Annotated in this window: 103 protein-coding genes, 1 pseudogene and 1 riboswitch (2 of these 105 cut by a window edge); of the genes and pseudogenes, 63 read left to right on the forward strand and 41 right to left on the reverse strand. The window is 68.3% G+C overall.

What is annotated here, in order from left to right; all coding sequences use genetic code 11:
- Both BYZ73_RS01925 and BYZ73_RS01930 read right to left on the reverse strand, forming a co-directional pair.
- Window positions 1-596, reverse strand: partial view of an acetate/propionate family kinase gene (locus BYZ73_RS01925; protein WP_108024124.1) — the 5' portion only. Its footprint begins 658 nt before the window's first position; only the first 596 of its 1,254 coding nucleotides appear in the window; it begins with the start codon at window positions 594-596; the stop codon falls past the left edge of the window.
- 110 nt (window positions 597-706) lie between these two features.
- Entirely contained in the window at window positions 707-1,618 is a 912-nt protein-coding gene (locus BYZ73_RS01930; RefSeq protein WP_108024125.1) for a DUF7973 family transport facilitator, read from the reverse strand.
- Window positions 1,619-2,374: 756 nt separating this feature from the next.
- Here BYZ73_RS01930 and BYZ73_RS01935 point away from each other — a divergent pair.
- The 19 genes from BYZ73_RS01935 to BYZ73_RS02025 all read left to right on the forward strand — a co-directional run bounded on the left by BYZ73_RS01935 (window position 2,375) and on the right by BYZ73_RS02025 (window position 20,764).
- Window positions 2,375-2,935: a DJ-1/PfpI family protein gene (locus BYZ73_RS01935; protein WP_281269458.1), complete on the forward strand. Its 561-nt coding sequence runs from the start codon at window positions 2,375-2,377 to the stop codon at window positions 2,933-2,935.
- 59 nt (window positions 2,936-2,994) lie between these two features.
- Complete coding sequence (locus BYZ73_RS01940; protein WP_108024129.1) at window positions 2,995-5,532, forward strand: glycyl radical protein; 2,538 nt, start codon at window positions 2,995-2,997, stop codon at window positions 5,530-5,532.
- Between the two features lie 132 nt (window positions 5,533-5,664).
- On the forward strand, window positions 5,665-6,783 hold the full coding sequence (locus BYZ73_RS01945; protein WP_112314694.1) for a 1-propanol dehydrogenase PduQ: 1,119 nt from the start codon (window positions 5,665-5,667) through the stop codon (window positions 6,781-6,783).
- Between the two features lie 87 nt (window positions 6,784-6,870).
- Window positions 6,871-7,161: a propanediol utilization microcompartment protein PduA gene (gene pduA, locus BYZ73_RS01950; protein WP_075787138.1), complete on the forward strand. Its 291-nt coding sequence runs from the start codon at window positions 6,871-6,873 to the stop codon at window positions 7,159-7,161.
- A gap of 29 nt (window positions 7,162-7,190) precedes the next feature.
- Window positions 7,191-8,012, forward strand: coding sequence for a propanediol utilization microcompartment protein PduB (gene pduB, locus BYZ73_RS01955; RefSeq protein ID WP_108024133.1), 822 nt, complete (start codon window positions 7,191-7,193; stop codon window positions 8,010-8,012).
- A gap of 12 nt (window positions 8,013-8,024) precedes the next feature.
- The gene (locus tag BYZ73_RS24120) at window positions 8,025-8,771 is read left to right on the forward strand and encodes a BMC domain-containing protein (protein WP_425451056.1); all 747 of its coding nucleotides are present in this window, start codon (window positions 8,025-8,027) and stop codon (window positions 8,769-8,771) included.
- 137 nt (window positions 8,772-8,908) lie between these two features.
- The gene (locus BYZ73_RS01965) at window positions 8,909-9,595 is read left to right on the forward strand and encodes a phosphate propanoyltransferase (RefSeq protein WP_112314696.1); all 687 of its coding nucleotides are present in this window, start codon (window positions 8,909-8,911) and stop codon (window positions 9,593-9,595) included.
- Between the two features lie 31 nt (window positions 9,596-9,626).
- Entirely contained in the window at window positions 9,627-10,466 is an 840-nt protein-coding gene (gene eutJ, locus BYZ73_RS01970) for an ethanolamine utilization protein EutJ (protein ID WP_112314697.1), read from the forward strand.
- On the forward strand, window positions 10,466-11,257 hold the full coding sequence (locus BYZ73_RS01975) for a hypothetical protein (protein WP_112314698.1): 792 nt from the start codon (window positions 10,466-10,468) through the stop codon (window positions 11,255-11,257). The genes eutJ and BYZ73_RS01975 overlap by 1 nt, the downstream gene beginning before the upstream one ends.
- An 11-nt stretch (window positions 11,258-11,268) precedes the next feature.
- Window positions 11,269-11,535 carry a EutN/CcmL family microcompartment protein gene (locus BYZ73_RS01980; protein ID WP_112314699.1) on the forward strand — a complete coding sequence of 89 codons (267 nt, stop codon included), beginning with the start codon at window positions 11,269-11,271 and terminating at the stop codon, window positions 11,533-11,535.
- A 13-nt stretch (window positions 11,536-11,548) separates the two neighbouring features.
- Window positions 11,549-12,031: a GlcG/HbpS family heme-binding protein gene (locus BYZ73_RS01985; RefSeq protein ID WP_108024142.1), complete on the forward strand. Its 483-nt coding sequence runs from the start codon at window positions 11,549-11,551 to the stop codon at window positions 12,029-12,031.
- Window positions 12,032-12,068: 37 nt separating this feature from the next.
- Window positions 12,069-13,754, forward strand: a complete 1,686-nt coding sequence (locus BYZ73_RS01990; RefSeq protein WP_112314700.1) for an aldehyde dehydrogenase family protein — start codon at window positions 12,069-12,071, stop codon at window positions 13,752-13,754.
- Between the two features lie 49 nt (window positions 13,755-13,803).
- Entirely contained in the window at window positions 13,804-14,106 is a 303-nt protein-coding gene (locus BYZ73_RS01995; protein ID WP_108024146.1) for a BMC domain-containing protein, read from the forward strand.
- A gap of 47 nt (window positions 14,107-14,153) precedes the next feature.
- On the forward strand, window positions 14,154-15,071 hold the full coding sequence (locus tag BYZ73_RS02000; protein WP_112314701.1) for a glycyl-radical enzyme activating protein: 918 nt from the start codon (window positions 14,154-14,156) through the stop codon (window positions 15,069-15,071).
- A gap of 37 nt (window positions 15,072-15,108) precedes the next feature.
- Entirely contained in the window at window positions 15,109-16,251 is a 1,143-nt protein-coding gene (metK, locus tag BYZ73_RS02005; RefSeq protein WP_112314702.1) for a methionine adenosyltransferase, read from the forward strand.
- A gap of 107 nt (window positions 16,252-16,358) precedes the next feature.
- On the forward strand, window positions 16,359-17,585 hold the full coding sequence (locus tag BYZ73_RS02010; RefSeq protein ID WP_112314703.1) for a sensor histidine kinase: 1,227 nt from the start codon (window positions 16,359-16,361) through the stop codon (window positions 17,583-17,585).
- A 27-nt stretch (window positions 17,586-17,612) separates the two neighbouring features.
- On the forward strand, window positions 17,613-18,692 hold the full coding sequence (locus tag BYZ73_RS02015; protein WP_112314704.1) for a response regulator: 1,080 nt from the start codon (window positions 17,613-17,615) through the stop codon (window positions 18,690-18,692).
- Window positions 18,693-18,892: 200 nt separating this feature from the next.
- A complete protein-coding gene (locus tag BYZ73_RS02020) occupies window positions 18,893-19,996 on the forward strand; it encodes a glycerophosphodiester phosphodiesterase family protein (RefSeq protein WP_112314705.1) in 1,104 nt (367 codons plus the stop codon).
- Window positions 19,997-20,056: 60 nt separating this feature from the next.
- Window positions 20,057-20,764, forward strand: a complete 708-nt coding sequence (locus BYZ73_RS02025; RefSeq protein WP_181497931.1) for a VPLPA-CTERM sorting domain-containing protein — start codon at window positions 20,057-20,059, stop codon at window positions 20,762-20,764.
- A 52-nt stretch (window positions 20,765-20,816) separates the two neighbouring features.
- Here the strand turns inward: BYZ73_RS02025 and BYZ73_RS02030 are convergent, their stop codons facing one another.
- The 6 genes from BYZ73_RS02030 to BYZ73_RS02055 all read right to left on the reverse strand — a co-directional run bounded on the left by BYZ73_RS02030 (window position 20,817) and on the right by BYZ73_RS02055 (window position 27,126).
- On the reverse strand, window positions 20,817-22,136 hold the full coding sequence (locus BYZ73_RS02030) for an acetamidase/formamidase family protein (RefSeq protein WP_112314707.1): 1,320 nt from the start codon (window positions 22,134-22,136) through the stop codon (window positions 20,817-20,819).
- Window positions 22,137-22,231: 95 nt separating this feature from the next.
- The gene (locus BYZ73_RS02035) at window positions 22,232-23,149 is read right to left on the reverse strand and encodes a hypothetical protein (RefSeq protein ID WP_112314708.1); all 918 of its coding nucleotides are present in this window, start codon (window positions 23,147-23,149) and stop codon (window positions 22,232-22,234) included.
- A gap of 36 nt (window positions 23,150-23,185) precedes the next feature.
- On the reverse strand, window positions 23,186-24,499 hold the full coding sequence (locus tag BYZ73_RS02040; protein ID WP_112314709.1) for a TRAP transporter large permease: 1,314 nt from the start codon (window positions 24,497-24,499) through the stop codon (window positions 23,186-23,188).
- Window positions 24,499-25,047, reverse strand: a complete 549-nt coding sequence (locus tag BYZ73_RS02045; protein ID WP_112314710.1) for a TRAP transporter small permease — start codon at window positions 25,045-25,047, stop codon at window positions 24,499-24,501. The genes BYZ73_RS02040 and BYZ73_RS02045 overlap by 1 nt, the downstream gene beginning before the upstream one ends.
- A 70-nt stretch (window positions 25,048-25,117) precedes the next feature.
- Entirely contained in the window at window positions 25,118-26,092 is a 975-nt protein-coding gene (locus BYZ73_RS02050) for a TRAP transporter substrate-binding protein (protein ID WP_112314711.1), read from the reverse strand.
- Between the two features lie 167 nt (window positions 26,093-26,259).
- Window positions 26,260-27,126: a formate/nitrite transporter family protein gene (locus BYZ73_RS02055; protein ID WP_108024169.1), complete on the reverse strand. Its 867-nt coding sequence runs from the start codon at window positions 27,124-27,126 to the stop codon at window positions 26,260-26,262.
- Between the two features lie 150 nt (window positions 27,127-27,276).
- Here BYZ73_RS02055 and BYZ73_RS02060 point away from each other — a divergent pair, with 150 nt between their 5' ends.
- Window positions 27,277-28,782 (forward strand): bifunctional aminoglycoside phosphotransferase/ATP-binding protein, encoded by a 1,506-nt coding sequence (locus tag BYZ73_RS02060; protein WP_112314712.1) that lies wholly within the window; start codon window positions 27,277-27,279, stop codon window positions 28,780-28,782.
- On the opposite strand, the gene BYZ73_RS02065 is transcribed toward BYZ73_RS02060, so the two are convergent.
- Together BYZ73_RS02065 and BYZ73_RS02070 are read right to left on the reverse strand one after the other, a co-directional pair.
- Complete coding sequence (locus tag BYZ73_RS02065; protein WP_112314713.1) at window positions 28,775-29,851, reverse strand: methylglyoxal synthase; 1,077 nt, start codon at window positions 29,849-29,851, stop codon at window positions 28,775-28,777. The genes BYZ73_RS02060 and BYZ73_RS02065 overlap by 8 nt on opposite strands.
- An 11-nt stretch (window positions 29,852-29,862) precedes the next feature.
- Window positions 29,863-30,663, reverse strand: coding sequence for a pyridoxal kinase (locus tag BYZ73_RS02070; protein ID WP_181497932.1), 801 nt, complete (start codon window positions 30,661-30,663; stop codon window positions 29,863-29,865).
- Between the two features lie 471 nt (window positions 30,664-31,134).
- Between BYZ73_RS02070 and BYZ73_RS02075 the strand changes: the two genes are divergently transcribed.
- The 19 genes from BYZ73_RS02075 (at window position 31,135) to BYZ73_RS02165 (ending at window position 55,722) form a co-directional block, all read left to right on the forward strand.
- The gene (locus BYZ73_RS02075; RefSeq protein WP_112314715.1) at window positions 31,135-32,568 is read left to right on the forward strand and encodes a serine/threonine-protein kinase; all 1,434 of its coding nucleotides are present in this window, start codon (window positions 31,135-31,137) and stop codon (window positions 32,566-32,568) included.
- A gap of 46 nt (window positions 32,569-32,614) precedes the next feature.
- Window positions 32,615-33,547 (forward strand): FHA domain-containing protein, encoded by a 933-nt coding sequence (locus tag BYZ73_RS22615; protein ID WP_245943023.1) that lies wholly within the window; start codon window positions 32,615-32,617, stop codon window positions 33,545-33,547.
- Complete coding sequence (locus tag BYZ73_RS02085) at window positions 33,531-34,481, forward strand: PP2C family protein-serine/threonine phosphatase (protein ID WP_181497934.1); 951 nt, start codon at window positions 33,531-33,533, stop codon at window positions 34,479-34,481. The genes BYZ73_RS22615 and BYZ73_RS02085 overlap by 17 nt, the downstream gene beginning before the upstream one ends.
- A complete protein-coding gene (locus BYZ73_RS02090; RefSeq protein WP_112314717.1) occupies window positions 34,478-35,608 on the forward strand; it encodes a P-loop NTPase family protein in 1,131 nt (376 codons plus the stop codon). The genes BYZ73_RS02085 and BYZ73_RS02090 overlap by 4 nt, the downstream gene beginning before the upstream one ends.
- A gap of 138 nt (window positions 35,609-35,746) precedes the next feature.
- Entirely contained in the window at window positions 35,747-37,816 is a 2,070-nt protein-coding gene (locus BYZ73_RS02095) for a dynamin family protein (protein WP_181497935.1), read from the forward strand.
- 60 nt (window positions 37,817-37,876) lie between these two features.
- Window positions 37,877-39,178, forward strand: coding sequence for a dynamin family protein (locus BYZ73_RS23685; RefSeq protein WP_245943024.1), 1,302 nt, complete (start codon window positions 37,877-37,879; stop codon window positions 39,176-39,178).
- Between the two features lie 143 nt (window positions 39,179-39,321).
- The gene (locus BYZ73_RS02105) at window positions 39,322-39,753 is read left to right on the forward strand and encodes a hypothetical protein (protein ID WP_112314719.1); all 432 of its coding nucleotides are present in this window, start codon (window positions 39,322-39,324) and stop codon (window positions 39,751-39,753) included.
- A 1-nt stretch (window position 39,754) separates the two neighbouring features.
- Window positions 39,755-40,621 (forward strand): hypothetical protein, encoded by an 867-nt coding sequence (locus BYZ73_RS02110; protein ID WP_112314720.1) that lies wholly within the window; start codon window positions 39,755-39,757, stop codon window positions 40,619-40,621.
- A riboswitch (cobalamin riboswitch) is annotated at window positions 40,618-40,819 on the forward strand. Its footprint overlaps the gene before it by 4 nt.
- Before the next feature lie 140 nt (window positions 40,820-40,959).
- Window positions 40,960-42,819, forward strand: coding sequence for a TonB-dependent receptor plug domain-containing protein (locus tag BYZ73_RS02115; RefSeq protein WP_112314721.1), 1,860 nt, complete (start codon window positions 40,960-40,962; stop codon window positions 42,817-42,819).
- Window positions 42,794-43,660, forward strand: a complete 867-nt coding sequence (locus BYZ73_RS02120; RefSeq protein WP_112314722.1) for an ABC transporter substrate-binding protein — start codon at window positions 42,794-42,796, stop codon at window positions 43,658-43,660. Before BYZ73_RS02115 ends, BYZ73_RS02120 begins: the two co-directional genes overlap by 26 nt.
- An 89-nt stretch (window positions 43,661-43,749) precedes the next feature.
- Entirely contained in the window at window positions 43,750-45,210 is a 1,461-nt protein-coding gene (locus BYZ73_RS02125; protein WP_112314723.1) for a cobyric acid synthase, read from the forward strand.
- Between the two features lie 37 nt (window positions 45,211-45,247).
- A complete protein-coding gene (locus BYZ73_RS02130) occupies window positions 45,248-46,303 on the forward strand; it encodes a glycosyltransferase family 2 protein (RefSeq protein ID WP_181497936.1) in 1,056 nt (351 codons plus the stop codon).
- A gap of 4 nt (window positions 46,304-46,307) precedes the next feature.
- The gene (locus tag BYZ73_RS02135; protein ID WP_112314725.1) at window positions 46,308-48,557 is read left to right on the forward strand and encodes a glycosyltransferase family 2 protein; all 2,250 of its coding nucleotides are present in this window, start codon (window positions 46,308-46,310) and stop codon (window positions 48,555-48,557) included.
- A 62-nt stretch (window positions 48,558-48,619) separates the two neighbouring features.
- Window positions 48,620-51,055 carry a class I SAM-dependent methyltransferase gene (locus BYZ73_RS02140; RefSeq protein ID WP_112314726.1) on the forward strand — a complete coding sequence of 812 codons (2,436 nt, stop codon included), beginning with the start codon at window positions 48,620-48,622 and terminating at the stop codon, window positions 51,053-51,055.
- A gap of 139 nt (window positions 51,056-51,194) precedes the next feature.
- Window positions 51,195-52,334 carry an ABC transporter substrate-binding protein gene (locus tag BYZ73_RS02145; RefSeq protein WP_112314727.1) on the forward strand — a complete coding sequence of 380 codons (1,140 nt, stop codon included), beginning with the start codon at window positions 51,195-51,197 and terminating at the stop codon, window positions 52,332-52,334.
- A gap of 49 nt (window positions 52,335-52,383) precedes the next feature.
- Window positions 52,384-53,301 (forward strand): branched-chain amino acid ABC transporter permease, encoded by a 918-nt coding sequence (locus BYZ73_RS02150; RefSeq protein WP_181497937.1) that lies wholly within the window; start codon window positions 52,384-52,386, stop codon window positions 53,299-53,301.
- 3 nt (window positions 53,302-53,304) lie between these two features.
- On the forward strand, window positions 53,305-54,288 hold the full coding sequence (locus tag BYZ73_RS02155; RefSeq protein WP_112314728.1) for a branched-chain amino acid ABC transporter permease: 984 nt from the start codon (window positions 53,305-53,307) through the stop codon (window positions 54,286-54,288).
- Window positions 54,281-55,036 (forward strand): ABC transporter ATP-binding protein, encoded by a 756-nt coding sequence (locus BYZ73_RS02160; protein ID WP_112314729.1) that lies wholly within the window; start codon window positions 54,281-54,283, stop codon window positions 55,034-55,036. The genes BYZ73_RS02155 and BYZ73_RS02160 overlap by 8 nt, the downstream gene beginning before the upstream one ends.
- Window positions 55,033-55,722 (forward strand): ABC transporter ATP-binding protein, encoded by a 690-nt coding sequence (locus BYZ73_RS02165; protein WP_112314730.1) that lies wholly within the window; start codon window positions 55,033-55,035, stop codon window positions 55,720-55,722. Before BYZ73_RS02160 ends, BYZ73_RS02165 begins: the two co-directional genes overlap by 4 nt.
- A gap of 6 nt (window positions 55,723-55,728) precedes the next feature.
- Here the strand turns inward: BYZ73_RS02165 and BYZ73_RS02170 are convergent, their stop codons facing one another.
- Window positions 55,729-56,502, reverse strand: a complete 774-nt coding sequence (locus BYZ73_RS02170) for a phosphoadenylyl-sulfate reductase (protein ID WP_220086783.1) — start codon at window positions 56,500-56,502, stop codon at window positions 55,729-55,731.
- Window positions 56,503-56,751: 249 nt separating this feature from the next.
- On the opposite strand from BYZ73_RS02170, the gene BYZ73_RS02175 reads away from it, so the two are divergent.
- Both BYZ73_RS02175 and BYZ73_RS02180 read left to right on the forward strand, forming a co-directional pair.
- The gene (locus BYZ73_RS02175; protein WP_245943026.1) at window positions 56,752-57,531 is read left to right on the forward strand and encodes an HAD-IIB family hydrolase; all 780 of its coding nucleotides are present in this window, start codon (window positions 56,752-56,754) and stop codon (window positions 57,529-57,531) included.
- A gap of 86 nt (window positions 57,532-57,617) precedes the next feature.
- Window positions 57,618-58,850 carry a glycosyltransferase family protein gene (locus BYZ73_RS02180; RefSeq protein WP_112314732.1) on the forward strand — a complete coding sequence of 411 codons (1,233 nt, stop codon included), beginning with the start codon at window positions 57,618-57,620 and terminating at the stop codon, window positions 58,848-58,850.
- A gap of 4 nt (window positions 58,851-58,854) precedes the next feature.
- Here the strand turns inward: BYZ73_RS02180 and BYZ73_RS02185 are convergent, their stop codons facing one another.
- From BYZ73_RS02185 to BYZ73_RS02200, 4 genes are all read right to left on the reverse strand, one after another.
- Window positions 58,855-59,274 (reverse strand): NUDIX hydrolase, encoded by a 420-nt coding sequence (locus BYZ73_RS02185; protein ID WP_108024214.1) that lies wholly within the window; start codon window positions 59,272-59,274, stop codon window positions 58,855-58,857.
- 6 nt (window positions 59,275-59,280) lie between these two features.
- Window positions 59,281-61,047 (reverse strand): sugar phosphorylase, encoded by a 1,767-nt coding sequence (locus tag BYZ73_RS02190; RefSeq protein WP_112314733.1) that lies wholly within the window; start codon window positions 61,045-61,047, stop codon window positions 59,281-59,283.
- A 112-nt stretch (window positions 61,048-61,159) separates the two neighbouring features.
- The gene (locus BYZ73_RS02195) at window positions 61,160-62,449 is read right to left on the reverse strand and encodes a glycerate kinase type-2 family protein (RefSeq protein WP_112314734.1); all 1,290 of its coding nucleotides are present in this window, start codon (window positions 62,447-62,449) and stop codon (window positions 61,160-61,162) included.
- A gap of 76 nt (window positions 62,450-62,525) precedes the next feature.
- Window positions 62,526-62,963, reverse strand: coding sequence for an RrF2 family transcriptional regulator (locus tag BYZ73_RS02200; protein ID WP_108024220.1), 438 nt, complete (start codon window positions 62,961-62,963; stop codon window positions 62,526-62,528).
- 142 nt (window positions 62,964-63,105) lie between these two features.
- Between BYZ73_RS02200 and cydD the strand changes: the two genes are divergently transcribed.
- From cydD to BYZ73_RS02230, 6 genes are all read left to right on the forward strand, one after another.
- Window positions 63,106-64,809 (forward strand): thiol reductant ABC exporter subunit CydD, encoded by a 1,704-nt coding sequence (cydD, locus tag BYZ73_RS02205; protein ID WP_245943027.1) that lies wholly within the window; start codon window positions 63,106-63,108, stop codon window positions 64,807-64,809.
- Window positions 64,806-66,470, forward strand: coding sequence for an amino acid ABC transporter ATP-binding/permease protein (locus BYZ73_RS02210; protein WP_112314736.1), 1,665 nt, complete (start codon window positions 64,806-64,808; stop codon window positions 66,468-66,470). The genes cydD and BYZ73_RS02210 overlap by 4 nt, the downstream gene beginning before the upstream one ends.
- Window positions 66,471-66,669: 199 nt before the next feature.
- Window positions 66,670-68,268 (forward strand): cytochrome ubiquinol oxidase subunit I, encoded by a 1,599-nt coding sequence (locus BYZ73_RS02215; protein ID WP_108024226.1) that lies wholly within the window; start codon window positions 66,670-66,672, stop codon window positions 68,266-68,268.
- 6 nt (window positions 68,269-68,274) lie between these two features.
- Window positions 68,275-69,426 (forward strand): cytochrome d ubiquinol oxidase subunit II, encoded by a 1,152-nt coding sequence (gene cydB, locus BYZ73_RS02220; protein ID WP_112314737.1) that lies wholly within the window; start codon window positions 68,275-68,277, stop codon window positions 69,424-69,426.
- A gap of 15 nt (window positions 69,427-69,441) precedes the next feature.
- Complete coding sequence (gene cydX, locus BYZ73_RS02225; protein WP_075787192.1) at window positions 69,442-69,567, forward strand: cytochrome bd-I oxidase subunit CydX; 126 nt, start codon at window positions 69,442-69,444, stop codon at window positions 69,565-69,567.
- Between the two features lie 214 nt (window positions 69,568-69,781).
- Window positions 69,782-70,765, forward strand: coding sequence for an SLAC1 anion channel family protein (locus BYZ73_RS02230; protein WP_112314738.1), 984 nt, complete (start codon window positions 69,782-69,784; stop codon window positions 70,763-70,765).
- Between the two features lie 5 nt (window positions 70,766-70,770).
- Here BYZ73_RS02230 and BYZ73_RS02235 read toward each other — a convergent pair whose 3' ends face one another.
- Genes BYZ73_RS02235 through BYZ73_RS02245 form a run of 3 tightly spaced genes read right to left on the reverse strand, consistent with a single transcriptional unit; the run spans window position 70,771 to window position 72,822 of the window.
- Window positions 70,771-71,556 (reverse strand): metal ABC transporter permease, encoded by a 786-nt coding sequence (locus BYZ73_RS02235; RefSeq protein WP_112314739.1) that lies wholly within the window; start codon window positions 71,554-71,556, stop codon window positions 70,771-70,773.
- Window positions 71,549-72,337, reverse strand: coding sequence for a metal ABC transporter ATP-binding protein (locus BYZ73_RS02240; protein ID WP_112314740.1), 789 nt, complete (start codon window positions 72,335-72,337; stop codon window positions 71,549-71,551). The genes BYZ73_RS02235 and BYZ73_RS02240 overlap by 8 nt, the downstream gene beginning before the upstream one ends.
- Complete coding sequence (locus tag BYZ73_RS02245) at window positions 72,334-72,822, reverse strand: Fur family transcriptional regulator (RefSeq protein ID WP_112314741.1); 489 nt, start codon at window positions 72,820-72,822, stop codon at window positions 72,334-72,336. The genes BYZ73_RS02240 and BYZ73_RS02245 overlap by 4 nt, the downstream gene beginning before the upstream one ends.
- Window positions 72,823-72,903: 81 nt before the next feature.
- On the opposite strand from BYZ73_RS02245, the gene BYZ73_RS02250 reads away from it, so the two are divergent.
- Window positions 72,904-73,905 carry a zinc ABC transporter substrate-binding protein gene (locus tag BYZ73_RS02250; RefSeq protein ID WP_112314742.1) on the forward strand — a complete coding sequence of 334 codons (1,002 nt, stop codon included), beginning with the start codon at window positions 72,904-72,906 and terminating at the stop codon, window positions 73,903-73,905.
- A 24-nt stretch (window positions 73,906-73,929) separates the two neighbouring features.
- On the opposite strand, the gene bhcD is transcribed toward BYZ73_RS02250, so the two are convergent.
- From bhcD to bhcA, 4 genes are all read right to left on the reverse strand, one after another.
- Entirely contained in the window at window positions 73,930-74,895 is a 966-nt protein-coding gene (gene bhcD / locus BYZ73_RS02255) for an iminosuccinate reductase BhcD (protein WP_112314743.1), read from the reverse strand.
- Window positions 74,896-74,953: 58 nt separating this feature from the next.
- Window positions 74,954-76,117, reverse strand: a complete 1,164-nt coding sequence (gene bhcC / locus BYZ73_RS02260) for a 3-hydroxy-D-aspartate aldolase BhcC (protein WP_112314744.1) — start codon at window positions 76,115-76,117, stop codon at window positions 74,954-74,956.
- Between the two features lie 127 nt (window positions 76,118-76,244).
- Window positions 76,245-77,216, reverse strand: a complete 972-nt coding sequence (gene bhcB / locus BYZ73_RS02265; RefSeq protein ID WP_112314745.1) for a beta-hydroxyaspartate dehydratase BhcB — start codon at window positions 77,214-77,216, stop codon at window positions 76,245-76,247.
- Window positions 77,217-77,223: 7 nt separating this feature from the next.
- Window positions 77,224-78,402 carry an L-aspartate--glyoxylate aminotransferase BhcA gene (bhcA, locus tag BYZ73_RS02270; RefSeq protein WP_112314746.1) on the reverse strand — a complete coding sequence of 393 codons (1,179 nt, stop codon included), beginning with the start codon at window positions 78,400-78,402 and terminating at the stop codon, window positions 77,224-77,226.
- A gap of 178 nt (window positions 78,403-78,580) precedes the next feature.
- On the opposite strand from bhcA, the gene bhcR reads away from it, so the two are divergent.
- Window positions 78,581-79,420 carry an HTH-type transcriptional regulator BhcR gene (gene bhcR, locus BYZ73_RS02275; protein ID WP_112314747.1) on the forward strand — a complete coding sequence of 280 codons (840 nt, stop codon included), beginning with the start codon at window positions 78,581-78,583 and terminating at the stop codon, window positions 79,418-79,420.
- Between the two features lie 57 nt (window positions 79,421-79,477).
- On the opposite strand, the gene BYZ73_RS02280 is transcribed toward bhcR, so the two are convergent.
- Complete coding sequence (locus BYZ73_RS02280) at window positions 79,478-83,062, reverse strand: hydantoinase B/oxoprolinase family protein (protein WP_181497938.1); 3,585 nt, start codon at window positions 83,060-83,062, stop codon at window positions 79,478-79,480.
- A gap of 179 nt (window positions 83,063-83,241) precedes the next feature.
- Between BYZ73_RS02280 and BYZ73_RS02285 the strand changes: the two genes are divergently transcribed.
- A complete protein-coding gene (locus BYZ73_RS02285; protein WP_108024250.1) occupies window positions 83,242-83,718 on the forward strand; it encodes an Lrp/AsnC family transcriptional regulator in 477 nt (158 codons plus the stop codon).
- A gap of 16 nt (window positions 83,719-83,734) precedes the next feature.
- Here BYZ73_RS02285 and ugpC read toward each other — a convergent pair whose 3' ends face one another.
- The 4 genes from ugpC to ugpB all read right to left on the reverse strand — a co-directional run bounded on the left by ugpC (window position 83,735) and on the right by ugpB (window position 87,909).
- On the reverse strand, window positions 83,735-84,778 hold the full coding sequence (ugpC, locus tag BYZ73_RS02290; protein ID WP_112314749.1) for a sn-glycerol-3-phosphate ABC transporter ATP-binding protein UgpC: 1,044 nt from the start codon (window positions 84,776-84,778) through the stop codon (window positions 83,735-83,737).
- A gap of 3 nt (window positions 84,779-84,781) precedes the next feature.
- Window positions 84,782-85,630, reverse strand: a complete 849-nt coding sequence (ugpE, locus tag BYZ73_RS02295) for a sn-glycerol-3-phosphate ABC transporter permease UgpE (RefSeq protein WP_112314750.1) — start codon at window positions 85,628-85,630, stop codon at window positions 84,782-84,784.
- Window positions 85,631-85,640: 10 nt separating this feature from the next.
- Window positions 85,641-86,525, reverse strand: coding sequence for a sn-glycerol-3-phosphate ABC transporter permease UgpA (gene ugpA / locus BYZ73_RS02300; RefSeq protein ID WP_112314751.1), 885 nt, complete (start codon window positions 86,523-86,525; stop codon window positions 85,641-85,643).
- Window positions 86,526-86,592: 67 nt separating this feature from the next.
- Window positions 86,593-87,909: a sn-glycerol-3-phosphate ABC transporter substrate-binding protein UgpB gene (ugpB, locus tag BYZ73_RS02305; RefSeq protein WP_112314752.1), complete on the reverse strand. Its 1,317-nt coding sequence runs from the start codon at window positions 87,907-87,909 to the stop codon at window positions 86,593-86,595.
- A gap of 374 nt (window positions 87,910-88,283) precedes the next feature.
- On the opposite strand from ugpB, the gene BYZ73_RS02310 reads away from it, so the two are divergent.
- Entirely contained in the window at window positions 88,284-90,431 is a 2,148-nt protein-coding gene (locus BYZ73_RS02310) for a methyl-accepting chemotaxis protein (RefSeq protein WP_112314753.1), read from the forward strand.
- A gap of 498 nt (window positions 90,432-90,929) precedes the next feature.
- Window positions 90,930-92,203, forward strand: a pseudogene (locus tag BYZ73_RS02315) (IS256 family transposase).
- A gap of 214 nt (window positions 92,204-92,417) precedes the next feature.
- Here the strand turns inward: BYZ73_RS02315 and BYZ73_RS02320 are convergent.
- Entirely contained in the window at window positions 92,418-92,717 is a 300-nt protein-coding gene (locus BYZ73_RS02320; protein WP_112314754.1) for a hypothetical protein, read from the reverse strand.
- Between the two features lie 72 nt (window positions 92,718-92,789).
- On the opposite strand from BYZ73_RS02320, the gene BYZ73_RS02325 reads away from it, so the two are divergent.
- From BYZ73_RS02325 to pheS, 3 genes are all read left to right on the forward strand, one after another.
- Complete coding sequence (locus tag BYZ73_RS02325; RefSeq protein WP_112314755.1) at window positions 92,790-93,116, forward strand: DUF1491 family protein; 327 nt, start codon at window positions 92,790-92,792, stop codon at window positions 93,114-93,116.
- Window positions 93,117-93,178: 62 nt separating this feature from the next.
- The gene (gene recO, locus BYZ73_RS02330) at window positions 93,179-93,904 is read left to right on the forward strand and encodes a DNA repair protein RecO (protein ID WP_112314819.1); all 726 of its coding nucleotides are present in this window, start codon (window positions 93,179-93,181) and stop codon (window positions 93,902-93,904) included.
- 69 nt (window positions 93,905-93,973) lie between these two features.
- On the forward strand, window positions 93,974-95,047 hold the full coding sequence (gene pheS, locus BYZ73_RS02335; RefSeq protein WP_112314756.1) for a phenylalanine--tRNA ligase subunit alpha: 1,074 nt from the start codon (window positions 93,974-93,976) through the stop codon (window positions 95,045-95,047).
- A gap of 16 nt (window positions 95,048-95,063) precedes the next feature.
- On the opposite strand, the gene BYZ73_RS02340 is transcribed toward pheS, so the two are convergent.
- From BYZ73_RS02340 to BYZ73_RS02350, 3 genes are all read right to left on the reverse strand, one after another.
- Entirely contained in the window at window positions 95,064-95,708 is a 645-nt protein-coding gene (locus tag BYZ73_RS02340; protein WP_112314757.1) for a phosphoribosyltransferase, read from the reverse strand.
- 23 nt (window positions 95,709-95,731) lie between these two features.
- On the reverse strand, window positions 95,732-98,131 hold the full coding sequence (gene pheT / locus BYZ73_RS02345; RefSeq protein WP_112314758.1) for a phenylalanine--tRNA ligase subunit beta: 2,400 nt from the start codon (window positions 98,129-98,131) through the stop codon (window positions 95,732-95,734).
- 84 nt (window positions 98,132-98,215) lie between these two features.
- A complete protein-coding gene (locus BYZ73_RS02350; RefSeq protein ID WP_112314759.1) occupies window positions 98,216-98,509 on the reverse strand; it encodes a hypothetical protein in 294 nt (97 codons plus the stop codon).
- Between the two features lie 159 nt (window positions 98,510-98,668).
- Between BYZ73_RS02350 and BYZ73_RS02355 the strand changes: the two genes are divergently transcribed.
- A complete protein-coding gene (locus BYZ73_RS02355) occupies window positions 98,669-99,361 on the forward strand; it encodes an aspartate/glutamate racemase family protein (protein WP_108024274.1) in 693 nt (230 codons plus the stop codon).
- Between the two features lie 4 nt (window positions 99,362-99,365).
- On the opposite strand, the gene BYZ73_RS02360 is transcribed toward BYZ73_RS02355, so the two are convergent.
- Window positions 99,366-101,036, reverse strand: coding sequence for a thiamine pyrophosphate-binding protein (locus BYZ73_RS02360; protein WP_108024276.1), 1,671 nt, complete (start codon window positions 101,034-101,036; stop codon window positions 99,366-99,368).
- Window positions 101,037-101,137: 101 nt separating this feature from the next.
- On the opposite strand from BYZ73_RS02360, the gene BYZ73_RS02365 reads away from it, so the two are divergent.
- Together BYZ73_RS02365 and BYZ73_RS02370 are read left to right on the forward strand one after the other, a co-directional pair.
- Window positions 101,138-101,692: an NADPH-dependent FMN reductase gene (locus tag BYZ73_RS02365; protein ID WP_108024278.1), complete on the forward strand. Its 555-nt coding sequence runs from the start codon at window positions 101,138-101,140 to the stop codon at window positions 101,690-101,692.
- A 55-nt stretch (window positions 101,693-101,747) separates the two neighbouring features.
- Complete coding sequence (locus BYZ73_RS02370; RefSeq protein ID WP_112314760.1) at window positions 101,748-102,572, forward strand: HTD2 family dehydratase; 825 nt, start codon at window positions 101,748-101,750, stop codon at window positions 102,570-102,572.
- A gap of 70 nt (window positions 102,573-102,642) precedes the next feature.
- Here BYZ73_RS02370 and rnhA read toward each other — a convergent pair whose 3' ends face one another.
- The 7 genes from rnhA to BYZ73_RS02405 all read right to left on the reverse strand — a co-directional run bounded on the left by rnhA (window position 102,643) and on the right by BYZ73_RS02405 (window position 106,968).
- Complete coding sequence (gene rnhA / locus BYZ73_RS02375; protein WP_108024282.1) at window positions 102,643-103,095, reverse strand: ribonuclease HI; 453 nt, start codon at window positions 103,093-103,095, stop codon at window positions 102,643-102,645.
- 77 nt (window positions 103,096-103,172) lie between these two features.
- Window positions 103,173-103,769, reverse strand: coding sequence for a class I SAM-dependent DNA methyltransferase (locus BYZ73_RS02380; RefSeq protein ID WP_112314761.1), 597 nt, complete (start codon window positions 103,767-103,769; stop codon window positions 103,173-103,175).
- Window positions 103,766-104,218 (reverse strand): DUF3429 domain-containing protein, encoded by a 453-nt coding sequence (locus BYZ73_RS02385; RefSeq protein WP_108024284.1) that lies wholly within the window; start codon window positions 104,216-104,218, stop codon window positions 103,766-103,768. Before BYZ73_RS02385 ends, BYZ73_RS02380 begins: the two co-directional genes overlap by 4 nt.
- Window positions 104,215-104,829: a LysE family translocator gene (locus tag BYZ73_RS02390; RefSeq protein ID WP_112314762.1), complete on the reverse strand. Its 615-nt coding sequence runs from the start codon at window positions 104,827-104,829 to the stop codon at window positions 104,215-104,217. The genes BYZ73_RS02385 and BYZ73_RS02390 overlap by 4 nt, the downstream gene beginning before the upstream one ends.
- The gene (gene ispH / locus BYZ73_RS02395; protein WP_112314763.1) at window positions 104,829-105,779 is read right to left on the reverse strand and encodes a 4-hydroxy-3-methylbut-2-enyl diphosphate reductase; all 951 of its coding nucleotides are present in this window, start codon (window positions 105,777-105,779) and stop codon (window positions 104,829-104,831) included. The genes BYZ73_RS02390 and ispH overlap by 1 nt, the downstream gene beginning before the upstream one ends.
- 64 nt (window positions 105,780-105,843) lie before the next feature.
- Entirely contained in the window at window positions 105,844-106,290 is a 447-nt protein-coding gene (locus tag BYZ73_RS02400; RefSeq protein ID WP_112314764.1) for a YqaA family protein, read from the reverse strand.
- 105 nt (window positions 106,291-106,395) lie between these two features.
- A complete protein-coding gene (locus tag BYZ73_RS02405; protein ID WP_108024291.1) occupies window positions 106,396-106,968 on the reverse strand; it encodes a LabA-like NYN domain-containing protein in 573 nt (190 codons plus the stop codon).
- Between the two features lie 117 nt (window positions 106,969-107,085).
- Between BYZ73_RS02405 and folK the strand changes: the two genes are divergently transcribed.
- From folK to BYZ73_RS02430, 5 genes are all read left to right on the forward strand, one after another.
- Window positions 107,086-107,724, forward strand: coding sequence for a 2-amino-4-hydroxy-6-hydroxymethyldihydropteridine diphosphokinase (gene folK, locus BYZ73_RS02410; protein ID WP_112314765.1), 639 nt, complete (start codon window positions 107,086-107,088; stop codon window positions 107,722-107,724).
- 37 nt (window positions 107,725-107,761) lie between these two features.
- Window positions 107,762-108,127 (forward strand): DNA-directed RNA polymerase subunit omega, encoded by a 366-nt coding sequence (gene rpoZ, locus BYZ73_RS02415; RefSeq protein WP_108024294.1) that lies wholly within the window; start codon window positions 107,762-107,764, stop codon window positions 108,125-108,127.
- A 61-nt stretch (window positions 108,128-108,188) separates the two neighbouring features.
- On the forward strand, window positions 108,189-110,306 hold the full coding sequence (locus tag BYZ73_RS02420; protein ID WP_075787693.1) for a RelA/SpoT family protein: 2,118 nt from the start codon (window positions 108,189-108,191) through the stop codon (window positions 110,304-110,306).
- 29 nt (window positions 110,307-110,335) lie between these two features.
- The gene (locus BYZ73_RS02425) at window positions 110,336-110,983 is read left to right on the forward strand and encodes a DUF2062 domain-containing protein (protein WP_108024296.1); all 648 of its coding nucleotides are present in this window, start codon (window positions 110,336-110,338) and stop codon (window positions 110,981-110,983) included.
- Window positions 110,984-111,040: 57 nt separating this feature from the next.
- On the forward strand, window positions 111,041-111,793 hold the full coding sequence (locus BYZ73_RS02430) for a pyridoxine 5'-phosphate synthase (RefSeq protein WP_112314766.1): 753 nt from the start codon (window positions 111,041-111,043) through the stop codon (window positions 111,791-111,793).
- A 78-nt stretch (window positions 111,794-111,871) separates the two neighbouring features.
- On the opposite strand, the gene rnc is transcribed toward BYZ73_RS02430, so the two are convergent.
- Both rnc and lepB read right to left on the reverse strand, forming a co-directional pair.
- On the reverse strand, window positions 111,872-112,552 hold the full coding sequence (rnc, locus tag BYZ73_RS02435) for a ribonuclease III (protein WP_112314767.1): 681 nt from the start codon (window positions 112,550-112,552) through the stop codon (window positions 111,872-111,874).
- Window positions 112,553-112,554: 2 nt separating this feature from the next.
- On the reverse strand, window positions 112,555-112,723 hold the end of the coding sequence (gene lepB, locus BYZ73_RS02440) for a signal peptidase I (RefSeq protein ID WP_108024302.1). Its footprint extends 623 nt past the window's final position; only the last 169 of its 792 coding nucleotides appear in the window; the start codon falls outside the window, past its right edge; the stop codon is at window positions 112,555-112,557.

Raw genomic sequence — 112,723 nt, forward strand, 5'->3', positions numbered from 1 at the left:
TCCTCGATGGGCCAGTTCAGCAGATCGGCCGTGGCCTGGCTGACATAGCGGCAGGACGTGCCGTGAAAGCCGTATTTCCGGATGCCGCTCTTGGCATAAAGCGCGTAGGGCAGCGCATAGACATGCGCCTCGGGCGGCACGGTCTGATGGAACGCGGTATCGAACACCACGATGTTCGGGACGCCCGGGAACAGACGCATCGCGGCCTCGATACCCGCGATGTTGCAGGGATTGTGCAGCGGCGCAAAGCCGACGCAGGCCCGCAGCTGGGCCATGACCGCGTCATCGACCACGACCGAGTCGACGAAAACGTCGCCGCCATGGACCGCGCGATGGCCGATGGCCGTGATGGCCGCCGGGCAGTCGATCACGCCATAGTCGGCATGCATCAGGCTGGCCAGCATCAGTTCAAGCGCGGTCTTGTGATCGGGCACCGGAAGCTCGACCTTCTCGCCGCGGCCTCCGGCCTTGTGATCCGAATAGGAGCCGTCTTCGCCGATCCGGGCGATCAGACCCTTCGCCACGACTTCGGACAGATCGGTCGTGTAAAGCTGATACTTCAGGCTGGAACTGCCGCAGTTGATGGTCAGGATCATGGTGTCGTCCTTTCTTTGAAACAGCAAGGACGGGCGGCGCGACGGGGGGAGGGTGGGAGGAGGGTGTCGCGCCGCCCGTTCGGGGTGCAGGGTGTCGGTCTGCCCCCGGATCACACCGGCAGTGGGAGGAGAGCCCAGAAGCCGATGGAAGTCAGTACGTTGAAGACCAGCGTCATGGCCGCGATGGTGCAGGCCGGCGGGTCGATATGGGTGTCGCCGCGGTCGAGGAAGACCCGGGCGAAGAATTCGCCCACGAAGGCGCAGACCAGGCCTGCGATGCCGGCCCAGAGGATGCTGCCCGAGGCCACGCCGACGATGGCGGCCGGCAGGGCGATGTGGTGGGTCACCGGGGTCAGAACGCCGACCGTCAGGAACAGCAGGCTCGCGGCGGCGATGCCGAAGGCCAGAAGCGCGCCAGCGGTGCCGTAGGTGACGCCCAGCCAGCCGCCCAGCAGTCCGACACCGATGCCGATCACGGCGATCTGGCCAAAGCTGCTCTGGAACACCAGCCATTTGGTGGCATCGGTCGGGTGGAAGAACCGCTCGCCCTCGGGGGTTTTCCCGCACAGGCCGCAGGTGCCCCAGAGAAAGCGCACGATGAAGGCCGAGATCACGACGCTCATGCCGGGATAATCGGTCCAGGGCAGGCCCGGGCCCACATCGGGCACCATCGCGACACCCCAGCAGATCACGTAGCCGACGATCCCGAAGATGCCGCCGACCAGCAGCACGTCCGGGCTGTTCAGCCCCATGCCAGCCGTCACGATGTTGCGGCCGCTGTCCAGCTTGCCCTTCGAGGCCGCATAGGCCGCGGCGGCGACGCCAGAGGCGAACCCGCCCACATGCGGGCCGAAGACGCCGAACGGGATCCCGAAGAAGTCGGTGGCCGCGGGTGCGACCGCCAGCTGGATCGCGACGCCCGCGATCGTCAGGATGCCCACGAAGGCGAAGGCCGGCAATGCGCCGATCGCCGCCCCGAAGATGCCGCCTCCGAAGGCGACCAGTAAACCGAGTGCAGTCATTTATTCCTCCTTGCAACGCAATCGACATTCCTCACGCAAGATCCTCGAATGGGATTTACGCGTTCGCTTCGATTCCGCTTCCAAGTTCGCATGTCGATTTTTTTCGGTTTCCGCTTGCTTCGCACCCGCGTCCGTTTTTCGAAACGCAGGTTGCCGTCTCCGGAAAAGCCGAAGGCCCTCCGGTTGGTTCAAACTGCATCCCCCGATATGTGATATCGAAAGCGAGTCCCGAATTCGGGTGCGTCGTCACAAATAATGTTGATCGAATTGGCACAGCCGGTCAACGCGGGGAACTTGGCCTCCGGTGGTAATTTCTTGCCGGAGTCGGACAAGACCCGGAATTCGCCCTCCAGAGGCCCCGGAATCGGCCCGCCAGGGCGAAAGCCGTCAAATTTTCTTGTTTTATTACTAGGTCCTACGAAGGTACCATGAGTCCTCCGCCACATGCCGAAGGCCCTGTCCGACACACCCCTGCGCGGTTCTGACCGAGGATACCTTGTCCTCCCGATGACAAGTTTTTACCCGTCCGGGTAATTTCTTGTCATCGCGCCCGATTGCGCCTCGCCGCGGCCCGGCGCCAAACCCCTTGCTTTCAAGGGCGACGCGTCCGATTTGCTGCCGCCGTCAAGGGATTACCCGTCATTGTCAAACCCTTCGCGTTGCTGACGGCCCCTGCAAAATCCTATTCTCTCTTCAACGACGCGGCCAATCGCGAAGGAAATGGAAATGTCCGGTTCCTCGAAAAAGAAAGTCCTCATGATCGTCGGAGACTATTCCGAAGATTATGAAGTGATGGTTCCCTTTCAGGCGCTCGGAATGATCGGTTTCCAGGTCGACGCGGCTTGCCCGGGGAAACGCTCGGGCGACACTGTCAGGACCGCAGTCCACGATTTCGAGGGCGACCAGACCTATAGCGAAAAGCCCGGTCACCTCTTTCAGCTGAACACCGCCTTCGGACTGATCGAGGCGGACGCCTATGACGGGCTCTACCTCGCCGGGGGCCGGGCCTGCGAATACCTGCGGCTCGACGAGGACGTGCTGGCGCTGACCCGCACCGTCATGGAGGCGGGCAGGCCGGTCGCGGCGATCTGCCATGGCCCGCAAATCCTGGCCGCTGCCGGCGTTCTCGCCGGTCGCCGCCTGACGGCCTACCCGGCCGTCGCCCCCGAGATCCGCGCCGTCGGCGGCACCTATGTCGCCGTCGCGCCGGAAAACACCGTGATCGACGGAAACCTCGCGACGTCTCCGGCCTGGCCCGGACATCCGGGACTGCTGCGCGCCTTCGCGCGCCAACTGGCCCCCGACCTCGCGATCTGAAGCAATCGGCGCCGGCGGGCCGCGAGGGCTCGGCGGGGCATCACAGCCTGGAGGAAATCATGATTGAGAAGGGCTTTACGAAACCGACGGACCGCGTGATGCGGCTCAAGTCCCAGATCATCCACGCCCGGCCCTATGTCGAGTCCGAGCGTGCGGTTCTGGCGACCGAAGCCTACAAGGCAACCGAAGGGCTGCCTGCGATCCTGCGGCGCGCCAAGGTGGCCGAGAAGATCTTCAACGAGCTTCCCGTGACCATCCGCGACGACGAGCTGATCGTCGGCGCGATCACCAAGAACCCGCGCTCGACCGAAATCTGCCCCGAATTCTCGTTCGACTGGGTGGAAGCCGAGTTCGACACCATGGCAACCCGCGTCGCCGACCCCTTCGAGATCCCGAAGGAAACCGCCGCCGAGCTGCATGAGGCCTTCAAGTACTGGCCGGGCAAGACGACCCAGGCGCTTGCCGCGTCCTACATGTCGAAAAAGGCCCATGATTGCATGGCCAACGGCGTGTTCACCGTCGGCAACTACTACTTCGGCGGCGTCGGCCATGTCTGCGTGGACTACGGCAAGATCCTGAAGATCGGCTTCCGCGGTGTCATCGAACAGGCGATCAAGCTGCTTGAATGCCTCGACGAGAAAGACCCGGGCTTCATCAAGAAGAAACAGTTCTACAACGCGGTCGTGATCTCCTACAACGCCGCGATCAACTTCGCCCACCGCTACGCGGCGAAGGCGGAAGAGCTGGCCAGGCAGGAATCGAACCCGAGCCGCAAGGCCGAGCTGGAACAGATCGCCAAGAACTGCCGCCGCGTGCCTGAAAACCCGGCCACGACGTTCTGGGAAGCCTGCCAGACCATGTGGTTCGTCCAGTGCATGCTGCAGATCGAATCCTCGGGCCACTCGATCTCGCCGGGCCGGTTCGACCAGTACATGGACCCCTACCTGCAAGCCGACAAATCCATCAGCCGCGAATTCGCGCAGGAACTGGTCGACTGCATCTGGATCAAGCTCAACGACGTCAACAAGACCCGCGACGAGGTGTCGGCCCAGGCCTTTGCCGGTTACGCGGTGTTCCAGAACCTCTGCGTCGGCGGCCAGACCGAAGACGGTCTCGATGCGACCAATGACATGTCCTACATGTGCATGGAAGCGGTCGCCCATGTGAAACTGCCCGCGCCGTCCTTCTCGATCCGCGTCTGGCAGGGCACGCCCGACGAGTTCCTGTTCCGGGCCGCCGAGGTCGTGCGCCTCGGGCTGGGTGTGCCCGCGGTCTACAACGACGAGGTGATCATCCCCGCGCTGCAGAACCGCGGTGTCTCGCTGGCCGATGCCCGCGACTACGGCATCGTCGGCTGCGTCGAACCGCAGGCGATCCACCGCACCGAAGGCTGGCACGACGCGGCGTTCTTCAACGTGGCCAAGGTTCTGGAAATCACCATGAACAACGGCCGCGTGGGCGACACGCAGCTGGGGCCGAAGACCGGCGAGATGACCGACTGGAAATCGCTTGACGACTTCTATGCGGCGTTCCAGGCGCAGATGACCTTCTTCGTCAAGTACTTGGCCGAAGCCGACAACTGCGTCGACCTCGCCCATGCCGAACGGGCGCCCCTGCCCTTCCTGTCGGCCATGGTCGACGACTGCATGGGTCGCGGCAAGTCGGTCCAGGAAGGCGGCGCGATCTACAACTTCACCGGTCCGCAGGCCTTCGGCGTCGCCGATACCGGCGACTCGGTCTACGCCATGAAGAAATTCGTCTTCGACGAAAAGAAAGTGTCGATGGCGGATCTGAAGGACGCGCTGGACGCCAACTTCGGGGTCGCGCTGGGCGAGAGCGCCCAGACATCGGGCGGCGGCACGCCGAGCGAAGAGGAAGTCTACGCCGCGGTGCGCAAGGTGCTCTCCACCAACAGCTCGGTCGATGTGGCCACGCTGAAGGACGAGGTCTACCGCACGCTGGCCGCCAAGGACACGCCGCAGTCGGGTTCGTCCAAATATGACGGCATCCGCCGCCTGATGGACTCGGCCGAGTGCTTCGGGAACGATGACGACGAGGTCGACCTGATCGCCCGGAAATGCGCCCGGATCTACTGCCTCGAGGTTGAAAAGTACACCAACCCGCGCGGTGGCCAGTTCCAGGCCGGGATCTACCCGGTGTCCGCGAACGTGCTCTTCGGCAAGGACGTGGGCGCGCTGCCCGACGGCCGTCTCGCCAAGAAACCGCTCTCGGACGGCGTGTCGCCCCGGCAAGGCAAGGATGCGAAGGGCCCGACGGCCGCGGCGAACTCGGTGGCCAAGCTCGACCACTTCATCGCCTCGAACGGCACCCTCTACAACCAGAAGTTCCTGCCTGCGGCGCTGGCCGGTGACCAGGGCCTGCAGAACTTCGCCTCGCTGGTGCGGTCGTACTTCGATCACAAGGGCATGCACGTGCAGTTCAACGTGATCGACCGCCAGACCCTGCTGGACGCGCAGAAAAACCCGGATGCCCACAAGGACCTCGTGGTCCGCGTGGCCGGCTACAGCGCCCAGTTCGTCGTCCTCGCGAAAGAGGTGCAGGACGACATCATCAGCCGGACGGAACAGACGTTCTGATCCAGCGATTGGCCGGTCCCCGCATCGCAGCACGCGGGGGCCGACCGGGGAGAGGCGCGGGCGGCGGCCCCTGACATCCAGCCGCCCGTGTCCGCCCCACCCGACCGACCCGCGAAGAAACAGGTGACCCGAATGCCCCGCTATCAAAGCTTCCATCCCAGGACCGAGATCGTCTTCGGCCCCGGACTGCTGGACCGCCTGCATGCCTATCGCGGTCAGAAAGTCGGTATCGTGACCGACGCCTTCATGGCCCAGTCGGGCGCGCTCGACCGGGTGAAAGCCTCGCTGAAGGGCTGCGACGTGCTGGTCTTCGACGAAGCGATCCCCGAGCCGCCGCTCGACACCGTCTCCAGGGGCGCCCGCCTGCTGGCCGATTTCGGCCCGGACGTGATCCTTGCGCTGGGCGGCGGCTCGCCGATCGACGCCGGCAAGGCGATCCTGGCCATCGTCCGCCAGATGTCCGAAGGCCGCTATATCCCGTTCGTCGCGATCCCGACGACCAGCGGCACCGGGTCCGAAGTGACCTCGTTCGCGGTGATCTCGGACCCCGCCAACGGCCGCAAGTTTCCCCTGATCTCGGAAGAGCTCGTCCCCGACGTGGCGCTTCTGGACCCCGAATTCGTGCGCACCGCGCCGCCGAAGGTGACCGCCGATACCGGTATGGACGTCATCACCCACGCCATCGAGGCCGTGGTCGCGACCGGCGCCAACCACTTCACCGACGCCTTCGCCGAAAAGGCGCTGGCGCTGGCCTTCGCCTCCCTGCCCCGCTGTTTCGCCAATGGCGACGACATCGAGGCGCGGGACGCGATGCACCAGGCGTCCTGCCTGGCCGGGCTGGCGTTCAGCGCGGCGGGGCTCGGCATCAACCACAGCCTCGCCCATGCCCTCGGCGGGCGGCTCCATGTCGTGCACGGCCGCGTCAACGCGGTGCTGATGCCGCTGGTGATCGCCTGGAACGCCGAAGAGCCCGAGGCCGCCGAACGCTACGCCCGGATCGCCCGTCTGATCGGGCTCGACGTGCCCAGTACGCGCGCCGGGGTCGGCACCCTGATCCACGCGATCCAGGGCCTCAATGCCAGGTTCGGCATCCCGTCATCCCTCCGGGGTCTCGGGACGGACATGGAGGAATTCAGCCATGCCCGATCCCAGATCGCGGCGGCAGCGCTGGCCGATGCCTGCACGACCAGCAACCCACGCAAACCGTCCCAGGCAGACCTGGACGCCCTGCTGATGCAGGTCGGCGGTTAGGAGACGAGGGAGGATGCAGCAGAGCAAGAAGCGCGAAGACCCTAAGGCAAACTTCATTATCGAAACATCGTGAGCAAGGAGAGAGCGATGCAACAGGAAGCACTGGGAATGGTCGAAACCAAAGGTCTGGTCGGCGCCATCGAGGCCGCTGACGCCATGGTCAAATCGGCCAACGTGACGATGATCGGCTACGAGAAAATCGGCTCGGGCCTCGTCACCGTGATGGTGCGTGGCGATGTCGGCGCGGTCAAGGCCGCCACCGATGCGGGCGCCGTGGCGGCCGGCAAGGTCGGCACCGTGGCCTCTGTCCACGTGATCCCGCGGCCGCATACCGAGGTGGAACGCATTCTGCCCCATCCCGCCCCGGCCGCCGAATAACCCCTGATTAAGGACAAGGAGGATCGGTCATGAAAGACGATCTTGTCGAACAACTGATGGGGGAAGTGATCCGGAAAATGGGGGGGAGCGACAGCTCCTCCTCCTCCGAACCCCAACCCCAGGCCAAGGCGGCTCCCGCCAAAGCCCCCAAGGCGTGCCAGCTGACCGAATTCGTCGGCACCGCGATCGGCAACACGATCGGCATGGTCATCGCCAACGTCGATCCGGCGCTGCATGACGCGATGAAGATCGACAAGAAGTACCGCTCGATCGGCATCGTCGGCGCGCGGACCGGGGCCGGTCCCCACATCTTTGCCGCCGATGAAGCGGTGAAGGCGACCAACAGCGAAGTGCTGGTGATCGAACTGCCGCGGGATACCGAAGGCGGCGCTGGCCACGGGTCGTTGATCATCTTCGGCGCCGCGGACGTTTCCGACGCCCGCCGTGCGGTCGAAGTCATGCTGAGCGAACTGGACCGGACCTTCGGGGACGTCTACGGCAACGCCGCGGGCCACCTGGAATTCCAGTACACCGCCCGGGCCAGCTTTGCGCTGAACAAGGCTTTTGGCGCCCCGATCGGCCAGGCCTTCGGCATCACCGTCGGCGCCCCTGCGGCGATCGGCGTGCTGATGGCCGATACCGCGGCCAAGGCGGCGACGGTCGATACCGTCGGCTACGCGTCGCCGGGCAACGGCGGCACCAGCTACTCGAACGAGGTGATCTACATGTTCAGCGGCGACTCCGGCGCGGTGCGCCAGTCGATCCATGCCGCGCGCGACGTCGGCAAGCAGCTTCTGGGCACGCTTGATCCGACCACCGAGCTCAAGTCGACCACCACTCCGTACATCTGAGCTTGAAAGAGGATGACCGTCATGACCGAGAAAAGCCTTGGATTGATCGAAACCATCGGCCTGGCCGCTGCCGTTGAAGCCGCCGACGCTGCGGTGAAATCGGCCAACGTCCAGCTTGTGGGCTACGAACTGACCAACGGCGACGGCATGACGGTCGTCAAGCTTCGCGGAGAAGTGGGCGCCATCAAGGCCGCGGTCGCGGCCGGCGCCGTGGCGGCCGAACGCGTGAACCGCGTCGTGTCGATCCAGGTTATCGCGCGCCCGGCGCGGGATGTGTCCTTGCTGGTGGACAGTCCCGCGACCGTGGGCGTGGTCCCGGCGGAACCGGTTCCTGAACCGGCCGCCGGAACGGCCGCGGCGTCCGAGCCTGCGGCCGAGGCCGAGGCGGGGCTCTCCAGCGCGGCTGAAGCCGCGTCGGAGGTCCCTGCCCCGGTCGAGGCCGTCTCACATACGGACGAGGACGCCGAAGCCTCGTCGGACGCCGCTGGGACACCGGCGTCCGACGAAACCCCTGCCCCGGCTGAACCGGCAGACCCGGAAAGAGCTGCGGCAGCCACGCACGAAGCCGAGCCCGAACCCAGCGACGAGACACAAGACACAGAAACACCCTCCGAGGCGGCGGCGGCTCCCGCGCCTTCGGAGGCTGCCGCCGGACCCTCCGGTGAGACGGCGGCGACCGGAGCCGGGGCGCCTGGCGCAGGACGGCGAAATCGCCGGCGCCCCGGCCCGGCCGGAAAGCCCGGCGGTAAAGGGCGCTGAAACGAACCGCCCCGGCCGAACCGGCGGGGCAAGGACGGGAAACGGCCGGAGCCCGGGCACGACATGTGCCCGGGACCGGGATCCCACCGGCGCCGGAACGGCGGGGCGGGGCGGGCCGAGAAGAACAGGACAGGACGATGCAGGTGACTGGGAACATAATTGATCGGATCGTAGCCGAGGTGCTGGCCCAAGGCCGCGCAGCGGCGAAGGAGGCCGCGGCCCCGACGGCGGCTGCCAGCCCCGAGGCCGATCCCGCTCTGGTGCCGATCGGCGTGTCGAACCGGCATATCCACCTGTCGCGTCAGGACATGGACGCCCTCTTCGGCCCGGGCGCCATGCTGACCCGCAAGAAAGCGATGAAACAGCCCGGCCAGTACGCAGCCGAGGAAACCGTCATCATTCGCGGCGCCAAGGGCGAGATCGGCAAGGTCCGCGTGCTCGGGCCGCTGCGCAAGGACACCCAGGTCGAGATTTCCATCGCCGACGGCTTCGTGCTCGGCGTCAAGCCGCCGCTCCGGATGTCCGGCAAGCTCAGCGACACGCCCGGCATCGAGATCGTCGGGCCGCAGGGCACGGTTCGCAAGGAGTCGGGCGTCATCGCCGCGATGCGCCACATCCACATGCTGCCCGAAACCGCCGCCCGGCTGGGTCTGGCCAATGGCGACGAGGTCAGCGTGCTGGTCGGCGGTCCGCGCGGCGGGATCATGCATCACGTCGTGATCCGCGCGGCCGAAGCCTCGGCCACCGAAATGCATATCGACGTCGAGGAAGCGAACGCCTTCGGGCTGAAGAACGACGACCTCGTGCGGATCCTCAGGGACTGATCCGGACGAACGGCGAGACGGAGAGAGAACGATGAGCACCGACAGGACATTGCGCGACTTCGCCGAGCTGATCCGCTCGGGGTCTGTGGTGCCCGCCGACGCCTGGGCCAAGGGTCCGCTGAAGGTCGGCGTCGACCTCGGCACGGCGAACCTGGTGCTGGCCGTGCTCGATGCGTCGAACCGCCCGGTCGCGGGCATCACCCATCATTCGACGGTGGTCCGCGACGGCATCGTCGTCGACTATATCGGCGCGGTCCGTGCGGTCACCGCGATGAAGGCCGAGCTTGAAAAGCGGATCGGTCGGCCGCTGCTGAAAGCCGCAGCCGCGATCCCGCCCGGCGTCCATCCCGGCAGCACCAAGGCCATCGGCAATGTGGTCGAGGCCGCCGATTTCGAACTGACCGAGATCGTCGACGAACCCGCCGCCGCCGCCCGCTTCCTGGGCGTCTCGGACGGGGCGGTGGTCGATGTCGGCGGCGGCACGACAGGCATCAGCGTGCTGAAGGACAGCAAGGTTCTCGCCTCCTTCGACGAGGCCACCGGCGGCACCCACATGACCCTGGTCCTGGCCGGTGCGCGCGGCCTGCCCTTCGACGAGGCCGAGGCCGAAAAGCTCGATCCCGCGAATGAACGCATGGTTTTCGCGGTCGTCCGCCCGGTGGTCGAGAAGATGGCCAGCATCGTCGAACGCTTCCTGCAGGCCCATCCCGATGTGGACACGGTCCATGTGGTGGGCGGCGCCTGCACCTTCAGCGAATTCGAAAGCGTCTTCGCCAAGCAGACCGGCCGCCGGATCGTCAAACCGGCCGAGCCTCTGCTGGTGACCCCGCTCGGCATTGCCATGTTCCCGCAGGCGACAGGAGACAAGTGATGGACCGCTCCGCGCTCGACACGCTTCTGAACCGGGCCCTGCTGGACCTGCTGTCGGACCGCATCGTCGCCCGGCTGAAGGCGCGCGAACGCTCGGCGCTCCTGCTCTTTTCGGGCACCGATCTGGGGCTCGATCCGGCGCTGAAATCGCTGTCGAAACTGACCGATGCGGGCTGGAGTTTCGAGATCCGCCGCACCCCCGACGCAGCCGGGCTTCTGACCCCGGAACGGCTGCGGCTACTGGGCGGCGCGCGGGCGATCCCGCCGATGGCGGCGCCCGGGGAAACCGATATCGACGGCGCGCTGGGCCGCAACGGCCTGGTGGTGGTGCCCGCGCTCAGCGTGGCGCTGGCCGCGCGCGCCTCGCTCGGCATGGCCGAGGACGAGGTCTCGGCGCTGCTGACCGGCGCGCTCGAACGCGGCCGCCGGGTGGTGGTGGCGCGCGACGGCGTCTGCCCCGCGGGCCGCGAGCGCAACGCACGCGGGCTGACCGGAAACGAGGCCTTCCGCGAGATGCTGGCCGGACATCTGGTCCGCCTGCAAAGCTATGGGGTCGAACTGGCCTGGGCCGCGAAGCTGGGCGATGCCATCGCGTCCCCGCGGCCGGGCGACCGGGGGCCGGGCCCGGGCCGGAGGACTGCGACACCCTCCGTGCCCGGGTCGCGGGTCTTCGGCCGGAGCGAGGCCCAGACGCTGGACTCGGCCGAATTGCGGATCGGGTCGGACGTGCTGATCACGCCGCTGGCGGCGGAAGAATTGCGGGCCCGGCACGTCCGGGTCGTGCGAGTGTAAGGAGAAGGGCGATGCATCTGGGACGCGTGATCGGAACCGTCGTCTCGACCAGCAAGGACCCGAGCCTTGTGGGCTCCAAGCTGCTGATCGTGGCGCGGCTGAACCCGCAGCTGGACCCGACCGGGTTCACCGAAATCGCCGTCGACACGGTCGGCGCGGGCTATGGCGAGACGGTGATCGTCTCGAAGGGCAGCGGCGCGCGCATGGCGGGCACGCTGGGCAAGTCGGTCTCGGATGCCTCGATCGTCGGCATCGTAGACACCGTCGAGACCCATTGAGGGAGACCCGGACATGCACTGCGATATCGACGCCCAACTGATCGAACGGCTGGTCACGGCCGCGCTGGAACGGCGCGCCCTGCCCGCCGCCCCGACCCCGTCGCTGACCCTGGCCGAGGCCGAGGCCATCGCGGCCCGCGCGCAGGCCGCCTCGGCGGCAATGGGCGTGCCGATGGTGATCGCGGTGGCCGACGCGACCGGCGCCCAGATCCTGTTTCACCGGATGGAGGGCAGCCTGCCCGCCAGCGCGACGCTGGCCCCCGGCAAAGCCTGGACCGCCGCCGCGTTTCGCATGGGCACCGATGAGCTGGGCCGGCAGGCCCAGCCGGGCGGGATGCTCTTCGGGGTCGAAAGCACCCATGACGGCCGCGTCGTGGCCTTCGGCGGCGGGCTTCCGGTCCGCCGCGACGGCACCGTGATCGGCGCCGTCGGGATCAGCGGCGGCACCGTCGACGAGGACATGGCCATCGCGCGCCAGGCCCTGAACGGAATTTGAACGGATTGGGGCGCGGCCCCGAAGAAGGAGCGGAAAGATGAACGACAAGGATATCAGCGACGCCGTGGCCCAGGTGCTCAGCGGTTATGGCAGCGCGGCGGCCGACACCGGCGCCGGCGCGCCTCCGGCCAATCCGAAGAGCGGTCAGCCCATGTCCGACCTCGTGGCGCAGATCCTGGCCGAAACCGGCTCGTCTCCGGCAGCCGGCGACGCGGCGCAACCCGCCTACGTGCCCGGCTCGAAACGCTGCTGCTGGTCCAAGGCGCATCCCTCGGACGATCCGCTGGACGATATCGTCAACGGGCTGGTCGCGCATGCGCTGGGCGACAAGCAACCCTGCACCGTCTGCCCGCATTCGGCCAGCTCGGAAGAGGTCGCCGTGTCCGACGACGAGGCCACCACCCTTGGCGACGGCGTCTTCGCGTCCATGGACGAGGCCGTCGCGGCGGCCGAACTGGCCCAGCGGCAGTACCTGTTCTGCACCATGGCCGCGCGCAAGCGCTTCACCGACGGCATCCGCGAGGTGATCCTGTCGAACGGCACGCTCGAGCGGATCTCGCACATGGCGGCCAACGATACCGGCATGGGCAATGCCGCCCACAAGATCATCAAGAACCGGCTGGCCTGCGAAAAGACCCCGGGCATCGAGGATCTGACGACCGACGCTCTCAGCGGCGACGAGGGGCTGACGCTGGTCGAATATTCGCCCTTCGGCGTGATCGGCGCCATCTGCCCGACCACCAACCCGACCGAGACGATCATCTGCAACGCGATCGGCATGCTGGCCGCGGGCAACGCCGCCGTCTTCAGCCCCCACCCGCGCGCCAAGAAGGTCTCGCTTCTGGTGGTCAAACTGATCAACCGCAAGCTGGCCACGCTGGGCGCGCCCGCGAACCTCGTGGTGACGGTGCAGGAACCCTCGATCGACAACACCAACGCGATGATGAACCATCCCAAAGTGCGGATGCTGGTCGCGACCGGCGGCCCGGGCATCGTCAAGACGGTGATGTCGACCGGCAAGAAAGCCATCGGCGCGGGCGCGGGCAACCCGCCGGTCGTGGTCGACGAGACCGCCGACATCGAGAAGGCCGCACGCGACATCGTCAACGGCTGCAGCTTCGACAACAACCTGCCCTGCATCGCCGAGAAAGAGCTGATCGCGGTCAACCAGATTGCTGACTACCTGATCGCGGAAATGCAGAAATGCGGCGCCTACCTGATCAAGGACCCGGCGCTGGTGAAAAAGCTCGAGGCGCTGGTCATCAACGACAAGGGCGGTCCGCAGACCTCCTGCGTCGGCAAGAGCGCGACCTACCTGCTCGACAAGATCGGTGTGAAGGCGGGCAATGACGTCAAGATCATCCTGATCGAGACCGACAAGGACCATGTCTTCGTGCAGGAAGAGCTGATGATGCCGATCCTGCCGCTGGTGCGCGCGCCCAGCGTCGACGATGCGATCGACCTGGCGGTCGAGCTGGAACACGGCAACCGCCACACCGCGATGATGCACTCGAACAACGTGCGCAAGCTGACCAAGATGGCGAAGCTCATCCAGACCACGATCTTCGTCAAAAACGGACCGTCCTATGCGGGGCTCGGTGTCGGCGGCGAGGGCTACACGACCTTCACCATCGCAGGACCGACCGGCGAGGGTCTGACCTCGGCCAAGTCCTTCGCCCGCAAGCGCAAATGCGTGATGGTCGAGGCGCTGAACGTCCGCTGAGGCGGGCGTCGGCAGAAACTTGAGGCAAGAGATCAGGGGATACGGGACCATGAACACGAGGATCATCAACGCGCCGCAGGAAAATATCCTGGACATGCTCACACGGCGCATCGCCCCGCATACCCGGAAATGGATCGAGGCGAATCCGATCTCGGCGATCGGGTTCGTCCAGACCAGCGTCCCCGATCTCTTCTTCTTCGCTGACGTGGCCGGCAAGGCGGCCAACGTCTACACGGTCGAGCTTTTCGGGTCCTGCCCCCAGACCACCACGACGCTGGCGGTGATGGGCGAGACCTCGGCCGTGCGGGCGGCGATGGCGGCAATCGAGGCGGCGCAGAGCCCCGCCTTCTGACCAGCCGCTTAGCCTGTGGCGGCAAGACAAACGGAAGGGACAAAAAGATGTCCGACATCGATTTCGACAAAGAAGGCACGGTCTTCGACATCCAGCGCTATTCGATCCATGACGGCCCGGGCGTGCGCACCATCGTGTTTCTCAAGGGCTGCCCGCTGCGCTGCCGCTGGTGCTCGAACCCCGAAAGCCAAAACCCGGAACCGGAACTGTTCTTCCGCGCCTCCAGCTGCATCAAGTGCGGCCAGTGCATCCCGGTCTGTCCGACCCAGGCGCTGGCGGTCACGAATCCGGGGTTCGTCGATCGGCAGAAATGCGTGAAATGCGGCACCTGCGCCGGGGTCTGCCCGACCCAGGCGCTGACCATCTCGGGCAAGAAGATGACGGTGGCCCAGGTCATGCAGGAACTGCGCAAGGACGCGATCCATTATCGCCGCTCGGGCGGCGGCGTGACGCTGTCGGGCGGCGAGCCGCTCTTCCAGCACGACTTCGCCAAGCAGCTTCTGATGGCCTGCCATGAACAGGGCTGGAACACCGCGATGGAGACCACGGGCTACACCACCCGCGAGATCGTGCGCGACGTGATCCCCCATGTCGACCATGTGCTGCTGGACATGAAGGCGGTCGATCCCGAGGTGCATGTCGCCAATACCGGCGTCGACAACCGCATCATCCTGGAAAACGCCCTTTGCATGGCGTCGCTGACCCATACGGTGGTCCGCGTGCCGGTGGTTCCGGGCGTCAACGACACCGTCGAGGCGGCGCAGGCCGTGGCCCGTTTCGCCAGGCTGATGCCCGGCGTCGATACCGTGCACCTGCTGCCCTATCACACCTATGGCGAGAACAAGTACGCCCTGCTCGGGCGGGCCTATCCGATGGGCGACACCCCCAACATCAAACCCGAGGATGTCGGGCATCTGGTCGCGGCCATCGAGGATCTGGGACTGACCTGCGTGGTCGGGGGCTGACCCCCGGCCGCGCGCCAAACCGAAGGAGGCGCCGGACATGTCGTATACAAGCTCTGAATCGGTCACCGAAGGCCACCCGGACAAGGTCTGCGACCAGATCTCCGACGCGATCCTCGATGCCTACCTGACCCGGGACCCGATGGCGCGCGTCGCCGCCGAGGTTCTGGCCTCGGGCAATACCCTGCACATCGCGGGCGAGATCACCTCGACCGCCCATGTCGACGTGTCCGCCGTGGCGCGCGGCGTGCTGCGCCGGATCGGCTATACCGATCCCGCGCTCGGCTTCGACGCCGAGGGCTGCTTCATCCTGACCGACCTGCACGAACAGTCGCCCGACATCGCCATGGGCGTGTCGCGCGACGCCGAACTGGGCGCCGGCGATCAGGGCATCTTCTACGGCTTCGCCTGCGACGAGACCCCGGTTCTGATGCCCGCCGCCATACATCATGCCCACCGCCTGACCGAGACGCTGGCGCGGGTGCGCCATACCGGCCGGCTGCCCTGGCTGCGGCCCGACGGCAAGGCTCAGGTCACCTTCGAGAACGGCCCCGACGGCCGCCCGGCGGTGCTGCGCAGCCTCGTGCTGTCGGCCCAGCATGCGCCAGAGATCGAGCGCGAGGAGATGCTGCGCGGCCTGATCGAAGAGGTGATCGCGCCGGTAATGGGCCATTGGCTGCGGGCCGAGACGCGGGTGCTGATCAACCCGACGGGCCGCTTCGTGCTGGGCGGGCCCGCCGCCGATACCGGGCTGACCGGCCGCAAGCTGATGGTCGACACCTATGGCGGCATCGGCCGACATGGCGGCGGAGCCTTCTCGGGCAAGGATTCGACCAAGGTCGACCGCACGGCCGCCTATATGTGCCGCTACATCGCAAAGAACGTCGTGGCGGCCGGGATCGCACAAAGTTGTGAAGTCTCGCTCGCATTTGCGATAGGTCAGTTTCATCCCGAGATGGTCGGGATTACCTTACCTCGTGGGTGCGAGGTGACCCCGGACAGGCTCGAAAAAGCCGTCCGGGAGGTGTTTCCTCTGTCCGTGGCGGGCATGATCGACACCCTGCACCTGCGTCGGCCGATCTTCGAGAGAACGGCGGCCTACGGGCATTTCGGACGGGGCACAGAGGGGTTCCCATGGGAGCAGACGGATCGGACGGTCGCCTTGCAGAAGGCCTGCAACTGACATCCGAAGCGCCTCCAAATTCATACATCAAGAATACATCATTTCCACGCGGCGGCAGCGAGACCGTCGAGGCCAAAGCCGCCCGCCGCCAGCGCCTTGCCGACCTCATGAGCGTCGACATGCTGCAGAAAGTGCAGGACAACTTCAGCGCGGCGGTGGGCGTGGCGATGGTGATCGTCGACCCCGAAGGCGAGCCGGTCACCCGGCCAAGCGGGTTCAGTTCCTTCTGCGACACCATCCGGCACCATCCGAAATGGCGCGAGCGGTGCTATCACTGCGACGCGGTGGGCGGGCGCACGGCGCTGTCGACCGGCGATCCTTCGATCTACAAGTGCCATGCGGGCCTCGTCGACTTCGCCGCGCCGATCATCATGCGGGGCGAATATCTGGGCGCGGTGATCTGCGGCCAGGTCAAGATGCGGACCGGCGAGATGGCGCCCGACCTGGTGGACCTGTCGGGCCTCTTCCCGGTCGAGGCATCCTGGCGCGAGGACCCGCGCCTCATGGCGCTTTACCATGACATCGGCGAGATTTCCTACGGGCGGCTCCGCTCGGCGGCCTATTCGCTGTTCTACATCGCCTCGCATATCGTCGAGGAAAGCTATTCCAGCAGCGTCACCCAGGAGCTTTACGCCAAGAACCTGCGGCTGATGGAGGAATCCAAGCGCCGGGCCGAGCTGGAACGTTCGCTCCGCGAGGCGGAACTGCAGGCCCTGTCCTATCAGGTGAACCCGCATTTCCTGTTCAACGTGCTCAACACCATCGGCCGGCTCGCGCTGATCGAGGACGCGGCGCAGACCGAAAACACGGTCCATGCCTTCGCCGACATGATGCGGTATATCCTCAAGAAAAGCGGCACCCAGTTCGTGCCGCTGGCGACCGAGGTCGACCACGTCAAGAACTACCTGTTCCTGCTGCGGCTGCGGCTGGGCGACCGCTTCACCTTCTCGATCGACCTGCCCGCCGATCTGGCCGAGGTGACCTGCCCCTTCATGGTCCTGCAGCCGATCGTGGAAAACTGCATGAACTACGCGATCGAACCGCGCGAAAGCGGCGGTCTGATCGATATCACGGCCTATCGGGATGGCCATGACGTGATCGTGGACGTCGTCGACAACGGCGATGGCATCCCGACCGAACGACGGATCGAGGTTCTGGCCGGCGTCGCCGACCGTGGCGGACGCAAGAGCATCGGGTTGCACAATGTCGACAGCCGGATGCGGCATTATTTCGGCGACGGCCACGGGCTTGAAATCGTCAGCCCGTTCCGCGGCGGCCGCGGCACGCTGGTGCGGCTGCGCCTGCCCACCAATTTCGACGAGGCAGCGGTCTAGGCCCCGGAACGACAAGGAAGCGAGAAGATGTTCGATATCGCGATCATCGAAGACGAAGAGCTGGAACGCCGTGCCCTGCGCAGCATTCTGGAAAAGAACCTCGACGGCGCCCGGATCGTGGGCGAGGCCCGCAACGGCACCGAGGCCATGGCCCTGATCGACGGCCAGCATATCGATCTGATGCTGATCGACATCAAGATCCCGCGCCCCAACGGGCTGGAGATCATCCAGTCGGTGCGCGACCGCGGCCTGGCGACCAAGGTCATCATCCTGACCGCCTACGATTACTTCGAGATCATGCAGACCGCGATCCACCTCAAGGCGGACAATTTCCTGCTGAAGCCGATCCGCACCGAAGACCTGCTGAAGGCGGTTCACGAATGCCTCGCCACGCACGAGCCGATGGCGGCCCGTGCTGCGGGGGCCTGGACCGTGACCGCCCCTGCCCCCGATGCGATCCGCGTGCCCGAACCGCCGGTCGCCGACCGTATTGCCGGTCTCGTGGATCACAGCGCCTATCGCGAATGCCTGGCGCTGGTGCGCCGTCATCTCGAAGCCATCTACGCCCAGCGCGAGCCCTCGCCGCGCCGCGCGGTGCTGGAATTCCTGCGCATCATGCTGCAGGTGGTCGAGGTGCGCGGTCTTGCCCTGCCGCCGGCGCTGGCCCGTCATGTCGAGGCGCTCGAGTCGCAGCGGCTCGACATGCACAGCCATTTCCAGGTGCAGGAAGTCCTGTGCCAGATCACCGACGTGCTGTTCGAGGCCAGCGAATCCGGCGGTGCCCATGCCTCGGGCCGGATCCAGGACGTTCTGAACTACATCGAACGGAACCTGCACAAGGGCGTCACGCTGGAGGATGCCGCGGATTTCGCCCAGATCAGCCCCTGCTATCTCAGCCGGCTGTTCCGCAAGGAGATGGACGTGACCTTCATCTCCTACCTCAAGACCCAGCGGATCGAGCGCGCCAAGGAACTGTTGCAGGACAGCGACCTGCCGATCACCAACGTCTCGCTCGACCTCTCCTTCCAGGACGCCAACTATTTCTGCAAGGCGTTCAAGAAAGAGGTCGGCCTGTCGCCTTCGGAATACCGCCGCCGCTTCCGCTGAGCGGCACCGTTCCGTCGCGGATAAGGACGGAAAGTCCGGGTGCCGCAAGGGCAGCCGGACCGCCGTGCCGCAGCGCCGCGGCAGACCTCATGCTATTGATTAAAAATGTCATGATCCTGTGACCCGCGCGGCTTAACCGACACGGGGCCCGCACCCCCGCGGGCACGATCTGCGCCCACTTCGCAATCAGGAAGGACATCATGAAGCTCGTTTCGAACGGCGCCCTTGTCGGTGCGCTGCTGACTGCGCTTTGCCCGCTGCTGGCGCCCCCGGCCGCCCAGGCCGCCACGCTCGACTGGCAGACCCTGTCCGGCCAGGCCCCGAAGGTGATCGGTCATCGCGGAGCGCCCAACTATCTGGCCGAGAACAGCCTGCCCGGCTACGAACTGGCAGGCGATCTTGGCGCCGACATGGTCGAGACCGACGTTCAGGTTACCAGGGACGGCGAGTTAATCGTCATGCATGACGGCACGCTCGAACGCACCACCAACATCGCCGCCAGGTTCCCGCCCCGGAACGGCGGCTACAGCGTCGCCGATTTCACCCTGGCCGAGATCAAGCAGCTGACGCTTCTGCCGACGGGGTCGGCCTCCTACAGCTATCCGGGCTTCACCCCCACCACCGATTTCAGCGTGCCGACGCTGGGCGAGTTCCTCGACACCGTGAACGCCTACAATGCCGCCCATGGCACCGATCTGGGCGTGCTGACCGAGCTGAAATCGAGCTACACTCCCGAGGTCAACGCCAAGGTCGTGGCCGAGATGCTGGACAAGGGCTTCGGCGAAACCGGCTCGAACGGGGCGGTGCAATCCTTCAGCGTGGCCAACGTGCGCGAGATGTCCGCGCTGTTCGAGGCCGCGGGGGCCGATGTCTATGTCGACCTGCTGGGCTATGGCGGCGTGCAGACCGCCGAGGGCTGGGCGCTGGGCCTGAACGGGTCGGGCACCAGCTACGAGTTGCTGAGCGAACTGGTTGGCTACGCCGATGCCGTGGCCAGCAACTACACCTACATCACCGAGGATTTCGTTGCGGCGGTGCATGCGGCCGGGCTGGAAATCTATGCCTGGACCCTGCGCCCGACCGACGAGGCCTCGGCGGCGGCGCTGATGGCCGATTTTCTGGCCTGGGGTGTCGACGGCTTCATCACCGACAACGCCGATTATGTGAACGCCGCCCTGGCCAACAGCGGCTATGACGTGGCGCCCGCCCCGGTGCCGCTTCCGGCCGCGCTGCCGATGCTGCTGGCAGGCATGGCCGCGCTTGGCGGCCTCGCGCGCCGCCGCCGTCCGGCCCTCGCGGCCTGAGCCGCTGTCTTTTGCGGCCGGTATCCCCGACCGCCCTTTCCCTGTTCCATGAGGACTCCCATGTTCACCGCCCTGTTCCGCTCTCTCTTCCGGCCCGTCCTGCGCCGCGCGCTGCCCGCCGTTCTGCCAGCCGTGCTTCTGGGCGCGCTGGCCTCGCCGGTCGCCGCCGCCAGCCTGATCGTCAACGGCACCTTCGACAATACGACCGACGGCTGGGAAGGTACCTACCGGCTGCGCTCGACCGATCCCTGGATCGACACCGGGTCCTATTTCTTTGCCGGGCCCGGCACCTTCACCGCGATCTCGCAGACCTACAGCCTGACCGGCGACGACCTCTCGCGGCTCGGCACGACCGGGCTCGACTACACCATGTCGGCGGACCTCTTCGGCTGGCACACCCAGGAGGACCGGGGCGTGATGTCGGTCTTCTTCTTCGGAGCCGACGACACCCAGCTGGGCAGCGACGCGCTGATGTCGAGCACGCTTTACAGCGGGTCCTGGGACACCCAGATCACTGCGGGCGGCAAATACTATCAGGAAACCTCGGGCGCCGTTCCCGTCGGCACCGCCTATCTGACCTTCGTGCTCAGCTCGACCCGGATCAGCGGCGGCACGAACAATGACGGCTATATCGACAACGCCTATTTCGCCTTCGCCGATCCGGTCGCGCCCGCGCCGGTGCCACTGCCGGCCTCGGCACTGATGCTGGTCTCGGGCCTGGCCGGGGTGGCCGGGCTGCGGCGCCGTAGCGCGAAAAAACCGGCCTGAGGAGGCCGAACCAAACCCGGGGGGCGGCACTCCCGCCCCCCGGAGCCGGTCCTCACAGACCGTATTGCTCGCGCGCGTAATCGCCAAGCCCGACCGCATCCAGCCGGTCGAGCGGCGCGAGGAAGGTGACCTGGATCACCCCCGGCGCCCGGCCGATCTCGATGGCACCGTTGATCGTGGCGCGGTTGCGGATCTCGGCGACCGACAGATCCAGAAGCGTCGCCGCCCGCTCCAGCCCGTTCTCGATCGCGATGTTCAGGTTGGCCCCGGTGCCGATGACCGAAACCGGCGCCACCTCTTCCAGCGCCGCCACGTCCCAGCGCCGCGCAAGCCGCTCGCCGCGCGCCTTTTCCTCGGCGGTGAAGGGACGCGCCATGGGCGGCAGGTCCTCGGCCAGCGGGAACAGCACCGGCCCGTCGATGGGATAGTCCTTCACCACCTCGACCTGCAGCGTCACGCTGCCCGCCACGTCCATCGTGTGGCCCGCGATCTCGCCATCGCCCTGACCGGCATGCATGTCGCCCATGTAAAGCCCCGCGCCCTTCACCTTGACCGGGCAGACCAGAATGGCGCCGGGACGGACCGCGTCGATATCCATGTGGCCATCGGTCTTGTGCCGGGCCAGTTCCTCGGGGCTCAGCGCATAGGGATGCGGCGCACCGACCAGGAAGGCACCGAAATCGCCCGCATTGTGGCTGTCGGGCATGGCCTTCGACGGGCAGGTGCCAAGCTGGCCGAGGAAGGGGCGCATCCGGACCAGTGCGCCCGGCATGTCCGACGGCGCATAGACCAGGATCGAGTGCTGGTGGCTGGCATCGGGCAGCGCGGCGTAGTGATCCGCGTCATGGGCGATGGTCTCGGCCGCGGCCTTGGGCAGGGTCAGGCCGACGCTGCGGGTATCGTCGAAGGTGACGGTATAGCCATGGACGATGGCGAAGGGCGTCACCGCATTGCCGCAGACATTGCAGCGCACGGCCTCCTGGCCGATCCCCTCGACATGGGTTTCGGGCCAGAGCGCGTCGCAGGTCGGGCAGCGCGCCGCGACATAGGGATCGCCGAGGCAGAACCCCGCGGGCGAGCTGTCATGGCCCGAGGCGGTCGCGACCGAGGTCACGGTGATGTCGCGGATGCGGATGGCGATGGCGTCGCCCGGCTCGGCGCCCTCGACCGCGACCGGGCGGGTGACCTCGTGGCCGCCGCGCAGGCTGGGCGTGATCATCGGCCCCCAGCATCCCGGCGCGGTATTGGCGATCACCGTTCCGCCATTCTCGACCGGCCCCAGCATCGGTGCGTCGGGGTCGAGCACGCTGTTGGTGAACCCGTTGACGACGAGGCTTCGGCACGCGCCGCCCGTCCTGCTTCCATCGGCCATCTCGGCTGTCTCCTTGTTGTTCGCCCCCGATACCTAGCCGCGGGCCCGCCCCTGTCGAGATTGCCGCTCCGCGGTCCGTCCCCCGACGGCCCGGCCTAACCGCCGCGCCGTCGCCGGAGCAGCGGGGTCAGGTACATCGGCACCTGGTAGCAGGCGATGAACAGCAGCAGCGGGTCTGTCGTCCCGGGAGGCAGCGCCACCAGAAAAAGCGCGATGTTGCGGTTCCCCGCAGCAACCGACAGCGGAAGCCGCTGGTCCCTCAGCGGCCCCCGCGCCAGCACCCGGTCGGCCACGATCTGCAGCCCCAGATTGACCGCCAGCGCCACCGCCAGCCACCCCGCAAGCTCGGCCGGACGGGACAGAAGGGTCGGCCCGGCCTCGGCCATCAGCCCGATCACGACAACGGCCATGGCCAGCGCCGAAAGCCCGTCCAGCGCCGAGATCGTCTCGGGTCGCGGCGCCCTCAGCCAGGTCGCGCGCAGCAGGAAGGCCGCGCCCGCCGCCAGCAGGATCACCGCCAGAAGCCGCCCCGCCGCGGCCAGGACCGCCGCAGGACTGCCGAGCCCCTCGGCCAGCAGAAAGACCGGCAGCACGGTCACCGGCAGAAGCGCGGTCGCCACGATCAGCAGTCGCAGCGCAGGGGCGGGGTCACCACCGCTCAGGACCGTCAGGTTGGGCGCGCCCGAAATCGGCGAGGCCGCCGCCATCAGGATCAGCGCGGTCGCAACGGCGGTGCCGCCCAGGCCCAGCGCTGCCGCCCCGCCCGCCACCGCCAGCGGCAGGGCCAGTTGCAAGAGCAGGACCAGTGCCAGCACCCCCGGCAGGTCGCGCGCCGCACCCAGCGCCTGACGCGGCCCGATCCGGAGCGCCGCCAGAAACATCAGCCCCGCGACCATCTCGGGCAGCCAGGGCCGCATCACCTGCGCCAGCGGCGGCAACAGAACGCCCGTCGCAAGCCCCGCAACCAGCAAATAGCGCCCCTGCGCGGCCAAAGCGCCCAGAAATCGGATCATGCCGCACCCTGAAGACGTGTAAAGCTCATGCCCGCCTCAGCCACCCGGCCGCTGGCGCAGCCTGTCGGGCAGCCATGTGGCCAGCTCGGGCACCGCGATCAGCACGAAGACCATGACCACCATGATCAGGAACATCGGCAGCGCCGCGCGCGCGATGAACCCCATGCCATGCCCGGTCATGCCCTGCAGCACGAAGAGGTTGAAGCCGATGGGCGGCGTGATCTGGGCCATCTCGACCACCACGACGATGAAGATGCCGAACCAGATCAGGTCGATCCCGGCGGCACGGATCATCGGCTCGACCACCGCCATGGTCAGCACCACCGACGAGATCCCGTCGAGAAAGCAGCCGAGCACGATATAGAAGACCAGCAGCGCCAGGATCAGCTGGACCCGCGACAGATCGAACCCGGCGATCAGGTCGGCCAGCCCGCGCGGAATGCCGGTGAACCCCATCGACAGCGACAGAAAGGCCGCCCCCGCGAGGATGAGCGCGATCATCGCCGAGGTCCGGACCGCGCCCATCAGGCTTGCGCCGAAGCTGGCCGCCGACAGCGAGCCCTGCGCCGCCGCCAGCGCCAGCGCGCCCAGCACGCCGAAGGCTGCGGCCTCGGTCGCGGTGGCATAGCCCAGATACATCGACCCGATCACCACCACGATCAGGCACAGCACCGGCAGCAGGTGGCGCGCCGCCTTCAGCCGCTCGATCAGCGACAGGGCGGGCTCGGGCGTGGGGGCAAAGCTCTTCGACAGCCGCGAAGCCAGCGCGACATAGGCCATGAACAGCGCCGCCAGCACCAGCCCCGGCACCACCCCGGCCATGAAAAGGCGCGTGATCGACTCGTTGATGGTGACGCCATAGACGATCAGCGTCAGCGAGGGCGGGATCATCAGTCCCAGCGTTGCCGCCCCGGCCAGCGTGCCGATCACCATCGGTTCGGGATAGCCGCGGCGGCGCAGCTCGGGGATCGACATCCGCCCGACAGTGGTCAGCGTTGCCGCCGACGAGCCCGAGACCGCCGCGAAGACGGTGCAGCCCACGATATTGGTATGGATCAGCCCGCCCGGCAGCCGCGCCATCCAGGGCGCGAGGCCCCGGAACATGTCTTCGGACAACCGCGTCCGGTACAGGATCTCGCCCATCCAGATGAACAGCGGCAGCGCGGTCAGAGTCCAGGAGGACGAGGCCGACCAGATCCGGGTGATCATCGCATCGCCCGCCGGGCGCGCGGTGAACAGCTCCATCCCCACATAGGCCACGCCCATCAGCGCCAGCCCGACCCAGACGCCGGACCCGAGCAGCAGGAAAAGGACGAACAGGAAGATCGCGATCGGGGCCAGCTGCTCCATCAGCGCGGCCCCGCCGGGCGGTCTTCGGCCTGCTCGGTGCGGATGCCGTCATCGCCGGTCGCGATCAGCCGGATCAGATGGTCCCAGAAGCAGATCGCCAGAAGCACCGTGCCCGCCGCCATCGACAGCTGCGGGATCCACAGCGGCGTGCGGTCGAGACCCTGGCTGACATCGCCCAGTTTCCAGGACCAGTAAGTGCCCTTGACCGCATAGCGCGCAAAGAAGGTGGCGGTCACGGCGCCGACCGCCATCGCCCAGATCTCGGCCCAGCGCCGGTGCCGCCCCAAGGCCGTCAGCAAAAGCCCCACCCGGATATGCGCGCCCCGGTCCAGCGCATGGGCAAAGGCGAAGAACGAGGCCGCGGCCATGCAATAGCCCGCATAGTCCGACGCCCCCGGCACCACATGCCCGGTCCAGCGCGCCACCATCTGCGCCACGATCAGTCCGAGGATCGCCAGCAGGAAACCCGCCGCGATCACCCCGCCCGCCAGATAAAGGGCATCGAGGAGGCGCCGAAGCGCCCTCAGCCCTGCTGCTGCCCTTGCCATCCGAGGCCCCCGCCGGTTCGCGCCGGACCCGCGTGCCAGGCGCGGAGCCGACCTGATTGTCTGCCTTGCCTCACTGGCCCTGACGATAAGCCTCGACGATGGCGCGGCCCTCGTCGCCCGCCCGGTCGAGCCATTCCCCGGTCATCGTCTCGCCGATGGCCTTCAGCCCCAAGACCAGCCCCTCGGGCGCGCGGCCGACGGTCATGCCGCCTTCCTTCAGCCCCTCGACGGTGAAGGCGGTATAGGCTTTCGAACGCTCCAGCCCCTCGGCCTGGGCCTTGGCGGCACAATCGCCGACCGCCGACCGGGTCGCCTCGTCGAGCCCGGTCCAGGCGTCGAGATTGGCAAAGACCGCATTGCGCGGCAGCCAGGCATCGACCTCGTAGAAATGGCTCAGATGTTCCCAGACCTTGCGGTCATAGCCGGTCGCGCCCGACGAGATGAAGCTTTCGGCAACGCCTGTGGCCAGCGCCTGGCTCAGTTCGGCCGCCTCGACCTGCACCGGGACCATGCGGGTCAGTTCGGCCATCCGCGCCGTCGCCGCCGAATAGGACCGGAACTTGACGCCCTTCAGATCCTCGACCGTCTCGACCGGCTTGTTGACGTAAAGCCCCTGCGGCGGCCAGGGCACCGAATAGAGGTAATGCAGGTTGTCCTCTTCCAGAGCGGCGGCGACATGGGGCTCGGCGATGGCCCAAAGCCGTTCATGCTCGTCGAAGGACGACACCAGGAAGGGGATCGAATCCACCCCGAACAGCGGGTTCTCGTTCTCATGCGCCGACAGCAGCCGTTCGCCGATATTGGCCTGCCCGGTCTGCACCGCGCGCTTGATCTCTGCGCCGCCGAACAGGGCGCCCGAGGGATGGGTCACGATCTCCAGCGCACCGCCCGTGGCCTCGCCCACGCATCGGGCGAACTCCGCGCCGACCTCGGAATGGAAGTTCGAGGCCGCATAGGCCATCGGCATGTCCCAGGTCTCGGCCCTTGTTCCGGTCGACACGGCGCAAAGCGCGGCCGCGGCCAGGGCGGTCGTCAGCATCTTCATGGATTGTCACTCCCCGTTTTGCGGCCCGCGCGGGACGGGCCTTTTCTTGTCCCGCCATGGAACCGTCCGGGCGCCGGGGAGGCAAGCGTTAACTGTCGCGACACGGTCCCCGCCTGTCCGCGGGGACCAGTCCGACCAGCAAGCGGGTAAAGCCCGCGCGCCGGGGCCTAGCGGCGCCGCGCCCGCTCGGGCGCTGGGTCGCCGACCAGTTCGCTGCGGATCTGGGCATAGGTCAGCAGCGTGAAGAAGACGGTGCCGCCGAGGATGTTGCCCACCAGCGCGGGCAGAACGAAGCCTCCCAGCGCGGCCGCGACACTCATGCCGCCCGAATAGACCATCACGGCGGCCTCGGTGGTGCCCGCGACCACATGCGAGAAATCCGCAAGCGCGATCAGGTAGGTCACCAGCACGATCAGGAACAGCTCGGAATTGCGCGCGTTCGGCTTGACCCAGACCAGGGCTGCGATCAGCCATCCCGCGCCGATGCCCCGGACCGCCGTCTCCCACCAGCCGTAAGAGGTCGCGTGATCTGACAGGGCGACCACGGCGGCGCGCAACTCGGGCTCGTAGATCGTGCCCGCATGCAGCACCCAGCCGAAGGCGGCCGCGCCGATCAGGTTGGTGACCAGCACCAGCGACCAGAGCCGCGCCAGGCTGGCAAAAACCCGCGGCCGGGGCTCGTCGAGAACCGGGCAGACGGCGGTAATGGTGTTCTCGGTAAACAGCTGAAGCTGCCCCAGGATCACCAGCACGAAGCCCACGGAATAGCCCAGATTCTCGATCAAGGGGCGCCAGGGCGCGTCGGGCAGATGGGTCCGCAAAAGCGCCTCGGACAACACCGAGAACCCGATCGCCAGCCCCGCCGTCAGCCCCGACAGCGCCAACGCCGAAGCCGGACGGTTCAGCTCATGCGCGCCCTCGCGGCGGATCGACTCGAACAAGGCCAGTGCCCGGATCGGCGCCTTGGACTCCATGGCCTCGCGCTGATGCTCCGGGATGCGGTCTTCGTATTTCTTCTGCGTGGTCGCGGCCATCGGCTCTCCTGTCCTTGGGGGCGGCGCGGCCCCACGTCCTTGATCTAGCCGCCGGACGGGCCGGGCCAAGGGCAGCGCCGCCTCCGGGCGCATCTGTCCCCTGTTCGGACCGAAAACCGATGGCTAGGCTTGGCCCGGAGGAGAGCGCCCATGATCCTGGACGACCAGAGCGAGGTCACAGACTTCCTGCGCAGCCAGCCCTGTGGGCCCGCGCCGGACGGCGAAACCGTGCGCGAGATCGAGACCCATATCTCGCGCATCTTCCTGGCCGGGGACCGCGCCTTCAAGCTCAAGCGCGCGGTGCGCCTGCCTTATGCCGATTTCTCGACGCCCCAGATCCGGCTTGAGACCTGCGAAAAGGAATTTGCGCTGAACCGCCCGACCGCGCCCGGCATCTATCTGGGCGTGCGGCGGATCACCCGGCAGGCCGGGGGGGTTGCCTTCGACGGCGACGGGCCGCTGGTCGATGCGGTGGTCGAGATGACGCGCTTTGCCCAGAACGACATTCTCGACCGAGTGGCCGCGGCGGGGGTGCTGACCGAGGCCCATGCCGAAAGCCTGGCGCGCACGGTCGCCGCGATGCATGCCCGCGCGCCCGTCGTGCGCCGCCCCGGCGGCGGCGCGCTGATGGAGGGCGTGCTCGACATCAACCGCGCAGGCTTCGCCACCAGCCGGGTCTTCGCGCCCGAAAGGGTCGCGGCGCTGGACGAACGCTTCCGCCGGGTCTTCCGGCGCCATCGCGGGCAGCTTGATCGGCGTAGCGCGCGGGGACTCGTGCGGCTTTGCCATGGCGATCTGCATCTGGCCAATATCGTGCTGCACGAGGGCCGCCCCGAGGTCTTCGACGCCATCGATTTCAACGATGCGCTGGCCACGGTCGATGTCGCCTACGATCTGGCATTCCTGCTGATGGACCTCTGGCATCGCGGGCTGCCCGAGCTCGCGAACCGGGTGGCGAACCGCTATTTCGACACGGCGGGCGCCGAGGACGCACAGGGGCTTCTGCCCTTCCTGATGGCGGTCCGGGCCGAGGTCCGCGCCCATGTGACCGCCACCGCCGCGAAGGACGACCCGGACCGCGCCGCCGCCGCGCAAGGCTATTTCGACCTGGCCCGCGACCTGCTGGCGCCCGAGCCCGGCCGGGTGGTGGTTCTGGGCGGGCTGTCGGGCAGCGGCAAGACCACGCTGGCCGAACGGATCGCGCCACATCTGGGGCCTGCGCCCGGTGCCCGGATCGTGGAAAGCGACCGCACCCGAAAGGCCATGTTCGGCGTCGAGGCGACCGAGCATCTGCCCGAGGCAGCCTATTCTCCGGGCGTCTCGGACGAGGTCTATGCCCGGATTGCCGCGCGCGCCCGAAAGCTTGCCGAAGGCGGCGCCACGGTGGTCGTCGGCGCGGTCTTCGACAGCGCCGCGCACCGTTCCCAGCTGGAACACCGGCTGGCGGGCCTCCGGTTCGACGCGCTCTGGCTCGAGGCCGCGCCCGACCGGCTGCGCGACCGGATCGCGACCCGGGGCGCGAGCGCCTCGGACGCCACGCTCGACGTGCTGGAAACCCAGCTCTCGCACGGGCCGGGCCGGATCGGCTGGACCAGGATCGACGCCAACGGCACGCTCGAGGCCACGCTGGCGCGGCTGCGCGCGCGCCTCAGCTAGGCGCCAGGCCCGGCAGAAGCGCTGCGACCAGCGCGTCGGCGGCGCTGGGGCTCAGGGCAAGCGGGGTGTCGTGCAGGATCGCCAGCCGGGTCAGCGCCTGCAGATCGACATCGCCCGGATGGCTCAGCGGATCGGCGAAGAAGATCACCGCGTCCAGTTCGCCCGTCGCGATCAGGGCGCCCAGTTGCTGGTCGCCGCCCCGCGCGCCGCGCTGAAGCCGCTGCACCGAAAGCCCCGGCACCGACGCGGCGACCATCGCTCCGGTCCCCCCGGTGCAGATCAGCCGGTGGCCCGCCAGCGCCCGGGCATGGCGCCCGATCCAGGCCCGAAGCTGCGCCTTGCGCGCGTCATGGGCGACCAGCGCCAGCCGCCTCGGCGCGGTCGATTGCGCCCGCGCCCGTGCCGCCAGCGCCAGGATCGCGCGGACCTGACCGGCAAAGCCTGCCGCCTCGGCCGGAAAGGCCCCCGCCAGCGCCGCCGTGCCCACGGTAAAGCCCGCCGTCCCGGCCTCGGCCGCCGCCTCGATCCGGGCGGCGCGATCGATGCTTCCGGCCACGATCACCGGCTTGGCGACCGCCGCGCAGACCGCCACCATCAGCCCGGGCACATCGCCCGCGAAGCGATAGGCCAGCAGGTCGAGCCCGTGCACATGTTCCAGATCGGCGATTGCCCGGGCCGAGTCGACGATGGCTGCCGCCGGGCCTTCCAGCACGCTCGGATGGCCGGTGACAGCGCCCGGAAAGGGATAGTAACGCAGCGGATGGTCGCGGGTGACCGCCGTCACCTCGGCCGCCCGGGTGCCGCCCAGCAGGCAGTCGACATCAAGCGCGACCGCCGCCCGGGCCGACGCCAGTTCGCTGTCGCGATCAAGGCTGACCACCTCCAGATAGGACCGCGCCCCCGCCGCGCGGATCGCGGCCGCGAGGCCGCAGAGATCGGCGACCGGCAACCCCACATCCTTGAAGCCGATATGCCGCACCCCACCCTCCAGCGCCTCGTCCAGCCGGGCCCGGGCGTCGGGGATGGTCCGGTCGTTCTCGGTCAGCATCAGGATGAAGTCGAAGGCCATGGCGTTGCCTTTCAGACCTGCGATTCAGGGCCGATCGCCGGGGCCGCGACCCAGCGCGGCGCGGCGGTCGCAATTGCCAGATGCGGAGCACCAATGCTGCACAGCACCAGCGCGTCGAGCCGGCCCAGCGCCTCGCCCGGCGCCATGCCGGCCGCGACCATCGCGGCAAAGGCATCGCCCACACCATGCGGCACGCCGCCCCGCCGCAGGGTGCGGAACAGCGCGCTCCGCCGTCCGCGCACCGCCAGCAGTCCGGTGGCCTCGGCCCCCAGCGGGGGCGACGTGACCAGCACCTCGGGCGCGAGCGGCCCCGCTGCCTCGAGCGTAGCGGTCAGATCGGGCAACGCCCGGCCGGTCAGCCAGCCCAGCTCGAAATGGTTGGGTGTCAGCGTGTCGGCCAGCGGCACGAGCCTCTCACGCACCGCCCGGGCGACCGCCTCGGGCACGTAAAGCCCGCCCGGCGCATCGCCGAGGATCGGGTCGACCACGATCCGGGGCGGCGGGTCCATGGCGCGCATCTCGGTCACCAGATCGGCCGCGAAGGCGACGTGATCGGGGCTGGGCAGATAGCCGATCAGCACCGCGTCATGGCCCTCGAGAAGCCCATTCGCCCGAAGCGCCCGGGCCATGTCGCGCAGCTGATCCACCGGCAAAGGCCCGCCCGCCGCCTGCGGCCAGCCCAGGTGATTCGACAGAACCACCGTCGGCAGCCCGGTGACGTCATGGCCCAGCGCCTGCAGCACCGCGCCCGAGGCCGAAAGGCCGACATGGCCCGAGGCCACATAGCTTGAAACGATCAGGACGCGCGCCATCCCCTGCCCCTGTCTTGCTCCGCCCGAACGGCGGGTTCTTCTTCTATAGACCGGCCTGCAGGGCATGTCGAAACCCGCGTCGCGCGCCCGCCCGCAGCGGCCCCGAGCATGGCAGCCGAAGGGCCGTCGCCGGGCAGACCCGAGACCGCCGGACGGCCGGGGCCCACCGGGTGTTTCGCCAGGGGCACCGGTTCGGCCGTTCCGCGGGGTTTGACCTGGCGTTCAGGGGAAAAGACCGGCGGATGCTCGGGGAGACGACCGGCACATTGCCTCGAATTTGCCCGAATGCGGCGGGCAACATCCATGTTTTGGTCCAAGTTTTCCGTGACAGTCCAGCTCGAGCCGCCCCGCGATCCGCCGGGCCTCGGCTGGCCGCTTGCGCCGCCTGCCGCAGGTCCGACGCCGCCCCCTGCACGACCGCCGCCCGAAACCGCCGCCCGAAACCGCCTCCGGAAGCCACAGACCGACAGCATGACCGCCGCCCTCGACACGCAAAGCCCCACTCCCCCCGAGGGCCAGATGGAAGAGCTGCTTCCGGGCACAGACCTGCTGCGCGGCCAGTACCGGATCGACCGGTTTCTGAATTCCGGCGGGTTCGGGCTGACCTATCTGGCGCGCGACAGCCTGGGCCGCCGGGTGGTCATCAAGGAATGCTTTCCGGATACGCTCTGCACCCGATCGGGGCTTGACGTTCAGGCCCGCAGCCGCGCCCAGGACCCGGAATTCGACGCCATCGTCGAGCTTTTCATCGACGAGGCGCACCGTCTGGCCTGGCTCGATCATCCCAACATCGTCGGCGTGCATCAGGTCTTCACCGACAATTCGACCGCCTACATGGCGCTCGACTTCGTCGACGGGAAGACCCTGCTCGAGATCATCGAGGATGCGCGCGAACGGCCGAGCCCGGCGCAGATCGAGGACATGCTGCGCAAGCTGCTCGACGCGGTCGCCTTCGTCCATGACCGCAGCCTGCTGCATCGGGACATCTCGCCCGACAACATCCTGATCGAACGCGACGGAAATCCGGTGCTGATCGATTTCGGCGCGGCCCGCGAACGCGCGACCCGTACCAGCCGCGTGCTGTCGCGCATGCAGGTGGTCAAGGACGGCTACTCGCCGCAGGAATTCTACGTGGCCGGGATCCGTCAGGGGCCCGCCTCGGATCTTTACGGCCTCGCGGCAAGCTTTCATCATCTGATCGCGGGCGCGGCCCCGCCCAACAGCCAGATCCGGACCGCCGCGCTGGCCGCGGGCGATCCCGACCCCTATCAGCCGCTCGCGGGCCGGATCGACGGATTGCCCCGGACCCTGCTGGCCTCGATCGACCTGGCGCTGAACGTGATCCCGCGCGACCGTCCGCAATCGGCGCGGGACTGGCTGGCCCTGCTGGACGCCGCGCCGCCGCGGCCCGCCGCCGGTCCCGCGCCCGCCGAGGCCCCCGACCCCGTCCTCGACAGCGCGACGCGCAGCGTCATCTCGCGGCTGGTCGACGAAACCAACCGCGCCGTCGCCGAGGCGCGCCGCCTCGCCGAGGAAGAGGCCCGGTCCCGCGGCCCGGCCGAGCCGCCGCGCCCGCCCGCGCGCCGCCGCCCCTTCGCCTGGCGCACCCTCGACGACGAGGACGAGGTAACCGCCACAGCCCCCGGTCCGGCCACGCCCAACCCCGACCGGGCGCCCGATCCCCTGCCCGCCGAGCCGGACACCAGCCTTGGCACCGCCCCGGCGGTCCGGCCGGTCAGGCGCCTTGCGGCGGCAGCGCCGCAGGCGGCGCCCCAGACTGCCGCAGCCGACACACTGGCCGGGGCCGGCCCCGCCCCGCCGGGCGCGCCGCCCCGGCCGGGCAGCGGGTTGTTCGGACGGTTCGCGTCCGGCGCCCTGAGCCGCCGCAGCAGGACGCGCCCGTAACCGGCCCGCGATGGGCCTCCACACTGCCGCACGGAGAAGGCACGCGATGGACTTCCTGAGACCCAAGCCCGAGGCCGAGGACGGCCCCGCCGTCCGGCGCGAGGTCGGGCCCCTCGACGCTCCCGATCCCTGGGGAAGCGATCTCGGCACCGATGCGCCGATCTTCGGCAGCATCATCCGCGAAAACGACACCGGGAGCGTTCCCAGCCTGTCCGCCGCCCGGACGGCCGGGGTCCCGGCTGCGCGCGTTCCGACCGACCTTGACGCCCCGATGGCGGACATCCCGCATCGGGGCAGCGAGCGGCCGATGACCCGCCTGCACAGCATGGTCGAGCCCCTCACTCCCGAAACCGCGCAGGACGCGCAGCCCCGATCCCTGCCGCAAACCGAAGCGGCCGGCCGGGCACCGCCGCCCCCCGCAGGGCAGCACGACGACCTCTCTGCGCTGGCCATCGCCGCCCCCGCCGCGCGGCAGAGCCTCCGCGCCAGGACCCGGTTCCTGGGCTTCGGCGCGCCGGAGGCAGAGACGGCCGATCCCTTCGCCGGGCATCGCCCCGCCCCGGCCGAGGCCGAGACGCCCGCCGACCGCCCCGATCTTCGGCGGTTTCCGGTCGGCTGGCTGGTGGTGACCGCCGGGCCGGGCCGCGGCGCCCATTTCGCGCTTTTTTCCGGTGTCTCGCAGATTGGGCGCGGCCCCGATCAGGCGGTGCGGCTCGATTTCGGCGATACCGCCATCTCGCGCTCTGGCCATGCGCTCCTGGCCTATGACGACGAACAGGGCCTGTTTTACCTCGGCAGCGGCGGCAAGGCGAACATCGTGCGCCTGAACGGCCGTCCGCTGCTGTCGACCGAAGAACTTTCCCATGAGGACGAGATCCGGCTCGGCGAGACGCGCCTGCGATTCATCGCCCTCTGCGGTCCGGGTTTCGCCTGGAACGCCCCTCAGACCGGACCCGACGCCGATGACCGCACACGCTGATCTCAGGCTCGACACCGCCTCGGGCATCGCCCAGGGGCGGCGCGCGCATCAGGAAGACACCATCGTGTCGGACTTCCCCATCGGCGGGCGGGTCGGGCTGGTGGTGCTGGCCGACGGCATGGGCGGGCACGCGGCGGGCGATGTCGCCAGCCAGATCGCCGTGACCGAGGTGTTCAGCGCGCTGAAATGCGGTGCGGGCGACCCCGATAGGGTGCTGGCCCACGCGCCCCGGCTTCTGCGCCGCGCCGCGGATACCGCCAATACCTCGATCGCCGTCCATGTCCGGCGCCATGCCGAAACCCGCGGCATGGGCACCACGCTGATTGCGGCCATCGTCGCCGGAGACCGGCTGTTCTGGCTGTCGGTCGGCGACTCGCCTCTGCTGCTGTTGCGCGACGGCGCCTTGCAGCGGATCAACAAGGACCACTCGCTGGCGCCGCAGATCGACGGCATGGCCCGGATCGGCCTGCTGACCCCGGAAGAGGCGCGCCGCCACCCCGACCGCAACTGCCTGACCTCGGCGATCTGCGGCACCGAGATCACCCAGATAGACTGTCCCGAAGACCCGCTGGAGCTTGCAGAGGGCGACATCCTGGTCGCCGCCAGCGACGGGCTGGCCTATATCGGCCTCGACCGGATCCGCACCATTCTTGAAGAGAACCGGACGCGGTCCAGCACCGAGATTGCCGACGCGCTGTTCCGGGCGATCGAGGACATCGCCGATCCCGAACAGGACAATGTCTGCTTCAGCGTGATCCGCGTGCTCTGCGCGGCCGGTCAGCCGGCGGTGCAGGCGCATCCGCCGCTGCGCCTGCTCGACGCTCCCCCGAAGACCGGGCCGCGCCCGGACTGTCCCTGTGCCACGGCCCCGCGCTCGCGGTTCGGCGCGCTGGCGGCCCGCTGGCTTCCGGGCCATCGCGGGGGGCTGTCGTGACCGACGCCCCCGAAGACGACCTGATCGCCCGGATCGACGCGGTTCTCGCGGCGGGGACCCTGCCCGACCCCGGACGGCGCCAGGGCATGCGGCTGCGCCAGCGCCTGTCGCAGCCGGTGCGGGTGGCGGTCGCGGGTCCTGCTCAGACCGGCAAGTCGTCGCTGATCGCGCTGCTGGCCGGATGGGATGCCGATGCCGGCCCGGTCGCGAACGCGCCCCCTGCGGGCATTCCCTCGGATCTTTTCGACCGGATGCTGCTGCTGGAATGCCCTCTGGCGCCCGACGAGACGCTGCCCTGTGGCGCGGGGATGCCCGATATCGTGCTCTGGACCAGCCAGAGTTTCGAGGCGCCCGAAAGCGCCGCCTGGGCGCGGGTACCCGAGAGCCTGAAGGACCATTCCTTTCTGGTGCTGACCAAAGCCGACCTGCTGATCCGGGAAGGCGTGCTGTACGACCGGCTGGACCGGCTGCGCCAGCTTGTGGGCGTCGACTTCCATGCGCTTTTTCCGCTGGCCACCACCGAGGCGCTGGCCGCCGACCGTGGCCGCGCGCCCTGCATGCCCGCCGAACACGGGCCAAGCGGCGCCAAGGCGCTGTTCGCCGCACTCGAGCGGATGGTGCGGCAGGGCTTCGATGCCGACCGCGACCTGGCCGAGACCTTCCTGCACCGCTATGGCAGCCATGGCCGGTTCTCGGGCCCTGGCCCGCGCCGCGGGCACCCCGGCGCGGGTGCCCCGATGCCAAGCCCCGGGCCCAAGCCGCCGTCCCCCTCCGCGCCGCCCGATGCGGTGCAGAAGCGCCTTCGCCCCCGCGCCGGCGCGGACGACCGGAACCTCTGCGAACGCGGGCTTGCGGTTCTTGCCCAGGCGACCTCCACGCTTCCCGAACGGGTCGACCGTGACGACGCCGTCGCCGGGGTTCTGGGGATCTGCGCCGACACCGCGCTGAGCCTTGCCGACCTTCTGGGCGAGGTCCGGGATGTCTGCCCCGATCTCGACGAGGACATCCTCGATGCCTCCGAGATGCTGCAGCTTCTGGCGGTCGAGGACGATCCGGCCGCAGCCGCCGATGCCGTCACGCTTCTGCTGCAATTGCGGCGCGGGTTCGAGACCCGGCTGAGCGCCTGAGGAACGCCGCAACGACGCCATGCAATGGCCATTTTCGAGCGCATAACTGTTTCAGATGCCACAACAAAACGCCTGCTTCCGCCGGGCTGGCGCAGTCTCGGGCGAGTCGCAGGCCAGAAAATGGGGATTGGACCCGTGATGCAGGATGCATCTGCCTCCGCGCGCCCCGAAGCCGCCCGGCCCGAAGCCCGTCACCCGGATCTGCTGGGCGATGGGCTTGACGGGTTTGCGCCGGTCGCCGAGCGTCTGGCCACCCTGCGCGCGGCGCTGGCCGATCTCGGCCGGGTCGGCGACGCAACCGCCGCGCGCGGCGCGCTCCGGCTGTCCGCACAGCTTGACGCGCTCGAACCCAGCGTGACCTTCATCGGCCAGGTCAAGGCGGGCAAGACCTCGCTGATCAACGCGATGCTGGGCTGGCCCGACCTGTTGCCCGCCGACGTGAACCCCTGGACCTCGGTCGTGACCTCGCTCCATCTGGCGCCCGCCCCTCAGACCCGCGCGGGCGAGGCCCGGTTCCGCTTCTTCGACCGCGAGGAATGGGCGCGGCTGGTCGAAAAGGGCGGACGTCTCGGCGAACTGGCCAGCCGGGCCGGGGCCGAAGACGACCTTGACAAGGTCCGCCGCCAGGTCGAGCGGATGCGCGAGAAATCCCAGGGCCGCCTCGGTCGGCGGTTCGAGCTGCTGCTGGGCCAGGAGCACCGCTATTCCGCCTTCGATCTGGGGCTCGTCGAACGCTATGTCTGTCTCGGCGACGATTTCGACGACGAAGAGGATGGCGCCGACGCCCGGTTCGAGGCCGCGGGCCGCTTCGCCGACATCACCAAATCGGCCGATCTGCAGGTCGATCATGCGGCGATGCCCATGCGCCTGTGCCTGCGCGACACGCCCGGCGTCAACGACACCTTCCTGATGCGCGAACAGATCACCATCGGCGCAATCCGCGACAGCCGGCTTTGCGTGCTGGTGCTGTCGGCGCATCAGGCGCTGTCCAGCGTCGACATGGCGCTGATCCGGCTGATCGCCACGGTCAAGGCACGCGACGTGGTGATCTTCGTCAACCGCATCGACGAGCTTTCCGATCCGGTCCCGCAAGTGGCCGAGATCCGCGCCTCGATCCGCGCCACGCTGAAGGCGCAGAACGGCCCGGTGGACGCGCCGATCCTGTTCGGCAGCGCGGTCTGGGCCGCCCATGCGCTGAGCGGCACGCTGCCGGATCTGCCCGAAGGCAGCCGCCGCGCGCTGCAGCGCCTGGCCCGGGAACGCTTTCAGGGCGGCGAGGACCCGCAGACCCAGCTGCGCGGGGTCTGGGACATGTCCGGCCTGCCCGCGCTGTACCGCACGATTGCCGAGCGCCTCAACGACGGCGCTGGCCGCGAGGTGCTGGACCGCATCGCCCGCAGCACCGCCAATCTTGCCCGCAGCATCGGCGCCGCGCAGGGCACGGCCCTTCCCGCAGGCGCGCGGCCGACAGTCGACCGGGCCACGCTCGAGGCCCAGATCGCGGCCATCGCGCATCGCGCCGAAGAGGCCCTGGCCCGCGTCATCGACCGCGAACAGACCGAGTTCCGGACCCGGCTGGAGCGGTCGCATCGCAGTTTTCTCGACCGCGCCACGGCGGCCCTGATCGCCCATCTGGAAACCCAGGGCGAAGGCACCGTCTGGACCTACGAACCGACCGGGCTCCGGATGCTGCTGCGCTCGGCCTGCCAGCTTTTCGGCACGCGGATGCAGGCCGCAGCGCGGGGCGTGCTGGACGAGCTCGCGCGCGATATCGCCGCTGTCTACCGCAATGCGCTTGGGCTTGACGGCGCGTTCACGGTCGAGGCCCCCGACCCGCCCCGGATCGGGCCACCGGTCGACATCGCGCGCACCATCGCGCTGGACGTCAAGGGCAGCTGGTGGCGCCGCTGGTGGACCCGCCGCCGCGGCCATGGCGCCTTCGCCGCCGATTTCCACGCGATGATCCGGGACGAAACCCTGCCGATCCTCGATGCCCTGCGCCACGACCATGCCGAACGGGTCCGCGCCGATCTGATGGCGACATTGGCCGGTTTTGTCGACGACCAGCGCGAAATCGTCGAGGCCCTGACCCGCAAGGACGAGGTCGCGCCCGACGCTCTGGACGTGGCGCTGCGGAGGCAGGCCCGGCAGGATCGCCTGCAGGCCATCGAAAGCGCGATGACGACGATGCTGAAAGAGGCGGCCTGAGAGCTGAAAGAGGCGGCCTGAGACCCGCCGACGCCCGAGACCTGCGGAAGAGACTGTCAGATGAGCGACCCCTACGACCTTGATATCCGGGCGATGCTGGAACGCGCCCAGGCGATGGACGCGGCACCGGCCCGGCCGCGCCCGGGCGAAAGCGGTGCGAGCCGTCCGGCGCTGGCCCCCGAAGAGGCCGTGCGCGCGCAATTCGGTGGCCGGGACCGGTCCGACGCCCTGGAGACCACGCCCGACGCCGACACCAGCTCTGACCGTCCCGCAGCAGATCCGGACAACGCGGTCGAGACGGGCGCGGACCAGATCCCGCACGGGAGCTCGGAACCGCCGCAGACGGACACCTCTGCCCCCCCGGCCGAGGCCACACCGCCCGAGGCCGACCCTGAATTTGCGCCTGCACCTGAACCTGACAAGGATGCCCTTGCAGCCGGCGCCGATCCGGCCCGCCCAGCCGATCCGGTCGAAGTCGAGGTTCGCCCGCATCTGCCCGCCTTCGCCGCACACCCGAACCCTGCCGATCTGCCCCCCGGGGCACGGCCCTGCCTCGCGCTGATGGGCGAATTCAGCGCTGGCAAAAGCACGCTGATCCATCTGTTGATCGGCCAGTCGCCGCTGCCGGTGAAGGTGACCGCGACCCAGCTGCCGCCGGTACGGCTCTCCTACGGCTCTGCCCCTGCCTGGCGCGAGGATCGTTTCGGCCGCACCGAACCCGTCGAGATGGACGACCTGCACCGTCTGTCGTCCGCCGAAACCCGGCTGATCCAGATCCATGCCGAAGCCGAGATCCTCAAGCTTTGCGACCTGATCGACATGCCGGGCATTTCGGACCCGAACATGGGCTCGGAGGTTTGGGAAAACGCCATCGGCCTCGCGGACGGGGTGATCTGGTGCAGCCATGCGACCCAGGCCTGGCGCCAGTCCGAAGCCGCGGTCTGGGACATGTTCGCCGACCGGCTGGGCGAAACGAGCCTTTTGCTGCTGACCCGGTTCGACAAGCTGGTGACCGAGCGCGATCGCGCCCGGGTGCTGCGCCGGGTGCGGCGCGAAACCGAAGGGCTTTTTGCCGACATCTGCCCGATCGCCCTGACAGACGCGCTGGACGCACGCGATAACCCGGCGCGCTGGGCTGCCAGCGGCGCCGACGGGTTTGGCCATGCGCTGCGGCAGGTGCTGCGGCTGCTGGGCGCAACGGCGAACGACCGGGACGCGCCGGTCCTGCTGGACCCGGACTGGCGCGTCGGCGGGGCTGGCATGCCCGTGCGTCCGCGGCGGGTACAGATCGACGAAAGCCGCACCCGGAGCCCGCGGCCCCTGCGCGCACAACGGCCCGGCGCAGCCCCCCCGCCGGCCTGACGCCGGCCTGACCAGACGTCCGGTCCATAGCAAGGCGTGTAAGCCCGCTAAGGTCCATTCCGTTGCACCCCCTTGGCACGCGACGCGCGCTTGTGCGCTATTGCCAGTGGCCGCCGCCGGAAATTCGGATAAACTCGGGCACGATGCCGCTGACCATCACCATTCAGGCGCTGCGACGCGCGATTCCCGATTGCCGGGTGATCGCATTCGTCGACTTGTCGGCGCGGCTGGTGCTGCGGGCCGAGGCCGAGCATCCTCAGCCGCAGGAATTCTACGATGCGCTTTGTCTTCGCGGCGCCCTGCTTCTGGGCGGGCAGGCCGCCGCCGCCTCGACCGAAGTGTTCGGGACCGATCAGGCGCCCCCCGAGGCGGTACTGCTGCACGGGGGCCGGTTCGAGCTTTTCGTGCGGGCGCCGCGCGACCCGGACGAGGCACTTTGCGCGGTGATCGGAGGCGAGGCCGATATCGCGGCCGCGCTTGCCGCCATGCGCGCCACCATGGCCGAAATCGTCGAGATCGTCGATGCCGCGCCCCCGGCCACCGCGGCTGGCGGGTCGCAGGAGCGGGGCCGCTGAGATGGCCGGGCTCGAGCGTCTCAACGCCGCGCTGGCCAAGCTGAGGGGCGCCGAGGCCGCCGCCGAACGCACGGTGCCCGGGGGCGTGGACGGGATCGTCGAGGTGCCGCTGACCGAGATTTCGGAAACGATCCTGCCGCGCGAAATGACCATCGGCGACGGGGCGGGACAGGAAATCCGGCTGCTGGCGGCCCGTCGGCGCCTGTTGCGGGTGGGCCGCACGGGGCCGGTCACACCGGACGCGACGCCGATCCCGGCCGAGCCGCCAGAGGCCACCGGCGATCCCGCCGAGCCGCTGATTGCCGCCTTTCACGGCCGGGTTCGCCCCTTCGTCGCCAAGGCGGCCGAGCTGTCGGTCGCCGCGAGCCGCCCTCCCTACCGGGTCGATCCGACCGAAGCGGGATGTTCGGTCGAGGCGCTGCGCGCGGCCGCAGACCGCGACTGGACCGCGCCTGCGGCCAGCGCCCCCACGCCCGAGACCCGTCCTGACCCGGCCGGAGAGACCGTCACCCCGCCGCCCGATCCGGTCGGCACCTGTCTTGCCCGGGCAACGGCCGGGCTGCGGCTGCGCGAGGGCCAGATCGTCGCGATGCAGGGCGATGCCGAATTTGCCCACCGGCTGACCGGGTTCACCGGGCTCGGGCTCGGCGCGATGACCAAGGCCGCAGGAGACGGCCCCGGGACCACCTGCGCGATCTTGCGCGCGCCCGCGCCGCTGAACCTTCTGCTGGTGCGGGTCGCCCACGGCCGGGACGCCGCGCTTTTCCTGACCCCGACCGACGAGCTTCCCGCGATCCTCGCCCTCTGCCGCCCGACCGGACCGGCCGCAAGGAGTGCGCCGCTTGACAGGGCCGGGAGCCCGGATTAACGGACAATTGTCTTGGTTCGCCCGGAAACGGGCGATGAAAAGGGAACGCGGTGCGGCCTTCGTCGGCTCAATTCCGCGGCTGCCCCCGCAACTGTAAGCGGCGAGCGCGGCTGATCGTGCCACTGGGGGTCCTCCCCGGGAAGGCCAGCCAAGCGAGGACCCGCAAGCCAGGAGACCTGCCAGGACGATCACCCAGCCTGTCCGCGGGGCGCGGCGCAGGCGGCGGTCCATCCGCAGTGGTGACGCATCACCGTCTGCGGGAGGCATGTCTTTCCAAGGACCCCACGACAGGACGGACCGCCCGCCGCGGCGGTTCCCGAGACCGGAACGGAACCGACATGACCAGACCCACCCTTTGCCTCACGCTCGGCCTCGCCGCGCTGAGCCCCCTGTCCGCCCTGGCGCAGGAGGCCCGGTCCAGCCTGATGCTGGACGAGATCACCGCCAGCGCCAGCCTCACGCCCATCGCCACCAACCGGACCGGCGCGACGGTCGAGACGCTCGAGAGCAGCGAGATCGCCGCAGGCGGTCAGAATCTGGGCCAGACCCTTGCCACCCTGCCGGGCGTGTCGATCACGCAGAATGGCGGGCTCGGGCAGACCGCCACGCTTCGGATTCGCGGGCTTGGAAACGGCTATATCGCGACCCGGATCGACGGGATGGGCTTTGCCGATCCCTCGGGCACCCCCGCCGCGCTCGACTTCGGCACCCTGACCGCCGGACTGCTCTCCAGGATCGAAGTGCTGAAGGGCTCGCAATCCGCGCTTTTCGGCGCGAATGCCATCGCGGGCGTTGTCGACATCACCACATGGAGACCGGAAAAACTGGGCTTTTCGGGGCGCGCCACGGTCGAAACTGGCACCTATGGCAGCTACTCTGCCGGTCTGAGCCTTGGCCAGAAGACCGAACGCGGCGAAATCTCGGCCACGATCTCGCATGTCGAAACCGACGGCTTCTCGACCCTGTCGGGCAATGACGAAGCGGACGGCTTTGACGAAGATTCGGTCTCGCTCAATGCCGCCTACGATCTGACCGACACCCTTCGGCTGGGCTTCTCGGGATTCTATTCCGACGGAAACTCGGACTATGACAGCGACGTTACCGACACGAACCCGATCACCCGATCGGAGGCGACGCGAAAAGGCCTGCGCGCCTTCGCCCAATTCGCGATCGGAACGGTCGACAACGAACTGTCGCTGGCGCGCACGCAGACCGAGCGCAGCTACCGTTCGAGTTTCGGGACGTCCCTTTATGATGGCACCAGCCGGGCCGCCAGCTACCTCGGAACGGCCTCTCTGGCGGCCGGGACCGACCTGTCCTTCGGCGCCGACTGGAAGCAGGACGAGGCCACGCTTGACGGCGAGACCTATTCGGTCATCAACCGCGCGCTCTTTGCAGAGCTTCGCCAGGCCGCGACCGACGACATCGATCTGTCGCTTTCGCTGCGCTACGATGATTATTCAAGCTTTGACGATCAGGTGACCGGCCGCGCCGCGCTGGCCTGGCGGCTCCAGCCCGACCTGATCTTCCGCACCTCTCTGGGCACCGGCTATCGCGTCCCCGCGCTTTACGAACTTTACGGCACCATTACCGGCGACACGGTCGGCAACCCGGACCTCAACCCCGAAACCAGCACCAGCTTCGACATCGGGCTTGAAAAACGGCTGTCGGGCGACGGGTTCCTGAAGGCCACCGCCTTCTTTGCGGAAATCGATGACAAGATCGACTATGGCGCGGCCGACCCCGCCATCTGCAGCTATGCCTGGGGCTGCTACCGCCAGCTTGACGGAACCACCCGCAGCCAGGGCCTGGAACTGTCCGGCCGCTACGACATGACCCCTGCGACCGCGCTTTACGGCAGCTACACCTATACCGACGTGCGCTGGAAAGGCGACCGGCTCGACCGCGTCCCGCTCCACGATCTCCTGCTGGGCGTCAGCAGCGAGGTGACGTCGCGGCTCACGGCCGATGTCTCGTACCAATATGTGGCCGGGCGCCTCGACCCTTACGGTTCTCTGCCCGATGCCGGGCTTGCCGCAGCCCAGGTCACCTACGCGCTGGGCAACGGCACCGAGGCCTATGCAAGGGTCGAAAACCTCTTCGACGAGGAGTTCTACTCGGCCGTCGCCTATGGCGGCACCTATCACTACAACACCACGGGCCGGGCGCTCTATGTGGGTCTGCGTGCCTCCTTCTAGCGCGATCCGGCTCGCCGCGGCCCTCGCCCTTGCCGGGGCCGCGGTGCTGGCAGACCCGCCCGCGCGGGTCGTGTCGATGAACCTCTGCACCGACCAGCTTGCCATGCTGGTCGCGGCCCCGGGGCAGCTCGTCTCGATCAGCGAGCTTGCCTCGAACCCGATGAACTCGGCCATGCCCGAGGCCGCCCGCGCCTACCCCGCCAATACCGGCGGCGCCGAGGAAATCTTCCTGACGCGCCCCGATCTGGTGCTGGCCGGCACCTATTCGAACCCCGCGACCCTCGCCATGCTGGAACGTCTCGGCATCCGCGTCGCGCGGATCGGCCTGACGACGCGGCTTGCCGAGGTCCCCGAGCGGCTGCGCCAGACCGGCCGGCTTCTGGGCCGCGAGGCCCGAGCCGAGGCGCTTGCCCGCACCTTCGAGCGGGACCTCGCCCGGCTCTCGCGCGGCGGCCCGCCCCGGCCGCTGGCCGCCTTCTTCTATGCCAACGGCTATACCCAGGGCAAAGGCACGCTGTCGGACGATATCCTGACCCATGCGGGCTTCGCCAATCTCGCAGGCTCCGGCGAGGCGGCGCGCGGTCGCAGCGGCGGCTTCGATCTCGCGCTCGAAGAGCTGGTGATGGCCGATCCCGACCTCCTGATCCTCTCGCGCCCCTATCCGAAAACCTCCCGCGCCGAAGAGATCCTCGCCCATCCCGCGCTCCGCGCCCTGCCCGCCGCCGCCGCCCCGGCCCTGTCCGGCCCCGACTGGGTCTGCGGCACCCCCCTTGTGCTGGACGCCCTGGCCGAGATGACCCGCCGCCGCGATGCCCTCGCCGCCTCCCCCGACCGGAACTGACATCCCATGCGCTTGCAGCTTCTTCTTGGCCCAAATACCCAGGACGCAACGCCCGCAACGGGCCCAAGCTCCGAGGAAAGGCCCCCCCGATGACACGCGCGCTCATGCTGCAAGGCACCGGCTCGAACGTGGGAAAATCGCTTCTGGTGGCCGGGCTCTGCCGCGCGGCGCTTCGGCGCGGGCTGACCGTCGCGCCCTTCAAGCCGCAGAACATGTCGAACAATGCCGCCGTGACCGCCGATGGCGGCGAGATCGGCCGGGCGCAGGCGCTGCAGGCGCGCGCGGCGGGGCTAGAGCCGCTGACCGACATGAACCCGGTCCTCTTGAAGCCCGAAACCGATACCGGTGCGCAGGTGGTCGTGCAGGGCCGCGCCCGGGGCGCGCTGCGCGCCCGCGCCTTCGCCGCCGAGAAACCGAAACTGATGGCGCCGGTGCTGGAAAGCTTCCACCGCCTCGCCGCCCGGCGCGATCTCGTCATCGTCGAGGGCGCCGGAAGCCCGGCCGAGGTCAACCTGCGCGCAGGCGACATCGCCAACATGGGCTTTGCCCGGGCCGCGAACGTGCCGGTCGTGCTGATCGGCGATATCGACCGGGGCGGCGTGATCGCCCAGATCGTCGGCACCCAGGCGGTGCTCGATCCCGGCGATCTGGCCATGGTCCGGGGATTTGCCATCAACAAGTTCCGCGGCGATCCGCGGCTCTTCGACGACGGCTACCGGCTGATCGCGGACCGGACCGGCTGGCCCGGCTTCGGCGTCATCCCTTGGTTCGCCGGGGCCTGCCGACTGCCGGCCGAGGATGCGGTCGATCTGGGCGGCGCGGGCCAGGGCGGCTTTCACGTCGTCTGCCCGATGCTCTCGCGGATCGCCAATTTCGACGATCTCGACCCGCTCAAGCTGGAACCGGGGCTGCGGCTGACCATGGTCCCGCCGGGCCGCGCCCTGCCGGGCGATGCCGATCTGGTGATCCTGCCCGGCACCAAGTCGACCCGGGGCGATCTGGCCTTCCTGCGCGCCCAGGGCTGGGACATCGACCTTGCGGCGCATCTGCGCCGGGGCGGGCGGGTGCTGGGGCTTTGCGGCGGCTACCAGATGCTCGGCCGACGCATCGCCGACCCGGACGGGCTCGAAGGCCCGCCGGGCGTGACCGAGGGCCTCGGCCTTCTCGAGGTCGAAACGGTGATGCGGGCGGACAAGACCCTGACCCGGGTCGCGGCCACTCATGCCGCGACCGGCGCCGCGTTTTCCGGCTACGAGATCCATATCGGCGCGACCGAGGGCCCCGACCGCGCCCGCCCCTTCGCCCATGTCGCAGGCCGGCCCGAAGGCGCGGTCTCGGCCGATGGGCGGGTCGCGGGCAGCTATCTGCACGGGCTTTTCGCCGAAGACGGCTTCCGACGAGCCTGGCTGGACCGGCTGGGGGTCGAGACCGGCACCGAGGGCTACGGCCAGGCGGTCGAGGATACGCTGGATGCGCTTGCCGCCCATCTCGAGGCCCATCTCGACATTGACGCGCTGTTTACCCTCGCCGGTGTAGTCCCCGGAAGATAGCCCCCGACGGGGGTCCAGGCTGCAAGAAGGCCCGCCGGTGCGCGTGCGCGTCCTGATCGTCACGACGGCCCGGAACGAGGGCCCCTATCTGCCGGACTGGCTCGCCCATCATCTGGGCGCGGGCGCGGACGGCATCATCGTCGTGACCAACGATTGCGAGGACGGCACCGACCGCATGCTCGACCTGCTCGATGCCGCCGGTCTGGTCACCCATCTGCAGAACCCCGCCCTCCCCGGCAAAAGCCTGCAATGGCAGGCGTTGAAGGCCGCCGCCCGCCATCCGCGCGCGGCCGGGGCCGACTGGATCCTCGGCATCGACCTCGACGAATATCTCAACATCCACGCGCCCGGCCACGATCTGGCGGCGCTGGTCGCGGCCCTGCCCCCCGGCACCGAGGCCGTGGCCCTGCCCTGGCGGCTATTCGGCGACAATGGCCTGACCGGGCTGCCCGACCGGCCGGTGACCGAGCTTTTCACCGCCGCGATGCCCGCCGACGCCGCCTTCCCGGTCGCGGCGAGCTTTTTCAAGACCCTCTACCGCCCCGCGGCCTTCGGCCGGATCGGCATTCACCGGCCGCGCCCGGCACCGGGCCGGGCCGCGCCGCGCTGGGTCGATGGCAGCGGCACCGCCCTGCCCGAAAGCTTTGCGGCAAGCCCCGGGCGGCTCTCGCTCTGGGGGTTTCCGGCCGGGCGGGCGCTGGCCGAAATCAACCATTACGCCGTGAAGACGCCCGAGGCCTTCCTGATCAAGCGCGCCCGCGGCCTGCCGAACCGGACGGCCCGCGCGGTCGATCTGGGCTATTGGGTGGAACGGAATTTCAACACCGTCGACGACCGCTCGATCGCCGCGATGGCCCCGGCGACAGCGGCGATGCGCGCGCGCCTCGCCGCCCTGCCCGGGCAGGCCGATCTGCACGCCGCCGCGATGGCCTGGCACCGGGCCGAGGCCGCGCGGCAGATCGCGACGCCCGAAGGTCATGCCTTCTACAGCCAGCTGGTGCTGGCCGGGGGCAGCCGGGCGCTGCCCCCTGACCGCGCCGCCGTCCTGTACGGGCTTTATCCGCGCGGAACCGCCGCTGCGGCGAGGCCCTGAGCAGATGGCCCCCGGCCCCGAGATCCTGCGCGTCGCGCTGACGGCCCGGCCGCTTGGCCGCGCGCTCTGCCTCGACGCGGTCGCCACGCCCGCAGGCAGCGGCCGAGAGGTCACGGCGATTCTGGCCAGCGCCGCGCCGCCGGGCGCCGTCGGTCCGGCGGGCGAGACGACGGCCGCGACGCTGCGCACGGTCGCGGGCGCGCCGCTCCTGACGCTGACCTGCGGCAGCGACGAGGGCCCGGTTCCGCTGACGCTCGACGGCGCGGCCGTCACGCTTGACCCGCGCCCGGCCCGGACCGACCTTTTCGCCGGCCTTGACGTCATGGTCGCGCTTCGGAACGGCGAAACGGCCGGGGAGGCCGCCGACTGGCTGGCCTTTCACCGCCGCACCCAGAAGCTTCAGGCCGCGCTGATCGTCGACCGCGCTCCGCCCGGCCCCGAGGCCGATGGCTTTGCCAAGGCGCTGTGTGCCCTTCGGTCCCGGCTTGAGGGGCTGACCCGGGTGCTGCTGGTCGGTCTCGATCATCCGCTGGGCCGCCCCGGCGCGGCCCCCGAAAGCCACCCGATCAATGCCCCCGAAGCCCCGGGCAAGGACCGCATGGCCCCGCCCGCCCCCGACCCCTGGCAGGCCCCGCTGGGCGAGGGGCATCTGTACGAATGGCTGCGCCGGGCATGGCTGGCCGAGGCACACGCGGTCGCCGCGCTCGACCTCAGCGATCTGCTGCGGCCCGATCCGGCCGGAGCCACGGTTTTCGAGACCGCCCGCGCCTCGGGCGCGCTGGCGCTTCTGGGCCGCCATGTCTTTCCGTGGAAATCCCGCGACCCGGCCCGGCCGGGCTTTGCCGATCACGGGTGCATGCAGTTCGACCGGCCGCGCGGGCTGCGCCGCTGGTGCGTCGTGCCGGCCCAGATGCCCGACGATCGGCCCTGGCGCGCGCACCGGGCAGGCGAGGCCACGGCCGAGGCGGTCTTTTACCGCTGCATGGGCATGCGCCATCGCGGCCATCCGGTCGGCCGGATCGTGCCCAGGACAAGCCTTGTGGCCGCGCCCGCTTTGACCGATCTGGTCGCCCGCGAATTCGGTCATGCCCCCGCGCTTCCGCGTCCCGCCGCGCCCCGGGCCGTCGCCCAACAAAGCCCCGGGCGCGTGGCCATCGTCACCACCATGAAGAACGAGGGGCCCTTCATCCTCGAATGGCTGGCCCATCACCGCGCCATCGGCGTCGATGACATTCTGGTCTACACCAACGACTGCAGCGACGGCACCGACCGTCTGCTGGCGCTTCTCGACCGGAAAGGGCTGGTCCGCCATCGCACGAACCCCTACCGCGCCACCGGGCTGAAGCCCCAGCATGCCGCGTTGCAGGCAGCTGGGAACGAGCCCGTGATCCGCGACGCGGACTGGATCGTCTGCATGGATGTCGACGAGTTCATCAACATCAAGACCGGCGATGGCACGCTGGCCGCGCTGTTCGCGGCGACCCGGGGCGCCAACCTGATCTCGATGACCTGGCGGCTGTTCGGCAACGCCGATATCGACGGCTACGAGGACCGCCCGGTGATGGCGCAATTCACGCTTTGTGCGCCCGAGATCACGCGCAAGCCGCATCAGGCCTGGGGCTTCAAGACGCTGTTTCGCAATCAGGGCCTGTTCCGCAAGCTGGGCGTCCACCGCCCCAAGGGGCTGGAACCCGGGCGGCTGGACGAGATCCGCTGGGTCGACGGCTCCGGTCGGCCGCTGCCGCCGCAGATGTACCGCACCGCCTGGCGCTCGACCCCCGGAACGGCGGGCTACGATCTGGTCCAGCTGAACCATTACGCGCTGCGCTCGGCGCAGAGCTTTCTGGTCAAGCGCGACCGGGGGCGGGTCAACCATGTCGACCGCGACCAGGGGCTTGGCTACTGGTTCCGCATGAACCACAACGCCGAAGAGGACCTGTCGATCCGGCGCCGCCTGCCGGCGATGGAGGCCGAGCGCGCCCGGCTGATGGCCGACCCCGAGATCGCCGCCGCCCACGCCGCCTGCGTCGCCGCCCATCGCGCGCGCATCGCGGAACTGATGGCCGCGCCCGACCCCGCCGCGCTTCATGCCGAGCTGACCGGCGACCGGCTGCGGCGGCTGTCGCGGATGCTGTCCCATTTCGGCTCGAACGTCTTTCTGGCCGGGCCGGGGGCGATCCCCGACAGCGTGCTGCGGGCCGATCCGCCCGCCGATTTCTTCTTTACCGTCCCGAAGGGCGAAACCCGGCATTAACCCTGCCTCGGCTAGCCATGGGCCGATGGCCCCTTGCGGGCCGCCTCAGGGAGACGGCCGCGATGCCGCCTGCACGGATCGGCACGCTCTGGATCGGCCCGGCACTCGGCTGGCTCGAACGGCTGTGCCTGACCTCCTTCGTCGATCAGGGGCACGAGGCCACCGTCTTCGGCTATGCGCCCGTCGAGGGCTTGCCGCCCGGGGTCCGGTTCGAACGGGCCGAACAGGTCCTTGCCACCGACCGCATCCTCTGCCACGCCAGATCCGGCAGTCCCGCGCTTTTGTCGGACCGGTTCCGCTATCGCCTGCTGGCCGATTGCCCGGGCATGATCTGGGCCGACACGGATGCCTATTGCCTGCGCCCGTTCGAGACCGAAACCGGCTATTTCCTGGGCTGGCAAACGGACCGCCACATCAACGGCGGCGTTCTGGGGCTGCCGCCCGACAGCCCGGCACTGGCCGCGCTGCTGGCCTTTACCGAGGACGACCACCCGATCCCGCCCTTCTATCCGCCCGCGCGTCGGGCCGACCTGAAGGCCCGGGCCGAGGCCGGCGCCCCCGTCCATGTCCGCGACCTGCCCTGGGGGGTCTGGGGGCCGGACGCCCTGACCCATTTCCTGACCGATACCGGCGAGGCCGACCGGGCCTTCCCGCCCCCGGTTCTGTACCCGATCCCGTTTACCCGCGCCGCGCTGCCGCTCCGCGCCACCCGCCGCGCCGAGGCCGAGGCGCTGCTGGGTCCCGAGACCCGCTCGATCCATTTCTGGGGGCGGCGGTTTCGCAATGCACTGGACAAGATTGGCGGACAGCCGCCCCCGGGAAGCCTTGCCGCCGCTCTTCTGGACCGTCACGGGATCGCCACGGCCCCTTTGGCGCCACGCCGCGCGGATCGGCCCGATTTTTCGATGTTCGACGAGACCGATGTCGCAAACCTGATCCTCCAGCGCAGCGCCAGCGCCGAGGCCGGGCCCGAGATCCGCGCCTGGAAGGCGGGCGACGACGCCCCCTTGCGGGCGCTGGCCCGTGCGCGGCGGGACGAAATCCTCGAGCGTGCCCTGGCCGAGGCCGAGGCGGCCGCGCGGCTTCTGGGCGACGCCCTTGCCGAGGCCCCGCCCGTGCGGCTTGCCGATATCGGCTGCGGCTCGGGGCTGGTCGATCTTTTCCTTCACCGCCGCTTCGGCTGTGCGCTCGAGCTGATCGACATCGAGACGACCGAGGCGCGGCATTTCGGGTTTCGCGACACCGGCGCGGGCTTTGCCGATCTTGCCCGCGCCCGCGCTTTTCTGATCGCCAATGGCGTGCCCGAGCGGATGATCGCGACCGTCAACCCGCGCCACGACGATCTGACGGACCTCGCGCCCGACGCGGCGATCAGTCTGCTCTCCTGCGGCTATCACTATCCGGTCTCGACCTACGCCCCGCTGTTCCGCCGGGTGGTGGCGGCGGGCGGCAGGCTGATCGTCGACATCCGCAACGGCTCGGGCGGGCTGGCCGAACTGCGCCGGATGGGGCAGACCCGCGTGCTGGCCACCGGGCCGAAGCACCGGACCGTCGCGCTGCGCCCCGCCTCCAATGCCGTGGCCGAGCCCTCCCCTGCGCCCGCGGGCGCGTCCGCCGATCGCTGGGCGGGCGTCGCCCGCGACCTGGCCGGGCCTCAGGGCAGCTTTACCGATTGCGGCGCCCATTCCTTCCTCTACGTGCCGCGGGGGCCGACCCTTGTGGTGACCTTCGACAATCTCGAACTGGCGCTGGAAAAGCGCGAAGGCCGCCGCCCCTGGGGCTTCGACTTCATCGCCCGGAACGGCTGGTCGATGCTGGGGGTGATGGCCGCCGGCTGGACCTGGTTCCGCGACCCGGCTGTCGCAGAGCAATTCGACCGGCTGGCCGCCTCGGGCTTCTTCGCCCGGTTCGAGAGGGTGGTGTTCTACGGCGCCTCGATGGGCGGCTACGGGGCTGCCGCCTATTCGGCCGCTGTGCCGGGCGCCACGGTGGTCGCGATCAGCCCGCAATCGACGCTCCACCCGCGCCTCGTGCCCTGGGAAACCCGCTATGGCCGCGCCGCGCGGACCCGCGATTTCACCGGCCGCTATGGCGATGCCGCCGAGGCCAGCCGCGCCGCCGCCGCCGTGCATCTTTTCTTCGATCCGCATGTCGGCCCCGATGCCGCCCATGCCGCGCGCTTCGACGCCCCGAACGTGCGCGCCTGGCGCTGCCCGCTGCTGGGCCACCGGCTGGGATCGTCGCTGCAGCAGATGGGCGTCCTGCAGGAGATCGCCATCGCCGCGATCGAGGACCGGCTGGACCCGGTGCGACTTTCGACGCTGCTGCGCCGCCGCCGCAGCTTTCCGCGCTACCTGCGCGAACTCGCCCGCCAGGCTCTGGCGCGCGGGCATCCCGAGATGGCCGCCCGGGTGGTCGAGATCGCTTGCGCCGGGGCCGACAGCCGCGCGCTCCGCAAGCTCAAGGCCGAGATCGACACGCTTCGCGCCGTGTCCTGACACTCCGCTGACGCCGGGACCGCCCCAGCCCGGGCGGCCATTCGCCGCTTGCCGCAGGACGCAGGCCCAGCTTAGCATGCCCGCCAACCGGCCGGGACCAGGGGGCCCAGAAGCCGGGCAGACAACGGGGAAGACGACAATGACGTTCAAGGCAACGCTTCTGGCGGCCGGGACTACGCTTGCGCTGGCGGGGTCCGCCGCCGCCGATCCGGTGAAGGTGGGCATGATCACCACGCTTTCGGGCGGCGGCGCGAGCCTCGGGATCGACACCCGCGACGGGTTCATGCTGGCGGTCGAGGCCGCCGCCAATCCCGACCTGACGGTGGTGATCGAGGACGACCAGCAGAAGCCCGAAATCGCCGTGCAACTGGCCGACAAGCTGATCCAGTCCGACAAGGTCGATGTGCTGACCGGCATCGTCTGGTCGAACCTCGCCATGGCCGTGGTTCCGGCCGCGACCGCGCAGGGAAAGACCTATCTTTCGACCAATGCCGCGCCTTCGCAACTGGCGGGCAAGGGCTGCAACCCGGGCTATTTCTCGGTCAGCTACCAGAACGACAACCTGCACGAGGCAGCCGGGGCCTATGCCGCCACTGCAGGCATAAAACGCGCCTTCATCATGGCGCCGAACTACCCGGCCGGGAAGGATTCCCTTAGCGGGTTCAAGCGGTTCTACGAGGGCGAGGTGGTGTCCGAGGTCTATACCCAACTCGGCCAGACCGATTATGCCAGCGAGATCGCGCAGATCCGTGCCTCGGGCGCCGACGGGGTCTTCATCTTCCTGCCGGGCGGCATGGGCATCTCCTTCGTCAAGCAATATGCCGAGTCCGGCGTCGGCCTGCCGCTGATCGGCCCGGCCTTCAGCTTCGACCAGTCGATCCTTCAGGCAATGGGCGATGCGGCCGTGGGCTTTCTGAACGGTGCGAACTGGTCGCCCGATCTCGACACCGCCGCCAACGCCACCTTCGTCGAGGGCTTCCGCGCCGAATACGGGCGCCTGCCTTCGGTCTATGCCGCCTATGGGTACGACACCGCGAACCTGCTGCTGTCGGCGATGGCGAAGGCCCCCGTCACCGATGCCGAAGCTTTCCGCGCCGCGCTGAAAGAGGCCGATTTCGCCTCGGTTCGCGGCAAGTTCAGCTTCGCCCCGTCGAACCACCCGATCCAGGACCTGTACGTCCGCGAGGTGGTGAAGGAGGGCGACATCTACACCAACAGGATCGTCGGCACCGCGATGACCGATCGCGGCAATCCCTACGAAGACGCGTGCAAGATGTGACCCCATGGCGGGCGGCCCGGCGCCGCTCGCCCCGCCGGAGACCCGCCCCTTGTCCGCGATGCTTCTGATCGAGCAGGCCCTGAACGGCCTGCAATACGGGATCATGCTGTTCCTGATGGCCGCCGGGCTGACACTGGTCTTCGGGGTCATGGGGTTGATCAACCTCGCGCATGGGTCGCTTTACATGCTGGGCGCCTTCGCCTGCGCGGCCGTCGCCGCCGCGACCGGCAGCTTCTGGCTGGGCCTTGCCGCAAGCCTCGCCGCCGCCGCCGCCGCGGGTGCGCTGATCGAGCTGTCGGTGATCCGCAGGCTTTACGCGCGCGATCATCTCGACCAGGTGCTGGCGACCTTTGCGCTGATCCTGATCCTGTCCGAGGCCACGCGCTGGCTGTTCGGGTCGTTTCCGCTGTATCTCGACATCCCCGCCGCCCTGTCGGGCCCGGTGCGGCTGCCGGGGGGCATCGACTATCCTCTGTATCGCCTTGCGCTGATCGGCTTCGGGCTGGCGGTGGCGGCGGGGCTGTTCCTGCTGATCGGCAAGACGCGGCTTGGCATCCGCATCCGCGCGGGCGAGTCCGACCGCGAGATGATCGCGGCCCTCGGCGTCGACATCTCGCGGCTTTACACGCTGGTCTTCGCGCTGGGCGCGGCGCTGGCCGGGCTTGCGGGCGCGCTGGTCGGCGCGCTGCAATCGGTGCAGGTCGGCATGGGCGAGCCGGTGCTGATCCTGGCCTTCGTGGTGATCGTGATCGGCGGCATCGGCTCGATCAAGGGGGCGCTGGTCGGCGCGCTGCTGGTCGGGATGACCGACACGCTGGGCCGGGCACTGCTGCCGGTCGCCTTCGCGACGGTGCTGCCCCCGGCCGAGGCCGGGTCGGTCGGCGCGGCGCTGGCCTCGATGCTGATCTACATCGTCATGGCGGGCGTGCTGGTGATCCGGCCCGGCGGCCTTTTCGGGCGGGCCTGAGCGATGCGGCGCGAACGCCTTCTGAACGCCCTGATCCTGCTGGCGCTGCTGGCGGTGCCGCTGGCGGCGCAGGCGCTGGACGAACCCTTCCTCGTGACGCTCGCGACCAAGGCCGCGATCCTCGCGCTGGCAGGCGTGGGGCTGAACCTTGCGCTGGGGCTCGGGGGCATGGTCTCGCTGGGCCATGCCGCCTTCTTCGGGATCGGCGGATACGCCATGGCGGTGCTGGCCGCGCCCGTGCAGGCCTATGAGCCGCTGATCAGCTGGCCGATGGACTTGCCGGGCACCAAGTCGATGCCCGCGATCTGGCTGGCGGCGATGGCGGCGGGGGCGCTGGCCGCGCTGGTCATCGGGGCGCTCAGCCTGCGCACCGGCGGGGTCTATTTCATCATGATCACGCTGGCCTTCGCCCAGATGCTTTACTATTTCGCCGTGTCCTGGCCCGCCTATGGCGGCGAGGACGGGATCTCGATCTATGTTCGAAACGGCTTTCCGGGGCTCGACACACTCGATCCGTTGCAGTTCTTCGGGCTCTGCCTCGGCGCCCTGCTGCTGGCGCTGGCGGCGATGCATCTGATCGCGCGCTCGCGCTTCGGGCTGGCGCTCGACGGCGCACGGCAGAACCCCGAGCGGGTGGCCGCACTCGGCCTGCGGCCCGCCCGGCTGAAGCTGATCGCCTTCGTCCTGTCGGGGGCCGTGACGGCGCTGGCGGGGGCGCTCTTCGCCGATCTGAACCGCTTCGTCAGCCCCTCGATGCTGCATTGGCAGACCTCGGGCGAGATCATGGTCTTCGTCATTCTGGGCGGCGCGGGGCGGCTGTTCGGTCCGGTGGCAGGAGCCGCGATCTTTGTGCTTCTCGAACATCTGCTGGGCGGTGTCAGCGAGTACTGGAAGCTTTTCCTTGGGCTTGCGCTTCTCGGGATTGTGCTTTTCGCACGCGGCGGGCTGATCGGCGCGCTGGCGGGACGGGCGGTGGCGCATGACTGAAGAGGTCCTTGAGGTTCAAGACCTGTACCTCGCCTTCGGCGCGCTGAAGGCAACCGATGGCGTGTCGCTGACCCTCAAGCGCGGCGAGATCCATGCCCTGATCGGGCCGAATGGCGCGGGCAAGTCGACGCTGATCGGACTGATCGCGGGCACCCTTCGCCCCGATGCGGGCTGCATCCGGCTGAACGGGCGCGACGTGACCGGGTGTGACGCCGCCGCGCGCGCCCGGGCGGGGCTGGCCCGCACTTTTCAGGTCACGACGCTGGCGCCCGAGCTGACCGTCCTGCAAAATGTGATGCTGGCCGTCGCGGGCGCAGGGGGCACCGCTTACCGGTTTCTCCGCCCCGCGCTGTCAGACCCCGCGCTGGTCGAACGGGCGAGCGGTTATGTCGCCCGGGTCGGGCTGGCCGGGCGCCGTGCGGTACGGGCGGGCGATCTGGCGCATGGCGAACGGCGGCGGCTCGATCTGGCGATGGCGCTGGCGCTGGCGCCCCGCGCCTTCGTGCTGGACGAGCCGATGGCGGGGATGGGGCCGGACGGTGCGCGCGAGATGACCGCGCTGCTCGATCTGCTGCGCCGCGAGGCGCCGATCCTGCTGGTCGAACATGACATGGATGCCGTCTTCCGGCTGGCCGACCGGATCAGCGTGCTGGTCTCGGGCCGGATCATCGCCAGTGGCCCGGTCGAGGCGGTGCGGGCCGACCGGGAGGTGCAGCGCGCCTATCTGGGCGAGGAGCGTCTGGCGTGAGCTTGCTGCAGCTTGAGGGCGTGACGGCCTTTTACGGCCCGGCGCAAGCGCTTTTCGGGGTCGATCTGCGTCTGGCCGAGGGCGAGGTCATGGCGCTGATGGGCCGGAACGGCATGGGCAAATCGACCACGATCCGCAGCATCTGCCGCCTTCTGCCGCATCGGGGCGGCGCCATCCGGTTCGCCGGGCGGGATCTGGCAGGAATGCCCGCCCATCGCGCGGCCCGGCTGGGGCTGGGGCTTGTGCCCGAGGGCCGGCGGGTGTTTCGCGGCCTCAGCGTCGAGGAAAACCTGATCGCCGCGGCCCGGCCGGGGATCTGGGACCTGCCCCGGATCGCGGGACTTTTTCCGCGGCTCGCGGAACGGCGGCGGCAGGAGGCCGGGTCGCTGTCGGGCGGCGAACAGCAGATGCTGGCCATCGGCCGCGCGTTGATGACCAATCCGCGATTGCTGTTGCTAGACGAGGCGACCGAGGGGCTGGCGCCGCTGATCCGGGCCGAGATCTGGGCGGCGATCCGGCAGCTGAAGACCGAAACAGGGCTGGCGATCCTGGTGGTCGACAAGTCGCTGACCGAACTGGTCCGCATCGCCGACCGCGCGGTCATCCTGGAAAAGGGCACCAGCGTCTGGACCGGGCCCGCGGACGGGCTGACGCCCGCGCTGGTCGACCGCTATCTGGGGGTCTGACCCGGCTCAGGCCGGACGGCGGCGCACGAAGCGCCCGTCCGGTCCCAGATGGATACCGCATTCGGTCTTTTCGGGGTTGTCGGCCCAGCGCCCGGCCCGCGCATCCTCGCCCGGCCGAACCGCGCGGGTGCAGGGCTCGCAACCGATAGACCGGAAGCCCGCGGCCTCCAGCGGGTGGCGCGGCAGCCGGTGCGCGGTGAAATAGGCGTCGATGTCGGTTTTCGTCCAGAAGGCCAGCGGGTTGACCTTGAGATGGGCGCCGTCGCGCTCGATCGCGGGAAGGGCCGCGCGGGTCGAGGCCTGAAACCGCTTGCGCCCGGAAATCCAGGTATCGAACCCGTCCAGCGCATCGGCCAGCGGGAAGGTCTTGCGCAAGAGGCAGCACATGTTCGGGTCTTCATGGGCCAGCCTGTGATGCGGGTCCTCGGCGGCGACGGTCGCCGGGTCGGGGCGCACATCGACCAGATTGAGGTCGAGCCGCCGGGCCAGCTGGTCGCGATAGGCGAGCGTTTCGGCGAAATGCCGCCCCGTTTCGATGAACAGCACCGGAATGCGCGGAAAGATCCGGGTCACGTAATGCAGAAGCACCGCGCTTTCGGTGCCGAAGGACGACACCAGCGCGCGCTTGCCCAGCCGCGGGTCAAGCAACAGCCCCACCATGTCGACATGGCCCAGATCGGGCATGTGGTCGGCCTGCAGCGCCTCCAGCAGCCGGTCCGCGCCGCCCGGGGGCCAGGCGCTTTCAGAGGCGCGTTTCGCATCGGAGACGGGATCGGACATTCTGACATTCCCTTGCGCGGCAATGGCCGAGAAGTATCACCCTAAAAGAGTCGGGAAAACCCGCGACACAGGGACCGAAGGCCGCGCGACACCGCTGCGTGATTTTTCGCCACTCTCTGACATGTGCCTGTCACATTGGCATGACTCGGCGACCCGGCTGGCATCGAACTCCCGCTCTGGCCAAATCGCCGCAGGCGGCGTATCCCCACCCCATTCCCCCACCGATGCCCCACGCCGCGAAGGATGCCGATGCCCCGCCCAGTCCTGCTGATCTTCACCGACCTCGACGGCACGCTGCTGGATCACGAAACCTATTCCCACGAAGCCGCCGCCCCGGCGCTGGAGGCGCTGCGCGGGGCCGGGGTGCCGGTGATCCTCGCCTCGTCGAAGACCGCCGCCGAAATCGCGCCGCTTCGGGCCGACCTGGGCCTGGCCGCGCATCCGGCCATCGTCGAGAACGGCGCGGGCATTCTGGAACCGGGCGCCGAGGCCCCCCGGACGGGCAGCCGCTACCGGGCGCTGCGTACCGCGCTCAATCAGGTGCCCGCCCCGCTTCGTCAGCGGTTCCGGGGGTTTGGCGATGGCGGCGCGCACTGGATCGCCGATGCGACGGGGCTGGCGCCCGAGGCCGCCGCGCTGGCCGCGCAACGGCTTTATTCCGAACCCGGCATCTGGTCGGGCAGCGAGGCAGAGAAGACCGAGTTTCTGGCAGCCCTCCGGGCGCAGGGCGTCAGCGGACGCGAGGGCGGGCGCTTCCTGACGCTGTCGTTCGGGGCCAGCAAGGCCGGGCAGATGGCCGAGATCGCGGCGCGTTACTCGACGCCCTATATGGTGGCGCTGGGCGATGCGCCGAACGACCGCGAGATGCTGGAACAGGCCGATCAGGGCTTCATCATCGCCAATCCGCATCGCGCGCCGATGCCGCCTCTCGATGGCGAAGAAACAGGCCGCATCCAGCGGATCGCCGCAGCCGGGCCGAAAGGTTGGAACCAGGCTGTGCTGCAGGTTATTGCTGATTTCGGGATCTGACGGTCCCTCTGTCTTTTCCCGGGGCGCCCCCGCCCCGGCCCTGTCTTTCTTCGGGACGGTCGCTGTCCCGGCAAGGAGCCGCGCCCATGGCCGATTTTCACCAGAACGGCAATGTCGCCACCCTGCACAACCTGCGTTCGGCCCCGGCCGAGCTTCTGGTGCACGAGCTGACGACCTTCGCCCAGACCCGCAAGATCAGCCTGATCCTGCCCTCGCTGTTTTCCGAGCTGGAGGGCGACGCGCTGCCCAAGATCCTCGACGAACTGGCCGAGGTGCCGTTCCTGCACCGGATCGTCATCGGGTTAGACCAGGCCGACGAGGACCAGTTCGCCCATGCGCTGCGCTTTTTCGGCCGGTTGCCGCAGAACCATGTGGTGATCTGGCAGGACAGCCCGCGGATGCAGGCGATCCATGCCCGGCTCGACGTGCACAACCTGACACCGGGCGAACCCGGCAAGGGGCGCAATGTGTGGTTCTGCATGGGCTACCTCATGGCCTGCAAGGACAGCGCGGTGATGGCGCTGCATGATTGCGACATCGTCACCTACACGCGCGAGATGCTGGCGCGGCTGGTCTATCCGGTCGCGAACCCCAACTTCCCCTATCAGCTGGCCAAGGGCTTCTATCCGCGGATCGGCGAGGGCAAGCTGAACGGCCGGGTCAGCCGCCTGCTGGTCAGCCCGATCCTGCTGGCGCTGAAGAAGACCATCGGCGACCGCGATTACCTCGACTACCTCAGATCCTTCCGCTACCCGCTGTCGGGCGAATTCGCGCTCAGGACGGCGCCACTGCCCGACCTGCGCATCCCCTCGGACTGGGGGCTGGAAATCGGGGTCCTGTCCGAGGCCTGGCGGAATCTCGCGCCGCGCTCGGTCTGTCAGGTCGAGATTTCGGACGCCTATGACCACAAGCACCAGCCGGTCTCGCCCGAGGATGCCTCGCGCGGGCTGTCGCGGATGTCGGTCGATATCTGCAAGTCGATCTTCCGCAAGCTTGCGGCCGACGGCACGGTCTTTTCCGAAGAGATCTTCCGCACGCTGAAGGCCACCTATTACCGCGAGGCGCTGGACCTTCTGGACTGCTATTACAACGACGCGCGGATGAACGGGCTGAGCCTCGACCGCCATGCCGAGGAGAACATCATCGAGATGTTCGCCCAGAACATCACCGAGGCCGGGCGGGTGTTTCTGGACAATCCCGCCGAGACCCCCTTCATCCCGACCTGGAACCGGGTGCATTCGGCCGACCCGACGCTGATGGACGACATGCTGGCGGCGGTGGCGGCGGACGCGGCCGATTTCGGGCCCTCGGCCGACTGAAGGCTCATCCGGCGGCGAGCCGCGCCACCCGGGTGACATCGGCGCTTTGCGGCGCCAGCGCCTCGAGATCGTCAAGCGCGACCCAGCGCGCCTCGAGCGCGTCGTCGGCCGCGACCGGCGCGCCCGACTGCCAGAGGCAGCGAACCGCGACCAGAACGAAATGCCCCAGGACCTGCCCGTCAGGCCCGCGGTCGAGCGCGTCGAGCGCGGTCAGCACCGCCTGCGGCTCGGCCCGGATGCCGGTCTCCTCGAACAGCTCGCGGGCCGCGGCGGCCAGCAGCGGCTCGGCGAAGTCGACCTTGCCGCCGGGAAAGCCCCAGAAGCCCGCATCGGGCGGGTTGGCACGTCGCACCAGCAGCACCTGGCCCGCGCGGATCACCACGGCCAGCACCGCGACCAGCGGCCTTTGCCCCTCCGCCGTCATCGCCGCCTAGCCCGCGCCCGGCCCGGCGCCGTCGCGGTTCGAGATCCAGCGGCACTGATAGGGCGCGAACGGGATTTCGGTGCCGGTGGGCGAGATCCGTTCGCCCGACAGCAGGTCGACCCAGTCCTCGCCGCCGATGAGGTTGATCGACAGAGGCGAGACCGACAGATCCTCTGCGCTGACATTGTGCAGAGCGAAGACCGACTGGTCGCGGTCGAGGCTCTGGCGCCAGAGCCCGAACAGCCGGTGATCGAGATGCAGCGTGAACTGGGTCGCGTTCGGATGAAAGGCGGGCTGGCGGCGGCGTATGCCGATCCGCCGCTTCATCTGCCGCAGCACCAGCGCCTGCAGGCTGGACGGATCGTCCAGCAGGGCCAGCAAGGCCGGGTAATCCCAGCGGTGCCGGTTGATCGCGCGCTTGATCCCGGTCTTCTCGACCCCGGCATGATCGTTGGGCGTCGCCAGCAGCGCATGCACATAGAAGGCCGGGATCCCTTCCAGCGCCATGACGATGGTCTGCGAACAGAGGAACCGGTCGACCTGCCACTGGTCCTCGCCCGCGAAGGTGCCCTTCATCGCGTCGAACCAGGTGATGTTCAGTTCGTAGGCGGACTCGCCGCCGCCGACGGTGGAGCGCATCGACACCTCGCCGCCGAAGGACCGGATCGCGCCGATGATGTCGCCGATCTGCTCTTCGGGCAAAAGCCCCTCGACCGGGCGCATGCCGATCCCGTCATGGGAGGCGGTGAAGTTCAGGTAGGCACAGCCCAGCTGCGCGGGCGGCATCGTCGCCTGCCAGCGGTGCAGGTATTCGGCCGTGCCCGACAGCAGCGCATGCAGGATCAGCGGCGGCAGCGAGAAGTTGTAGACCGCATGGGCTTCGTTCCGGTTGCCGAAATAACTGAGATTCTCGTGGTTCGGCACGTTGGTTTCGGTCAGCAGAACGATCGGCTCGACCGCGAAATCGCAGAGCACCCGCATCAGCTGGACGATGGCATGGGTCTGGGGCATGTGGATCGAAGGCGTGCCGGGTTCCTTCCACAGGAAGGCCACCGCATCCAGCCGGACGATGCGCACGCCATTGTCCACATGCAGCCGCATGATCCGCAGGAATTCCAGCAGCACCTCGGGGTTGCGGAAGTCGAGGTCCACCTGATCGTGGCTGAAGGTGCACCAGACATGGCGGGGGCCGTTCGCCGTCTCGACCGCGCGCAGCAGCGGGCTGGTGCGCGGGCGGACCACCGGCGCCAGATCGTCCTCGGGCGAGGCCTCGAAGAAGAAGCGGTCATGGGGCTCGTGGCCCTGCAGGTAGTCGTGAAACCAGTTCGACTGGCTCGACACATGGTTCAACACCAGATCCGACATCACCCGGAAGCTGCCCGCGATGCGCTGGATGTCCTCCCAGTCGCCGAGATTGGAATTGACCGACCGGTAATCGGTCACCGCGAAACCGTCATCCGAGGTGAAGGGAAAGAACGGCAGGATATGCACCCCCCCGACCGTGCCCTCGAGATGCCGGTGCAGGAAATCGTTCAGCAGGTCGAGCGGCTTGTGCTGGCCGTCGGTGAAGCTGTTGCCATAGGTGATGACCATCGAGTCCTCGGAGGACCACAGCCGGTTCGACGGCATCCGGGCGCGGCGGCGGGGGCGCGCGCCCTCGGGCCAGAACGCCTCGACGATCCGGTCGATCAGAAGCTCGCGGTCCTGATCCGGATAGATCCGGCCAACGAGGCCGGCCAGCTTGATGCGCAGGGTCTGCGTCGTGTCGGTCATGGCGTCCAGGCGTTTCCCGCTCTTGTTTGTTGCCCGCGGACGGGAGGCTTGCAAGCCCGTGCCGCGCCAAACGGGCCGCGGACCGGGTCACTGCCCGGGATTTGGGCGCCGCTCACGGCTTGGGGCGGATCAGGATGGCGCGGAAGTCGTTCACATTGGTCAGGGTCGGCCCCGGGGCCACCTGCGCGCCCAGCCCGGCAAAGAGGCCATGGCTGTCATTGACCGCCAGCGCTGCCGCCGGGTCGAGCCCCAGCGCCGCCGCCTCGGCCAGCGTGCCGGGGCCGATCACCGCGCCCGCCACCTCGTCCGCGCCGTCGACCCCGTCGGTGTCGCAGGCGATGGCGTCGATCCCGGGCGCGCCCTCCAGTACAACGGCCAGGGCCAGCGCATATTCGGCATTGGGCCCGCCGACCCCGTCGCCCCGCCGCGTCACCGTGCATTCGCCGCCCGACAGCAACAAAAGCGGCGGATCGCCAGGCGCCATCGCGGCCTGCCGCGCCAAGGCCAGCGCCGCATGGGCTTCGGCCAGCTCGCGGGCCTCGCCTTCCAGCGCATCGCCCAGGATCTCGACCGCACAGCCCGCCTCGCGCGCGGCCTCGGCGGCGGCCTCCAGAGACCGGGCGGGCGCCGCGATCACCGCGTTCTCGACCCGGCCGAGACGCGGGTCGTCGGGGCGGACCGGATCGCCGCCCGCCTCGAGAAAGGCCTGCACCGAGGGCGGCGGCACCACCCCCCAGCGCGTCAGCGCCGCCAGAGCCCGGGCCGCGTCGCCCCGATAGCCCACGGTGGGCCCGCTGGCGATATCGGCCGGATTGTCGCCCGGCACGTCGGAAATCAGCAGGCCCAGCACGCGCGCCGGAAAGGCTGCGGCGGCCAAACGACCGCCCTTGACCGCCGATATTTCCTTGCGGATGCCGTTGATCTCGCCGATCGGCGCGCCCGAGGCCAGAAGCCCCGAGGTCACCAGCCGCTTTTCCTCCAGCGTGATCTGCCCGGCGGGCTGCACCAGCAGGGCCGAGCCGCCGCCCGAGATCAGTGCCAGCACCAGATCGTCCTCGCCCAGACCGTCCAGCAGGCGCATCACCCGCCGGGTCGCGACCTCGCCTGCGGCATCGGGCACCGGATGCGCGGCCTCGACGATCTCGACGCCCGCGCAGGGACGGCCATGGCCATAGCGGGTGATCACCAGCCCCTCGCACGGGCCCCAGGCGGTCTCGACCGCCTCGGCCATCCGCGCCGAGGCCTTGCCGGCCCCCACCACCACCACCCGCCCCGCGGGACGGGGCGGCAGCGCGGCCGGGACGATCCGCATCGGATCTGCCGCCGCGACGGCCAGGTCGAAAAGCGCCCTGAGAAAGCCGGAGGGCTCGGTTGGGTCGACGGAAAGCGAAACAACTGTCATGTCGAAAAGGATGGGGCGTCCTCGGCCTCTGGCAAGAGCCCCGCGCGGGCCTGACCCTACGGCATGGGCCGCGATCTCAGGACGCCAGCGCCAGCGCCTCTTCCAGATCGCGGTTGCCCGCCACCAGATCGGCCAGGGTGACGCCGTCGAGCGTGGCGTAGAATTCGGCCAGTGCCCGCTGCAGCGCGCCCTTCAGCAGGCAGCAACAGGAAATCGGGCAGGTATTCGTCACCGGATCGAAGCATTCGGCAAAGGGCACCCCCGATTCGAGATGGCGGAAAACCTCGCCCACGGTGATGTCCTCGGGCGTGCGCTTGAGGGTCAGACCGCCGTTCCGGCCGCGCGTCGTCTTCACCAGCCCGTGATGCGCCAGCGTATTGATGACCTGCGCCATGTGGTTCTCGGAGGTGTTGCAGGCGGAGGCGATGTCCGACTTGCGCACCGTGCGCCCGCCATTCACAGCGCAATACATCAGCGCCCGCATCGCGATATTGGTCCGGGTGGTCAGACGCATCGGGGTTCTCTTTTCCAGTCCTGGGGGATAATGATCTATCTCACATACGGGTTCAAACGAGAATAGAGCCTGTTAAAGATCACGCAAGCCCTTCGCCGATCCCGGATGCGGGGCGCTTCAGAAACGGGTGACGGGGCGGGACTTGAGCCGTAGACACGCGAAGAAGGACGATCCGGCCGCCAGGCGGCTTTCCCAGATGACGGCCCCGGTGATGAGCCTGCTGGAGAGGGCGGGGGCGATGGCCACCGCAGCCTCGCTGCTGTGGCTGATCCAGGCCGCGGCGGTGGCACTGGCCCTGGGCCAAATGTTGCAGCCCGAAACCGCCTGGGGGCCCACCTGGGCCTTTGCCCTCGTCTTCGTGGCGGTGGGCGTCGGGCGCGCGATGCTCGACCATCAGGCGGGCGCGCTGTCGTTCCGCGCCGCCGACATCGTTCTGGCGCTGGAACGCGCGCGGCTGGTCACGCGGGAATCGCGCCGCGCCACCGACGACCCGGCCCGCCCGCCCGCGGCCGTCACGGCGACGCTGGCCGCCGAAAAGCTGGCCGCGCTGACGCCCTTCCTCACCCGCTATGCCCCGGCCAAGCGCCGCTCGACCTTCGTGCCGCTGGTGATCCTGGCGGTCACTTTCTACTTTTCCTGGGCGATCGGGCTGGTTCTGCTGTTCGCCGGGCCGCTGATCCCGATCTTCATGGCGCTGGTCGGCATCGCCGCCAAGAAGGCCAGCGAGCGGCAGATGGAAGAGCTGTCGAACATGAACGTGCTGCTGCTGGAACGACTGACGGCGCTGGTCGACATCCGCCTGCTGGACGCGACCGAGCGCACGGTCGACAGTTTCCGGTCGGCCGCCGACCGGCTGCGCGGGCGCACCATGGAGGTGCTTCGCGTGGCCTTCCTGTCCTCGACCGTGCTTGAACTTTTCTCGGCCATCGGCATCGCCATGGTCGCGGTCTATGTCGGCTTCTCGCTGCTGGGCGAGCTGACTTTCGGCGCCTGGGGCACTCCGCTGACCGCGACCGAAGGGATCTTCCTGCTGCTGCTGGCCCCCGATTATTTCCAGCCGCTGCGCGATCTGGCCGCCGCCTGGCATGACAAGGCCGACGCCAATGCCGTGGCGCGCGAACTGGCCGAACTGGAGGCGCAGGAGCAAACCACCTTCCTCGGGCTCGGCGCCTCGGCACGGCCGCTCGAAACCGCCGACGCGCTGTCGGTCAGAGGCCTCGCCTATCGCCCGCCGGGCGGGCGGCTGATCAGGTTCCCGGATTTCGATCTGGGCGCGGGCGAGACGCTAGCGATCACCGGACCCTCTGGCATCGGCAAGTCCTCGCTGCTGCGGCTGATTGCGGGCATGGCGATCCCCGCTGAGGGCGAGATCCGGATCGGCGACACTGTGCTGTCGCCCGAGACCGCCGATGCCTGGCGCGCGCGGCTGGGCTGGTTACCGCAACAGCCGCGCTTCGTGTCGGGCTCGCTGCGCAAGAACCTGACGCTGGCGCTGCGGCCCGGGCATGAGCTGCCGCTGGACACCGCGCTGGAGCTGGCGGCGGCCGACGGCGTGGTGGCGCAGCTGCCGCGCGGGCTGAACACACGGCTGGGCGAGACCGGGGTCGGCGTCTCGGGCGGCGAGGCGCGGCGGCTGATCGTGGCGCGCGCGGCGCACGCCCATCCCGACCTGCTGCTGGCCGACGAGCCGACCGCCGATCTGGACGAAGAGACCGCGACGCTGGTCACCGAGGGGCTGCTGGGTCTCGCGGCGGGCGGCGTCGCGCTGATCGTGGCGACCCATGACCCGGCGCTTGCCGCGCGGATGGATCGCCAGATCGCCATCAGACCGGAGCATGCGGCATGAGGGACATCCTGCAGATCCTGCGCCTGACCTGGCGCGCCCAGCGCGGCCCGCTGATCCGGGGCACCGCGCTTGCCGTGATCGTGGTGGCGATGGGGGTGGCGCTGCTGGGCCTTGCGGGCTGGTTCATCACCGCCGCGGCGGCGGCCGGGCTTGCGGGCATCGGCATCGCCTTCAACGTCTTCCAGCCCTCGGCCTCGGTGCGCTTTCTGGCGCTTGGCCGCACCGCCGCGCGCTATGGCGAACGGCTGCTGACCCATGACGCGACGCTGAAGGCGCTGACCGACATCCGCGTGGCGCTTTTGCGGGGCGTGCTGGCCCTGCCGTTCCAGACGCTGTCGCGGCTTCGGGGTGCCGAGACCATGAACCGGCTGGTGGCCGATGTGGATGCACTTGACGGGGTGGTGCTGCGGCTCTTCATTCCGGCGGTCACCGGGGTCATTCTTTACGTCGCCGCCTTCCCGCTTTTGTGGTGGATGACCGATTTCACGCTGGCGATCTGGATCCTCGCCAGTTTCACGCTGGGCTGCGGGCTGGTGCTGGTCTGGGCCGGGCGCCATGCGCTGGCCCCCTCGCGCCGGGCCGAGAAGGCGCTGCAGGCCTTCCGCATCCGGCTGATCGACCTGCTGCGCGCCCGCGACGATCTGGTGGTCTATGGCCGCCTGCCCGAACAGACCGAGGCGGTGCAGCTGGCCGAGGCCCGGATGCGCGAGAACCTCGGCGCCATCGACCGGCTGGAACGCCGGGCGGGGCTGGCGCTGTCCTTGACCACCACGCTGGCCACCGGCACGGCGCTGGCGCTGGGAGGCGTGCTCGTCGCCCGTGGCGCGATCACGCCCGCACAGGCCGCTCTGGGCTTTTTCGTGGCGCTGGCCCTGTCGGAAACCGTGCAGCCCCTGCGCCGGGGCTTGGCCGATCTGGGGCGGATGCTCGATGCCGCCCGCCGCGTGACCCGACTCTTGCCCGGCGAGGCCGCAGCCGGAACGCCCGCCCGTCCGGCCCCTGCCACAGCACCGGACGCCACCTGTCCGGCGCTGGAGATGACCGACATCGCCTACCGCCATCCGGGTGCCGAGGCGCCGGTGCTGCAGGGCTTTTCGCTGACGCTCGCCCCCGGCGCCTGCGTCGCGCTGACCGGGGCGTCGGGCAGCGGCAAAAGCACCGTGCTGGCGCTGGCCGCCGGTCTGATCCAGCCCGAGGCGGGCACCATCCGGCTGGCAGGCCGCCCGATCGACGAGTTGCCCGAAACCCGGCTGCGGGCCGAAATGACCTACCTGCCCCAGCGCAGCATGCTTCTGGGCCAGAGCTTCTTCGACATGCTGGCGTTGGCCGATCCCGATCTCGACGAACGCGAGGCGCTGGACCTGCTCGAGGCGGTGGCGCTGTCCTCGACGGTCGCCGCGCGCGGCGGGCTGCACGCGCCCCTGAAGGAAAACGGCGCCGGGCTTTCGGGCGGCGAACAGCGCCGTCTGGCGCTGGCGCGCGCGCTGCTGCGCCGGCCGCGGCTCTTGCTGCTGGACGAGCCGACCGAAGGGCTCGACCGGCCGACCGCGACCCGGGTGCTGGGCGCGATCCGCGAGATCCTGCCCGAGGCCGCGATCCTGACCGCCTCGCACCGCAAGGCCGAACGCGACTGGGCCGACCGGCTGATCGCTATGACCTGACCGTCCCGCCGCCATCGCGGGGGCCGGGGCCGTCGCACGCCCGAGACGCATCGCAGTTATGCCGTATTGGCATGCCGCACCGCTGCATACAAAGGTATATCTGGAACACGTCTAATATGCCGCCCTCCACCGTTAACACCAACGGCTTGGAATCCCGACATATTATGTAATGAGGGGAAAGGGCCAAAGGAGGCCATCAATGGAACTCGACATCGTCGAGCTGTCCCGGCTGCAGTTTGCCATGACAGCCATGTATCACTTCCTCTTCGTGCCGCTCACGCTTGGTCTGTCGATCATCGTGGCGATCATGGAGACGGTCTATGTGATGACCAACCGCCCCGTCTGGCGCCAGATGACGAAATTCTGGGCCACGCTCTTCGGCATCAACTTCGTGCTGGGGGTCGCGACGGGCATCACCATGGAATTCCAGTTCGGGATGAACTGGAGCTATTACAGCCACTATGTCGGCGACATCTTCGGCGCTCCGCTGGCGATCGAAGGCCTGATGGCCTTCTTCCTGGAAGCGACCTTCGTCGGTCTCATGTTCTTCGGCTGGGACAAGCTGTCCAAGGTGGGGCATTGCGTGGTCACGTGGCTGGTGGCGATCGGGTCGAACTTCTCGGCGCTCTGGATCCTGATCGCAAACGGATGGATGCAGAACCCGGTGGGGGCCGAGTTCAATCCGATGACCATGCGGATGGAAATGACCTCGTTCTTCGAGGTGATGTTCAACGAGGTGGCGCAGGCCAAGTTCGTGCATACCGTCTCGGCGGGCTATGTGACGGCCTCGATCTTCGTGCTGGGCGTTTCGGCCTGGTATCTGCTGAAGGGCCGCCATGTGGAGCTGGCGCGCCGGTCGATCGCGGTCGCGGCCAGTTTCGGGCTTGCAGGCGCGCTGTCGGCGGTGGTCCTCGGCGACGAGTCGGGCTATAACGCCACCCATACCCAGAAGATGAAGCTCGCCGCCATCGAGGGCATGTGGGAAACCCATGAGGCGCCCGCGCCGTTCAACCTCTTCGGCATTCCCGACCAGGCCGACCGCGAGACCAAATACGCGATCCAGGTGCCGGTGGTGATGGGCCTGATCGGCTCGCGCTCGCTGACCGAGGAACTGCCGGGCATCAACCAGCTGGTGGACGAGGCCGAGGCCCGCATCCGCAACGGGCTGATCGCCTATGACGCGCTGATGCAGATCCGTGCCGACCGGGGCGCGGCAGCGCCCGAGCTGACCGCGCAGTTCGAGCAGCACAGCGCCGATCTGGGCTTTGCCTTCCTGCTCAAGCGCTATCTCGACGACCCGCGCCTGGCGACCGATGACCAGATCGCCATGGCGGCGCAGGACACGGTGCCGGGGGTGCTGCCGCTGTTCTGGGCCTTCCGGGTGATGGTGATCCTGGGCTTCGGCTTCATCGCACTGATGCTGTTCTTCTTCATCCGCGCCAACTTCTACGGCATGCGCTTTCCGCGCTGGGCATTGCGCGCCGCGGTGGTGGCGATCCCGACGCCCTGGATCGCGGCCGAGATGGGCTGGTTCGTGGCCGAGTTCGGCCGCCAGCCCTGGACCGTCGACGGCGTGCTGCCGACCGCGCTGTCGGTCAGCCAGCTCAGCGTGGCCCAGGTCGCCTTCACGCTCGCGGGCTTCATCACCTTCTATTCGGTCCTCTTCGTGATCGAGATCGGGCTGATGCGGAAATACATCCTCAAGGGGCCCTATATGGACGTCGCCGAAACCGACGACTGGACCCGGCGCCATACCGACCGCCTGACCGGCGGACGCGGCCTCGAACCGGCGGAGTAAAGACCCATGATCCTGCATGAATTCGTGGATTTCGAGATCCTTCGGGTGATCTGGTGGGGGCTTCTGGGCGTCCTTCTGATCGGCTTTGCGCTGACGGACGGCTTCGATCTGGGCGTCGGCACGCTGCTGCCCTTCGTCGCCCGGACCGATATCGAGCGGCGGGTGGCGATCAACACCGTCGGCCCGGTCTGGGAAGGCAACCAGGTGTGGTTCATCCTGGGCGGCGGCGCCATCTTCGCCGCCTGGCCGCCGCTTTACGCGGTCAGCTTCTCGGGCTTCTACATCGCGATGTTCCTGATCCTCGCGGCGCTGATCCTGCGCCCCGTGGGCTTCAAGTACCGCTCGAAGCGCGAGGACGAACGCTGGCGCGCGGCCTGGGACTGGGCGCTGTTCGTGGGCGGCTTCGTGCCCGCGCTGGTCTTCGGCGTCGCGGTGGGCAACGTCCTGCAGGGCGTACCGTTCCGGCTGACCGAGGATCTCATGTCGATCTACGAGGGGTCGTTCTTCGGGCTGCTGAACCCCTATGCGCTGCTGGCGGGGCTGGTGTCGGTCTCGATGCTGGTGATGCATGGCGCGGCCTGGCTCCAGCTCAAGACCGAGGGCATGGTGGCCGACCGCGCCCGGACCTTCGGCGCCTGGGCGGCCATTGCCACCATCGTCACATATGCGCTGGCGGGCCTCTGGCTTGCGGGCGGGATCGACGCCTACAGCTTTGTGGGCCCGGTCGCGACCGACGGACCGTCGAACCCGCTGATGAACGCGGTCGTCAAGGGCGGGTCCTGGATGGCGGCCTATGAGGCGCGGCCCTGGATCGTCATCGCCCCGGCGCTGGGCTTCCTTGGCGCGGCGCTGGCCTTCCTCGGCTTCAGGACCGACAAGGAGGGCTGGACCATGCTGGCCTCGAAGCTGTCGATCCTCGGCATCATCGCCTCGGTCGGGCTGACCATGTTCCCGTTCATCCTGCCGTCCAGCATCGACCCCAACTCGTCGCTGACGGTCTGGGACAGCTCGTCCTCGCATCTGACGCTGTTCGTGATGCTGGTCTCGGCGGTGATCTTCGTGCCGCTGATCCTCGCCTACACCGCCTGGGTCTACAAGGTGCTCTGGGGCAAGGTCACGGCCTCGGACGTCGTCGACAAAAGCGACTCGGTCTACTGAGAAAGGAACCCGAAGATGTGGTATTTCGCCTGGATCCTCGGCCTGCCGCTGGCCGCGCTTTTCGCCGTCGTCAACGCGATGTGGCTGGAGCTGAACGCGGATCGCACCATGATGGACGGCAAGCCGCGCCACGACCGCTAGGCCGGTCGCCGTCCTGAACCGGGGCCATGCCCCGCACCCATAAGGCCCGTGCCGCTGGCGCGGGCCTTTTTTCGTGCCCGCAAGGTCCGGCCGGAAATGTTGCGGCCCCAAAAGATGATTCTTTGACATTTCATTTGAGTCGACCCTATATGGGCACGACACATGCAATTTCTTGCATGCTTGGAACCAGAGCCCTACAGGAGGCGCGACCGACATGAGCACGACCGCAGAGACCGAGCCCGGCAGCCGCGAAGGCCGGCTGGCGCATTTTCCCGTCACCTTCTTCGCCACGGTGATGGGAATGATGGGTCTGACGCTGGCCTGGCATGCGGGCGAACAGGCGCTGGGGCTGACCCTCCCCGTCTCACATTACCTGCTCTTTGCCTCTTCGGCACTCTTGGCCGCGGTCGCGGCGCTTTATTCGACAAAGCTTCTGACGCGCTTGCCGATGGCCGCGGCCGAATGGCGCCACCCGGTGCGGCTGGCCTTCTTTCCCACCGCCTCGATCTCGCTGATCCTGCTGTCCGTGGCATTGCTCGGCCAGTATCCCGCGCTGGCCGAGCCGGTCTGGATCGCGGGGACCGCGCTTCAGGGGATCCTGTCGCTTCTGGTGATCGCCGACTGGATCGGGCACCGCCCCTTCCAGCCGATCCACCTGAACGCCGCCTGGTTCATCCCGCCGGTCGGCAATATCCTGGTGCCCGTCGCGGGCGTACCGCTCGGCCACCCGGATATTTCCTGGCTGTTCTTCTCTGGCGGGGCGCTGTTCTGGATCGTGCTGCTGACGCTGGTGATGAACCGGCTGACCTTTCACGATCCGCTCCCCAGCCGACTGCAGCCGACGCTGGTGATCCTGATCGCGCCCCCCGCCGTCGGCTTCATCTCGTGGATGCGGCTGAATGGCGGGCTCGACTCGCTGGCGATGTTCTTGCTCAATGCCGCCTATGTCTTCGCGCTGATCGTGGCGACCCAGCTGCCGCGCATCCTGCGCCTGCCTTTCGCGCTGTCCTTCTGGGCGCTCTCGTTCCCGCTGGCCGCGCTGACCATCGCGACCTTTATCTATGCCACCACCACCGGCTCGGCCGTCCATCTGTGGCTGGGCGGCGGGCTTCTGGCCTTCCTCAGCGTGGTGATCGCGGGGCTGGTCGGGCGCACGCTGCTGGCGATTGCCCGGAACGAGATCTGCCAGCCGGAATAGCGGCCTCAGCCCCGCCGGGGCGCGGCGAAGCCAATGGCGAAGGCACAGCTTGCCGCGACCACGATGCTGGGTCCGGCGGGCGTGTCGAACTGGTAGGATCCCCAAAGCCCGGCCAGGGCCGCGGCCGCGCCGATGCCCGAGGCGATCAGCGCCATCGCCTCGGGGGTGCGCGCCCAGGGCCGGGCCGCGGCAGCCGGAACGATCAGCATTGCCACGATCAGAAGCGCGCCCACCACCTGGATCGCCACCGCGACCACCAGCGCCAGCGCCACCGTCAGTATTAGCCGCTCGCGCCCCGGGTCGATCCCCGAGGCCGCGGCCAGGTCCTCGCTGACCGTGACCGTCAAAAGCGCCGTCCAGCGCCAGCCGATCAGCGCCAGCACCGCCAGCGCACCGGCCCAGATCACCGCCAGATCGGTGCGGCCGACCGCGAGGATGTCGCCAAAGAGATAGGCCGACAGATCGACCCGCACCCCGCTGAGAAACGAGACCGAGACCAGACCGACCGCCAGCGCCGCATGGGCGGCGACGCCCAGCGCGGTGTCCATCGCCAGCCCCCGCCCCGACAGCGAGGTCACCGCCAGCGCCATGGCAAGGGCAGCCCCCAGCGTGCCCGCGAAGATCGAGATCGAAAAGCCCAGCGCGATGGCCACGCCCAGGATTGCGGCATGGGCCGTGGCCTCGCCGAAATAGGCCATGCGCCGCCAGACCACGAAAGCGCCAAGCGGCCCGGCGGCCAGCGCCACCGCGATGCCCGCCAACGCCGCGCGCACCAGAAAATCGTCAAGCATCGGCGGCCTCCGGTTTTGCACCATGGGCGTGGGGATGTGCCTCGGACCCGGCCGCCGCGCCGTGTCCGCAGCCGTCATGGGCATGATCGTGTTCGTGCTGATAAAGCGCCATCGTGCCATGGGTGCCATGGCCGAACAGCGCCCGGTATTCGGGTGCGGCGGTCACGACATGGGGTTGCCCCTGACAGCAGACATGGCCGTTGAGGCAGAGCACCCGGTCGGTCGCGCTCATCACCACATGCAGGTCGTGGCTGACCATCAGCACCGCGGCGCCGGTCTCGCGCCGCAGGTCGGCAATCAGCTGATAGAAGGCCGCGGTTCCGGGCTGGTCGAGCCCCTGCGTTGCCTCGTCGAGGATCAGAAGTTCCGGACCGCCCAGAAGCGCGCGGGCCAGCAACACCCGCTGGAACTGCCCGCCCGACAGCGCGGTCAGCTGCCGGGTCTCGAGCCCGGCCGCGCCCACCCGGCCGAGCATCGCCGCGACCTCGGCTGTCCCGTGCCGAACGGGCAACGACAGGAAGCGGCGCACCGTCAGCGGCATGCGGTCGTCGATGGCAAGCTTTTGCGGCACATAGCCGATCGTGAGCCCCGGGCGCCGGGTGACGACGCCCGCCGTCGGCCGGACCGCGCCCAGCACCGCCCGCAGAAGCGTCGACTTGCCCGACCCGTTTGGCCCGACAAGCGTGACGATCTCGCCCGCGCCGATCTCGAAATCGACCCCGGTCAGCGCGGCGACCCCGCCATAGCGCACCGTCAGCCCGCGCGCGGCCACCAGCGTCATGCCCGCGCCTCGCGGCAGGCGGGGCAGCGGCCGACAGCCTCGAGGCTCATCCGCTCGATCTCGAACCCGACCGCGCCGGCCGCGGCCAGCATCGCGTCGGCAACGGCGGTGCCCGGCGCCTCGGCCACCGCCTGGCAGGTGTCGCAGATCAGGAAGGCCGGGCGGTGCGGCTCGCCCGGGCGCATGCAGGCGGCAAAGGCATTGAGCCGCCGGATGCGGTGTGCGAGCCCGTGATCGACCAGAAAATCGAGCGCCCGGTAGGCCACTGGCGGCTGGCGGGCGAAGCCCGACGCAACCAGCCGGTCGAGCACCTCGTAGGCGCCCAGCGCCTGATGCGATTCAAGCAGGATCTCAAGCGTACGGCGGCGCACCGGTGTCAGGCGCAGCCCTTCGGCCGCGACGATTTCCTCGGCCCGCTCCAGCGTCGCCTGGCGGCAGGCGGCATGGTCATGGGCGGAAAACACCCGCTCGGCATCGATTCTCATCCGGACCCTCTTGACTTGTTATTTTATAACATATTCATTCCGGGGCATCTTCCGCAAGCGCCATTTCGAAGGAGTCGGTCCATGCGCCCCCTGTTCTTCCCTGTTTTTCTGGCCCTCGCCGCGCCCGCGGCTGCCCAGCCGCCGCGTGTGGTGACCGACATTCCCCCGGTCCAGTCGCTGGTGGCCGAGGTGATGGGCGATCTGGGCCGCCCCGAGATCCTGCTGGATCAGGGCGGCGACCCGCATCATTTCCAGCTGAAGCCCTCGCAGGCCCGCGCGATCAGCGAGGCCGGTCTGGTGTTCTGGGTCGGCCCGCAACTGACGCCCTGGCTCGACCGCGCGCTGAAGGGGCTTGGCCCCGACGCGCAGGCCGTCGCGCTGATCGAAGCCCCGGGCACGTATCGGCGCAGCTACGGCACGCCGGACGGGCACGATCATGACCACGAGCATGTGGGCGAGGCCGATGCCGAAGATCAGCATCACGGGGCCGCCGCGCCGGACGCGGATCACGATGCCGACGATCACGCCGCCGAGGAAGAGCATCACCATCACGAAGGCACCGATCCGCATGCCTGGCTCGATCCGGAAAACGCCCGGGTCTGGGTGCTGCGGATCAGCGGTGCCCTGGCCGAAGCCGATCCCGAAAATACCGCCATCTACCAGGCGAATGCGCGGTCTGCGCTCGACCGGATCGCGGCCGCCGAAACCGAAGCACGGCAAGTGCTGGCCCCGGTCGGCGACCGGCCGATCATGGTCTTCCACGACGCTTACGGCTATTTCGCCGAGCATTTCGGACTGACCGTGGCCGGGTCCATCGCCATGGGCGATGCCGCCGATCCGGGGGCTGCCCGGCTGACCGGGCTGCGGGACGAGCTGCGCGCCGATGGCGTTGCATGTCTCTTCCCCGAGGCCCAGCACGACCCGGCCTATGCCGAGGCCATCGCCGAGGGCACCGATGTGCGGGTCGGCGCGCCGCTCGATCCGTCGGGCAGCACGCTCGCCTACGGCCCCGACCTCTACCCGGCGCTGCTGACGGACCTCGCCCGGACCATCGCCGACTGCGTCACCGGCTCGGACGGCTGAGCCCCGACCGGGTGGGGGCGCTGCTCAAAGATCGACTTCGACCGCCACGCCCTTGGCCCGGGCCGCCGCGACCGCCCGGGCCGCCACCGCCAGATCCTGCAACCCGACGCCCGTGCCGTCGAAAAGCGTGATGTCATCGTCGGACTGGCGCCCCGGCACGGTGCCGTTGATGACCCCGCCGATCTGGACGATATCGTCCGCGCCGATCAGACCGGCCGCGACCGCGTGCTGGGCCTCGCCGATGCTGAGGGATTGCGCGACCTCGTCGGTGAAGACCCTCGCCCGGGCGAAGATCGCCGGGTCGATTTCCTGCTTGCCCCTGGTATCGGTGCCCATGCAGGCCAGATGCGTGCCGGGCCGGACATGGGCATCGAGAAGCTGCGCGGCGAAGGATGACGAGATGGTCACGATGACATCGGCCTGCGCGCCGAGGTCTTCCAGCGAGACCGCCTCGAAGGGCAGGCCAAGCTCGGTGGCAGTTTCGGCCAGCCGGGGCAGCATCTCGGGATGATAGTTCCAGCCGACCACCTTCTCGAAGGGACGCTCGGCGGCGGCGGCGCGCATCTGGAAGGCCGACTGATGGCCTGCGCCCAGGAGGCCCAGCACGCGCGAGTCGCTGCGTGCCAGATGCCGGATCGAGACCGCCGACGCCGCCGCCGTGCGAAGCGCGGTCAGCAGGTTGCCGCCGACCAGAGCCGCGGGCCGGCCGGTGTCGGGGTCGAACAGCACCACGGTCGACTGATGGTTGGCCAGCCCCTTTTCAACATTGCCAGGCCAGTAGCCGCCCGACTTGAGACCCAGCACCTTTCCGGCACGGTCGAAGCCTGACTTGAAGCCGTAAAGCGCGTCGGCATGGCCGATCGACTCGCGGATCACCGGGAAATTATAGGCCTCATCGCGGGCCATGGCGGAAAAGACGGCCTCGACCGCCTCGAAACATTGCGCGGGCGACACGAGCCCTGCAATTTCGCTTTCCGGAACGACAAACATCTTACCCCTGCACGATTTTTCGCAGAAAAATCGGGGCCCGAAGGCCCCGTCACGTCGATCAGTAGGCCTTTCCGCGCGCGGAAACCGGCCAGAGGCATTCGACGGTGCCGTTGCGCACGCCGACATACCAGTCATGGACATTGCAGGTCGGGTCGCAATGGCCGGGCACAAGCTTCAGCTTGTCGCCGACCTTCAGCACGCCCTCGGGATCCGCGATCACCCCGTGTTCGTCCGAGCATTTCACATAGCTCACATCCTCGCGCCCGAACACGACCGGCAGGCCGCTATCGACCGATTGCGCCTTCAGCCCCGCATCGCAGATCGCCTTGTCGGCCTTGGCATGGCTCATCACCGAGGTCAGCAGGAAAAGCGCGTTCTCCCATTCGCCGCGGTCGATCCGGTTGCCGTCCGCATCGAGGATGCGTCCGTAATCGGCATCCATGAAGGCGTAGGACCCGCATTGCAGCTCGTTATAGACGCCCGAGCTGCCCTCGAAGTAATAGGACCCGGTCCCGCCGCCGCCGACAATGTCGCAGGAAAGCCCTTCGACCTTCAGCGCCTCGACGGCCTCGGTCACCATCGCCACGGCGAGGTCGATCTTGGCCTTGCGGTCCGCATAGGCGTCGAGGTGCTGCATCGCGCCCTGATAGGCCTGCAGCCCGGCAAAGCGCAGCCCGGGCGCCGCATCGATGGCCCTGGCGATGGCGACCACCTCGGGCGTCGCGGTCACGCCGCAGCGCCCGGCGCCGCAGTCGATCTCGACCAGGCATTCGATCTCGGTGCCGTGCCGCACCGCCGCCTCGGACAGATCGGCCACATTCGCAAGATCGTCGACGCAGACCAGCGTCCGGGCGCCCAGCTTGGGCAGCCGCGCCAGCCGGTCGATCTTGGCCGGATCGCGCACCTGGTTCGACACCAGCACGTCCTTGATCCCGCCGCGCGCAAAGACCTCGGCCTCGGACACCTTCTGGCAACAGACCCCGCAGGCCCCGCCCAGCCGTTCCTGCAGCCTGGCCACATCGACCGACTTGTGCATCTTGCCATGCACCCGATGGCGCACCCCATGCGCCTTGGCCCAGTCGCCCATCTTCGTGATGTTGCGCTCGAGCGCGTCGAGATCCAGCACCAGGCAGGGGGTCTGGATCTCGGCCTCGGCCATCCCCGGCAGGGCCGGGATATCATAGCCCACCTCGAGCCCGTCGAAATCGGTCACGTCTTTCATTGCATCTCTCCCAGGTTCCCAAGCGCACCGGACGCGCGCGAAATTTCCTTCGGCCCGCGGCAGGCTTGAGGGTGTCCGCATCCCGCCGGGGTCATGTTTCACCATTGCCGCGGGACCGCGGCGGATCTCAGGCCGTCATCCAGGGCAGGCGGTCGATATCGACATTGCCGCCGGTCACGATCACGCCCACGCGCTTGCCCGCGAAGACCTCGCGGTTCTTCAGCACCGCCGCCAGCGGCACCGCCGAGCTCGGCTCCATCACGATCTTCATCCGCTTCCAGATCAGCTTCATCGCCTCGACGATCTCGGCTTCCGAGACGGTCAGGATGTCGGTCACGTTCGACGAGACGAAATGCCAGGTCAGATCCTTCAGCGGCACCTTCAGCCCGTCGGCCACCGTCTCGGGTGCATCGTCCGCGATGATATGCCCGGCCTTGAAGCTGCGATAGGCGTCATCGGCCTGCTCGGGCTCGGCGGCGTAGATCTCGACATGCGGCGCGAGGCTCGACAGGGTCAGGCAGGTGCCCGACACCATTCCGCCGCCGCCGATGGGCGCGATCACCGCGTCGAGATCGCGGATCTGGTCGTTCAGCTCGCGCGCGCAGGTGCCCTGCCCGGCGATCACCCGCCAGTCATTGTAGGGATGGACGAATTCGGCCCCGGTCCGGGCCTCGACCTCGGCAAAGACCGCCTCGCGCGAACTGGTCGAGGGGTCGCATTCGGTGATCTCGCCGCCATAGCCGCGCACCGCGTCCTTCTTGGCCTGCGGTGCCGTGCGCGGCATCACCACATGACAGGGAATGCCCCGGCGACCGGCCGCATAGGACAGCGACAGCGCATGATTGCCCGAGGAATGGGTGGCAACGCCCCGTGCCGCCCTCTCGTCATCGAGACCGAAGACCGCGTTGCAGGCGCCGCGCACCTTGAAGGCACCGGCCTTCTGGAAATTCTCGCATTTGAAGAAGAGCGAGGCCCCCGCCATACCGTCGATGCAGGACGACGTCAGCACCGGCGTGCGGTGGATATGGGGAGCGATCCGCTCATGGGCGCGGATGACGTCGTCATAGGTCGGAATGTAGAGGGGTGCGTGGTCCTTCATGACGTCCTCACGCCGCCGCCCGCACGGGCGCGGTCCTGCTGTTGCGATAATGCTCCTGCGCGGCGGCAACGCCGCTGCCAAGCCGGACGGGCAGGCCGAGATCGGCCATGGCCATCTCGGCGGTAGCGATGCCCGACAGCGCCATCACGTCGCTCATCAGACCCAGATGGCCGATCCGGAAGACCTTGCCCGCGACCTCGCCCAGGCCCCCGCCGAAGGCCACGCCATAGGCCTCGGCCGCATGGCGCACGATCCGGCCCGCATCGACCCCGTCGGGCGTGACGATGGCCGTCACCGTGTCCGAGCAAAGCTCGGGCCGGGCCGCGCAGGTCGTCATCCCCCAGGCGGCGACCGCACGCCGCACGCCCTCGGCGATGCGGTGGTGGCGGGCGCGGACGGCCTCCATGCCTTCCTCAAGCAGCAGACCGGTCGAGACCGCCAGTCCGTTGATCAGCCCGACCGGCGGGGTGTAGGGATAGTTGCCGCCCAGCATGTCGCGGATATCGAAGAAACAGCGCGGCAGCCCGGAGGTTTCCATCGCCGCCAGGGCCTTCGGGCCGATCCCGACGATGGCAAGCCCCGCGGGCAGCATGAAACCCTTCTGCGAACCGGTCACCGCCAGATCCACGCCCCAGGCGTCCATCCGGAAGTCGATCGACCCGATCGAGCTCACGCCATCGACCATCAGAAGCGCCGGATGCCCGGCCGCGGTCATGGCCGCGCGCACGGCCGCGACATCAGAGGTGACACCGGTCGCGGTCTCGTTATGGGTGACAAGGACGGCCCGGATCCGGTGGCCGGTATCGGCCGCCAGTGCCGCGGCGAAGGCCTCGACCGGCACGCCCTCGCCCCAGGGCCGCTCGACGATCTCGACGTCGAGCCCGTGGCGCTGGCAGAGGTCGATCCACTTCCGCGAGAACATGCCGTGGCGGGCGGCCAGAACCTTGTCACCGGGCCGGAGCGTGTTGGTCACGGCGGCTTCCCAGCCCCCGGTCCCGGTCGCGGGAAAGATCGCGACCTCGCCCTCGGACAGGCCCAGAACCTGCTTCACCCCGGCCATGGCGGAGGCGAGGATCGGCCCGAAAGCGGCCGAGCGGTGATCCATCGTGGGAATGTCGCAGGCCCGGCGCAGGGCCTCGGGCAGGTTGGTCGGGCCGGGCAGAAAAATCGGATTCAAGGCGTGCATCGGGCGGTCCTTCATCTGGCTTTCCAAGGGATAGCGCCCGGTTGCGCTGCGGCGCAATTTTTTCTGAAAGGCTTTTCCGCATGGCGAAAAACGTGATAAAGTCATTCATTCCCAATGGGTTTCACGTCCCTCACATTATGAAAAAACATTTCACTTTCAACCTCAAGGACCGACTCGGATGTCCCAGCCCCGCCTGCGCGGCCGCCCGCGCGCCTTTCATGACAAGACCGAGCAGAACACGGTCCGCGCGCTCGACCGGGCGATGGGACTGCTGACGGCGCTAAGCGAAACCAAGGGGCTGACGCTTTCGGGACTGGCCGCGCTGACCGACCAGAGCCCGGCCACTGTCTACCGGGTGCTGATCACGCTGCAGGGGCACGACATCGTGGAACTGGAAGACGAGGCGCAGCGCTGGCATGTGGGGCCCGGGGCCTTCCGGATCGGATCGGGCTTCCTGCGGCGCACCAATGTCGCCGAACGGTCCCGGGGAGCGATGCAGGCGCTGATGCGGGCCACGGGCGAAACCGCCAATCTGGGGGTCGAGGATCGCGACGAGGTGCTGTTCCTGACCCAGGTCGAAACCCATGAGGCGATCCGGGCCTTCTTTCCCCCCGGCACACGCGGGCCGATGCATACCTCGGGGATCGGCAAGGCGCTTCTGGCGCACCTGCCGCCGGCCCGGGTCGCGGCGATCCTGAAATCGAAGGGACTTCCGGGCTTCACGCCGCTGTCGATCACCGACGAGGCGGCGCTGGGCGAGGATCTGGCCCGGACCCGGGCACGGGGCTATGCCATAGACGATCAGGAACGCGCCGAGGGCATGCGCTGTATCGCGGCACCGATCTTCAACGCCCATGGCGAACCGGTGGCGGGGCTGTCGGTTTCGGGCCCCGCGTTCCGGATCCCGCTGGAGGCCGCGGCGCGGATCGGGACCGAAGTCCGCGCCGCGGCGGATCGGGTCACGGCCGCAATCGGCGGGACAGTGGGTCTTCCGGAAGCGGGGGAAAAATCCGCGTAGCGGATTTTTCGGGTCCGGGGGAGAACGAGTTTTCTGCGAAAACTCGGGGTCGGGCGGTCAGGGACCTCCCCAGCCCCCGCCGCCAGGGGTGCGGATCTCGAAGAGCGCTCCGGCCTCGAGCGCGACCTCGTCATTGCCCGCCCGCCGCTCGCGCCGGCCATCGGCCCATTCGACCCAGTTCTCGCCGACCGCCCCATAGCCGCCCCCGGCCGCGCCGAAGGGCGGAATGCAGCGGTGGGAACAGAGCGTCGTCACCGTCACCGGTTCGAGAAATCTCAACCGCCGGATCGCGCCCTCACCGCCCGCCCAGCGGCCCGCCCCGCCCGAGCCCTTGCGGATCGAGAAGGACTCGAGCCGCACCGGGAAGCGCCGTTCCAGCACTTCGGGGTCGGTCATCCGGGTATTGGTCATGTGGCTTTGCACAGCGTCGCACCCGGCGAAGCCCGGCCCAGCCCCCGTGCCGCCCGCGATGGTTTCATAGTTCTGGAACCGGTCATTTCCCCAGACGAAATTGTTCATCGTCGCCTGGCTGCCCGCGACCACGCCCAGCGCGCCGTAAAGCGCGTTGCAGGCGGCCTGGCTGACCTCGGTATTGCCCGCGATCACCGCGGCCGGATAGGCCGGGTTGAGCAGGCAGCCCTCGGGCGCGATGATCCGCAACGGCTTGAGACAGCCTTCGTTCAGCGGAATGTCGGCCCCGACCATCGTCCGGAAGACATACAGCACCACCGCGCGGCAGACCGCGAAGGGGGCGTTGTAATTGCCCTCGTGCTGGGGGCTCGTCCCGGTGAAGTCGATCACCGCCTCGCGCGCCCCGCGGCCCACTCGCACCGCGACCTCGATCGCGGCGCCATGGTCCATCGGATAGTGGAACCGCCCGTCCTTCAGCGTGCCGATCACCCGCCGCACGCTTTCCTCGGCATTGTCCTGGACATGGCCCATATAGGCGACCACTACGTCCCGGCCGTAGCGGTCGACCACCTCCAGCAGCGCGCGCCGCCCGGTTTCGTTGGCCGCGACCTGGGCCTTCAGATCGGCCATGTTCTGCCTGACGTTCCGGCAGGGCCAGGATCCCGAACGCAACACCGCCTCGGCCTCGGCCTCCAGAAGCCGCCCGCCATCGACCAGACGCAGGTTATCGATCAGCACGCCTTCTTCCTCGATCCGCCGCGAGTCGGGCGGCGAAGACCCCGGCGTGCGCCCGCCGATATCGGCATGGTGCCCGCGCGAGCCCAGCCAGAACAGGATCTCGCCCTCCAGAAAGACCGGCGTCACCACGGTCACGTCGGGCAGGTGGGTGCCGCCGTTATAGGGCGAGTTCAGCATGAAGGCGTCGCCCGGCCGGATCGCGCCCGCATGGCCGCGCATCACCGTGCGGATCGAGTCGGACATCGAGCCCAGATGCACCGGCACATGCGGCGCATTGGCAACCAGATCGCCCTGCGCATCGAAGATCGCACAGGAAAAATCCAGCCGTTCCTTGATGTTGACCGACCATGAGGTATTGGCGAGCGTGGCTCCCATCTGATCGGCCACCGACATGAAGAGGTTCGACATCACCTCAAGGAGCACCGGATCGGCCTCGGTCCCCAGGGCGGGCGCGCGCTGGGCTGTGGCGCAGCGGGTCAGGATCAGGTTCCCCAAATCATCGACCTCGGCGGCCCAGCCCGGTTCGACCATATCGGTGCCGGTCGGTTCCGAGATGATGGCGGGGCCTTCGATCCGGGTGCCCGCCCCCAGCGAGGCGCGGGCATAAAGCGGCACCTCGACGGTTTCGCCGCCCAGATGCACCGACACCCGGTCTGCGATTTCGGCACGGGCCTCAGGCGCCATGGCGGCAGGCGCCGCCGCCGTCTCGCCGATGGCCTCGACATCCAGCATGTCGACGATCAGCGCACGGTCGGGCGAGGCAAAGCCAAAGCGTGCCCGGTGGACCTCTTCGAAATCGGCCTGCATCGCGGCGGCGGGCCCGAAAGGCACCTCCAGCGTCTGGTGCGAGCCCTCATAGCGCAGATGTGCGCGGGCCAGTCGGCGGATAGCCTGCCGCGCCACCCCCTGACGTGCGACGGCCTCCTCGGCCCGGGCGGTCAGATCGGCCAGAGCCGCCTCGGCCCCGGCCGTGTCGGACAGCGGCAGGTCGAGCTGGCCTTCCTCCATCGCCCGGATCTCGGCCAGCCCCATGCCATAGGCGGACAGGACCCCGGCGAAGGGATGCAGGAAGACCCGGCGCATGCCCAGCGCATCGGCCACCAGACAGGCATGCTGGCCGCCCGCCCCGCCGAAGCATTGCAGCGTATAACCGGTCACATCATGGCCACGCTGCACGCTGATCTTGCGGATGGCATTGGCCATGTTGTCGACGGCAATGCGCAGGAAGCCCTCGGCCATGTCCTCGGGGCTGCGCTCGGGCGTGCCGGTCTCGGCCGCGACCTCGCGGGCGAGGGCCGCGAATTTCTTGCGCACTACCGCGACGTCGAGCGGCTGATCGCCCCCGGGGCCGAAGACGGCCGGAAAATGCGCGGGCGTCAGCTTGCCCAGCATGAGGTTGCAGTCGGTCACGGTCAGCGGCCCGCCCCGGCGGTAACAGGCCGGGCCGGGATCGGCGCCGGCACTTTCGGGACCGACCTGGAACCGGCCATCCTCGAACTTGCAGATCGAGCCGCCGCCTGCCGCCACGGTGTGGATGTCCATCATCGGCGCGCGCATCCGCACGCCCGCCACCTCGGTCTCGAAGCTGCGCTCGAAGGCGCCCGCGTAATGGCTGACATCGGTCGAGGTGCCGCCCATGTCGAAGCCGATCAGCCGATCGAACCCCGCAGCCTCGGCGGTCTTGACCATGCCGACGATGCCGCCCGCGGGCCCCGAGAGGATCGCATCCTTGCCCTGAAAGAGCGCGGCATCGGTCAGCCCGCCATTCGACTGCATGAACAAAAGCCGCTCGCAGCCGCCCTGCCCCAGATCGAGCGCATCCGCCACCCGGTCGACATAGCGGCGCAGGATCGGCGAGAGATAGGCATCGACGACAGTGGTATCGCCCCGCCCCACCAGCTTGATCAGCCGCGAGGCGCGATGGCTGACGGAAATCTGGGTGAACCCGATGTCGCGGGCGATTTCTGCCAGGCGATCCTCGTGGACCGGGTTCAGATAGCCGTGCATCAGCGCGATGGCGACGGCACGAATACCCTTGCCATGGGCCGCCGCCAACGCCGTGCGGGCAGCCTCTTCGTCAAGCGGCACCAGCACGTCGCCCTCGGCATCGAGCCGCTCGCGGATTTCGGCCACCTCTTCGTAAAGCAGCTCGGGACGCCGGATATCGAGATCGAAAAGCCGGGGCCGCGCCTGATAGCCGATCCGCAGAAGATCGCCGAAACCCTCGGTGATCAACAGCAGCACCCGTTCGCCCTTGCGTTCCAGCAGCGCGTTGGTGGCGACCGTGGTGCCCATCCGGACAGCCCCGATGGCGCCTCGCGGCAGCGGGTCGTCCGGGCCAAGGCCCAGCAGGTCGCGGATGCCCTGCACCGCGGCATCGGCATAGCGTTCGGGGTTTTCCGACAAGAGCTTGTGGGTCAGCAGCCGACCGTCGGGCGTCCGCGCCACCAGATCGGTGAAGGTGCCGCCCCGGTCGATCCAGAAATCCCACATGCCTGCCGCCATACCGTCCCCCGCTGGCCCGTTCCCCGATCGCGGCACCTTGTCCGGGCCGCCCGGCCGAGGTCAAGACCGCATCCCATCGCGGGCGTTTTTCCTGAATCTTCCGAAATTTACCTTGCGTTTCCGGGAAAATGTTCCGATCCTTGGCGTTCAGATTGCAGGAGTCCCCGATGGCGCATGACCAGACCCAGCACAGGCTCGACGCGCTCGACCGGCGCATCCTGGGCGAGTTGCAGGCCGATTCCGGCCAGTCGCTGGACGAGATCGCCCGCAAGGTCGGGTCGTCGAAGACGCCGGTCTGGAACCGCATCCGCAAGATGCGCGAGGCGGGCGTGATCCGGCAGCAGACGGTGATCGTCGATCCGAAGGCGCTCGACCGGGGGACCTGCTTCTTCGTGCTGATCCGCACCTCGGAACACGAGGCCGACTGGCAAAGGCGGTTCCTGCAGGCGCTGCTGAAGCGCCCCGAGGTGCTGGAGGCGCACCGGCTGGCGGGCGAGATCGACTATATCCTGAAGGTCCGCGTGGCCGATGCCGCCGCCTATGACGTCTTCTATCAGGCGCTGATCTCGGACGTGCGGATCTTCAACGTGACGGCCCTGCTGTCGATGGAAGAGATCAAGGCGACGACGGTGCTGCCGGTCTGAACCTCAGGTCTTAGCCTCAGCCCAACCTGCGCCCGGTCGCCGGGTCGAAGAGATGCAGGTCGGCCAGGTCGGTTGCCAGCGCCATCCGCTCGGCAACCGGGGCCTCGACCGCGGTCTGGGCGACCATCGCCTGCCCGCCGATCCGGCCGTGCAGCAGCCGCGCGCCCCCCAGCTCCTCGACATAGTCGAGATGGAAAGCGCCACCGGCATCGGGGGAAAGCCGCAGCGCCTCGGGCCTCAGCCCGGCCGTGACCCGCCCTCCGGGATGCGCCACCGCCGAGGCCAGCACCGCATCGCCGACCCGAAGCGCGCCCGCCTCGACCGCCGCGTCGAAGAGGTTCATCGCCGGCGCGCCCAGAAAGCCCGCGACGAAAGTCGTCGCCGGATGCCGGTACAGATCGAGCGGCGCGCCCTGCTGTTCGATCCGGCCGCCATTGACCACCACCAGCCTGTCGGCCAGCGTCATCGCCTCGAGCTGATCATGGGTGACATAGACCGAGGTCGTGCCCAGCCGCCGGTGCAACTGCTTGATCTCGCCCCGCATGTGGATGCGCAGCTTGGCGTCGAGGTTCGACAGCGGCTCGTCGAACAGGAACGCGGCCGGTTCGCGCACGATGGCCCGGCCCATTGCGACCCGCTGGCGCTGGCCGCCAGAAAGCGCGCGCGGCTTGCGGTCGAGCAGGTCCGACAGTTGCAGGATGCGGGCGGCGGTCGCGATCCGCCGGGCAATCTCGGCCTTCGGCATCCGCCGGTTCTTCAGCCCGTAGGCCAGGTTCTGCCGGACGCTCATATGCGGATAAAGCGCATAGGTCTGGAACACCATCGCGATGTCGCGCTCGGCCGGCTCGCGCTCGTTCACGCGGGCGCCGCCGATGCGAATCTCGCCATGGGTGACCCGCTCGAGCCCAGCGATCATCCGAAGGATCGTCGACTTGCCGCAGCCCGACGGCCCCACCAGCACCACGAACTCGCCGTCGCCGATTGCCAGATCGACGCCTTTCACCGCCTCGACACCACCGGGATAGACCTTGCCGAGGGTTTCAAGCTCGATTGCCGCCATGGTCTATTTCTCCTGCTCGATCAGGCCCTTCACGAAGAGCCTCTGCATTGCGACCACGACCAGCACCGGCGGCAGCATCGCCAGTGTCGCGGTCGCCATCACGTAGTTCCATTGGGGTTCGGCATCGGCCACGTCGACCATGCGCTTGATACCCATCACAACGGTGTAAAGGCGTTCGTCCGTGGTCACGATCAGCGGCCAGATGTACTGGTTCCAGCCATAGATGAAGAGGATCACGAAAAGCGCCGCCATGTTGGTGCGCGACAGCGGCAGCAGGATGTCGCGAAAGAATTTCAGCGGACCCGCACCGTCGATCCGGGCGGCCTCGACCAGCTCGTCGGGGATCGTCAGGAAGAACTGCCGGAACAGGAACGTCGCCGTCGCCGAGGCGATCAGCGGCACCGCAAGCCCGGCATAGCTGTTCAGCATGCCCAGATCGGCCACCACCTTGAAGGTCGGCACGATCCGCACCTCGACCGGCAGCATCAGCGTCACGAAGATCAGCCAGAAGGCCAGATGCCGGAACGGGAAGCGGAAGAAGACGATGGCGAAGGCCGAGAGGATCGAGATCGAGATCTTTCCCAGCGCGATGGACAGCGCCATGATCAGGCTGTTGCCCATCATCAGCCCCAGCGGCGGCGCGCCCGAGGTCGACAGCCCCGCGCCGAACATCTGCCCGTAGGTTTCGCGCCAGTGATCGCCGGGCCAGAGCGGCAGCACCCCCGACAGGAAGGTGGTCGGCGGATGGGTCGAGGCGACGAAGGCCAGCCAGACCGGAAAGGCCACCGCCAGCACGCCGAGGATCAGGACGGCATGGGCCAGCGCGGTCAGGACGGGGCGATGTTCGACCATGGCGGGCCTTTCAATACTGGACGCGCCGCTCGATGAAGCGGAACTGGATGAAGGTCAGGGCCATCACGATGCCCATCAGCACCACCGACTGCGCCGCCGAAGACCCGAGGTTCAGCCCGATGAACCCGTCCTGATAGACCTTGTAGACGAGGATGTTGGTGGCCTGCGCCGGGCCGCCTCCGGTGGTGGCGTCGATCACCGCGAAGGTCTCGAACATGGTGTAGGTGACGTTGACCACCAACAGGAAGAAGGTCGTGGGCGACAGCAGCGGAAAGACGATGGTGACGAAGCGCTTGACCGGCCCGGCCCCGTCGATGGCGGCGGCCTCGCGCAGGCTTTGCGGGATCGCCTGCAGGCCCGCGAGGAAGAACAGGAAGTTGTAGCTGACCTGCTTCCAGGCCGAGGCCAGCACCACGAGGATCATCGCGTCGCCCGCCTTCAGCCGGTCGTTCCAGTCATAGCCCAGCCCATCCAGCAGATAGGGCAGGATGCCGATGGTCGGGTTGAACATGAACCACCACAGCACCCCCGCGACGGCAGGCGCCACGGCATAGGGCCAGACCAGAAGCGTGGTATAGCTTCGGTGGCCCCTGATCACCCGGTCGGCCGACACCGCCAGCAACAGCGCCATCCCGATCGACAGCGCCGCAACAGAGACCGAGAAGACCAGCGTGACCTGGAAGGAATTCAGATAGGCCGGGTCTTGAAGGAGCCGCGTGTAGTTGTCGAGCCCGACGAACCGCGTCGAAAGCCCGAACGGGTCCTCGCGCAGGAAGGACTGCCGCACGGCCTGGCCCGCCGGCCAGAGGAAGAAGACGAAGGTCACCAGAAGTTGCGGCGCAAGAAGGACATAGGGCAGCCAGCGGCTGCGGAAGGTTGCGCGTCTGCTCTGCATCTTCGGGGCCTTGTTCGGGAGGGCGGCGGGCCCGCAACCGTATCGGCGCGGGCCCGCCGCGGGACGATCAGCGGACGGTCTCGGCGAAATCGGCGATCAGCGCGTTGCCGCGCTCGACCACGGCCGACAGCGCCTCTTCGGCGGTCTTGGTGCCCGCCAGCAGCGACTGGAACTCCTCGTCGATCACGGTGCGGATCTGCACGTAGTTGCCGAAGCGCAGGCCCTTGGAATTCGGGGTCGGCGGGTTCAGCGTGATTTCACGGATACCCACATCGGCGCCCGGGTTCTGGTCGTAATAGCCCTGCGCCTTGCCCAGATCATAGGCCGCCTGGGTGATCGGCAGGTAGCCCGAGAACTGGTGCCAGTCGGCCTGCACCTCGGGCGAGGACAGATAGCTGAAGAAGTCGGCCACGCCCTTGTACTCTTCGTCGGGATGGCCCCGCAGCACCCACAGCGTCGCGCCGCCGATGATCGAGTTCTGCGGCGCGCCCTCGACATCGTCGTAATAGGGCAGCATGCCGAAGCCCACCGGGAATTGCGAATTGGCCATGACGCCCGCGCGCGAGGCCGACGAGTTCATGTACATCGCGCATTCGCCCGCATAGAAGGCCGGTGCCGCGTCGCTGCCGCCGCCCGGGCCGCCATACTTGAAGACGCCCTCTTTCTGCCAGCGGGCGAGGTTGTCCCAGTGGCGCACCTGCACCGGACCGTCGACCGTCAGCTTGGCCTCGACCGAGCCGAACCCGTTCTCGTCGGTGCCGATCGGCTGATTGTGCCAGGCCGACAGGTTTTCCAGCTGGACCCAGCTGATCCAGCCGGTGGTAAAGCCGCATTTGGCCGCCCCGCTGGCCAGGATCGTCTTCGACATCGCCTCGAGATCGGACCAGGTCGCGGGCGCGGTCTCGGGGTCGAGCCCGGCGGCGGTGAAGATGTCCTTGTTGTAGTAAAGGATCGGGGTCGACGAGTTGAACGGCATCGACAGCATGTTGCCGTCGGTATCGGTGTAATAGCCCACGACGGCCGGCAGATAGGCCTTGGGATCGAAACTGGCCCCGGCATCCTGCATCAGCTGGTAGACCGGATAGATCGCGCCCTTGGCGGCCATCATGGTGCCGGTGCCGACCTCGAAGACCTGCACGATATCGGGCTGTTCGCCCGCGCGGAAGGCGGCGATGGCCGCGGTCATGGTCTCGGTATAGTCGCCCTTGTAGACCGGCACGACCTCATAGGTGTCCTGGCTGGCATTGTAGCCCGCGACGATCTGTTCGAGCTTGCTGCCAAGCTCGCCGCCCATCGCATGCCACCAGGTCACATGGGTCTTGGCGGCGGCCGCCGTGGCGGTCAGGGCAAGCGCCGCGGCGCCGGTAAGAAGAATGCGCGTCATGGAGAGGTCCTCCCGCTGTTCTGGTTGCGACCCGCGCAGCCCTAATGGTCGAATGTAACGGTTTCTCTTCAAAGCGTCGCAAAGCTGTGCAAACCGGTCAACACCCGGCCCGCAGCGCGGCGCGGTCCGCCACCCGCCCCGGCTTCAACGCTGCAAGGACATGTTTCCGATATAAAAAAGTCGGGGATCCGTGACACCAAGCACGTCAGCACGCAGACGCCGGCCCGGGCAGAGATGCCCCGGCACGGATCGTACTTGTGTCGAATACAGCGCAAACCGGGCGGCATGACCGCGAAACCGACCGCGCCGCGTCACGAACAATTAAAGAACACTCCCTTAGGTAAGGGGGAACCCAGAGGACACCCGGACACACCATGCGATTCTCAACTTCGATCCGCACGGCCATCCTGGCCATCGTCACTCTCGCCTCGGCCGTGATGCTGGGGCTGATCGGCGTGTCCCTGCACGTCGACCGCCTCAGGGACGCCACCGAAGAGCATACCTTCCTGATCGTTCAGGAAGACAGGACCCTTGCGGAGGTCGAGATCGGCTTGCTTCACGCCCGCCGTGCAGAGAAGGACTTCCTGCTCCGGCACGAAGACAGTTTCGCCGACCGCCACAAGGCGGCGCTGGACGGGATCGCCCGGAACACCGAGACGGCGCGTGACCTGAGCCGGCGCGTCGGAGGCCTTGAGGCGTCCGAGCCCGACTTTTCGGCCCTGACGACCGCGATCCGGGCCTATGGGGAAGATTTCGACCGGCTGGTCGAAATCCATCGCCGGCTTGGCTACGATGAAGAAAGCGGTCTTCAGGGCGAATTGCGCAATGCCGTTCATGGCATCGAGGCCCGGCTGGAGGAAATCGGCAACGCCGAGATGCAGGTCAAGATGCTGATGATGCGCCGCCACGAGAAGGATTTCATCCTGCGTGGCGACCCCAAGTATCTGGACCGCCTGAATGCGCGCGTCGACGAATTTCACGCCTTCCCTGACAGCTTTTTCGCCGACGCGGCGCAGCGCCAGGAAATCGACCGGCTTCTCGCGACCTATCAGGCGGCCTTCACCGCCTTCGTTCAGGAAAACCTTGCCGAACAGGCCCTGCGCACGTCCCTGTCTGCCCGCTTTGCCGAGGCCGAACCGATCCTTGAACGTCTGGTTTCCACGGTCCGCAGTCGCGCCGATGAGGTCGCCTCGTCCGCCGCGGCCGCGAACGCGCGCGCCGAACGCTTGTCGAATGCGATCGGGGCGGCGGGGCTGTTCGTCTTCGTGGTGCTTGCGATCTGGCTGTCGGTCGCGATCTCGCGTCCGCTGCGCAGGATCGATGTCGCCCTTCGACAGATGATGAAAGGGGATTACACCCCGCATATTGGCACATCGCGCATCTCGGAGACGGCGGCCATCGCTGCGGCCGTCGACAGTTTCCGCCATGACCTGGAACAGAAAGACCGCCTCGACCGCGACATCTCTGAAGTGATCGACGCCTGTGCTGCCGGAGATTTCTCCAAGCGGCTGCCCGATCCGGGCGAAGACAGCAATTCGGCGGTGCTCGTGCGGGGCGTCAACGCCATCGGCGAAGCCGCTCAGAAAGGCCTTGGCGACGTTCTGGTCGTGCTCAACACGCTCAGCAAGGGCGATCTCACGGTGCACATGCCGTCCGGGCACCATGGCGTGTTCAGCGAAATCTCGGCCTCCATCGATACGCTGGTTTCGAGCCTGTCGAGCATCCTTCGCCAGCTGTCCGCCAGCAGCGATCTGCTCAACAGCACCGCACGCAAGATTGCCTCGGCCTCGGACGAGGCCTCGCATCGCGGCCAGAACTCTGCCGCGTCCCTAGAGGAAACCGCTGCCGCGCTGCAGACGCTTGCCAACAACGTGCGCGGGGCAGCCGACAGCGCCAGGAGCGCCGAACAATTCGTCGAGGCCGCCCGGGACCGGGCCGAGAACACGCGAACCGTGGCCGACAAGACGGTGGGCGCGATCCGCCGGATCGAGGAATCCTCCGGGGCCATCGGCCGGATTACCGGCATGATCGAGGATGTGGCCTTCCAGACCAACCTGCTGGCGCTGAATGCGGGCGTCGAGGCCGCCCGGGCGGGCGAAGCCGGCCGCGGCTTCGCCGTGGTGGCCTCGGAGGTCCGCGCTCTGGCCCAACGTGCAACCGAAGCGGCGCGCGAAATCACTGCGCTGATCCGCAGCAGCGAGACGCATGTGGGCGATGGAGTGAAGCTCGTTTCGGATACGGTGGCCGCGCTCGCCGCGATTCAGGACTCGGTGACCAGCGTTTGCGATCAGGTCGCGGCCATCGCCGCCAATACCATCGAACAGTCGACCAGCATCACCGAAATCAACACCGCGGTCGGTGCGCTGGACCGCGATGTGCAGCAAAACGCGGCCATTCTCGACGAGACGGCGACGGCGGGCCAGATGCTTCGCAGCGAGGCCGACTCCCTGGTCGAACTCGTCAAGCAGTTCCGCCTGCCCGACGAGTCGGAAGCGCTGCCGCACCGCATCGCCGCCGAGTAAGCGCAACGCGCGATACGGGGTTCCGGCCTCTGCCCTGAGCGTTGCGGACCCGTTTGGGCCGGGTGTCACGGTTGTCCGTCTCACCGATAAGACGGAACTCACGGTCCCCGCCGAACGGCAAAATTGGCCCGTGAGCCAAGCTCAGGGTTTGATCGGGTATGCCTCTGGATTTTCGCGCGGCGCGCCGGGGAATGCTGCCATGGCTGGTGCCGGCGCCCTTTCAAGCGTCCTGTCGCCCGCCCCATCCGGATCTTGCAGTGCGCCCATGCGCCCGGCTTGCACATTCGGACCGACCGGAGGACGACCGCTTCCTCCTGCTCGCGGACACCGCCAGTGAAACACCTTCCCGGTCAGACGGTCCCCTTATTGCAAATTAGTGTCCGAGGACGTGGTGTAATTTCTGCGCCGTTGCCGGTGTGCCCCCGGTGGATCACCGAGGTGGAGTTTGGCGGCTTCAACCAAGGTTCACACGCCCCCCCCCCGATAACCACGACCAACATGGATCGGTTCGGGCTTCTGGCCAAGCACGGCCAAGGCGATTTCCTTCGCACCATGGCCAGGGCCGGTCTGCCGCTGATCATGGAGGTCGACGTCGACGACCTGATCGGTGCCGGGCGGCACGAACGCTGCGGGGAACGTACGACTTGGCGGAACGGGTATCGAAAACGCGCTCTCGATATCCGTTTGGGCACGCTGAACCCGAGAGTGCCGAAGCTGCGGCAGGGCAGCTATTTCCCGAGCGTCCTCAAGGCCCGCAAGGCGTCGGAGCAGGCCTTGGTCGCGGTTCTTCAGGCGGCCTGGATCGGCGGCGTCTCGACCTGCCGCGTGGACGAGCTGGTGCACGCCATGGGGCTGTCCGGCATCTCCAAGAGCACCGCCCCCAAGCTGTGCAAGGACATGGACGAGCGGGTCGGCGAGTTCCTGAACCGCCCGCTGACCGGCAAGCGGCCTTACGTCTGGCTCGATGCGACATGCCTGAAAGTCCGTCAGGCCGGGCGCATCGTGCCGGTCGCAGCCATAATCGCCGTGGCCGCCGACACCGAACGCCGCCGCGAGATCATCGCGTCGGGCATCGGCCCCTTCGAGCCAGAGACGTTCTGGTCCGAGGTCCTGAGGTCCCTGAAGGCCCGGGTCTTGGTGGCGTTCGGCGCGTGATCGGCGCGCGCATACCGGCCTAAGGGCTGCCATTTCGCGGGCCTGCGAGGCCACATGGCAAAGGGGCCGGGTTCACTGGATGCGCCCCTCTGGCGCACCAGTCCCACGGCCAGCACACCGTCATCGTCGCCGCGATCCGCCAGGCCTTCGACCAACCCGACCGCCCCCAAATTGACGAGAACGAGCCATTGTCCGCCATCGGTCCGAGGACAATGGCGAATGCGCAAGGTGGCCGAGCAACTGCGCCCGCGCTGACCCAGCGCTCGCAGACCTCATGGACGCCATCAAGCACGACGTGCCGGCCCACATGCCTGTCCCCCGCCAGCACCGGGCCAAGCTTCACTCGAAGAACCCGATCGGGCGCCTGAACAAGGAAGCAAGGCACCGCGCTGACGTCTTGGGGGCTCGTCGGGCAAACAGCGGCCCACGCTGTTTACGGTTCCTCCGCACTCCCAAACGAGGCCTCCATCATGCGCCCGATCGGCGTCGTGCTGTTCGAGCAGAACGACGAATGGCAGACGGCCAGCCGCGACACGCGGCTCGAAGCCTTCGCCCAGGTCGACAAGGAGGAGATCGACCCCATTCTCGACATCCCAACGAAAGCTGCCCGATCTTGACCTAACGCCACCCGAAAATTTCAATGCCCGGACGCATGTGATCCTGTTCCAAGCCTCAGCACGTCGCGGCAGCTTCGGGGACCGAAGACTCGAAACAGGTCATCTGTCCTGGCCCCGAGTTTTCCGAAATCCTGCCCTGCCAGCCTTCTGACGAGGCAGCCGGTCCGCCTCTTCCGGGCCAGAGCCGTCGGCACGGTTCAGCGCTTTGGGAGATTCAGTGGGCCGCGTGCCCATCCCGATTGGGAGCGGCCTCGCTCTCAGTTCCGGGTTCGGCCTCACCCGAGTGGTCCGGGCTGACGTTGGCCGCACCGGAGGTCGGCACCCCACCGATCCGGGTCATGAAATGGCGGATGATCAGCGCATAAAGCGCGGCGCACATGGCCAGCGTTGCGAAAAGCTGCAAGATGACGAGGATGGCCGCATGCGAGAGTCCGGTCAGCACAATGAGGTTCAACAGGATGCCGACCCCGAAGATCATCAGGAAGAATGGCGGGATTTGGCGAATAGCCTTCATAAGTCGCGAGCCCTTTTATTCAGTCTTTCCAGAGCTTAGGGTGAAGATCCATGCGGGCCAAGGGGGCGTGATATGCGCCTGACTGCGGCCTTCTGGGTGCAGGCCTATCTGGCGCGGCTGAGGCTGGAGGGCATTCCGGCCTTCGTCGTGGCGCATGGCGACGACACGGCAGGGGCGGTTCTGGTCAAGCTCAACACGCTCGACGGGCAAGCATGCGCCTTCCAGCGTGCTTTCGATCTGACATCGGGCGAGCGGCGCTGGATGGTGCTGGCCGAAGGGGACGAGGCCGAGGTCGACGGCACGGTCGGGCGCCAGCGCGGGTTTGACCCGGATCTCTGGGTGATCGAGGTCGAGGATCGGGGCGGCCGCCACCTGCTGGACGCCCCCGGCCTTGCGTGACGGCACCGTCGCGTCATGGGTATTTCTGCCAAGAAGAAGACCGAAGCGGGGGTAAGGCGGTGATCGAGTGGCGTGACGAGGGCGTAGTTCTTTCCGTGCGTCCGCATGGCGAAAGCTCGGCCATAGTCGAGCTTTTCACGCCTGTCCACGGCCGCCATCTGGGTGTCGTCCGGGGCGGTACGGGGCGCAGACTGGCGCCGGTGCTGCAGCCCGGAACGCAGCTGGCGGCGGTGTGGAAGGCACGGCTTGAGGATCATCTTGGCGCCTATACGGTCGAGCCGCTGCGAAGCCGGCTTGGCCATGTGCTGGGCGATGCCACGGCCCTGGCCGGGCTGGATGCGGTGACAGGACTGCTGGCCTTCGCCTTGCCAGAACGGGCGCCGCATCCGGGGCTTTACGCACGGTCGGTCGCACTGCTCGATCTTCTGGGCGATGCCGGACCCTGGCCGCTGGCCTATCTGCGCTGGGAACTGGCTCTGCTGGAGGAGACAGGGTTCGGTCTCGATCTGAGCCGCTGCGCGGTGACCGGGGATCGCGAGGATCTGGTCTATGTCTCGCCCCGGACGGGACGGGCGGTCAGCACGGCGGGCGCGGGCGACTGGGCCGACCGGCTGTTGCCCCTGCCGCCCTGTCTTTTGGGGCAGGTTCCGGTCCGGGACGGCGATATTGCCGACGGGTTGCGGCTGACCGGCCATTTCCTCGGCACCTGGCTGGCGCCCGCGCTGGGCGACCGGCCGCTTCCGGGCGCGCGGGCGCGGCTGGTGCGGCTCATGGCCCGTGCGGACTGAGCGGTGCATTTGCTTTCCCGAGGGGCTGTGCTATCGACGCCGCCGAACGGATGTGAAGGGGCTGCCCGCATGGACGATCTCAGGCAGAAATACATCGGCGCGATTGCGGATGCGGCGGACGAGCCCGCGCTGGAAGAGCTGCGGCTGCAGGCCGTCGGCAAGAAGGGCGAGGTCAGTCTGATGATGCGCGAGCTGGGCAGGATGACGCCCGATGAGCGCCAGGAGATGGGCCCGAAGCTGAATGCGCTGAAGGACGAGATCAATTCGGCGCTGGCGGCCAAGAAAGCCGCGCTGGCCGATGCCGCGCTGAACGAACGGCTTCGGGCCGAGTGGCTGGATGTGACGCTGCCCGGGCGGCCCCGGCGGCAGGGCACGATCCATCCGGTGAGCCAGGTCACCGACGAGATCACCGCGATCTTCGCCGATATGGGCTTTTCGGTCGCCGAAGGGCCGCAAATCGAATCCGACTGGTTCAATTTCGACGCGCTGAACATCCCGCCGGAACACCCCGCCCGGCAGGAACATGACACCTTCTTCATGTCCCGCGCCGAGGGCGACGACCGTCCGCCCCATGTGCTGCGCACCCATACCTCGCCGGTGCAGATCCGCGCGATGCAGGAAACCGGTGCGCCGATCCGGGTGATCGCGCCGGGCCGGGTCTATCGCTGCGACTACGACCAGACCCACACGCCGATGTTCCATCAGGTCGAGGGGCTGGCCATCGGCCGCGACATCTCGATGGCCAACCTGAAATGGGTGCTGGAGGAATTCTGCCGCGCCTTCTTCGAGGTCGAGGGGGTCGAGCTGCGGTTCCGCGCCTCGCATTTCCCCTTCACCGAGCCCTCGGCCGAGGTCGATATCCGCTGTTCCTGGGCGGGCGGGTCGCTGAAGATCGGCGAGGGCGACGACTGGCTGGAGATCCTCGGGTCGGGCATGGTGCATCCGAAGGTCCTGAAGGCCGGGGGGATCGACCCGGATCAGTGGCAGGGCTTCGCCTTCGGCATGGGGATCGACCGGCTGGCGATGCTGAAATACGGCATTCCCGACCTGCGCGCCTTCTTCGACAGCGACCTGCGCTGGCTTCGCCATTACGGCTTCTCGGCGCTCGACGTGCCGACGCTGCAGGGCGGGCTCAGCGTCTGAGCCGGGCGGCGCGGCGCTAGCGCCGCGCTTCGGCGTCCTGCAGAAGCCGGGCGACCTCGGCCTCGTCGACCTGGGTGAAATCGGCGTAATGGGCGCCCACCGCGACGAAATTGCGGGGGGCTTCCAGAAAGATCAGCCGGTCGGTCAGGCCACGCATCTTCCAGACCGTTTCCTGCGGACCGACCGGGACCGCCAGCCAGACCTCGAGCGGGCCACGATTGTGCAGCGCCCGCAGCGCCGCGCGTGCCGTGGCCCCGGTCGCAAGCCCGTCATCGACGACGATGGCTGTCCGGCCCGAGACCTTTTCGGGCGTGCGGCCGCCCAGAAGGCGGCGGCGCGCCTCGGCGATGTCGGCCAGCCGGGCCTCGACCTCGGGCGCGAGATCGGTCTGGGTCAGCCCCGCGGCGGCCAGGATCTCGGCGTTGAAGACGACCTCGCGCGCGGCGCCGTCGACCACCGCGCCCGCGGCCAGTTCCGGATTGCCGGGCATCCCGATCTTGCGCACGAAAGTCAGATCGAGAGGACAGCCCAGAGCCGCCGCCACAGGGGCCGCGACCGGCACGCCGCCGCGCGGCAGGGCCAGCACCACGGGGTTTTCCGGGGCCGCCGCCAGAACCTTTTCGGCCAGCAGCCGCCCGGCCGCCTCGCGGGACTGAAACATCGCCTCGTCCTCCCTTGCGCGTCCTAGCGCCGAAGCGTGCCGCCCGTCGCCTTCTCGACCTTGGCGACGATCTTCTGGCCGACCGCCTCGATGTCCTTTTCGGTCAGGGTCTTGTCGGTCGGCTGTAACCGCACGGTGATCGCCAGCGACTTCTTGCCCTCGCCCAGCGCGCCGCCGACGAATTCGTCGAAGACCCGGACCTCTTCGATCAGCGCCTTGTCGGCGCCGGCCGCGGCATTGACCACGTTGATCGCCTCGACGCCCGCATCCAGCACGAAGGCGAAGTCGCGTTCGACCGCCTGCAGGTCCGAGACCGCCAGCGCGTCGCGCGTGGCCCCCTTGCGGCGCGGCATCGGCGGTTCCTCGACGAAGACGGTGAAGGCGACCGCGGGGCCCTTCACGTTCATCTCGGCCAGCACCTTCGGATGCAGCTCGCCGAAGGTCGCCAGCACCTTCTTGGGTCCGAGGCAGATCCGGCCCGACCGGCCCGGATGCCACCAGCCCGGCGCCTCGCGCAGGATCTGCGCCTTGGCGGGGGCGCCGATGGCGGCCAGCACCGCCTCGCAATCGGCCTTGGCGTCGTAAAGATCGACCGGCCGACGCGAGCCGTAGGGATCGCGCGGGGCCGATGCGCCGACCAGCAGGCCCGCAGCCTGAATATGCTGCTCGCCAGGCTCGGCACCGTGGAAGGCGGGGCCGACCTCGAACAGCGCAAGATCGGCAAAGCCGCGCGCCTGGTTGCGGGCCGCGGCCTGCAGAAGGCCCGGCAGCAGGTCGGGGCGCATATGGCTCATTTCCGAGGAAATCGGGTTTTCCAGCGCCATCGCGTCGCTGCCGCCGCCGAACAGGACGGCACTGGCCCGGTCGACGAAGGAATAGGTGACGCATTCGTTATAGCCCAGCGCCGCACAGGTCCGGCGCGCGGCCGAGGCGCGGCGCTGCAGCGGCGTCAGGATCGCGGTCGGCACGCCGGGCTGCGGCCGCGCCATCGGCTTGCCTTGCAGCTGCGTCAGCGAGGCGACGCGGGCCACCTCCTCCACCAGATCGGCCTCGCCCAGCACATCGGGACGCCAGGAGGGCACATGGGCCATATCCCCCTCGATCCGGAAGCCAAGGGCCGTCAGCGTGGCGCGCTGGGTCTCGGCCGGGATCTCCATGCCGACAAGGCTCTCGACCCGGTGGGTATCGAGCCGGTAGGCGCGCGCCACGTCCGGTACGGCGCCCGCGACGACCAGGTCCGACGCTTCGCCGCCGCAAAGATCGAGGATCATTCGGGTCGCGGCCTCGATGCCAAGCGGCGTCCAGGCCGGGTCGATGCCCCGTTCGAAGCGGTAGCGCGCATCCGAATTGATCTTGAGCGCGCGGCCGGTCATGGCGGTGCGGATCGGGTCGAAATAGGCGGCCTCGAGGAAGACATCGACGGTTTCTTCGGTGCAGCCCGTCGCCTCGCCGCCCATCACGCCGCCAAGGCTCTCGACCCCGGTTGCGTCCGAGATCACGGTCATGCCGGGCTCCATGACATAGGGCTTGCCATCAAGCGCAAGGAACTCCTCGCCACCCTTGGCGCCATGGACGCGAAGCCCGCCCGCCATCTTGGCGATATCGAAGACGTGCAGCGGACGGTTCATGTCATAGGTGAAGTAGTTGGTGATATCGACCAGCGCCGAGATCGGCCGCAGCCCGATCGCCTTCAGCCGCTGTTGCAGCCATTTCGGCGAAGGGCCGTTCTTCACGCCGCGGATCGCGCGGCCGTAAAAGACCGGGCAGGCGCGCGCCTGGGTTTCGGGGTCGATGGTCACGGAAACCGGACAGGGGAAGCTGCCCGCAACCGGCGTGACCTCGACCGGTTTCAGCCGCCCGACGCCGCGCGCGGCCAGATCGCGGGCGACACCATGGATGCCCAGCGCATCGGGCCGGTTGGGCGTGATCGCGATCTCGATCACCGGATCGACCTTCGCCGGATCGTTCGCCGCCAGCCAGTCGACAAAACCCTGCCCGACCTCGCCCGAGGGCAGTTCGATGATGCCGTCATGTTCGTCCGACAGCTCCATCTCGCGTTCCGAACACATCATGCCATGGCTTTCGACGCCGCGGATCTTGCCGATCTGGATGGTGGTGTCGATGCCCGGGATATACATGCCCGGATGGGCGATCACGACGGTGATGCCCTCGCGCGCATTGGGTGCGCCGCAGACGATCTGTTTCTCGCCCTGCCCGGTCGCGACCTGACAGACCCGAAGCCGGTCGGCATCGGGGTGCTGTTCGGCCTTCAGGACCTTGCCGATGGTAAAGTCCTGCAATGCCTTGGCCGGGTTCTCGACCCCCTCGACCTCGAGCCCGAGGTCGGTCAGCGCATAGAGGATCTCGTCGAGCGTGGCCTCGGTCTCGAGGTGCTCCTTCAGCCAGGACAGGGTGAATTTCATCGTGGATGAGCCTTCTGGGGTCGCGGGTCGGGCCTGTCTCTAGCCCAAAGGACCGTGCGGCGAAAGGGGCTAGGCCCGGTGGTGTCAGGACCCGGAGCAGGTCAGCCTGGCATAGGCCACCGCCGGATCGCCGCGAAGCGTATCGGGCCGGATCGCGCAGCCGGTGCCGGTCTCGATCGCGCGGAACGCCCGGGTCATCGTGCCCGCGCGGTATTCGCGGTTGAGCCGAATCGCCTGCGCCTCGCCCCCCTTGCGGCGCACCGCGAAGGTCGAACCGTCGATCTCGACCCGCACAGGCGGAATGCCAGCGAACTCGGTCCCCGGCGAGTCGCAGGCCGAAACGGTCAGAATCAGGGCAAGGCAAAGACAACGAACCATGTCCGAAGGTCCTCCGAACATAGTTTACGTTAGGTAAACGTGCGGTTGGCGCCACAGTTGACAGGAGTCCTGCAGGTTGTGCGGGTCACTGCCCTCTGCCGCCTTGCGCGGACCGGGACCCGGCGCGAGCATGCCGAAAAAAGACCAAGGAGCAGGCAGATGAAAACCATCGGCATACTGGGCGGCATGTCGGCCGCCTCGACGGCACTTTATTACGATGTGCTGAACCGGGGCGCGCGGGCGCGGCTGGGCGGATTGCACTCGGCGGATCTGCTGATCCGGTCGCTTGACTTTGCCGTGGTCGAGGAAATGCAGGCGGCGGGCGACTGGGACGCGGCGGGTCTGATGCTGAACCGCGAGGCGCGGGCGCTGGAGGCTGGCGGCGCCGATTTCCTGATGCTGGCGACCAACACCATGCACAAGCTGGTCGAGTCGATGCTGGACGGCGTGTCGATCCCGTTCCTGCATATCGCCGACGCGACCGCGCATCAGATCAGCGCGGCGGGGCTGAAACGGCCGGGGCTGATGGCGACCGCCTATACGATGGAGCAGAGCTTCTACACCGACCGGCTGCGCGCCGCCGGGCTGGAGCCGATGCTGCCCGGCCCCGAAGACCGGGCCGAGACCCATCGCATCATCTATGACGAGCTGTGCGTCGGCGTGGTGCGCGAGGAAAGCCGCCAGAGTTATGTCGAGATCGCCGGGCGGCTGGCCAAGCGCGGCGCCGATTGCGTGATCCTCGGCTGCACCGAAGTGGGCCTGCTGCTGAACCCTGCGAACGCGCCGCTGCCGGTCTTCGACACGACCGAAATCCATTGCGCCGCCGCGCTGGAGCTGGCTTTGGCGGCCTGACCGCTCAGCCAGTCTTCGCCGCCTCGCCCAGCGCCCGCGCCTCGGACAGGGTCAGCCCGGTGGCCAGGGCCTCGGGGTCCAGCCGCAGCTCGATCACGAAGGGGCGGTCGGCCGCCAGCGCCTGCGCCAGCGCCTCGGGGAAGGCCGCCTGATCGGTGACCGTCACCCCGTCGCCGCCATAGGCCCGGGCCAGCGCCGGGAAGTCGGGATTGGCCAGATCGGTGCCGCTGACCCGGCCCGGATATTTCCGCTCCTGATGCATGCGTATGGTGCCGTAGCGGCCGTTATTGGCGACGATCACAACGATATTCGCGCCATGCTGCACGGCGGTCGACATCTCGTTCAGGGTCATCTGGAAACACCCGTCGCCCGCGAGGCAGACCACCGGCGCGTCGGGCCGCGCCAGCTTGGCCGCGATTGCCGCAGGAAAGCCGTAGCCCATCGAGCCCGAAGTCGGCGCCAGCTGGGTGCCGGGCCCCCGATAGCGGAAATAGCGGTGCAGGAAGGCCGCGTAATTGCCCGCGCCATTGGTCAGCACCGCCGTTTCCGGCAAGGTCTCCGACAGGTGGGTCACGACCTCTTCCATCCGCACCGCGCCCGGCGTCGGCTTCGGCGCGGTCCAGGCCTCGTAATCAGCGCGGGCGGCGCGGGTCCAGGCTGACCAGCGCGGCGGCGCCGAAGGCCCGCCCGCCCGCGCCAGCGCGGCGACCACATCCGGCGCGCTCAGCGCGATGCCCGGATCGGGGCGCCAGACCCGGCCAAGCTCGTCGGGGTCGGGATGGACATGCACGACGCGCTTGTCCTGCATCGCCGGGTCCATCAGCGAATAGCCCGCCGTGGCGGTATCGCCCAGCCGGGTGCCCAGCGCGATCACCAGATCGGCATCCCGCAGTCGCTGGCCCAGCACCGGGTTCATGCCGACGCCCAGATCCCCGACATAGTTCGGGTGGCGGTTGTCGAGCCGGTCCTGACGGCGGAAGCTGACCGCGACCGGCAGGTCGTGGCGTTCGGCGAAGATCGCCAGATCGGCCGCCGCCTGCGCCGACCAGTGCGGCCCGCCGACAACGACCAGCGGCCGCTGGGCCTCGTCCAGGGCGGCGAGAACCGCCGCGACCTGCGCCGGGGTCGGATCGGGCTCGGGCCAGACCCGGGCCGGAATGTCGGGCACCTCGGCAAAGCCGCTCAGCATGTCCTCGGGCAGGGCCAGCACCACCGGCCCCGGGCGCCCCGATTGTGCTGTATGGAAGGCGCGCGAGATGTATTCGGGCAGCCGCCGGGTCTCGTCGACCTCGGCCACCCACTTGACCAGCGGCCCGAAGAAGCGCCGGTAGTCGAGTTCCTGAAACGCCTCGCGGTCGCGGTCGCTGCGTGCGATCTGGCCGACGAAAACCACCATCGGCGTCGAGTCCTGCCGCGCGACATGCAGCCCGCTGGCCGCGTTGCAGGACCCGGGCCCGCGGGTGACGAACAGGACGCCGGGCCGACCGGTCAGCTTGGCATGGGCCTCGGCCATCATCGCCGCGCCGCCCTCGTGGCGGCAGACCACATTGGGAATGCCCACATCGTAAAGCCCGTCGAGAGCCGCCAGAAAGCTTTCGCCCGGGACCGAGAACACCCGTTCCACCCCCTGGATCGCCAGCTGGTCGGCCAGGATCTTTCCGCCGTGACGCCGCATGTTTTTCCCTTTCCTCCGCTCCCCATCGGGCGCAGCCTGCGCCAAGCCTGCGGCAGGAGCAAGGCGCGCCGCTGCGAGCGGAAACGAAATGGAGAGGACAGATGTCGGACCACAAGCTGCTTGGAATTGCCGGAGCGCTGCGCAAGGGGTCTTATAACCGGATGCTGCTGCGCGAGGCGGCGCGGATCTTCGATCCGGCCGAGTTCGTCGAGGCCGACCTGCGGCTGCCCCTCTTCGATCAGGATCTGCAGGACGAGGCAGGCATTCCGCCCGAGGTGCAGCGCCTTGCCGATCAGATCGCCGCGGCCGACGCGGTGGTGATCGCGGGCCCCGAATACAACAAGAGCATCAGCGGCGTTCTGAAGAACGCGCTCGACTGGGTCAGCCGGACCGAGGACAATCCCTGGGCCGACAAGCCGGTAGCCATCGTTTCGGCGACGGGCGGCCGAGCCGGGGGCGAGCGGACGCAATTCGCGCTCAGGCTGTGCCTGGTGCCGTTCCGGGCGCGGGTGCTGGCCGGTCCCGAGGTTCTGGTCGGTCAGGCCCCAGGCCAGTTCGACGCCGGGGGCCGGTTGACGAACGAGATCAACCTCAAGGCCCTCGAGGCCCTGATGCAGGCGTTGAAAACCGAAATTTCACCAGCTGTCGGGCATTAATCACGGGCGCGCATGCGCGTTGCGCGAAAACTGTTGAAAAGCTAGGGTCCCGCTTATGGAAGACGCCGTTGGAAAGTCGCAGGTCGCCACGGATGTGCTCGATCCGACCCGGATCGTGGCACTGTTCCTTGCCCTCGGCCTCGACGGCAAGCCACCGGGACATTACGACCCGCTGCCGCCCTATTTCCACCAGGTCTATTTCTGGGACGTGCACCGTCCCGAAGAGCTTGGGCGTGACGGTCATCCGCATATCGGCGGCGACGGGTTCATCCCCGATCTGGGCCTGCCGCGGCGGATGTGGGCCGGCGGGCGGCTGACCTTCTTCGGCCCGCTGCGCCAGGGCCTGCCGGCGCAGAAGACCTCGACCATCGAGAAGGTCCAGCTGAAGACCGGCCGGTCGGGTCCGCTGGCCTTCGTCACGCTGCGCCACGACATCGTCGAGGGGGGCATGCTGCGCGTCACTGAATACGAGGATCTGGTCTATCTGCCCGATCCCGACCCAGCGCGGCCGCGCCCGCCCGCCCCTGTGGCACCCGAGGTCTGGGATGACGCGGTGGAACTGACCTTCACGCCCACGCTGCTGTTCCGTTATTCGGCGCTGACGCTGAACGGTCACCGCATCCATTACGACCGCGACTATTGCCAGCGGGTCGAGGGTTATCCGGGTCTTGTGGTTCATGGCCAGCTTCTGGCCCAGTTCCTGATGCTGAGGGCCAATGCCCATGGCACGATCCGGCATTTCAGCCTGCGCGCCTATGCGCCGGTCTTCGATTTCGAGACGGTGCAGCTGTGCCGCGCGGGCGACCGCTACTGGATCCGCGGCGAGGACGGGCGGCTGGCGGTGATGGGCGAGGCCGTCTTCGCGCCCAGCCCGCTCTGACCGGGACGCACGGCCGCCAAACGCCAGCAGGGCGGCATACCCGCTAACGCCAGCAGGGCGCCATGCCCGCCTAACGCTTGTAGGGGGCCATGCCCGCCCGGGCCAGTTCGTCGGCGCGCTCGTTCTCGGGATGGCCGGCATGGCCCTTGACCCAGGTCCAGGTCACCTTGTGGCGGGCCTGCGCCGCGTCGAGCCTTTGCCAAAGCTCGACATTCTTCACGGGTTTCTTCGCCGCCGTCTTCCAGCCGTTCTTCTTCCAGCCGTGAATCCAGCCGGTGACGCCGTTCTTCACATAGGCGCTGTCGGTGACGACGGTGATTTGCGACGGGCGGCTCAGGCTTTCCAGCGCGCTGATCGCGGCCAGAAGCTCCATCCGGTTGTTGGTGGTCGCCGCCTCGCCGCCCGAAAGCTCGCGCTGCTTGACCACGCTGTCGCCTTCGCGCGCCAGCAAAAGAACGCCCCAGCCGCCCGGCCCCGGGTTTCCGCTGCAGGCGCCGTCGGTATAGGCGAAAAGCTCGGCCATGATCCTGTCCTTTCTGGTCCGGCGGGTGTAGGGCGCGGCGCGCGCGGGGTCAATCGCGGCCCGTCGCGGACCCGAGATCAGGCGGCGCGGCGGGCCAGCAGATAGAGGCAGTCAAAAGGGCTCCCGTCGAAACCTGTGCCGGGCTCGGTCTCTTCGGCCTCGACGGTCAGACCCGCCTGCTCCAGCACCCTGCGAAATTCGGCGGGCGTGACGTAGGTATAAAGCCGCCCGATCCGGTCGCGCGCCTCGCCCTGCCCCTGTTTCATCGCAACCGCGAAAACCCCGCCCGGGCGCAGGGCGCGAGCAATGGCCGCCAGATGCGCCGGCAATGCCGCGCGCGGGGCGTGCAGCAGGCTGAAATGGGCCCAGATCCCGTCGAAGGCGGCCTCGGCCGCGAGGTCTGCAAAGCCCGCGACCTCGACTTTGATCCCGTAGCGGGCACGGGCGGCGGCGGCCATTTCGGGGCAGGCGTCAAGGGCGGTGACACGAAGCCCCGCCGCCGCCATCTCGGCCGCCGCCCAGCCCGGCCCGCAGCCGAGATCGAGCGCGGCACCGCCCTTGGGCAGCCGAGCGATGAAGGCCGCCAGCCGGTCCTGCGCGACCTGGCCGTGATGGATCGCGGAATAGGCCTCGGCCCGGGCCGCGTAGACGGCCAGCGTCCGGGCGTCGGTCACAGCAGCAGAGGAAGCGCGAGGCAGCCCGCCGCGACCGCGACCAGCGGCAGGCGCAACCGCAGCCACCAGGCGGGCGCCAGCTCGAGCTTCCAGAAGAAGAAATCGAGCAGCAGAAGCCCCAGATAGCCCGCGATCAGCGCGACAAGGCTGCTTTCGGGGCCGCCGCCCACCATCAGGAAGGCCCAGACCGCGGGCAGGGCCGAAAGCCCGTAGGCGGGCCCGGCGACGGGACCGTCGGCCCGGCTGGCAAAGCCCCAGAGGATGCCCGACATGAAGACCAGCATCACCGTGCCGTAGAAATTCAGCAGGTAGATCCCCATGAAGCGGGGCCCAACCGTCTGGATGCCGATATCGAAAAGGCCCGGCACGGTCGCGCTGAGCGTGCCCCACAGAAGCGGCACGAGCCCGGCCAGGCCCAGCAGAAGCGGCGCGCGGGGAAGGTCGGTCATGCTTTCTCGAAGGCCAGTTTCAGGCCAAGCCCGGCGAAGACGGCGGCAAAGCCCCGGTTCATCCAGGCCATGACCCGGGCGCTGGCCAGAAGCCGGTCGCGGGCGGCGGCGGCGAACAGCCCGTAGCCGAGGAAAACCGCCAGCGTCAGGCCCATGAAGACCCCGCCAAGGGTCAGCATCTCGGCGGTTGCCGTGGCCGGATTGCCCGACAGGAAGGGCGGCAGAAGCGCGAGGAAGAAGATCGAGAGCTTGGGATTGAGGATGTTGATCAGCGCACCGCGCAGGGCGATCCGGAAAAAGCCGTCGCGCCCGGCCCGTTCGCCGATCTGCAGCGCGCCGCCCTGCCGGAGGGCCTGCCAGGCGAGGTACAGCAGATAGGCGACGCCCGCGAACTTGACGATCTGAAAGAGAACCGCCGAGGAATGCAGAAGCGCCGCGAGGCCGAGCATGGCGGCCGCCAGATGCGGCACGATGCCGAAGGTACAGCCCAGCGCAGCGGGCAGCGTGGCGCGGCGTCCCTGCCCCAGCGACATCATCAGCGTGTAGACGACGCCGGTGCCCGGGGCCAGAACCACGACCAGCGCCGTCAGCAGGAACTGCGCCGAGAGCATCAGGCCAGTTCACGCACGATGCGGGGCAGGCGGAATTCGATGGTCTCGTCGGCGGTGACGACCTCCTCGACAGTAAGGTCGAAGCGGTCGCGGAAGGCCTGGACCACTTCCTCGATCAGCACGTCGGGGGCCGAGGCCCCGGCGGTCAGCCCGATGGACGACACGCCTTCCAGCGCGCGCCAGTCGATATCGGCGGCGCGCTGCACCAGTTGCGCATAATCGCAGCCCGCATTGGCGGCGACCTCGACCAGACGGCGCGCATTCGACGAGTTCGGTGCCCCGACCACCAGCAGGGCCTGCACCTTCGGCGCCACCGTCTTGACCGCGCCCTGGCGGTTGGTGGTGGCATAGCAGATGTCTTCCTTGTGCGGCCCCTCGATCGTCGGGAACCGCGCCTTCAGCGCCGCGACCACGCCCTGGGTGTCGTCGATCGAGAGCGTCGTCTGGGTGATGAAGGCCAATTGGTCGGGATCGCGCACCTCGAGACCCGCGACCTCGTCGGCGGTCTCGATCAGCAGGACCTCGCCCTCGGGCAGCTGGCCCATCGTGCCGATGGTCTCGGGATGGCCGCGATGGCCGATCATCACCATCTGCTTGCCGTTCTCGTGATGGCGCTGGGCCTCGAGATGAACCTTGGACACCAGCGGGCAGGTCGCGTCGACATAGACCATCGCGCGGCGCTCGGCCTCGGCGGGCACCGCCTTCGGCACGCCATGGGCCGAGAAGATTACCGGCCGGTCGGGCGGGCAGTCGTCCAGTTCCTCGACGAAGACAGCGCCCATGTCGCGCAGCCGGTCGACCACGAACTTGTTGTGGACGATCTCGTGACGGACATAAACCGGGGCGCCCCATTTCTCGAGAGCGGCCTCGACGATCTTGATCGCGCGGTCGACACCGGCACAGAAACCTCGGGGGGCGGCAAGATAGAGAGTCAGCGGGGGCTTGGTCATGGGCTCTGTCTCCTGTTCGACTGTCAGAGGTAAACCCGGCAGGCGCGCACGTAAAGTCCGGGGCTCAGCCAGAGGCCGCCGCGGTGGCCCAGGCAAGCGCGGCATATCGCCCGGTCTTGGCCAGCGTGACCAGCAGAACGAACAACCAGACCGGCGTGCGCATCATGCCCGCGACCACTGTGAAGGCATCGCCGAAGGGCGCCCAGCTCAGCAACAAAGTCCAGACGCCCCAGCGCCCGTACCAGCGTTGCGCACGGTCAAGCTGCGCCTCGCTGGCGGGAAACCAGTGGCGGTGGCGGAACCTCTCGATGCCGCGGCCAAGCACGTAATTCACCACCGCGCCCAGCACGTTGCCGATGCTGGCCACCAAGATCAGCCAGCCGATGCCGATCTGCCCGGCCAGCTGCAGCCCGACAAAGACCACCTCGGACTGGAATGGCAGGATCGTCGCGGCCCCGAAGGCCGCGGCAAAAAGCGTGACGAGCTGAAGGGTGACGGTGGTGACGGGCATCGCCTCTTCAAATGAGACGCGACGCCCGTCTTTCAAGCACGCTGCGAGAACGGAACCGGGTCTCGAAGGGGGGGGCGAGACCGGGGCTCCGCAAGCCGTCAGGGGTCAGTCGTTCTGGGCCAGTTCCGACCGGGGCTCGGGGCGGGGTTCGCGCGGCGGGCGACCGATCACCTCTTTCAGTTCGTCCAGCTCGATGAAGTTGTCCGCCTGGCGACGCAATTCGTCGGCGATCATCGGCGGCTGGCTGCGGATGGTCGACACCACCGAGACCCGGACGCCCTGGCGTTGCAGGCTCTCGATCAGCGGCTTGAAGTCGCCATCGCCGGAAAACAGGACGATGTGATCGACCCGGGGGGCCAGCTCCATGGCATCGACGGTCAGTTCGATATCCATGTTGCCCTTGACCTTCCGGCGGCCCTGGCTGTCGGTGTATTCCTTCGCGGGCTTCGTCACCATGGTGAAGCCGTTGTAGTTCAGCCAGTCGACAAGCGGCCGGATCGGAGAGTAGTCGTCGTTCTCGAGCAGGGCGGTGTAGTAGAACGCGCGCAGCAATTTGCCGCGGCGCATGAATTCCTGTCTCAGGAGCTTGTAGTCGATGTCGAAGCCAAGTGCCTTTGCGGCCGCATAAAGGTTCGATCCATCAATGAATAGCGCCAAGCGCTCGTCTCTGTAAAACATCGTTGGTCCTTCTGGTCAGCGCCCGCCGGACGAACGCCGAGAGTGGAACTTGGTAAGGCGCGTGCTTGAAAAACGAAGTCCTGCGGGCTGCCGATGAACATGTAAGGATAGCATCCTATGCCGCAACCAGAAAAATCAACCCAGTCCCGGCCAAAAGGACTGGTTGCCCTCGGCGGCAATGTCGCTTTCGGCGGGGGTTCGCCCGAATCGACCCTGGCCGCGAGCCTCGTCGCGCTGGACTGCGAATCGGTGCACGTCGCAAGGATCAGCCAATTTTACCACACGCCCAGCGTGCCCGAAGGGTCCGGACCCGATTTCGTGAACGCAGTTGTAGAGATCGCGACCGATCTTGACGCCGAGGCCCTGCTGGCCCGGCTGCACGAGATCGAGGCCCGGTTCGGCCGCGAACGCCTTACCCGCTGGGCGCCGCGGACGCTCGATCTCGATCTGCTCGATCTGGGCGGCGCGGTGCGGCCCGATGCCGCCACCCAGGCGCACTGGATGGGGCTGGCGCCCGAGGCGCAGGCGCACGAGATGCCGGACCGGGCGATCCTGCCGCATCCGAGGATTCAGGACCGCGGATTCGTGCTGGTGCCGCTCGCCGAAATCGCGCCGGACTGGCGTCACCCGATGCTGGACCGGACCGCGGCAGAGCTGCTGGCCGCCCTGCCCCAGGCCGAAATCGGACGGATTTCCCCGATTTCCGGGCCTTGGACAGGTGTATCCGCCCTTGTCAAGACCTATCCAACCCAATAGATAGGGGCTTCAACTTTCCAATGGAGCGGAGAGAGCCATGGCCCGCGTGACGGTCGAAGATTGTGTCGACAAGGTACCGAACCGGTTCGAGCTGGTGATGCTTGCCGCCCATCGCGCCCGCGAAGTCGCTTCGGGTGCGAGCCTCACAGTGGACCGCGACAACGACAAGAACCCCGTGGTGGCGCTGCGCGAAATCGCCGAGGAAACCCAGTCGGCGGACGATCTGCGCGAGCGGATGATCGAGGCGCACCAGACCCAGATCGAGGTCGACGAACCCGAAGAGGATTCGATGGCGCTTCTGATGGGCAGCGGCGCGGTCAGCGAACCCGACCGCCCGTCGGACGACGACATGTCGGAAGAAAAGCTCCTGCGCGCGCTGATGGAAGCCCAGGGTCAAAGGTAGGACGGCCGGGGCGTGGACGGATTTGGCGATCCGGCGCGCCCCCCTTCAAGATGGCGACCAGATGATCGACGTCGAAGACCTGATCTCGCTGGTCCACAACTACAACCCTCGTACGGACGAAGACCTGATCCGCCGCGCCTATGCCTATGGGCGCGAGATGCATGCCGGCCAGCTGCGCCGGTCGGGCGAGGAATATTTCATGCATCCGGTCGCGGTCGCCGCGATCCTGACCGAACAGCGGCTGGACGATGCCGCCATCGTCACCGCGCTCCTGCATGACACCATCGAGGACACCAAGTCGACCTTCTCGGAGATCGAGCGCCTGTTCGGCCGCGAAGTGGCCGAGCTGGTCGACGGCGTGACCAAGCTGACCAACCTGCAACTGGCCTCGAACGAGACCAAGCAGGCCGAGAACTTCCGCAAGCTGTTCATGGCGATGTCGAAGGACCTGCGGGTCATCCTCGTCAAGCTGGCCGACCGGCTGCACAACATGCGCACGATCAAGTCGCTGCCGCCCGAAAAGCAGGTCCGCAAGAGCCACGAGACCATGGACATCTATGCGCCGCTCGCCGGCCGGATGGGCATGCAGTGGATGCGCGAGGAACTCGAAGACCTGGCCTTCCGGGTGCTGAACCCCGAGGCGCGCAACTCGATCATCCGCCGCTTCATCACGCTGCAGCGCGAATCCGGCGATGTGATCCAGCAGATCACCCAGGACATCCGCAAGGAGCTGGACCGCGAGGGGATCGAGGCCGATGTCTTCGGACGGGCCAAGAAGCCCTATTCGATCTGGCGCAAGATGGAAGAGAAGGGCCAGGGCTTCTCGCGGCTGTCGGACATCTACGGCTTTCGCGTCATTACCCAGACCGAGGGCGACTGCTACCGGGTGCTGGGCGCGATCCACCAGCGCTGGCGCGCGGTGCCGGGGCGGTTCAAGGACTATATCAGCCAGCCCAAGTCGAACGGCTACCGGTCGATCCAGACCACCGTGTCGGGGCGCGACGGCAAGCGGGTCGAGGTGCAGATCCGCACCCGGCAGATGCACGAGGTGGCCGAATCCGGCGTGGCCGCGCACTGGTCCTATCGCGATGGCGTCCGGGCGTCGAACCCGTTCGCGGTCGATCCGGCCAAGTGGCTCGCCTCGCTGACCGAGCGGTTCGAGACCGAGGACCATGACGAGTTTCTCGAGCATGTGAAGCTCGAGATGTATTCCGACCAGGTGTTCTGCTTCTCGCCCAAGGGCGATGTGGTCAAGCTGCCCCGGGGCGCGACGCCGCTGGATTATGCCTATGCGATCCACACCCGGATCGGCGACAGCTGCGTCGGCGCCAAGGTCGATGGCATCCGGGTGCCGCTCTGGACCCGGCTGAAGAACGGCCAGTCGGTCGAGATCATCACCGCCGAAGGCCAGCGCCCGCAGGCGACCTGGATCGACATTGTCGTGACCGGCCGGGCCAAGGCCGCGATCCGCAAGTCGCTGCGCGAGGAAGACCGCGAACGGTACATCAAGCTGGGGCGCGAACTGGCGCGGGTCGCCTTCGAACATCTGGGCAAGAAGGCCACCGACAAGGCGCTTCGGACGGCGGCCAAGACCTTCGGGCTCTCCAGTTCGGCCGAGCTGCTGGCCCGGCTCGGCTCGGCCGAGCTGCGCGCCCAGGACGTGGTCGAGGCGCTGTACCCCGAGCTTGCCAACACCACCGGCGACGAGATCGACGCGACCCGCGCGGTGATCGGCCTCAGCCCGGACGAATCCTTCACCCGCGCCCCCTGCTGCCAGCCGGTCCCGGGCGAAAGGATCGTCGGCATCACCTATCGCGGCCGGGGGGTGATCGTGCATGCGATCGACTGCCCGGTGCTGGAGAAGTTCGAGGAACAGCCCGACCGCTGGGTCGATCTGCACTGGCATTCGGGCAAGCATCCAGCGGTGCATAACGTGGGCTTCCTGCTGACGATCCGGAACGATGCCGGCGTGCTGGGCCGGATCTGCACCCTGATCGGCGAGCAGAAGGCCAATATTTCTGATCTCGAATTCGTCGACAAGAAGCCCGATTTTTACCGCTTGCTGGTTCAAGTGGATCTGCGGGACGTCGAACATCTTCACACCGTGATGACCGCCCTTGAGGCCGAAAGCGACGTGGCCGAGATAGAGAGATACAGAAACCCCGAACGCGCGATGTAAGGGGCCACCCGCCGGAAAGGACCCAAGGCTTGGTATTCAAGCGCCGCGACAGACGAAGCGTCGGCAAGATCCTGCTCGACAGCGTGTATCCGCGCGGCGGATGGGGGCGGGCGGCCTATTACATCTCGCACCGCCTGCGCCGCCTGCCCGACACGCCGAACAAGATCGGCCGCGGCATCTTTGCGGGCGTCTTCGCGACCTTCACCCCGTTCTACGGCCTGCACTTCGTGATCGCCGCCGTGCTGGCCAAGGCGATGCGGGGCAACATCTTGGCCAGCCTCCTGTCGACACTGGTTGGCAATCCGCTGACCTATGTGCCGATCGGGGTGGCGTCGCTGAAGCTGGGGCACTTCCTCTTGGGCACCCGCTTCGACGAGAATGTCGACGAGACACTGGTGGCCAAGTTCACCGGCGCCGCGCTCGATCTCAAAAGCAACCTGATCGCGCTTTTCACCGATGCGGTGCCGCACTGGGCGCGGCTGTCGACCTTCTATCACGAGGTTTTCCTGCCCTACATGGTGGGCGGCTGCATCCTCGGCGTGGTCGCCGGGCTGATCTCGTACTATGTCAGCGTTCCGGTGCTGACTGCCTATCAGAACCGCCGCCGCGGGCGGCTGAAGAAGAAACTGAGCGAGCTGCGCGCGGCCGCCGCGGTCAAGTCGGAAGACCGGGGCTGACGCTCCTGCCCACGAGACCGCAGGCCAGCACGCGGCGCCCAGAAGAGAGGAACGATAATGGCTGCGACCGGCAACGCGCTTCGGCTAGGCGTCAACATAGACCATGTGGCCACGGTGCGAAACGCCCGCGGCTCGGCCTATCCCGACCCGGTCCGGGCGGCGCAACTGGCCGAGGCGGCCGGGGCGGACGGCATCACCGCGCATCTGCGCGAGGACCGGCGGCATATCTCGGACGCCGATATCGACGGCCTGATGGCGGCGCTGCGGGTGCCCCTGAACCTCGAGATGGCGGCCACCGACGAGATGCAGGCCATCGCGCTGAGGCACCGCCCGCATGCGGTCTGCCTGGTGCCCGAACGGCGCGAGGAACGCACCACCGAAGGCGGGCTCGACGTCGCCGGAGACGAGACGCGGCTGGCCCGGTTCATCGCGCCGCTGGCCGAGGCGGGCTGCCGGGTGTCGCTGTTCATCGGCGCCGATGCCGCCCAGGTCGAGGCTGCGGCGCGGGTCGGCGCGGCGGTGGTCGAGCTGCATACCGGCGCCTATTGCGACCTGCATCACGAGGGCCGGTTCGAGGCCCGCGACACCGAACTGGCGCGTCTGGCGGCCATGGCGGCCCATGCGCAGGCTCTGGGGCTCGAGGTCCATGCGGGCCACGGGCTGACCTATGATACGGTCGCTCCGATTGCCGCCCTGCCCGAGATCCGCGAGCTGAACATCGGGCATTTCCTGATCGGCGAGGCGATCTTCCTCGGCCTCGAGGCCTCGATTGCCGGAATGCGAGCGCGGATGCAGGCCGCTCGGGGCTAGACGCTAGCGCCCGGCTGCGCAGGCCGGGCGGCGCTTTCGCTCTCGCGTCGGTTCGGACGCCGACGGGCCCGCGCCTCGCTAGTTTCCCAGGGCTTTCAACAGGGCCGACGCGGCGGCCTGTTCGGCCTGGCGCTTGGCTCCGGCGGTGGCCCGGGCCTCTTCGCCGGTTTCAAGCCGTGCCGCGATGGTGAAGACCGGGGCATGGTCGGGGCCTTCGCGGGCGATCTCGACATAAAGCGGCGGTTGCAGCCCGCGCGCCTGCGCCCATTCCTGCAGCGCGGTCTTGGCATCGCGCGCATCCGGCTTGACCTGATCGATCCGCGCGCCCCAGAGCCGGAGCACCACGTCGCGCGCGATCTCGAACCCGGCGTCGCGATAGACCGCCGCGATCACCGCCTCCATCGCATCGGCCAGCAGCGCCTCCTTGCGCCGCCCGCCCGACATCATCTCGGACCGGCCGAGCTTCAGCACATCGCCCAGCCCGATCTCGCGGGCCACGTCGGCACAGGCCTCGCGGCGCACCAGCGCGTTGAAGCGCGGAGCCAGCTGGCCCTCCGAGGCGGCCCTGTCGGCCTTCAACAGCGCCTCGGCCATCACCAGCCCCAGCACCCGGTCGCCCAGGAATTCCAGCCGCTGGTTGTCGGGGCGGGTCGGGCTCGACAGCGAGGAATGGGTGACGGCGCGCAGCAGAAGCTCGGGCCGGGCGAAGTCATGGCCCAGCCGCTTCGAGAAGGCGACCAGATCGGCGGCGAGTTTCACGGTCAGTCGATTGCCTTGAAGAACCGGTCGGGGCGCCAGGTCCAGATGAAGAACAGCGACCGCCCGGCCGACGAGAACATGATCCTGTCGGCCCGGCCGATCAGGTTTTCGGCGGGCACGAAGCCGACGCCCCCGTTGGCCTGGGCATAGCGGCTGTCGCGGCTGTTGTCG

The organism is Rhodovulum viride, from assembly GCF_003265965.1.
Classification (GTDB): domain Bacteria; phylum Pseudomonadota; class Alphaproteobacteria; order Rhodobacterales; family Rhodobacteraceae; genus Rhodovulum; species Rhodovulum kholense.

Bases quoted from the DNA above. Each gene is read 5' to 3' on its own strand.
- BYZ73_RS01930 (WP_108024125.1), bottom strand. From the start codon at position 1,618: ATGACTGCACTCGGTTTACTGGTCGCCTTCGGAGGCGGCATCTTCGGG.
- BYZ73_RS01935 (WP_281269458.1), top strand. From the start codon at position 2,375: ATGATCGTCGGAGACTATTCCGAAGATTATGAAGTGATGGTTCCCTTT.
- BYZ73_RS01940 (WP_108024129.1), top strand. From the start codon at position 2,995: ATGATTGAGAAGGGCTTTACGAAACCGACGGACCGCGTGATGCGGCTC.
- BYZ73_RS01945 (WP_112314694.1), top strand. From the start codon at position 5,665: ATGCCCCGCTATCAAAGCTTCCATCCCAGGACCGAGATCGTCTTCGGC.
- pduA (WP_075787138.1), top strand. From the start codon at position 6,871: ATGCAACAGGAAGCACTGGGAATGGTCGAAACCAAAGGTCTGGTCGGC.
- pduB (WP_108024133.1), top strand. From the start codon at position 7,191: ATGAAAGACGATCTTGTCGAACAACTGATGGGGGAAGTGATCCGGAAA.
- BYZ73_RS24120 (WP_425451056.1), top strand. From the start codon at position 8,025: ATGACCGTCATGACCGAGAAAAGCCTTGGATTGATCGAAACCATCGGC.
- BYZ73_RS01965 (WP_112314696.1), top strand. From the start codon at position 8,909: ATGCAGGTGACTGGGAACATAATTGATCGGATCGTAGCCGAGGTGCTG.
- eutJ (WP_112314697.1), top strand. From the start codon at position 9,627: ATGAGCACCGACAGGACATTGCGCGACTTCGCCGAGCTGATCCGCTCG.
- BYZ73_RS01975 (WP_112314698.1), top strand. From the start codon at position 10,466: ATGGACCGCTCCGCGCTCGACACGCTTCTGAACCGGGCCCTGCTGGAC.
- BYZ73_RS01980 (WP_112314699.1), top strand. From the start codon at position 11,269: ATGCATCTGGGACGCGTGATCGGAACCGTCGTCTCGACCAGCAAGGAC.
- BYZ73_RS01985 (WP_108024142.1), top strand. From the start codon at position 11,549: ATGCACTGCGATATCGACGCCCAACTGATCGAACGGCTGGTCACGGCC.
- BYZ73_RS01990 (WP_112314700.1), top strand. From the start codon at position 12,069: ATGAACGACAAGGATATCAGCGACGCCGTGGCCCAGGTGCTCAGCGGT.
- BYZ73_RS01995 (WP_108024146.1), top strand. From the start codon at position 13,804: ATGAACACGAGGATCATCAACGCGCCGCAGGAAAATATCCTGGACATG.
- BYZ73_RS02000 (WP_112314701.1), top strand. From the start codon at position 14,154: ATGTCCGACATCGATTTCGACAAAGAAGGCACGGTCTTCGACATCCAG.
- metK (WP_112314702.1), top strand. From the start codon at position 15,109: ATGTCGTATACAAGCTCTGAATCGGTCACCGAAGGCCACCCGGACAAG.
- BYZ73_RS02010 (WP_112314703.1), top strand. From the start codon at position 16,359: ATGAGCGTCGACATGCTGCAGAAAGTGCAGGACAACTTCAGCGCGGCG.
- BYZ73_RS02015 (WP_112314704.1), top strand. From the start codon at position 17,613: ATGTTCGATATCGCGATCATCGAAGACGAAGAGCTGGAACGCCGTGCC.
- BYZ73_RS02020 (WP_112314705.1), top strand. From the start codon at position 18,893: ATGAAGCTCGTTTCGAACGGCGCCCTTGTCGGTGCGCTGCTGACTGCG.
- BYZ73_RS02025 (WP_181497931.1), top strand. From the start codon at position 20,057: ATGTTCACCGCCCTGTTCCGCTCTCTCTTCCGGCCCGTCCTGCGCCGC.
- BYZ73_RS02030 (WP_112314707.1), bottom strand. From the start codon at position 22,136: ATGGCCGATGGAAGCAGGACGGGCGGCGCGTGCCGAAGCCTCGTCGTC.
- BYZ73_RS02035 (WP_112314708.1), bottom strand. From the start codon at position 23,149: ATGATCCGATTTCTGGGCGCTTTGGCCGCGCAGGGGCGCTATTTGCTG.
- BYZ73_RS02040 (WP_112314709.1), bottom strand. From the start codon at position 24,499: ATGGAGCAGCTGGCCCCGATCGCGATCTTCCTGTTCGTCCTTTTCCTG.
- BYZ73_RS02045 (WP_112314710.1), bottom strand. From the start codon at position 25,047: ATGGCAAGGGCAGCAGCAGGGCTGAGGGCGCTTCGGCGCCTCCTCGAT.
- BYZ73_RS02050 (WP_112314711.1), bottom strand. From the start codon at position 26,092: ATGAAGATGCTGACGACCGCCCTGGCCGCGGCCGCGCTTTGCGCCGTG.
- BYZ73_RS02055 (WP_108024169.1), bottom strand. From the start codon at position 27,126: ATGGCCGCGACCACGCAGAAGAAATACGAAGACCGCATCCCGGAGCAT.
- BYZ73_RS02060 (WP_112314712.1), top strand. From the start codon at position 27,277: ATGATCCTGGACGACCAGAGCGAGGTCACAGACTTCCTGCGCAGCCAG.
- BYZ73_RS02065 (WP_112314713.1), bottom strand. From the start codon at position 29,851: ATGGCCTTCGACTTCATCCTGATGCTGACCGAGAACGACCGGACCATC.
- BYZ73_RS02070 (WP_181497932.1), bottom strand. From the start codon at position 30,663: ATGGCGCGCGTCCTGATCGTTTCAAGCTATGTGGCCTCGGGCCATGTC.
- BYZ73_RS02075 (WP_112314715.1), top strand. From the start codon at position 31,135: ATGACCGCCGCCCTCGACACGCAAAGCCCCACTCCCCCCGAGGGCCAG.
- BYZ73_RS22615 (WP_245943023.1), top strand. From the start codon at position 32,615: ATGGACTTCCTGAGACCCAAGCCCGAGGCCGAGGACGGCCCCGCCGTC.
- BYZ73_RS02085 (WP_181497934.1), top strand. From the start codon at position 33,531: ATGACCGCACACGCTGATCTCAGGCTCGACACCGCCTCGGGCATCGCC.
- BYZ73_RS02095 (WP_181497935.1), top strand. From the start codon at position 35,747: ATGCAGGATGCATCTGCCTCCGCGCGCCCCGAAGCCGCCCGGCCCGAA.
- BYZ73_RS23685 (WP_245943024.1), top strand. From the start codon at position 37,877: ATGAGCGACCCCTACGACCTTGATATCCGGGCGATGCTGGAACGCGCC.
- BYZ73_RS02105 (WP_112314719.1), top strand. From the start codon at position 39,322: ATGCCGCTGACCATCACCATTCAGGCGCTGCGACGCGCGATTCCCGAT.
- BYZ73_RS02110 (WP_112314720.1), top strand. From the start codon at position 39,755: ATGGCCGGGCTCGAGCGTCTCAACGCCGCGCTGGCCAAGCTGAGGGGC.
- BYZ73_RS02115 (WP_112314721.1), top strand. From the start codon at position 40,960: ATGACCAGACCCACCCTTTGCCTCACGCTCGGCCTCGCCGCGCTGAGC.
- BYZ73_RS02120 (WP_112314722.1), top strand. From the start codon at position 42,794: ATGTGGGTCTGCGTGCCTCCTTCTAGCGCGATCCGGCTCGCCGCGGCC.
- BYZ73_RS02125 (WP_112314723.1), top strand. From the start codon at position 43,750: ATGACACGCGCGCTCATGCTGCAAGGCACCGGCTCGAACGTGGGAAAA.
- BYZ73_RS02135 (WP_112314725.1), top strand. From the start codon at position 46,308: ATGGCCCCCGGCCCCGAGATCCTGCGCGTCGCGCTGACGGCCCGGCCG.
- BYZ73_RS02140 (WP_112314726.1), top strand. From the start codon at position 48,620: ATGCCGCCTGCACGGATCGGCACGCTCTGGATCGGCCCGGCACTCGGC.
- BYZ73_RS02145 (WP_112314727.1), top strand. From the start codon at position 51,195: ATGACGTTCAAGGCAACGCTTCTGGCGGCCGGGACTACGCTTGCGCTG.
- BYZ73_RS02155 (WP_112314728.1), top strand. From the start codon at position 53,305: ATGCGGCGCGAACGCCTTCTGAACGCCCTGATCCTGCTGGCGCTGCTG.
- BYZ73_RS02160 (WP_112314729.1), top strand. From the start codon at position 54,281: ATGACTGAAGAGGTCCTTGAGGTTCAAGACCTGTACCTCGCCTTCGGC.
- BYZ73_RS02170 (WP_220086783.1), bottom strand. From the start codon at position 56,502: ATGTCCGATCCCGTCTCCGATGCGAAACGCGCCTCTGAAAGCGCCTGG.
- BYZ73_RS02175 (WP_245943026.1), top strand. From the start codon at position 56,752: ATGCCCCGCCCAGTCCTGCTGATCTTCACCGACCTCGACGGCACGCTG.
- BYZ73_RS02180 (WP_112314732.1), top strand. From the start codon at position 57,618: ATGGCCGATTTTCACCAGAACGGCAATGTCGCCACCCTGCACAACCTG.
- BYZ73_RS02185 (WP_108024214.1), bottom strand. From the start codon at position 59,274: ATGACGGCGGAGGGGCAAAGGCCGCTGGTCGCGGTGCTGGCCGTGGTG.
- BYZ73_RS02190 (WP_112314733.1), bottom strand. From the start codon at position 61,047: ATGACCGACACGACGCAGACCCTGCGCATCAAGCTGGCCGGCCTCGTT.
- BYZ73_RS02195 (WP_112314734.1), bottom strand. From the start codon at position 62,449: ATGACAGTTGTTTCGCTTTCCGTCGACCCAACCGAGCCCTCCGGCTTT.
- BYZ73_RS02200 (WP_108024220.1), bottom strand. From the start codon at position 62,963: ATGCGTCTGACCACCCGGACCAATATCGCGATGCGGGCGCTGATGTAT.
- BYZ73_RS02210 (WP_112314736.1), top strand. From the start codon at position 64,806: ATGAGGGACATCCTGCAGATCCTGCGCCTGACCTGGCGCGCCCAGCGC.
- BYZ73_RS02215 (WP_108024226.1), top strand. From the start codon at position 66,670: ATGGAACTCGACATCGTCGAGCTGTCCCGGCTGCAGTTTGCCATGACA.
- cydB (WP_112314737.1), top strand. From the start codon at position 68,275: ATGATCCTGCATGAATTCGTGGATTTCGAGATCCTTCGGGTGATCTGG.
- cydX (WP_075787192.1), top strand. From the start codon at position 69,442: ATGTGGTATTTCGCCTGGATCCTCGGCCTGCCGCTGGCCGCGCTTTTC.
- BYZ73_RS02230 (WP_112314738.1), top strand. From the start codon at position 69,782: ATGAGCACGACCGCAGAGACCGAGCCCGGCAGCCGCGAAGGCCGGCTG.
- BYZ73_RS02235 (WP_112314739.1), bottom strand. From the start codon at position 71,556: ATGCTTGACGATTTTCTGGTGCGCGCGGCGTTGGCGGGCATCGCGGTG.
- BYZ73_RS02240 (WP_112314740.1), bottom strand. From the start codon at position 72,337: ATGACGCTGGTGGCCGCGCGCGGGCTGACGGTGCGCTATGGCGGGGTC.
- BYZ73_RS02245 (WP_112314741.1), bottom strand. From the start codon at position 72,822: ATGAGAATCGATGCCGAGCGGGTGTTTTCCGCCCATGACCATGCCGCC.
- BYZ73_RS02250 (WP_112314742.1), top strand. From the start codon at position 72,904: ATGCGCCCCCTGTTCTTCCCTGTTTTTCTGGCCCTCGCCGCGCCCGCG.
- bhcD (WP_112314743.1), bottom strand. From the start codon at position 74,895: ATGTTTGTCGTTCCGGAAAGCGAAATTGCAGGGCTCGTGTCGCCCGCG.
- bhcC (WP_112314744.1), bottom strand. From the start codon at position 76,117: ATGAAAGACGTGACCGATTTCGACGGGCTCGAGGTGGGCTATGATATC.
- bhcB (WP_112314745.1), bottom strand. From the start codon at position 77,216: ATGAAGGACCACGCACCCCTCTACATTCCGACCTATGACGACGTCATC.
- bhcA (WP_112314746.1), bottom strand. From the start codon at position 78,402: ATGCACGCCTTGAATCCGATTTTTCTGCCCGGCCCGACCAACCTGCCC.
- bhcR (WP_112314747.1), top strand. From the start codon at position 78,581: ATGTCCCAGCCCCGCCTGCGCGGCCGCCCGCGCGCCTTTCATGACAAG.
- BYZ73_RS02280 (WP_181497938.1), bottom strand. From the start codon at position 83,062: ATGTGGGATTTCTGGATCGACCGGGGCGGCACCTTCACCGATCTGGTG.
- BYZ73_RS02285 (WP_108024250.1), top strand. From the start codon at position 83,242: ATGGCGCATGACCAGACCCAGCACAGGCTCGACGCGCTCGACCGGCGC.
- ugpC (WP_112314749.1), bottom strand. From the start codon at position 84,778: ATGGCGGCAATCGAGCTTGAAACCCTCGGCAAGGTCTATCCCGGTGGT.
- ugpE (WP_112314750.1), bottom strand. From the start codon at position 85,630: ATGGTCGAACATCGCCCCGTCCTGACCGCGCTGGCCCATGCCGTCCTG.
- ugpA (WP_112314751.1), bottom strand. From the start codon at position 86,525: ATGCAGAGCAGACGCGCAACCTTCCGCAGCCGCTGGCTGCCCTATGTC.
- ugpB (WP_112314752.1), bottom strand. From the start codon at position 87,909: ATGACGCGCATTCTTCTTACCGGCGCCGCGGCGCTTGCCCTGACCGCC.
- BYZ73_RS02310 (WP_112314753.1), top strand. From the start codon at position 88,284: ATGCGATTCTCAACTTCGATCCGCACGGCCATCCTGGCCATCGTCACT.
- BYZ73_RS02320 (WP_112314754.1), bottom strand. From the start codon at position 92,717: ATGAAGGCTATTCGCCAAATCCCGCCATTCTTCCTGATGATCTTCGGG.
- BYZ73_RS02325 (WP_112314755.1), top strand. From the start codon at position 92,790: ATGCGCCTGACTGCGGCCTTCTGGGTGCAGGCCTATCTGGCGCGGCTG.
- pheS (WP_112314756.1), top strand. From the start codon at position 93,974: ATGGACGATCTCAGGCAGAAATACATCGGCGCGATTGCGGATGCGGCG.
- BYZ73_RS02340 (WP_112314757.1), bottom strand. From the start codon at position 95,708: ATGTTTCAGTCCCGCGAGGCGGCCGGGCGGCTGCTGGCCGAAAAGGTT.
- pheT (WP_112314758.1), bottom strand. From the start codon at position 98,131: ATGAAATTCACCCTGTCCTGGCTGAAGGAGCACCTCGAGACCGAGGCC.
- BYZ73_RS02350 (WP_112314759.1), bottom strand. From the start codon at position 98,509: ATGGTTCGTTGTCTTTGCCTTGCCCTGATTCTGACCGTTTCGGCCTGC.
- BYZ73_RS02355 (WP_108024274.1), top strand. From the start codon at position 98,669: ATGAAAACCATCGGCATACTGGGCGGCATGTCGGCCGCCTCGACGGCA.
- BYZ73_RS02360 (WP_108024276.1), bottom strand. From the start codon at position 101,036: ATGCGGCGTCACGGCGGAAAGATCCTGGCCGACCAGCTGGCGATCCAG.
- BYZ73_RS02365 (WP_108024278.1), top strand. From the start codon at position 101,138: ATGTCGGACCACAAGCTGCTTGGAATTGCCGGAGCGCTGCGCAAGGGG.
- BYZ73_RS02370 (WP_112314760.1), top strand. From the start codon at position 101,748: ATGGAAGACGCCGTTGGAAAGTCGCAGGTCGCCACGGATGTGCTCGAT.
- rnhA (WP_108024282.1), bottom strand. From the start codon at position 103,095: ATGGCCGAGCTTTTCGCCTATACCGACGGCGCCTGCAGCGGAAACCCG.
- BYZ73_RS02385 (WP_108024284.1), bottom strand. From the start codon at position 104,218: ATGACCGACCTTCCCCGCGCGCCGCTTCTGCTGGGCCTGGCCGGGCTC.
- BYZ73_RS02390 (WP_112314762.1), bottom strand. From the start codon at position 104,829: ATGCTCTCGGCGCAGTTCCTGCTGACGGCGCTGGTCGTGGTTCTGGCC.
- ispH (WP_112314763.1), bottom strand. From the start codon at position 105,779: ATGACCAAGCCCCCGCTGACTCTCTATCTTGCCGCCCCCCGAGGTTTC.
- BYZ73_RS02400 (WP_112314764.1), bottom strand. From the start codon at position 106,290: ATGCCCGTCACCACCGTCACCCTTCAGCTCGTCACGCTTTTTGCCGCG.
- BYZ73_RS02405 (WP_108024291.1), bottom strand. From the start codon at position 106,968: ATGTTTTACAGAGACGAGCGCTTGGCGCTATTCATTGATGGATCGAAC.
- folK (WP_112314765.1), top strand. From the start codon at position 107,086: ATGCCGCAACCAGAAAAATCAACCCAGTCCCGGCCAAAAGGACTGGTT.
- rpoZ (WP_108024294.1), top strand. From the start codon at position 107,762: ATGGCCCGCGTGACGGTCGAAGATTGTGTCGACAAGGTACCGAACCGG.
- BYZ73_RS02420 (WP_075787693.1), top strand. From the start codon at position 108,189: ATGATCGACGTCGAAGACCTGATCTCGCTGGTCCACAACTACAACCCT.
- BYZ73_RS02430 (WP_112314766.1), top strand. From the start codon at position 111,041: ATGGCTGCGACCGGCAACGCGCTTCGGCTAGGCGTCAACATAGACCAT.